The sequence below is a fragment of the Sandaracinaceae bacterium genome, assembly GCA_016706685.1.
Classification (GTDB): Bacteria; Myxococcota_A; Polyangia; order Polyangiales; family Houyiibacteriaceae; genus JADJJE01.
In genome coordinates, this window is sequence record JADJJE010000001.1 from 57,672 (window position 1) to 173,014 (window position 115,343).

Genomic DNA, 115,343 nt, shown 5'->3' on the forward strand with positions numbered 1-115,343 from the left:
ACCCCACGCGCATCGCCGTCATGGGCTACTCGGCCGGGGCGCACCTCGCCACGTTGGTGGCTGTCGAGCCCGGTGACCCACTGCTGGTGCCGGACTGCGCCGAGGGCGCACCCATGAAGCCTGCCGCCGTGGTGAGCGGCGCGGGGCCCACGGACATGCGCGGGCTGAGGGACGCCGACCTGGTGCGCCGCTTCATGGGTGGACGCGAGGAGGACATCCCCGAGCTCTACGCGCTGGCGTCTCCGGTGGAGCACGCCTCGCCAGACGACCCACCCACGCTCTTCGTGCATGGCCGCTGGGACTTGTTCGTGCCCATCGAGCAGAGCCGCACCATGCGGGACCTGCTGCGCGCCGAGGGCGTGGAGGCCAACCTGCTGGAGCTCTCCGGAACGGGGCACGTGTTCAACCCGAACGACGACGCATCGTCGCTCGGTATCGCGCTCTCGAACGACTCGCCCGAGGCCTGGGCGGTCATCCTGGACTTCCTCGACCGCCACATCGGACAACCATGAGCCGCGCCTGCCTGTCACTCCGATGGTTGCTGCTGAGCACTCTCCTGGTCCACGTGGCGTCTGGTCGCGCGGGAGCCCAGGCAGACCCCGCCGGCGAGGACCCCGCCGCCACCGCGTCACTGGAGTCCGACGTGCCCGAGCTTGCGGCTGCCACCGAGGCCGGAAGCGAGCCGGACGAGGAGCCCACCGACGAGGTCGTCCACGAGCCCCACCGCCACGCCATCTTCGTGTACCCGTACTCCCTGCTGCGACGCGGCTTGGTCGCGGGCTACGAGTACGCCGTCCCGCAGACTCGCCTCGGCCTCGTGGTGGAGTACTCCTTCGAGCGGCGCGCACGCGGCGACTTCCGCTCCACCGCGTCGGGCTTCGGTCTCGGCTGGCGCTTCTACTTCATGGGCCGCAGCCGCTTCGGCAACTTCGATGGGCGCGCGTGTGTGGGCCCCTTCATTGGCGGCATGGGCTCGCTGCGCGTGGTGGGTGTGCGCGAGGCCAACGGGCGCGACGTGGTGGGGCGCGCCACGCGCGGCACCGCCGAGGCTCAGCTGGGTGTGCGCTTCCCCATCCGCGCCAAGGCCGAGCTCTCCACCCTGTTCACGGCCGCGCTCAGCACCGACTTCGTGGGTGGGCTGGCGCTCCAGCTGCGCCCCAGCGCGGGCTTCGCCGTCACGCTGGGCATCCTGCTCTAGCAGCACGGCCCTTCAGCGGGCCGCGGGGGCCCGCCGCTGCTAGGCTCCCGCGCGTGACCGACGAAGCCAGCCCCGAGACCCGAGACGCCCCTGAGGCCCCGCCCGAGGCGTCCCCTCCGCCGCCTGCACCCGCGCCGCCCGAGCCGCCCGTGGCCCAGCGCGCAGCCACCGTGCTGGGCTGGTTCTCGGGTGCCAGCCTCGGTCTGATGGGCAGCGTGGGGCTGGGCGCGTGGCTCGGCGCGGCCTACCCTATGGTCATCGGCAACTTCGCGGGCGTGGTGCTGGGGGCATTCAGCGGCATGGCCCTGGCCGACCGCTGGGGCGCCCGCAGCCTGAAGCCGCTCGCGTTCGTGACGGGCGTGCTCATGCTGGTGGCGCTGATGCTCACGCTCACGATGATGGGTCCGCCCGAGCAGTAGCTCCCGCGCCCATGATGAGGCGTGGTCGCTCACGCCCGCCGTCGCCTCCGCTCCCACGCCCACGTCACCACCGGCAGACACGCGATCAGCGGAAACACGTAGAACTCCGGTCGCCCCAGGTCGAGCCCGCGCGGCCGGTAGATGCCGCCCGCCAGCGCGCACGACGCCAGGTAGAGCACCAGCACAGCGACCCCGCAGGCGCGCCAGAGGCCGAGGTCCACCAGCGCGGACTCGGCACGCCGAGCGACACCGGCAGACGCTTCGACGCCCGGGTGGAAGGCCGGCCGCAACACCCCGATGAAGCGCTCGTACTCCCAGGCGCACACCAGCAGCGTGGCCAGCAGCATGAGCGTGGTCATGACGCCCGTGAAGACCGCGCCCGTGCTCCAGCAGAGCACCGTGATGGCCGTGAAGATGGGCAGCGCCAGGAGCGCGCCCAGCGTGCCGAAGGTCTGCGTCATGAGCAGGACCGCCACTGTGAGCTGGAGCGCCCCCACGAAGCGATAGAAGAGCCCCGTCGCAAAGAACGCGTGCAGGAACTCGTGGAAGGCGCCCACGTTGTGCGCGTCGGTGAAGCGCTCCCCCAGCACCTTCTTGAGCCCTGCGGGCAGGAACGCGAACCCGAGCAGCAGCCGCAGGTTCACGACCAGGAGGTTGGCCCAACGTTGCCCGCGGAGGCGGTCGAACCACGCGCGCACGGCTATGCCTTCTTCGCCAGCAGCGCGCGGAAGCGGGCCACCTGCGGGAGGAAGCCATAGGCCAGGCTGCCGGCCAAGATGATGGCTGCCGGCACCCGCACCCCGAAGAGCGCGCCGCCGCCCACGAGCACCACGGCCGCCACCAGGCCCACCAGCGTCTTGGCCCGCGAGGCAGCGAAGATCATCCGCCCCAGGTGCCGGTACGCCGAATCGAACGAGACCATGAGCACCGCCGCGATGCCCACGAAGAGCCCCACCAGCGAAGGCGACTCGCGGAACAACAGGAGCGACGACAGCGCCACCAACCCGCCGATGGTGGAGGGGACGCCCGCGAAGTAGTTGGGGTCCGAGCCGTCTTTGTTCAGGGTGAAGAACACCAAGCGCGAGATGGTGAGGGTGGAGTAGACCGCGCCCACCACGATGCCCTCCGTGCCGCCCACACCGTAGGCCAGCGCCACGCCCGGCGCGATGGCGTAGTTGATTCCATCGGCGATGTCGTCCGAGTAGACCCCGAAGCGCGTGCCGCCCCACTTGCGCGCGGCAGCCCCGTCGAGGCCGTCGAACGCGGCGCCCACCAACAACAGGAGCAGGCTGGCCTCGATCTTCTGCTGGGACGCGAAGTAGATGGAGGCCACGCCGCACAGCGCGTTGGCCCCCGAGAGCGCATCGGCGATGAAGCGCTTCTGCAGCACGCCCAGCTGGAACAGCACCACCAGCGCGGTGAAGCCCACGTTCGCGAGGAGCAGCGCGCTGACCAGCTCACGCGTGACCAACGCGTCCAGGCGCCCCAGCGACAGCAGGAGCATGGCCAGGATGGTGGCGTCCGTGAGGGTGGTTCGGACGCGGTTCTCGGTGGTGCGGCGCTTCACCACGAACAGCACCAGCGACAGCACGTCGAGCGCCAGCTTGGCGACCACCAGCCCGGGCGGCAGCACCGAAAACGACGCCACGCCCACGATGAGGAGCAGCGGCAAGTCGGTGAGGCGGTCCACCATGCGACCAGCGTCCGTGTCCAAGCCGTGCGCGCGCGCCACGATGCCGTCGAGCGCGTCCAGCACGCCGAAGGCGCAGAACAGCCCGATGACCGCGCCGGTGCTGCGCAGCGCCTCGACACCTCCCAGGAGCCCCGCGGCGATCAGCGGCGTGACCACCAGGAGCTTGAGGGCGGACAGCACGTGCGGGTGCACCGGGATGGCGCGGCCGAGACGGGTCTCGAGCGTGTCCACCAACACGGGCTTGGGAAGGAAGCGTTCGACGGGCTCGGTCATGACGGCTAGGCGTCGAAAAGATACGCCTGAATGGTGGGCCCGATGCGCTTTACGATCTGGTCGTGCTCGAGCGACACCACGCTGTGGAGCTCGAGCACGTAGCGACAGAGCGCGAGCCCCAGCAGCTGCGTGGCCACCAGCCCCGAACGCTCGGCCACCGCCGGCTCCGTGTCCCCCGTGAGCGACGCCACGACGGGGACGATCTGGGCCGAGAAGGTCTCGAGCAGACGCGCTCGCACCGCCGTGTCCGTGACGGCCGCCCGCAGCATGGCCTCGAGGCCGTCGTCGCCATCCCAGCGAGCCAGGAAGTGCTCGATGAGCACGCGGCCGGCCTGGGCCTTCGGTTGGTCACGAAGATCCGGCAGGCGCAGGTCGAAGTCCCCCGCCGCAGCCAGAAGCTTGGCCTTGTTGCTGAGCCGCGCCACCTAGTTCCCGCGGTGAACGATGGCGGCCGTGGCCACTAGCTCGTCGAGCAGCGCCATGGTGGCGCGCCCGGAAGACGCGAACGGGTCCAAGGTGGCCTTCTCGGAGTACTTGAGGAGCAGGGCGACGTTCACCTTGGCGATGTTCACGTGGCCCATGGTCCAGTGACCGAAGCGACGCTCGGTGATCTCCTCGTACACCAGGAGGCGCACCTGCGTGTGACGCGTGTCCTTCACGATGTTGCTGTAGAGCTCGCAGACCGCGTCGCGGCCGCCCTCCAGCACCTGGATGAAGACATCGTCGCTCATGCAGAGCATGCCCGTGATGCCCGACTTCTGGTTGTTGCGGCGGGACTGCTCGAGGATCGAGTCCATGACGGCCGGGGTGAGGGGAGCGGCGGCGCGGCTGGCGTAGAGACAACGTACGAGCATCTCGTCCTCAGTTCTTCAAGTTGATGAGCGACAGGAATTCGCGGCGGAGCGCGGCGTCCTTCAGGAACGAGCCGCGCATCACGCTGTTGATCATCTTGGTGGCGTCGTCCTTGACGCCGCGCCAGTGCATGCAGAAGTGGTCCGCCTCCATGACCACGGCGAGGCCGTCGGGGGTGACCTTGTTCATGAGCACGTCGGCCAGCTGCGTGATGGCCTCTTCCTGGATCTGCGGGCGCGACATGATCCACTCGCTGAGGCGCGAGTACTTGGAGAGCCCAATCAGGTTGGAGTGCTCGTTGGGCATGAGCCCAATCCACAGCCGGCCCATGATGGGACAAAAGTGGTGGCTGCACGCGCTGCGCACGGTGATGGGGCCCACGATCATGAGCTCGTTGAGGTACGCCGCGTTCGGGAACTCGGTCACGGGCGGAGCTGCCGCGTAGCGCCCGCGGAACACCTCGGTGAGGTACATCTTGGCCACGCGCCGCGACGTCTCGCGCGTGTTGTGGTCGCTCTCGGTGTCGATGACCAGGCTCTCGAGCACGCCCTGCATCTTCTCCGCCACCTCGTCGAGGAGCGCCTCGAGGTCGCCCGGCTCGAGGAACGCGGAGATGTTGTCGTTGGCATGGAAGCGCTGCCGCGCGCTCACGATGCGGGCGCGGATCTCGGCGGAGACCGGTGGGCGCGAGTCATCAGAAGGTGGCTTTTCGGGGTCGGTCATGACGGCCTTGGCAGAGGGTCGGGATGAAGCTTCGTGATAGCACGGGCAGAGCGAGTCGCGTCAAATGGGAGCGAGCAAAGGTCCCGGACGAAGCTGGTCTTCGATGTTGGCCGGACGCGCGACGGCCAGCCCAGCGAGCAGCTGGAGGAAGGAGAGCCCGATGAGCGCAGCGAGCGGCAGCACCCAGCCCCCGGTGAGGTCGTAGAGCACGCCCACGCCGAGCGGCCCGACGATGGCGAGAAGGTAGCCCACCGACTGCGTGAAGCCCGAGAGCGCGGCGGTCCCTTCGCTGGTGCGCGCGCGCAGGCCAATCAACGTGAGCGCGAGCGGGAAGACCGCGCTGGCGACGCCGATGACCACGGCCCACAGCACAGCGCCTGCCACTGGCGCGAGCATGAGCCCCAGGTAGCCCAGCGGGTAGCAGAGGATCAGGCCCACCAGCAGCGGACGCTGGTCGGTCATGCGCGCGGCCCGCGACGGCACCCAGAACGACAGCGGGATGCCGATGGCCGTGATCAGGCCCAGCAGCAAGCCGGCTACTTCGGGGGAGAACCCGGCGTCGCGATACACCTGCGCGAACCAACCGAAGATGGCGTACGCCTGCAACGACTGGAGGCCGAAGAACGCTGCCATGGCCCAGCCCAAGCGGGTGCGCGCCACGTCGCGGAGGCGAACGGCGTGCGCAGGACCGGCGGTCTGCGCGTCGCTGCGGGCCAGCCCGAGCCAGGGCAGCACCGCCAGCAGCGCGGTCAGCGCCCAGACACCGAGCCCAGCGCGCCAGCCCTCCCCTGCCACGCGGTCCGCGACGGGGACCGTGAGCACCGAGGCGGCCGTCAGGCCGATGGCCATCGAGGTGGTGTAGACGGCGGTCATCTGCCCCACGCGGTTGGGGAAGTGCACCCGCACGAGCGACGGCAGCAGCACGTTGGCGGTGGCCATCCCCGACAGCCCCACGAACGACAGCGCGAGGAACACTGGCGTGCTGCTGGTCTGGGCGCGCACGAGCAGGCCCAGCACCACGAGCACCAGGGCCGCGAGCGTGAGACGGTGCGCACCCATGCGGCGCGCCAGCCCGGGCGCCAGCGCGCCGAAGCTCGAGAACGCGATGACGGGCATGGCCGTGAGCAACCCCGCCACGGTGGCGGACATGTGCATGTCGCGAATGATCTCTTGCAACACCGGGCCCACGCTCACGGCGGCGGGGCGCAGGTTGAAGGCCAGCGCGATGATGCCCACGATGACGAGCGTCTTCCCTGCGGGGGTCTCTTGGTGCTCGGGGCGCGCTTGCATGGTGGGAGACGCGGCCACGGCCAGCGTGGCTACGAGACGTGGAGGCCTGCCGAGCGTTACGTCAGAGCGACGACAAGAACTCCCAGAAGATAGGCCCCGCGAGGCCATCCTGACGCGCGTGGTCCTGGCCCGTGGTCTCGCACCACACGACGGGGGCGCCCGCGTTGCAGCCGTCGTACGCCACACAGGGGGGGTCATCCGTCGGCGTGAACGTGGCGTCACAGCCATTGGCGGTGATCCAGTGGTCACGCGTGGGGTACCCCACGGGCGCGATCATGACCGTCTGGTCGTTGGCGTCGTGGATCTGGAGCACGGCCACCTCGCCCACGCAGCCCCCTCCGGGCGACCCGCCCGCGATGGTAGCGATGCCGCGAATGGTGTCGCCACGCACGCAGGCGATGCGATGGGCGAAGAAGGCGCCGCTGCTGTAGCCGGTCAGCAGCCGTCGGTCGGGGTCGGCACAGTACGAGTCCTCCACGTCGTCCACCACCGCGTCGAAGTAGGGCAGGTCCGTGGTGGTGTCCCAGCAGTTGTCGGCTGCGCGACCCCGCACGTGGATGGCCTCGTCGCCGCTCTGGTTCTCCACGGGAACGTTGTTGTTCTCGGGAGTGGCGCTGTCGGAGCAGCCGTGCAGCTGGTAGACCACGGGGTAGTGCTCGTCTGGATCGTAACCGGCAGGAAGCCGCACGAAGTAGACCCGATTGCCGCCGCCGGGCACCGAGACTGTTTGCTGCACCCACGACCCGAGCGCGATGCTGGCGGCCTCGCCGCAACCGCCGCCGCCCCCACCGCCGCCGTCGGGGTCGCCGTCGGAGGAGCTGCCGCACGCGGAGGCCGAGAGAGCGAGGACGGAGGCAAAGAGGAAGGCTGCGCGCTCGGTCATGAGCCGCAGCCTATCGCGGATCGCGAGCACCGGGAAAGCGTCAGCGCGCCGGACGCGCGCGCAGCGGGTGCTGTGGCCCAAGGCCATCGATGATGGGCTGCGCCGCCGCGCGCTGGGCCGCCGCCTCGCTGCGCATGCGGGCACGCTCGAGCGCACGCGCGTAGGACATGCGGATCGCCGCCACCCGAAAGTGGCTCTCGCCGTGGTAGGCGATGGCGCTCTCGAGGCCCGCTGCACACACCGAGCGAGTGGCCTCGGCTGCTCCGTCGAGCCGCGCGCGCACCGCACAGCTGGCCGCCTCGAACCGGACTCGGTCGGGGTGGCTCGGTCCGGCGATGTGACCCAGGCGGGTCCCCACGGCCGTGAAGGTGGGCTCGGCGGCGGCCCAGCTCACGGCGCCGAGGGCCAGGCTCTCGGCCAGGACGACCAGGACCGAGTCGCAGCGGCCACCACTCGGGCCACCAATGCACACGTCGCGCGCCAGCACGTGAGCCTGCTCCACGCGCCCACCCAGCACCAGCACGCGCACGCGTGCCACGAGGAAGTCGAGCGTGTCGACGTTGGAGACGTCCGTGTCGAGCTGCGCGAGGCCCTCGTCCACCCGGCCGAGCGCCGCCAGCGCCGCACTCGCGCACGACGACACGGGGAAGCTCTGCTGGCTGCAGGTCCGCTCTTCGTCGGGGTTCGACGTCTGCGTGGCCGCGAGCGCGCGCTCGGCATGCCCTTGGGCGAGGTGCAGCTCACACGCCGTGGCGGCATACGGGCACACCGTCGCGTGCGCCGCCTGCGAGCGCCACATGGCGTCCTGGTCTTCGGTCGAGGAAGCGCGGGCCGCTTCGAGGGACTGGTCCACCAGGGCGGCGGCCTCGTCGTAACGGCCGCGGACACCGTAGGCGTTGATCAGCGCCGTCACGAACGTGTGCTGGTCGTACGGGTTCATCCACGAACGCACCAGCTCGAGGTTGGGCTCGACGGCGCCGATGATCTCGGCCGGCGTGCCATCGGCGATGGCGGTGTGCATGAGCTCGATCGCCTCGGGCACCGGCTCCGGCACCGGCGGCCGGACCTCTTCGAACACCGTCCCCGCGGGGCCGGGCAGCATCTCGGTGAGCAGCCGCGCGATGGTCTGGTGCCGCGTGTGGCGGACGATGACGTAGCCGTCGTCCGTCTCGTCGATGCGCACGCTCCGCACGAACTCCGCCGCCGAGCCATCGTCGCTCGGGAGGGTGTCCGTGCGCACCGCCGCGGTCAGGATGTCGAAGAACATCTGCGAGAGCTCCCGCCACATCCCCAAGCGCGACGCGTCGATGCCCGCCACGTGGGTGCGCGTCTCGAAGCCTTCGCCGTCCGCGGCCACCTGCCACGCCACGCTGGTGAGACCGTCGGCCACGATGCGGATGGCGCTGCGAACGAACTCGGCCCGCCGCAGCTCGGTCTCTCGCAGGCGTGCCATCTCGGCGCGATAGTTCTCGGCCTCTTCTTCGGTGATGCTGTCGGGGAGCACTTCCGGCCCCTCGCCGGGGTCCGGCTGACCGAGCAGGTCGAGCAGCGCCGACACGGTGGGCGAGTCGAGCTGGAGCGCCACGCGCGCGACCGTGGCCGGGGCCTCGCTGCCCAGCTGATGCGCGATGTCCGAGTGGCCCTCCTGCTGGCTCAAGAGCGCCGACACCATGGGCGTGAACGTGAGCGCGCACAGGTCCGTGCCCCGCCGCAAGATGGCGACGCCGTCGAGGTCGGTCACCTCGTAGCCGCCCTGCATGTGGTGGTCGTGCTCCGCGACCGCCATCGCGCAGATCCCCGCGCCAGCTCCCTCGATGATGACCACGGAGGCGGGCACATGACCCCCGAAGCGCTCGGACCACTCCACCCACGCGGGGCGCGGCTGATAGACGCCTTGCTCGTCGGTCAGCGGCGGCAGCGGCGGCATGTCCACCAGGCCACCGATGCCGAAGTAGACGTGCCGCGTGCCCTCGGCGAACTCCACCAGGGCGGGCTCGTCCGCGCGCAGCTTCTCCATCAGCTCGGCCCAGTGCGGGGTGGCGCGCAGCTCGCCCACGTCGAGGCGCCCTGCCAGGAACGCGTCGCGCGGCATCAGCGTGAGGACCGCGAGCTCCTCGGCAGGCAGCGTGGTGCGTGGGGTGCTGGCGCCTCCGCAGCCGCCCGTCAGGGCGGCCAGCAGGCCGAGGGGGAGCAGTGCGAGTGGGGTGCGAGCGCGGCGCGTGGGGAACATGGAACCTCCGAGAGCGGAGGATTCCATAGGACCTGGGGCGGGCGGTCAAGCAACCTCCCGCCTCAGGGAGCCGCGAGCTCCGCAGGCTCCTCGATCACGGGGCCACCGAAGCGAGCCCGCAACCTCGCCACGCCGCGCGAGGTCGCCTTCTGGACGTCGTCGAGCCAGGAGAAGATCACCGGTGTCCCCACCAGCGTGAGCAACAGCGCCAGCGTCTGCCCGCCCAGAACGATGCCCGCGATGGCGTGGTTGGTGCCGCTGCCCGCGCCCTTGCTCAGGAGGAGGGGCACCATGCCGGCCACGAACGCGATGGTGGTCATCAGGATGGGTCGCAGGCGGTCGCGGTTGGCCAGCATGATGGCGTCGGGCCTCGAGAAGCCCTCTCGCAGCAGCGTGAGCGTGTGGTCCACCTGCAAGATGGAGTTCTTCTTCACGATGCCGAAGAGCACGAGCAACCCCAGCATGGAGTACACGTTCAGCGACTGTCCGAAGATGAGCACCGAGACCAGCGCGAACGGCACCGTGAGGGGCAGCGAGGCCAAGATGCTGATGGGGTAGATCCAGCTCTCGAACTGGGCCGCGATGATCAAGTACATGAAGATGAACGAGAGCACGATGGCGATGGCGAAGCCGCGCGCGGCCTTGCCGAACTCGCGCGCCTGACCCGTGAGCGCCGTGGAGTAGCTGGGAGGCATGTCCAGTGAGTCCGCCGTGCGGTCGAGGGTCTGGATGAGCTGGGCCGTGGAGGCGCCCGGCAACGTGGTGGCGTAGACCATGACGCTGCGCTCGCGACCCACGTGCTCGATGGCGGCGGGGCCCACGCCCTCCACCACGCGTGCCACTTGCGAGAGCGGGACCAAGCGGCCGTCGAGCGCGCGGATCTGGTAGCGGTCGAGGTCCTCGGCCGAGCGCCGGAAGGCCTCTCCGGCGCGCAGGTTCACGTCGAACTGTTCGCCTGCAACCGCGATTTCCGTCACGTCGGCGCCACCCACCAGGATGCGCAGCGCGTCGGCGATGGCGGCCACGGTGACGCCCAGCTCGGCCGCCCGCGGACGGTCGATCTCCACGCGCAGCTCGGGCCGCCCCTCGCGGAACGTGGTGTCTGCCTGGGAGACGCCGGTCTGTTGGCCCAGCTCCTCGGCCAGCGCGTTCGAGTACTGCTCGAGCGCCGCGAAGTCGGGGCCACGCAGCAGGTACTGGATGGGCGCGGACTGGGGGCCCGAGCCTCCGAAGCCGGAGATGCGCGAGATCTCGGCCTTCGCCTGCTCGCGCTCCGTGAAGCCCGGCAGGAACTCGGCGCGGATGTACTCCTCCACGTCGAGCTCACTCCGCTCGCGCTCGGTCTGATCCACCATGCCCACGTAGATGAGCGCCTCGTGGCTCCCGCGCCCGCTGATGTCGCCCTCGGCGCTGCCCACCATGAGGACGGTGTGCTCCACCTCGGGCAACGCGCGCACCTGGCGAGCCAGGCGCTCCGCGATGATCTCCGTCTCCGCGAGCGATGTGCCCTGAGGAGCCTCCACCGTGATCTCGAAGCGGCCCTCGTCGTCCGTGGGCAAGAACCCGGTGGGCACGCGCGCGCCCACGAAGGGGATGCTGACGAGCGCCAGGATCATGACGATGCCCACCACCCAGCGGCGCTCCATGGAGAACGCCAGGAGCTTGCCGTACCAGCGCTCGAGCACGCCGTCGTCGAGGTGGAAGCCCGACTCGCCCCGCGCAAACTGCCGGTAGCGTGCGCGCTCCTCCGGGCCAGTCATGGCCACCGCGGCGCCGGTGGGATGCGGACGCTCGGTGTGGCCGCGGCCCGTGCGCTTCAGCCAGCGCGAAGCGAGCATGGGCGTGAGGCTGAAGGCCACGAAGAGCGACACCAGCACCGCCACGCTCATGGTCATCCCGAACGAGGAGAGGAACCTGCCCACGATGCCGCCCATGAACACCACGGGCAGGAACACGGCCACGAGCGACAGCGTAGTCGCCATGACGGCGAGACCAATCTCCTTGGTGGCCCGCAGCGTGGCCTCGCGTGGGTCGAGCTTCCGCTCTTCCAGGTAGCGGATCACGTTCTCGATGACCACGATCGCATCGTCGATGACGATTCCCACGGCGAGGGTCAGCGCGAGCAGCGTGATCATGTTCAGCGTCAGCCCGAGCGCGTTCAGCATGGCGAAGGTGGCCACGATGGAGACGGGGATGGCCAGCGCGGCGATGACCGTGGCGCGCCCGTTGCGGAGGAACGAGAACACCACGAGCACCGCGAAGATGGCACCCAGCAGGAGGTGCTCCTGCACGGCGTGCACCGAGGTGCGCGAGAACGTGCTCTCGTCGCGGACCACGTCGGCGCGATAGCCGGCGGGCAGGCGGGCGCGGATCTCCTCCACGCGCTCGGCCAGGCGGTCGGCCACGGCGATGGCGTTGGTCCCGCTCTGGCGCGTGACGGTCAGCATGACCACGCTCTCGCCGTCGAGGGTCACCAGCGACTCGGCCTCGGCCGCGTCGTCCGTGACCGTGGCCACGTCGCGCAGGTAGATGACCTGTCCGCCCACCTGCGTGATGGGCAGGTCGCTCAGCTCGGCCGCCGTGGCCACGCGCCCGGGCACACGCACCTGCCGCGTCACCGCCCCGTTGGTCACGTCACCACCGGGGAGCTCCAGGTTCTCCCGGCGCAGCGCCAGCGAGACGTCGGTGATGGCCAGGCCCAGGGCCTCGAGCCGCGCCGGGTCGAGGCGCACCCCGATCTCGCGCTCACGACCACCCATGATCTGCACCGACCCGACGCCGGGCAAACCCTCGAGCGGGGCCCTTCAGCTCGTCGTCCGCGAACTCGGTCAGCTCTTGCGGCGTCCCGGGACCGCGCAGCGCCACGTAATAGATGGGCTGCGCGTCGGGATCCAGCTTCTCGATGCGCGGCGGGTCCACCCCATCGGGGAGCTGCGCCAGCACGCGGTTGACGCGGTCGCGGACCTCCTGGGCGGCCACGTCGCCGTCCTTTTCGAGCTCGAACTGCACCGCGATGACAGCCAGCCCCTCGTACGAGGTGGAGCGCAGCTCCGAGAGCCCAGAGACACTGCCAACAGCCTCTTCCAAGACCTCGGTGACTTCCGTCTCTACCTGCGCCGGGGACGCGCCGGGGTACGGCACCACCACGGTCACGAACGGGACGTCGATGTTGGGAAAGCGGTCCACCGGGAGGCTCCCGACGCTGGCAACGCCGAGCACCAGGAGGACCAGCGACATCACCCACGTGAACACGGGGCGAGACACGGAGACGCGAGCTAGCCACTGCATGACGGACTCCTCAGTTCCCGCCCGTGGTCTGCACGAGCACGCCATCGGCGAGGTTGCGGGGCGGGGCGGTCACCACGACGGCCCCCTCGGGGAGGTCGGCCTCGAGCGTGGCGACGTCGCCCTCGATGCGGATGACGCGCACCACGGTGGTGACCGCGGCGCCCTCGCTCACGACGAAGACGCGGTACACACCGGCGCGCTCGGTGACCGCGCTGCTGGGCACCTGCAGCACTGGACGGGCGCCCTCGAGCTGTAGCGTGGCGCGCGCGAAGTGACCGGCGCGCACCGCACCGTCCGCGTTCTCGACCACCACCTCGATCATCAACGTGCGCGTGGCGGTGTCGAGCGCGGCCGCGATGAAGCGCACCTCGCCGACGATCTCTTGTTCGGTGCCGTCCACGGTGATGTCCGCTCGCTGGCCCACGTGCACCAGCGCCGCGAAGCGCTCGGGGATGGCGAGCTCGAGCCGCAGCTCGCTCGCGTCCACCAGCTCCACGACGGGGGCCTGCGTGGCCACGAACTCACCCACCTCCACGAAGCGCTGCATGACGGCGCCCGCGAACGGAGCCCGCACCGTGGTGTGCCCGGCCTCGTTGCGGCGCAGGCGCGCCTCGGAGGAGAGCGCCACGTAGCTGGCGAGTGAGCCCCGAGCACGGGTGCGCGCCTGGTCGTAGCGAGCCTGAGCCGCCTCGGCCGCGATGCGCGCCTGCTGGAAGGTGCGCTCGTCCACCACGCCGCGCTCGTGGAGCGGGGTGAGGCGCTGCAGCTGGTCGTCCAGGTTCTCCCACTCCGAGCGAGCCGCCACCACCTCGGGGACCGCCTCCGGGTCGAAGTCGTCCGTTTGGTCCACGCCCAACAGGTCGAGCTGCGCCTGGGCACGCGCCGACGCAGCGCGCGCGGTGAGACGCAGGTCGGTGGCGCGCAGGATCACCAGCGGCGCTCCCTCGGCCACCACGTCACCGCGCTCCACGCGCACCTCGGCCACGTGGCCGGCGACGAGCGGGGAGAGGCGCGCGCTACGCCGGGGAGCCAGGGTCCCGTCGAGCGAGAGCACGTTCGGGTTCTGCTGGAGCTGCGCCGTGGCGGTGGTCACGGCGACCGGATCCGGCGTGGTGTCGGTGGGCTGTGCGGCCCGTGCGCTGGTGCTCTCGCAGCCAGCCGAGGCGAGCGCGAGGGTCAGCGAAAGCAGCACAAAGTGGAGAGAGTGGCGTGGCATGGGGGTACCTGCGGCAGAGACGTGGACGTGGGGGGATGGAGGTCGGGGCGAGCGCGCTCAGGGCGCGGGTGTTCCACCGAGCGCGCGCAGGAGTCGCGCGCTGGCGAGGTGGGCGTCGACGACGGCGTCGACGAGGTCGAGGCGCGCGCGGAGCGCACCGGCTTGGGCAGCGAGGACGTCGGTGCTGGTGGCGAGGCCCACCGCGAACTGCTCGCTGACGTCACGATCTTGGCGTGACGCGCTGGTGGCGGCGGCGCGGCGGGCCTCCACCTCGGCCAGTGACGCGATCAACGCGCCCTGAGCCTGAACGGCGGCGCGACCGGCACGGCGCGAGTCACTCTCGGCGCCGAGTGAGCTCTCTAGAGCCAGCGCCAGGCGCTGCTGCCGGCGCGCGTCGGCCAACAGCGTTCCGTCGAGCGAGAACGTGAGCTGTGCGCTCAGGTCCCAGGTGCCCTGGAACTCGGTGGTCTGCGGGAAGATGCGCGTGTTGGGGTTGGCGTAGGTGTAGTTGAGCCCCACCGAGAGCGACGGGAACATGCGCGCCCGCTCGGCGTCCGCGCGGCTGCTCTGCGCCTCGGCGCGCATCAGCGCGGCCCTGGCGTAGGGGTCGTTCGCGCGCGCCTCGAGGCGCAGCTCGTTCGCGTCGCGGGACTCTTCGGTGGGCAGCGCGGCGAGCTCCACGGAGAGCAACAGGTCCACGTCGTCTTCCAGCTCGAGGAGATCACGCAGCGCGCGGTCGGCCACCGAAACGCGACTCCCAGACACGGCTTCGAGCCGCACCAGCGCTTCGAGGCTGGCTTGGGCTTCGAGCACGGCGCCCGCGGTGGCCACACCGCTCTCGGCGCGCACTCGGGTGTCGGCCGCGCGTTGCTGGGCCACCTCGACCGCGTCGTGCGCGACTTCGAGCTGCGCCCGCGCCCGCACCAGCTCGAAGTACGTCTCGAGCGTGGTGAGCACCGTGTCTTGCTCCGCTCCGCGCTCGGCTTCCAGGGAGGCATCGCGCTCCAGTCGGGCGGCCGCCAGCTCGTGCCGAGCGGACCCGATGTAGTCGCTGAGGGGCAGCGCCACCGACGCAGTCAGCGCGTACTGGTCGAGGATGGGCTGCTGGAGCACCACCTCGGACAGGAAGGACTCGGGGTCGGCCTGGCACGCCACCACGTCTTCCAAGCAGCCGGGCGTGTCGAACGACTGGATGGTGCCCGGGGTGTAGCTGGAGAGCCGGGTGTAGCGCGCCGTGATGGACGCACGCGGCGCATAGCCCCGACGGGCCCCTTGGAGTGCCGCGTCGGCCGACTCGGTGCGCGCCCGTGCGCGCCGCGCGTCGAGCGACACCTCGCGGGCGCGCAGCAGGGCCGCCTCGGGAGTCATGCCGAGCGAACTCGAGAGCCCCGCCGGCAGCAGGGTGGACAGGTCCAGCGGCTCGCTCGCCACGGCGCGTGGGTCCGGGAGCGCGATGTCCGCGGGGCGCGTGGCCGTGGAGTCGTCGGTCTGAGCGGGCACGACGGTCACGACCGGAGGAGCAGCCGTGGGTGCCTGCTCGGGTGTGTCGAGCGGCGAAGTCGGCGTGCGTGTCTGCGCGGTCGCAGCGCCGGAGCTCCCCAGGATGAGGAGGGCCGTGGCGACGATACCCGCATTAGCGAGTGAGTATTTACTCATGTATCGAACCTGATGGAGCCATGGTGGGGGAGGAGCGAGGGCCCGACGGCGCTGGCACAGTCGCGCCGCGTGGGGTTTCGTTAGCGAGAACGCTTGGGGGAGCGAGGGGCCGGCGCTGCCGGAGGCGCTGACGGGCGCGAGTCGACCGCGGTGAGCTCCACGATGGTCCGCACGATGCGGCGAGTGAACGCCTCCACGTCTTCGGGCATGTGGTCAGGGAAGTGCATCCTCAAGTGCACGTCGTGAATGAGGGAACCGATGAACAGCCGCGTGAGCCCGATGGGATCACACGCGCGCATGCGTCCGAGCGCCATCTCGCGCTCGAAGAAGGAGGCCATGGTCTTGATGTTCACGAAGGGAGGCGCCTCTTCGTCGTCCCCCAGCAGCTGCGCAAAGTCCTGCGGCTTGAGCTTGCCGTTGGCGCCGATCATCTGCGAGCAGGGGATGAGCTCGCTCGCGTAGCGGTGCATACCCAGCGCGATGTGCTGGAGGTGCTCTTCGATGGGCTGCACGCCCACGCGCTCTTCCATGCTCTGGAACCACTCGAAGTCCTCTAGCTCGGGCAGGCGCAGCGCCTCGGTGAACATGCGGCGCTTGCTGACGAAGCGCTTGTAGAGGGTGCCCTCGCTCACGCCGGCGCGCTTGGCCAGCTCCTGCGTGGACGCGCCAGGACCCAAGTCCAAGAACGTGTCGCGCATGGACTCGAGGAGCGCTTCGTTGTCGAACTGCTGTGGCCGCGCCATGGTGAGGGAGTATTTACTTACTAACCCCACACGGGTCAAGGGAGCCCCCAAAAAATCTCGTGAGCCGCGCCCGGGACAGCGTGGCGGGAGCGGCCTCACCCCGCCTGCGCGCGCTCGTACGCCTCGCGCGCCTGTCGGGCGTACCACTCGGGATAGAAGCCCTCGCACCACTTCCGGTAGCGCGCGATGGGCCCGTCACCGTCGCAGATGACCGGGCGCTCCAGGTAGATCTTGGTCTCCCAGATGGGCTTGTCCTGCTCCAGCTGGCGAGCGATCTCCGCGCTGAACGCGTTGCCCACGCCGGCCGCGGCCTGGGGGCCCATCTTCAGGCTGACCATGAACGCGAAGCGCAGGTCCACGTACTCGTCGTCCACTGGCGTGGTGGACGCCACCAGCGTGATGGGGATGAGCCCGGTGAAGCGGCTGGTGGAGAAGCCGTGGCCCCAGTTGGTGGCCTCGAGCTCACCGTCCACCTCTCCGCGCGGCGTGCTCATCTTGGTGGCCGTCACCATGCGCAGCTTCGGGTACTCGAGCTCGATGGTGTGCGGGATGGGCATCACGCTCATGCCGTGCACGTAACGGAAGTGCGCCTGGTCCACCGCGTTCTCCCCCATCTCCTGGTTGTGGCTGCGGATGCGCCACTTGCGGAAGCTGTAGGGCGTCCACGCGTCGCGCTCACGCCACTCGGGGATCTCCGGGATCTCCCAGGCCGGCGGCGCACCGTCCACGTCGTGCCAGAGCATGATCATCCCGTTCACTTCGCTGACGTGCCAGGTCTTCACCGCGGCCTTCGCGGGAATGCGCTTGGCGTAGGGCACCTCCACGCACTTTCCGTTGCTCCCGTCGAACACCCAGGCGTGGAAGGGACAGCGGATGCGGCAGCCCTCCACCTTGCCGCCCACGCCGAGGTGCGCGCCGAGGTGCGGGCAGTGGGCGTCCAGCACGCGCACCACCTCGTCCTCGCCGCGGAACATGACCAGGTCCCGGCCGAAGCAGACCACGGGCTCCACCTGGCCCACCGCGAGGTCCTGTCCGTAGCCGATGCAGAACCAGCCACGCGGGTAGCGTGGGAACGGGAAGCGAGGGCGGGCGGCGACGTGCTCGGGCATGCCGTGACGCTACCGCAAGTCGAGGCGCGGAGCAGCCCCTGCGTCACGGCCGCTCGTGGGTTCATGCGCTTGATGATTCCGAGGAGCTTCGCGACGTGGGTCTCGTGCGATACGCTCACGCTGGATGGTCGGGGACTCGAGCAGCGGAGGCGTCGTGGAAATCGGAACTGGCAGCTGGAGCGCGGTCGAGACATCGGGCGGGAGTCGCCACGGCTTCGAGCGCCGCCTCCGCGAGGAGACCGGCAGGAGCGAGGCCCGTCCGAGGATGCCTGGCACGGCTGTCGCTCGGGTGGCGACCGCGGTGATCATGGCGCTCTGTGGGGGCTGGATCCCGGACCACGCTGCGGCGCTCTCCTGCAGTGAGCCGGCTCCCCTCCGAGTCGCGTTCGAACGCGCGACCGTGGTGGCCGAGGTCAGCCTGGTCGAAGTCGAACGTATGGCCGACAGCCCCCCCGACCCGGTCGGACAGTGGTCCCGCGTACGCTTCGAGCGAATATTCAAGGGGCCTCGCTGGCTTCACGAAGGCGAGCAAATCTGGATACCTGCCGACTGGTTCAACACCACGCCGTACCCAGCCGAGATGGAGGGACTGGAGCTGATGGTCATCTTCTACGACTTCCCGATCAGCCGGCGCTGGTACCGCCCCATCTGCGGCTATGGCTTTGCTGCATCATCGATCCCTGCGTACTTGCACGCCGCGAGACGGGAGCGTCGACGTCCGTGAGGCTATGGGCGGTCGGTTGTCTGCTCCTCGCGCTTGTGACTCCCGGGTGCCTCCACCCTACCACCGGGCGCTACGTGCCCCCGGACCCGTTCGCCGCACCCGTCGACCCGGCAGAAATCATCGCGCGTCAGCCTCTCCAGTGTCACCCCGAGATTACGGCCGAAGAGGTTTCAACCGACCTGCCGGACGGATCCTGCCCATTCGGGCGACGAAACGGAGAGTGCGTGACCGGATGCGCCGTGCACTTCGAGAGAGGTGACACGACCACGGGTGAGTGGCGCTTCGATGAAGGCGGCGAGCTCGTGTTCATGCGTCGTGAAGGCCCGCAACGTCGCGTCCGTCGAGAGTGGTACGCGCGGCGCCGCGATGCGAGTCTGGTCCTTATTCATGACGTGGCCCTATCGAGCGCGCCGGGAGAGCTCGGGGTCGGTCAGCCCGACGAAATCTTCGCAGATGAACACTGGGTCAGTCGGCTGGTGGTGGACGGCGACGATTGTCACCGACAACGCGTAGGGCGCCCTCGTGCCCTACGCGAGACGATCGAACTCGATGACGGCTTGCACGCCTCGACACGGAGCTGGCGGGACGGCCGTGTCGTCTACGTCTCGCGAAGGGAGCCCATCGATGATGAGCGCGTGATCCTGGTCGAACGTCGCGCCGATGGGCCCGCCACGTTCCTGGAGCTGGAGCAGCGTGTCCGATCGAACGACGGGGGCATGGAGGTTCGCACGTTCCTTCCATATGGAACGATCTATGTCGAGCGCGTCGACGCCCTCGCAGATGAAGTCGAGTTCTACAGGACCTACAACAGCAACGGGACCCCCGGCGCACGGGATAGTCGGCGTACCCGAACGCCCCTCGGAGAGGGGCGCAGCCGGGAAGAGACAGAGCATGGTTGTCGCGTGTCGACATCCTCGCCGCCGACCTTCCTCCGAATCGAGGACTGCAACGGTCGACTCCTCGCGGAAGTGGCTCGAACGCAAGAGGGACGGGCGCTCCAGATCCTCGAGCACTTCGGCGACTATTCGTCGCTTCTTCGTGTCGATCGGACTCCCGATGGAACAGCGAGACGCGTCGTGTTCGAGTACAACGGTGAGGTCGACGTTGATATCGTCGGGGAGTTCGACGCGGCGGGGCGACTCGTGTCGGAACGCGAAGTGGATGGCTGCCGCACACGCCAGTTGACACGCTCGTTCGACAGCGAGGGGCGGCTCACTCGCAGCGAGGTTACAGTCGCCTACGGCGGCGAGTGCGAAACAGAACCTGGTCGACAGGACGTCATGAACTTTCGCTACGAGGACTGTTCCGCCGACGTCAGGCGGCAAGTCTTCCCGGAGCACGAGTCGCTGCTCGAGCTCGACCAATGGTAGTCTGTCAGTGGCTCCGCAGGCTCGTCAGCGCCGACTGACGCCCGGCGGTGCCGACTACGCGGCGTGCGTGCCCACCAGGCGGAACTTGGAGAAGCCGAGCATGTCTCGAGAGCTCTCGCCCAACCCGATCGCCCGCGCTCGAGGGCGCCTCTTGGTCCGACTCCACACATCCAAGCCTTCATGGCCGGCGATGGTCAGCCTTCGGGTTGCGGGCGAACATCAGCACGGCCGCGAACCAGAACCCGCAGGCGACGAGGGCGTTCGTCGCAACGGATGAGAAGCTGGTGTGGTCCCCGCCTCCGCTGAGGGGCGCGACCTCCCCGGCCAGGATGTTCGCCGCGCCGACGCAGGAGGCCACAGCAAGAACCGCGGGGGGAATGGTCCACACGCTCCGCAAGTGAATCAGCGCGTTGATGAGCCCGAACAGCGCCAGCAAGAAGAGCGTGGTGCTCACCCACTCAATCCCGGTTTGGCGCGCCGCCGCCATGAGCGCGGCCACGGGCAAGCCCGCAATCAGGATGAACCAACCAATCACCACGCGCTGCGAGGTGTCCGCCTCGGCCCAGGTGATCGCGGACGGGGCGATCTTACGGCGCGGCTTCGTGACCGGCTGAAGCGGTTCAGGAGACCGCAGCACGGGGCTGCCCTCGAAGCGCACCGCTTCGAGGTCGTGCGCGCCGCCCCGATAGCCCCCCGCCGGGTCGGGCACCGCCCCGCCCACGTGCAGCACGTCCACGCGCTCGAGGTCGTAGCCGCGCACGCTCGTGGCAGGCAGCGGCAACGCAAACGAGGCGCGCAGGGCCGCATGCGGCACCTGGGCCAGCGCAGCGGCCAACGCCGGGGAGAGCACCTCGACGAGGCAGGTCGCCACCAGGCTTGGGCGTGGAGGCACCCCGAACGCCATCACCTGCTCCCGGACGACGGCGTCATCGCAGCGGGGGCGCAGCGTCAGGCGCAGCGTCACGTCCACGCGCAGGCCATCTGCGCTGAGAGCCGCGCCCACCCCGCTCGCGGCGGCGAGCACCGTGAACGAGGTGAGGTCCAGCTCGATCGCCGTGTGCAACCCAGGCCAAGCCAGCACGTGCCCGCGGGTGCGCACGGCACGCAGCTCGCCCGTGCGACGGGAGCGCACCACCAGCGCGGTGCCCGGCCGCACGATGCAGAGGCCCGTGACCCGCACGGGTTCGGGGTCTGGCTGCGGATCGAGCGCTTCGGGCGGCGGCGAGGCGGCCGGTTCCGGAGCGGGGGGCATCGCGCGCGCAGGCGCCGTGGCGAGGACGTCGCCGACCTCGCCCACGTCTTCCCCGAAGGCCACGACGATGCGAAAGCGCCCCACCGTGACCTCGTCACCCGAGCGCAGACGCGCCCGGACGACCTTCTGCTGGTTCAGGTAGGTGCCCAGAGCCGATGCGAGGTCGATCACCTGGCCCCCAACCGGTCCGTCGATCTCCACCACGGCGTGTATCCGCGAGAGGGTCGCGTCCTCGAGGCACAGGTCGACCTTGGCACCTTTGCCGATGGTCACCTGGGTTTGCGCGAAGACGGCGCGATGGACGAGCTGCTCTCCGTCGTAGACGTCGAACGACACGGGCGTCTCGGATCGCTTCGCGTGGGTCACGTCAGCAGAGGGTGCCTGAACTCACGCACGCGCACACCACCAGCCCGCAACCGCCCTCACTCGCAGTCGACCACATCGCAGCCCCCGCTGCGGCACAGCGGGCGAAAGGTCTCGATGTCCACGAGCACGTGCGCCTCCCGGCCGTCCTCGGGGAGCTCCACGCGCTCATCGCGCGTCATGAAGCAGCGTCTTCGACCCACCCCCGACGCGTGGTTCGTGTCGAGCCGCACCCGCACGTTCCCCACCGCCCCGAAGTCGGCGCTGAACCACCCCGCGCGGTCGGTCGTGACGGTCTGGTCACCCACGATGATGCGCAACCGCGACCCCGCAGCCCCGTCGATGCGCACGGCGCCGCGCAAACGGCCCACGGGTCGCGAGAAGGTCTGGCACAGGTGCTGAATGAGCAGCGACAGGTCGCCTTGGTGGGCCTCGTGTAGCGGTCCGGAGACCATTCGACGGCAGCGCGTGGCGCCGGACTGGGGGTCAGCACATAGATCTTGACGGCTGATGGCAGGCGAGTTTGCGGGTGGATGCGGCCCACGATCCACGCTCGGGCTGCCAGCGGTCTTGCCCACTCGTGCGTGCGCGCGTGCGGCACGCGCCCTGCTTTCATACCTAATTTTGTATTTGCCGTCATCCGGGTTGCCGATGGCGGTGTCCAAATTCGATGCTGAAGCGCGTGATGACCTCGCCGGTGGCCCACTCACGCACCTCCACTTCGCCGCCCGTGTCGATGGCCACCCCGAAGGCGCTCTCGCTCACGATGGGGAGCTGGGGGGACGTGAAGCGCCCGTGCAGCAGCCGGCCGCCCGTGTCGAAGACCCCGACCCAGGTGGGGCAGCGCGCCGAGGCCGCCGGCAAGCAGCGAACGGCGACCAGCACCCGACCGTCGCGCTGCGCCACCAACAAGGCCATCTGCGGAGCCTGGGCGCCGGGCACCGTGCCCACCCACGGCGCGAGCGACCACGCACGCTCGGACCCGCGGAGCACGAGGCCTCCCGGCGTTCGAACGACCTCCGGCGGCTGTGCGAATGAACGACCCTGGGGCCACCCCCGCCACCACCCACACACCAAATTACCAACAACACCAAACCCACCACACACATCGCCTGTCCGTCGCATGCCAGCATCAGTGTCGTGCACCGTCGCTTCGATCACCACCACGCGGCACCGAAAGCGATAAGGTTCGGACTTCATGAGCACCGCAGAGACGTTCGACCTCCTGGCCGACACCCTCGACCGCCGCTTCGCCGCGGGTGACCGGCGCACCGTGTTGGTGATGGGCGCCGGCTTCCACCACCACCTGCGAGCGCACCTGCCCAACACGGCCTCCGACCCCACCGGCGCGCTGTGGAAGCTGTTCACCGACTGGAACGGGCTGCTCAGCCGCATCGCCGAGGACTACGAGATCCCGGTCCTGCGCCACGAGGACCCCGCGGCCACCTGGGAGAGCCTGATCATCCGCATCTCCACCCAGAAGCGCGACGCGGCGGCGCGCAAGAGCGGGCTGCAGAGCGCCGTGCACGACTCCGAGGCAGACGCCCTGCGCGCGCTGGGTGCGCGGCTGGCCGTGCTGCCGTTCGACGAGACGCAGCTGGCGGGCCTGGGGGCCAAGCTGGTCGAGGGCTACCGCGACGTGGTGAACCTGAACATCGACCGCACCGTGCAGCTGGCGCTGGCCGCTGCGGGTGCGGAGGTGCAGGAGCCCCGCAGCTCCGAGGCGAAGGACGCGCTCACCGTGCCCAGCGCCACCTGGACGCATGGTGCGCGCAGCGGGCGTGTCTGGCAGCTGCACGGCTGTGCGTCGCGGCCCAAGCAGATCGTGCTCGGGACGCGCGCCTACGGCCGCAGCATGTCGCGCCTGAAGGAGCTGTGGGACCGCGCCAAGGCCGCCGAGCGCAAGTGGCCGCCCACGCCGGGCGAGGGCAAGTGGACGCCGCGGGTGGCCACGCGCTGGATTGAAGAGCGCCGCGCCATCCAGCCGTTCGACCCGGGCGGCGCGCCGCTCTCGTCGCTCGACCTGTTCCTGCAGAGCGACCTGGTGTTCGTGGGCACCAGCCTCGACCGCGCCGAGACGGACCTCTGGTGGGCCCTGCACCAGCGCATGCGCAACCTCTGCCGCGTGCGGGTCTCCGACCGTCCTCGCACGTTCGTGCTGTCGCTGCGCGTGGACGGGCCCGACCCGAAGACACGGCACCTGATGACGGGCCCGGCGGGCATCCGCCCCGTGCTGTTCGAGAGCTGGGACGAGATGTGGAGCACGGTCATCGGGCGCTGGTGGGTCTGAGCGCGGCGGCCGTTGTCCGAGCGCGCGCGCTTCGTGCGATGCTCTCGAGATGACCGCGCATCCCGCTCTGCCGCGCCTCGCCATGCTCGTATTCCTTGCCGGGTGCGGCCAAGACGGCCCTGCGGCGCCCGTTGCGCCTGCCCCGCCTGTTCCGCCGGCGGTGCCTGAGCCCGGAGCGGAGCGAGCCACCCGCCCACCGCCCGAAGCGCCGCCACGCACTGGCTATGCGCTCCACGAGTGGGGGCTCATCGGTGTCGAGGCGGGCAGCGCTTCGGCCGCCATGGGCACGGCTGTCACACGGGGCGCCGAGGCCGCCACCAACGACCGGGGACGCGCGCTACGGGAGGCGAACCAGCGTCTGCTCGAGGCGCTCACCGACCCGGCCGCCGACACGCTCGAACGGATCCGAGATGCGCCCCCTCACCAACAGGACGGTCTCGGCCAACTCCGCCCCGGCGCCACGGGCAAGCCCGTCATCTACCTCCATGTGCCGAGCGGCGCGCCCCCCGTGGACGTCACGCTCTCACTGGCTCTGTCCGCCACTCGCCTGCTCGAGCACTGGCCGCCCGCGACGGCCACCGAGGCCGCGCTCACCTGGAACGTGCACGCCGAGAGTGGCCCCTGCGCATCGCCCGCGGCCGCGCCGACACCCGCCGACGCCGCTTGCCGCGACGTGCGCGACGGCTTCTGCGAGGCGGCCGAGATCCCGCGCTACCACGGCGACGACGACACGTGCCTCACCGTGGGAGGGCAACAGACACCGCTCCTCTTCTATCGTGGCGAAGGCACCGACGGGTCGACCATGCCGTTGGCGCTCCGTCCACGGGCGGCGCCCGCAGACGGCTCCCAAGCGAGCGTCGACCCGGGCTGGGAAGTCGTGCGGCAAACCGACGTCGGGGTCGATGGCATCGTCATGCTGGTCCTGCGCTCGGACGGGCAGCCCAGCATCCACCTGCTGGAAAGGGCCCGACTACGCGATGCCGAACGATGGGATGGCGCCGACGCTGCCCGAGACCGCACGCGCGATGCTGCACGACGAGGCCGTGCGCCGTGGGCTCACGGAAGCGGAAGCCGACGCGTTCGTGGACGCCTGGGCGCCGGCCTACTTCGGCGAGGCCACGCGGCAGGGGCCCGTCGCCGCGGGTCGCGCGCCCGTCGCGCTCGCGGAGGCCGACCGTGCCCTCTTGTACTTCGCCCCGGAGGCGGTGGTGGACGCCGCGTTGCCGCTGACCCTCAGCCCGGCGCCCACCGTGCGGCATCGCGTGTTCCTGGTGCGCTTCGTGGACGCCGCATCGCGCGTGGATCGAGAGCTCGCGGGAGCACCGGGAGACCGCGCGCCCCGCATGGGTCAGGTGGGGGTCGGCGGAGGGCCGATGCCCGGCATGCGCCACCCCGCTGGGGCCCCCGACCGCGTCCGGTTGGGTGCGCCCACGGTGCAGGGGCCGCTCGACTCCGCCATCGTTCGCCGCGTGGTGACACGCAACCAGGCGCAGATCCTGCACTGCTACGAGCAGCTGCTGAACCGGCAACCCGAGGCGAGCGGCCGCGTGGTCGTCGCGTTCCTGATCACGCCGTCGGGCAGCGTCGCCAGCGCCTCGGTCAGCGAGAACGCCACGGGCGACGCGACGCTCGCGTCGTGCGTGGCGAACGCGGTCCGGCGCTGGTCCTATCCCGCTGCGGAGGCCGTGACCGCGGTGCACTTCCCCTTCCATCTCACGCTGCGCGATTGAGCCGACGCGGTATCCCGACCTGCTACCCTGCGGCCCATGCTCCATCTCCGCCGCTCGGCCCCCCGCGTCTCCCCGAACCTCGCGCTGCTGCTGGTCCTCGTGCTCGCCACGGCCTGCGGCGGGCTCATTCGCTACAACTCGGGTGAGACCACCCAGCAGGCGCGCGATGCTGCGGCCACCGAGACCGGGCTCAGCCTGTGCGACCCGCTCGACCTGCCGAACCTCGGCTTCGAAGAGCCGGTGCTGCCGGGCGAGATGCTCTACAACAGCTACGCCTCCGTGCGGGGCTGGCGCTCACCGCATGGCGACCTGCTCATCGGGCGCGGCAACCTGGGCCTCGATCACGTGCCCGACAACGCCGCCTACGGGGACCAGCACGGCATCCTGAAGCCGCGCCGTGCTGGCCAGGTGCGGGCGCAAGACAACACCGAGGTGGAGTACCCGCTCTCGCTCCGCGTGGGCCAGCGCTATGCGCTGGTGCTGAGCGCCATGTCGCCGGCCGCCGGAAGCACGGTGACGCTGAGCATGACCGGAGCTGACATCAGCCCGTACGAGTTCTCGGCGCCCGGTAGCTGGCGGCAACGCGTGGTGCCGTTCACGGCGCAGGCCGAGGCGGTAACGCTGCGCATCGTGACGGGGGAGCGCAGCGACGTGGGCGCGCTGGGCATGAGCCGCGGCGAGGTGGACATCCTGGTGGACGTCGCGGGCGTGTTCCCCATCTGCGACGCCGCCGCCACGGCCCCCTGAGCCGATCGAAACGATCGCCCGTCTCATCCGAGCCAAGTGGAGGCGACCGCCCATACCCACAACATCTAGTGGTGGTCACGATTGCCACTACTCGTCGTGGAGGATCAAGGTTGCAAACATGATCCCCCGATGGTACTCCGCCACTGGATCCCACACGATACGGGGCGCTCCGGCACTGGCCCGGAGGCGGTTTCGTGTCATCGCAGACGGGCCCACTTCCCGTGGGTTCGGGGGTCCCTCGGAGCAGCCCGTGAAGATCAAGAAGCTCGAAATCGTGGGGTTCAAGTCGTTTGTTGACCGCACGGTCATCAATTTCGACCATGACGTCACCGGCATCGTCGGGCCCAACGGGTGCGGCAAGTCCAACGTGGTGGACGCCATCAAGTGGGTGCAGGGCGAGCAGTCCGCCTCCCGCCTGCGTGGCAAGGCCATGGACGACGTCATCTTCAATGGCTGTGAGAGCCGCGGCCCCCATGGGTTCGCCGAGGTGTCGCTCACCTTCGCCAACGACGACGGCCTGGCTCCGGCGGAGTACCGCGAGTACGCCGAGATCAAGGTCACCCGGCGCCTCGATCGCTCGGGCAAGAGCGACTACCGCATCAATGGCGCCGCCGTGCGCCTGATGGACATCACCAACCTCTTCCTGGGCACCGGCGTGGGTCGCCGCGCTTACTCGATCATCGAGCAGGGGCGCATCGGCTACATCGTCTCCAGCAAGCCCGCAGACCGGCGCGCCATCATCGAAGAGGCGGCGGGCATCACCAAGTTCAAGATCCGCAAGCAGGCGGCCGAACGCAAGATGGACGCCACGCGGCAGAACCTGCTGCGTGTTTCCGACATCATCGGTGAGCTGGAGCGCAACCTGAAGTCGCTCGAGCGCCAAGCCCAAAAGGCCGAGCGTTACAAGAGCTACCGCGCCGAGCAGCGCGACCTCGAGCTGCACGTGGCCTCGTTCCGCTACCTGGAGCTGTTCGGCGAGCAGAAGGTGGTGGCCCACAGCCTGACCACCGCCAGCGACACGGCCGACGAAGTGCGCAACTCACTGCGCGTGCGTGAGGCCGAGATCGAGGCCCGCCGCGCCGAGCTGCAGTTGGTGTCGTCCGAGGTGGAAGAGGCCCAGCGCGAGTCGTACCGCCTGGACAACGAGGTGCGTGCCCTCGAGGGCGACATCAAGCAGCAGCGCGACCGGCTGGAGAGCTACCGCGAGCGCGAAGCCACTGCCGAGCGAGACCTCAGCGAGGTGACGCAGCAGCGCGATGGCTTGGCGGGCGAGCGCGACCACCTGGTGCGCGCCCTCGAAGAGGCCGAGTCCGCCGAGGAAGAGGCGTCCTCCGTTCTCGAGATCGAGACCGACGAGCTGCTGCGCCGTCGCACCGCCGTGGAGGAGGCCGAGCGCGCGGTCAACAACGCCCGCGCCCGAGTGACCGACGCGCAGACGCGCATCGCCCGTGCCGAGGCCGTGAGCGCCGGCTTCCAGCGCCGCAAGAACGAGGCCCACACGCGCCTCACCAAGCTGCGTGACGAGCGCGATGACCTGGCCGGCCGCGTGATGGAGCTGGCGCAGCAGCGCTCCGAGCTGGAAGCGCGCCTGGACGGCCTGCGCAGCGGGCGCATGCAGACCGCCGAGCGGAAGCAGCAGGTGGAAGAGGAGCTCGTGGCCCTGCGTGAAGAGCGTCTGGTCTGCGACGCCGACGTGGACCGCCTGCGCGAAGAGCTCACCACCAAGCGCTCACGGCTGCGCTCGCTCCAGGAGCTGCAGCAGCGCTTCGAGGGTGTGGGCGCCGGCGTGCGCGCGTTGATGACGCGCTTCGCCGAGAACGACGAAGAGCGCGCCGCGCGAGGCGTGCTGGGCCTGGTAGCCGACCGCGTGGAAGCCCCCGAGCAGTTCACGCGCGCGCTGGCCGCCGCCCTGGGCGACAAGCTCCAGCACATCGTGGTGGAGGGCGTGGACGCCGGGCTCTCGGCCATTGGCTTCTTGCGTGATGCCGGCAAGGGCCGCGCCGCGCTGGTGCCGCGCACCCCCCGCCGCAGCGGCCACAGCGCGGGTGTGGCACAAGGCAGCGGCGTGGTCGGGCGCCTCTCGGACCAGCTGCGCTTCGCCGAAGAAGACCGCGCGCTCATCGAGCACCTGCTGGGCGACGTCACGGTGATGGCCAGCTTCGACGAGGCCATCGCGCTGCACCGCCAGAACCCGGAGCACGGCCTGCTGGTCACGCTGGACGGCGAGCGCATCGAGGCCGACGGCACCATCATCGGCGGCGCGGAAGACGACTCCGGCGCGCACATGCTCTCCATGAAGCGCGAGATGCGTCAGCTGGAGGTGGAGGTGCGGGACCTCGACCAGCGCTGGGAGGCCCGCGTCGCCCGTCAGGGCGAGCTGCGCAGCGCCATCGCGCAGCGCCAGGCGGAAATCGACTCTGCGCGCACCGAGGCGCACGACGCCGAGATCGCCATCGTCTCCATCGAGAAGGACCTCCGCAACATCGAGGACCAGAGCGCGCGCTCCATGCGCCGCAACGAAGACGTGGCCGGCGAGGTGGAGGACCTGTCCTACAACCTCGAGCAGGCCGAAGACGAAGAGCGCGAGTCGCAGCGCGAAATCGAGAGCGCCCGCGAGACCGAGCTCGAGGCCGACCAGGCCTTCTCGGCGCAGGCCAACGTGCTGGAAGACCGCCGCTACGCGGTGGAGGAGCAGTCCTCGCGCGTAACCGAGGTGCGCGTGCGTGCTGCCCAGGCCAAGGAGCGCGCCGAGGGTGACCGCAACGCCCTCGACCGCGTGGAGCGTGGGCTCACGGAGCTGACGCACCGCGAAGAGCGCCTGCGCGCCGAGATCCTGGCGGCCGCGAGCAACCAGGGCCGCGTCATGGGCCTGCTCATGACCGCGCTCGAGGGCGTGAGCATCAGCAGCGAGCTGGCCATGCGCGCGCAGGAGGTGCTGTCCGAGGTGCGCGTGCGCTACGACGCGGCGCAAGACGAGATGGGCTACTACGAGGTCGAGCTCAAGGAGCTGCGGGCCCAGATCGAGGCCGTGGGTTCGTCCGTGAACGAGCTCAAGATCCGCCGCCGCGAGCTGGAGCTGGCCATCGGCCACCTGCTCGAGAGCGTCATGGAGCGCCACGAGATCAACCTGCCGAAGATCCTCACGGACTACCACGCGCGTGAGCTGCCGGACGCCACCATGCTGCTGCGCATCGACGAGCTGCAGAAGCTCATCTCGCGCATGGGCGAGATCAACCTCATGGCCATCGAGGAGTTCGAGGAGAAGAACGGCCGCTTCCAGTACATGGCGGGCCAGCGCGCAGACCTCGAGGACGCGCTCAGCCAGCTGGAGCGCGCCATCCGGCAGATGAACAAGCAGAGCCGCGAGATGTTCAAGGAGGCGTTCTTGGCCATCAACGAGCGCTTCAAGCGCATCTACCCGGAGATGTTCCGCGGCGGCAAGGCGGAGCTGAAGCTCACGGACCCGGACAACATCCTCGAGTCCGGCGTGGACATCATCGCGCAGCCCCCGGGCAAGCGTCTCGGCTCGCTCGAGCTCATGAGCGGCGGCGAGAAGGCCCTCACCGCGGTGGCCCTCATCTTCGCCATCTTCCAGTACAAGCCCAGCCCCTTCTGCATCCTGGACGAGGTGGACGCCCCGCTCGACGAAGCCAACATCAGCCGCTTCGCGCAGGCCATCCGGCAGATGACGGCGCGCTCGCAGTTCATCGTCATCACGCATAGCAAGCGCACCATGGAGTACACCGACGTGCTCTACGGCGTGACCATGGAGCAGGCGGGTATCTCGAAGCTGGTGGCCGTGGAGCTGCGCGGCGAGCGGAGCGGGTCGGTCGAGATTCCGGCAGCGGCTGTGGCCTGATGTCGCCCAGCCACCCGTACGCCAGCAAGGACTCCGCGCTCGTCATCCGGGAGTCCACGTCGGACTGGACGGCGGCCACGTTTGCGAACGTGATGATCACGATGATGTGGAAGCGCGGGACAGCGGAGCAGATGCGCGAGCTGAAGCGGATCCACGACGGGTGGTACCGGGCGCATCCGCAGGGGATCGCGACGTTCAACGTGGTGTTCCCGTCCACGCTCATCCCCCAGACCGACGCGCTCATGGTGGCGGCCGAGGCGCTCGACGTGATGCAGGCGCACCACCTGGCGTCCACCACGGTGATCCTGGGCGGCGGGTTCTGGGCAGCCACGGTGCGCAGCTTGCTGACCACCATGTTTGCGGCGTCGCGCAGCCGCGTGCCGCAGAAGGTGGTGGGCTCCATCGAGGAGGGTGTGCTGGTGCAGTCGCGCATCCTGGGCGCCAACGGCCCCGCGCGGGCGGCGTTCCTAGAGGTGTGCACCACGCTCACCGACGAGCACCGCGCGCGCCACGGGTAGCGCACTCCGCCCCCGGTGGACATCGCCGCCCTGGTGCCGTACATTTGCCGTACAGCCCTGATGACGACGCCACCAACACGCGCGCGCACTCGACGCCTCGAAGTGCGCACCACCGACGAAGAGCGCGCGAGCTCATCGACCGGGCGGTGTACGCGCTCGGCACCGACGTCTCCAGCTTCGTGGTGCGAGAGGTTGTCAGCGCGGCACGCGAGGTGCTGGCTGACCGCAATCAGTTCGTGCTGTCCGAAGAGGCGCGCGCGGAGTGGGAGCGCGTCAACCGGCGCGCCGCCAAGGACCTCCCGGGCCTGCGCCGGCTCATGCAGCGCCCTTCCCCGTTCTCCGACTGATGGTGCGCTATCGCTCTCCTGCCCCGCTGAGCGCGTCCCATCGCACGGAACGCTACGTGTGTCGCTCCGAAGAGCAGACCCATTGGCTGAAGCAGCGCGCACGACAGTCCACGAGCGCGAATTCGACGCGCGTGTTCGTGGTCACGGACCACGAGTCGGAGGACGTGCTCGCCTACTACGCCTGGTGCATGGCGAGCCTCGCGCTGCAGGACACGCCTGCGCGAGCGCGGCAGGGAGCTGGCCGGTATCCGCAACCGGTCGCGTTGCTGGCTCGACTCGGAGTTCACGTCGACCACGAAGGGCGCGGACTCGGGGCGGGCCTGCTCGCCGACAGCATCGCGCGCCTCGTGAGCCTCAGTGACGCCATCGGGTGTCGCGGCCTGCTCATCCACGCCGAGAGCCAGCAGGCGCGGGAGTTCTACCTGCACCTGGTGCCGGAGCTGATGCCGAGCCCGTCCGACGAGCTGCACCTCCTGCTCTTGATGAAGGACGCTCGCCGCACGCTCCTGGCGTGACGCCGCGAGTTGGCACGGCCTTGTCACGAGGTCGTCGCGGACGTCCCCGGCATCTGTCCCATGGTTCGCGGCATGGCACTCGCGTCTCGTCATCGCTCGACCATCCTCGTGATCCTGGGCGTGGGCCTGGTCACCACGGGCTCTCTCTATGCCTCCACGCGGGGGAGTCGGGAGAGAGCAACCCAGCCCGTGGCGCCCACGGCTGCAGCAACCCCAACGAGTGTGCTCCCCGAGGTGCCGCCGAGCGAGCGCCGCACGGTCACCGACGCGCGGATGCTCAACCTCGAGGCCTCCGTGCCGCCGCAGTGCTACACGCGCACCGAGGGGCAGCACAACCCTTGCTACACGTGCCACCAGGTGTACGACCGCAGCGCGCAGGACCGGCTCAACCAGCTGGATGACGGCAACCTGCAGGGCGAGTACGGCTTCTCCGAGGTGGGGGCAGAGAACCACTGGGAGAACCTCTTCGAGGACCGCCGCGCGTGGGTCGCTGCCGTGAGCGACGAGGCCATCCTCGCCTACGTGGGCAAAGACAACTACACGTCGCTCGCGGGCCGGCTCCGGGAGCAGGGCTTCGACGGCTTCGTGCCGGACCTCGCGGCCTTTGCAGACGGCGCCGCGGCGTTCGACGAGCGCGGGCTCGCGCGGGATGGCAGCCAGTGGGTGGCCTTCAACTACAAGCCCTTCCCGGGCACGTTCTGGCCCACCAACGGCTCTGCCGACGACGTGGTCATCCGCCTCCCGCGCGAGTTCCGTGAGAAGGACGGGCAGTTCCAGCGCGACCTCTACTACGTGAACCTCACGCTGGTGGAGCTGAACCTCAAGCGCCTCGAGCGCGCGCCCATCTGGCCGGTGGACGAGGCCGCGCTCGGGTTCGACGTGGACGGCGACGGCAGGCTCGCGACCGCCACCGAGGTCGCGCTCGCCACGCACTACGCAGGGGACGCGAGCGACGTTGCCCTAGCGTTCCAGCAGTTCCCCGCGGGCACCGAGCTGATGCACTCGGTGCGCTACCTCGATGTGGACGACGGCGGGCGCGTGGTGGCCTCGCCCCGCATGAAGGAGCTCCGCTACATGCGGAAGGTGAGCGTGTTGGACCGCAGCGAGATCGCGAACCGCTACGCCGCCGAGCGCCGCGAGAAGCTGCTGGGGGAGCTGCCGAGCTACATCCGGCGCGGTGACGAGGGCCTCGACAACGGCCTCGGGTGGTTCGTGCAGGGCTTCATCGAGGACTACGAGGGCGAGCTGCGCCCGCAGTCCCACGAGGAGACCAACTACTGCATGGGCTGCCACACCTCCATCGCCACCACGCTCGACAGCGTGTTCTCGATGGGGCGCAAGGTCACCGGGGGCCCTGGCTGGCGCTACGTGGACCTGGTGGGCATGCCCGACGCGCCGTCGATCGCGGAGCCGGGGGGAGAGATCGCCAACTACCTGGCGCGCGCCGGCGGCGGCAGCGAGTTCCGCGAGAACCTCGAGATGCTGCAGCGCTTCTTCGACGCCGCGGGGCAGGTGAACACCGCCGCCGTTGCCGCCGCGCCCGACGTCTACACGCTGGTCACGCCCTCGCGCCGGCGCGCGCTCGACCTCGACAAGGCCTACGTGCACATCGTTCGTCACCAGAGCTTCATCGTGGGCCGCGACGCCAGCATCGCCCCCGTCACGAACGTGCTTCGGACCGTGGACGACACCAGCGTGCCACTCGAGGAGGAGCGGCGCTTCTTCGGCTGGGACATCCGGCTGGACTGGACCGCCGCGCTCGGCGCCGCCGAGTGACGTGCACGTGACCGCGTGCGGCTCGCAGCGGGCTCCACGCGTCACGCGATGTTGCCGGGCGTGCACCAGAGTGTCGAAGCCCCGCCCGTTGGCTGTCACGAAGCGCTCGTATCCCTCCTCCCGACGCCGAGTGAGTCGGCATCCAACTTCGGAGGAGTGAAGACATGAAGCGAAACAAGATCCTGACCGTGTCGCTGCTGGCGCTGCTCGCCGGCTGCGCGGCAGACGGTGTGGACGGCATGAACGGCAGCAACGGTACCAACGGTACCGATGGCATGGATGGGATGGACGGCGACCCGGGTCAGAACGGTCAGCCGGGTCAGAACGGCACCAACGGCACCAACGGCACCGACGGTGAAGATGGCGATGACGGCCAGAACCTCACGGCCGCCCCCCGGCTCATCCGCCTCGCCACCACCCCGCTCGGCGCGGAGCTGACGGGCATGGAGAAGACCGACAACGGAGACTTCTTCTTCAACATCCAGCACCCCTCGAGCTCGCTCCCCGGCGCCGAGGCCAATGCGGCCGTGGGCGCGTGGGTGGGCGTGGACATCGACCACCTGGACCCGCGCATGGAGTCCCTGCCGGTGCCCGATGCCACCTCGGCATTTGCGCAGACCACGCAGGTGGCCCTCGGCACCTACCAGGTGCTCGGCCGCCACGGGGACACGTTCGCCGGCGCCCTGCCCTTCGGCTTCGGCAACATCCCGAGCGCAGACGGGACCGCGGGCATCATCCAGAGCAACGACCCCGACTTCAACGGCTTCGTCCCCACCAACTTCGATGGCACGGAGGGGTACCTCTTCACGGCGTGGGAAGACCGCCCGGGCGGCATGACGCGCCTGGCCGTCACGCGTGAGACGGACGGCTCGTGGACCGTGAGCAACGCCATCAACGTGGACTTCAGCGACGTGAACGGCACCATCATCAACTGCTTCGGCAGCGTCTCGCCCTGGGGCACGCCGCTCACCTCCGAAGAGAACTACGAGGCCGAGAACACGGTGCGCTGGAACGACGCCAGCTACAGCAGCGGCTACCCGAACTACGCCGACGTGCAGCGCATCCAGCAGTACCTGGGCGGCACGTTCCCCAACCCCTACGACTACGGATACATCGTGGAGATCACGGCGCCGACGTCGGCGACGCCCGTGCCGGTGAAGCACTTCGCCATGGGCCGCGTGGCGCACGAGAATCCCATCGTCATGCCCGACCGCCGCACCGTCTACCTGACCGATGACGGCAGCAACAAGGGCTTCTTCAAGTTCGTGGCCGACGTGGCCGGCGACCTGAGCGCGGGCACGCTGTACGCGGCGCGCGTCTGGCAGGACGCCACGCGTGACTCGGCGCGCGCCGGCTTCGACATCGAGTGGATTCGCCTGGGTCACGCCACCAACGCGGAGATCGAGGCCTGGATCCGCGAGTACGACGGTATCGACGCGGGCGACTTCATGGCCGGCCAGACCAGCTACATCACCGACGCCGAGGTGGCCGCCTGGGCCGCCGGCACCGCGCCCGACGACCGCGTGGCCTTCCTCGAGACGCTGCGCGCGGCTGGCGCCGTGGGCGCCTCGGTGGAGTTCAACAAGATGGAGGGCATCAACATCAACTACGCCGGCGCGGCGTCGGGCGCGGTCCCGTTCATGTACGTGGCGATGGCCGACGTGACCGGCGCCATGACCGACAACGTGGGTGACATCCGCATCACGACGAACCGCTGCGGCATCGTCTACCGCATCGGCCTGACCGCCACCTACGACGTGATCCGCATGGACCCCGTGGTGGTGGGCGGCGCGTACGACTCCGCGGCCATGCCGGACCGCTGCGACGTGGACGGCATCGCGCAGCCCGACAACGTCACCGTGCTGAACGACGGGCGCGTGCTGATCGGTGAGGACACGTCCAACCACGCCAACAACATGCTCTGGATCTACAACCCGCGCGGCGAGTGAACCGCAGCAGCTGAAGCACGAAGCGAGGCCGCGTGGTGAGCGTCGAGGACGACCACGCGGCCTTCGCGCGTCCGTCATGCCGCGTCGGGCCAGTACCACGCGGGCATGTCCAGCAGGCGCTGGCCCACCACCTCGGTCTGGCCCAGCGTCTTCTGGAGCGCGATGTGGCGAACGTCTTCCGCTTGATCGAGGGCGTGCATGAGGGCCGCCGAGTGCGTGATGACCCAGAGCTGCGAGCGCTCCGCCGCGCGCCGGATGAGGCGCCCGAGCGCAGGGATGAGGTCCGGGTGCAGGCTGGTCTCGGGCTCGTTCAGCACCATGACCTCGGGCGGGCGCGGGGTGAGCAGGGCCACCACCCACAAGATGTAGCGCAGCGTTCCGTCGCTGAGCTCGGCGCCGGACAGCGCCCGCAAGAGGCCGTGCTGCGTGAACGAGAGCCCGAAGAGCCCGTCCCCCAGCGTGTCGGCCCGCAGCACCGCGCCCGGGAACGCGTCGCCGATGGTGTCGCGCAGGGCGTCCACGTCGCCCACCTCCTCGATGGTGCGCAGGGCCGCCGCGACGTCGCGTCCGTCGTGGTGCATGACCGGAGTGCGGGTGCCTAGCTGCGGCTGACGCGCCGGGGCCCCGCGGTCCGTGCGGAAGTGGTCATAGAAGCGGAAGCGCTGGATGCGATCACGCAGGTGGAAGACCTCGGGCGTGGCGCTCGGGTCGGCCACGTGCGCGAACAGGCTGTCGTACGTGGGCACGGGCTCGGGCACCACGGCCCACGTGCGCCCCTGGCGGTGCTTCACGATGGGCCCCTCACGGTCCACCAGCGCGGCCGCGCGCCGGTAGTAGGGCCCGGCCCAGATGCACTCGCGCTTGATCTCGGGATCGCGCCCGAACCAAGACGAGTCCCCCGGCCCCTGCGGCGGCAGCCCCAGCGAGATGCTGTACCCGAAGTCGTCGCCCGCGAAGCCCAGCCGCAAGCGCTGCACCTTCTGGCGCACCGCCCTCTCCACCGGCACGGCACCCGTCTTCATGCCGGCAGAGACCACCTCGGGCCCCGCCCAGAACGACGAGTCGAGGCCCCCCTCCCGCGCCAGCGCGCCCACCACGCCGCCGCCGGACGCCGTCTGCGCCAGCAGCCGCAGCGCGCGGTACAGGTTGGACTTGCCGGCGCCGTTGGGCCCCGAGACCACGTTCAGCGCGCCGAGCCCCACGACGAGCTCGAGGATGGAGCGGTAGTTGGAGATGGCCAGCGTGTGGAGCATCCCGGGACGATACGCCGCCCGTGTGACGGACCACGCTTGGCAGTGGGTACCCTGATGGGCTAGCCCGGAATGTAGCCCCCACCGGGCGAGGTTGTTGCCGGGCTCGCGAGACACGAAGGACGACCGTGTAGATGAGGCGAAGCGAAGTGAACAGGCTCTTTCGTACGTGCGGAGTGCGCCGAGGGCGCCCACTGGGGTTCGCCCTAGCGCTGCTCTGCGCGTGCGGTCCCGCGCCCACTCCCGCACGACCGGTGTCACTGCCTGCTGGGGGAGAGCCTTCGGTGTCCGCCGCCGCCGCGACTGACACCGAAGAGCCGGCCCCCAACCCACCGGTGCCGCCGACGCCGCCAACGCCGCCGGCGCGCCCGGTCAGCCACTTGGCGCTGCGCTGGCGGCTCCCCAGCGCCGCCCCCGTCGCGCGGGTCGGGACACAGCTCGTGGTGTATCGCCGCCATCCGTGGAACAACCTGGAAGCCTTGAGCCCGACGAGCGGGTTGCTGGAGCAAGCCCTCCCCTGGGCTGACGCGAGGCTCCACCGAAATTGGCACGACGGTTGGGGACCTCGACCCCGCGCGATGGGCGAGCTGTTGCTCTTGACGGAGGTCGCGCCGGCGAGCCACGCGGTTCACAGCGCGTACACCGTTCTCGGCGAGCGGGCCTGGAGTCGCGATGCTGCGAGGATCACCCTAGCTGTGCTCGACGCGGGCGCGGGGCTGTTCTCGGTCGGACCGGGGTGGTCTCACACCGGCACGGGATCGCTGGCACGCGTCGACATCGCCACGGGCAGCACGCTATGGACGCAGCAGCTCCCAACGGGCTGGTTGGAAGTCCGCGCCGCGGTGAGGGGTCTCGTGCTCGCGTTCTCGTGGGTCAGCGACGATGCTGCTTCGACCACGCTCTTCGCGCTGGACGCTGCAAACGGGAGCGTCCGTTGGAGCGTGTCGCTGCCCGTCGCCTACCGTTCCGGGCGGGCGCTGGACGCCAACGAAGCCGGGGTGCTCGTGAGCGGCGCGACCGGCGTGTGGGAGCTCGACCCGGACTCGGGCGCCATCCGCTGGGCCGCGTCGCAGGAGCTGCCTCCCAGCACCCAGCCGTCCGCGGTGCTGGCCCAGGGCGTGGCCATCGTGCGTGCGCCTGACGGATCCGTGGTCGCCCTCGAGCGCGTGACCGGCGCACCGGCACGCTGGCAGCGCACGGACCTCCGACTCCACCGCACGAGCGAGCTCATTCGCCACGGTGAGCTCGTGTTCTGCGACACGGAGCGGGGAGAGCTGCACGTGTTGGACCCTGCCTCGGGCGCGAGCCTCTGGAGCTATTCGGGCGTGTGGGGCTCCATGGTGTACGCAGCGGGCGAGGACCCCGAGCTCTTCGTCTGCGTGGGACCGGACCTGCTCGCGTTCGGACGAGACGCGGGCGCGCCAGCACAGCACACGCTGGTCGTCACGGGGCGGCTCCGGGTGAACGGCCGCCCAGCGCGCGGCGTCGAAGTGCAGCTCGGCTCTGCGACGGGCCTCACCGACCGCCAAGGGCGCTTTCGGCTGGAGTCACGCGTCCCCGGTCACCTCAGGTTCAACGCAGACGAGGGCGCTCTCGCGGAGATGGCACCCCGGCGACCGTGCCTGGAGGCGGGCAGCACACAACAGTACTTCGACAACGACGGCACCATGACCTCGGAAGCGGTCGACCTGAACCTGACAGCGACCCCTGTCGGATGGTGCGGGGAGTGCGACTGCCGCTGACCTCCTCGATGAGCGCCTCGGAATAGAGCGCAGCCGTGCGCGCGTACGCCCCGCGATGAGCCTGACGCTCCCGCGCCCCCGTTCCGTCGCAAGGTCTTCCACCTGCCTCTGCCTCGCGGCGGTCTCCGCGTGGATGACGCTGGCCCCACGCGTCGAGGCCCAGACGGAGCGCTATCGCGTGCTCCCCCACGCGCCGGGCGAGAGCGAGTTCCGCTTGGCCACGGCGAACGCGCGTTGGATCGTCCTCGAGCGGGATCGCGACATGAGTCACCAGGAGCTGCTCGTACTGCGAACGGCCGACGGGCAGGAAGTGTTGCGCACCATGGGCATGATCCTCCCTGCCGACACGAGACGCTCCGTGTCGCGGAGCTGGGAGCTGACGATGCGGCCGTACCTCTCGGGCGACCGACTGCTGACCTTTCGAGCCGACGTCGGGCTCGTCGCGCTCGACCTCCCGAGCGGACGCGAGCTGTGGCGCGTGGCTCTCCCCTCTCACTACTTCCTGACCGAGACGCTGCTCGTGACCGAGACCCACGTCGCCTGGGCGGACCCCGAGGGCAGCCTGCGCGTGTTCGACGCGGCGACGGGACGCGAGCTCTACACGGTGCCCGTACGGCACGCGGTGGGGGGTGGCCGCCTCGCGCTGGGGCCAGACGGGCGCGCCACCGTGCTGACATGGGACTGGGAGGTGGTGACGTTCAGCGCCGCGGGGGTGGAGCAGTCGCGGGTCGCGCTGCGGCCCGACTACGGTGTGACCAGCGTCCAGTTGAGCGGCGACCTGGCCGTGGTGCTCGGGTCCGTACTGCACGTGGTGGATGTCCGGGCTGGCGCGCTGATCATCGAGTCGGAAGCCACGGTCCGCGACGAGCGGTTGACGGGCGGGTTCGTGGGAGACCTGCTGGTCCTGGCATCGGCCTCAGGCATGTCAGCGGTCGATCCACGGACGCTGACCCCGCGCTGGCGGTCACACGAAGTGGGGTGGTTGTCGGCCATCACCAACGGGCACCTCGGCATTGCGGGCGCAAATGGCCTGGTGACGTGGCTCGATGCTCGCACCGGGGCAACGCGCCAGCGCATGAGCGTGGGCGAGCCCATCCACAGGGTGCGCTACCACGGACGCCCCAGCTGGGTGGCTGTGGAGGGACCTCCCGCTAGCGCGGACGAGTCGGCCCGTCTCCTCGTCCTCGCGCGGGACGCAGAAGCCGGCTTCATCGCCTTCGACGCGATCACCCGGCAGGCTCCCCCACGAACGCGCGTCACGGGTGTCGTGCGCGTCAACGGCCGCCCTCGCCGCGGCGTCCTGGTGGCGGTGGGAGACCGAACCGTGCGCACCGGGGAGCGCGGACGCTTCGTCGCTCACGTCGCGCTCGCAGGCGTGCTCCGCGTGAGCGTCCCCGAAGAGGAACTGCAGCGTCGGACGGGGCTGCCGTGCGCAAGCGAGGTCCACGCCGTGGTTGCACGTGGCGCGGAGGCGGGGCGGCCGTCCGCGCGCACGGTCATGGCGCCGAGCATCGTCCTCGACGCAATCGTCCAAGACTTCGAGTGCGACGCTGCCTGCAGGTGCGACTGATTACCCGTGGCGCCGGCGTGACACGCTCCAGCGATGGCTCACCCCGGCACGTACAAGCTGGACCGCGCCATGCGGATCAGCTCCCGCACGTGGCGCTCGCGCGTGGTGCCGCGCTTCGGGTCGTTGGGCAGCAGCACGTCCAGGCTGTCCACGATGGCCACGCCGCCCACCACCATGTTGATGACCTGCACCGCATAGGCCTGCGGGTCGATGTTGGACTGCACCAGGCCCTTGTCGCGCGCGCGCGCCAGCTGGTCGGCCACCACCTCCACCCAGGGGCGCACGAAGCGGCCCAGGCGCTCGTTCATTTCCGATGGGCGGTCGAGCGACTCACGCACGATCAAGCGCGCACGGTCCGGGTCCTCGAGGAAGAAGCCAACCAGTGACTCCATGACCTTCTCGAAGCGCTCTTCCCGCGCGGCTGCCAAGAGCAGGCGCGGCAGCTCCTGGTTCCAGTGGTCCAGCATCTGGTCCAGCACGCAGCGGCGCAGCTCGTCCTTGCTGGGAAAGTGGTAGAGCAGGCTGGGCTTCCGGATGCCCACGGCCTCCGCGATGCTCTGCACCGAGGTGCCATCGAAGCCGTGCGCCGCGAACAAGCGCGTGGCGGCCTTCAGGATCTCGTCGCGGACTTCCAGCATGGGGGGACACCTACCGTTCGGTCGGTGGCTCTCTACCATGCGGTAGACGCCGCGCCAACCGGGATCCACTCGGGAACCGCTGCTATAGAGCCGACATGTCGCTCGACCTCCCGCACGTGTTCCGCCTGATCGACGCCGCGAACCACGAGGACCCGGCCACCGAAGACGTGGACGGCCAGCCCCAGCCGAAGGAATGGCTGTATGGGGTGCGCATGAGCGCGCGCCTCGCGCTGTTTCGCCCGGACGCCAGCGAGGCCCTCCAGATCGCCTGCCGCGCGCAGCACCTCGGGCGCTTCAAGACGCCGCGCACGGACTATCCGGACGGACGCGAGGGCTACCTGACCTGGCGGCGCGACCAGGCGCGGCTGCACGCAGAGCGGCTGGCCGCGATCCTGCGCGAGTGCGGCGCAGACGACACGCTGATCGAGCGCTGCGCGTTCCTGGTGCAGAAGAAGCGCCTGCGTCAGGACGACGAGACGCAGGCCCTCGAGGACGTGGCGTGTCTGGTGTTCCTGGAACACTACGCGCTCGAGTTCGCGGGCCAGCACCCCGAGCCCAAGATCATCGACATCGTGCAGAAGACTTGGGCCAAGATGAGCGAAGACGGACACGCTGCGGCGCTGGCACTCACGCTCCACCCCGGAGTCACCGCCGTCGTGCAGAAGGCGCTGGCCTGAGCCAAGCCCATCCACCGAATCCGCCATCGGGTTGCCGTCAGTCCGTGGGGTTCGGCTCCACCACGATGCGCTTCGGCGGGATGGAGTACGTGAGCTGCGCGTGCGCCACCGGCCGCTCGTCGCCCTCGCTGTGGAGCATGACGTCGCCCACGCACAGCGCGCGGCCCAGCTTGAGCAGCCGCGCCTCGGCGATGAGCGCCGCCTGCGCCGGCCGCCGCAGGAAGTTGATGTTGAGGTTGGTCGTGACGGCCAACGCCTCCTCGCCCAGCTGCGCCAGCAGCAGGTAGTAGAAGACCGTGTCCACCAGCGTCATCTGGGTGGGCCCGCTGATGGTGCCGCCCGGCCGCAGGAAGCGCGCGTCGTAGGCCAGGCGCGCGCGGAGAAAGCCGGGCTCGATGTCCAGGATCTCGGTGCCGAACTTGCGCGCCTGCGTGAAGTGCTTGTCGAGGAAGGCCTCGATGTCGTGCTTGGTCCAGACGGGGGCGGGGAAGTGGTCGCGGGGGCTCATCGCGCGGGAGCGTAGCAGGCAGCGGGGCGGAGGCTGGCCGCCGGCATTGGGGCCGGCCGAGACCGAGTGATAGGCTGCGCCCCGTGAAGAGCCGCTACACCGACACCGACGCTGCCGAGTTCATCGCGCGCTACGCGCACACCCCGGGCTGCAACGAGGACATCGCCCTGCGCGTGTACACCTCGCGCCTGCTGGGCAGCGACGGCGCGCTGGTGCTGCACGGCGGGGGCAACACCTCCGTGAAGACCCTGCTGCGCGACGACACCGGCGCCCTGGTGGACGTGCTGTGCGTCAAGGGCAGCGGCTGGGATCTCGACACGCTCGAGCCGCGCGGGCTGCCCGCCGTGCGCATGGACTCGCTCGTGCGCCTGCGAGAGCGCGACGCGCTGAGCGACGAAGACATGGTCAACGCGCAGCGCACCCGGCTGCTGGACGCGAGCGCGCCGAACCCCTCGGTGGAGACGCTGCTGCACGCCTTCCTGCCGGCCACGTTCATCGACCACTCGCACGCCGACGCGGTGCTGGCCCTCGCCAACCAGCCGAACTCGGCCGAACTGTGCCGCGAGGTGTTCGGCGACACGCTCGCCATCGTGCCCTACGTGATGCCCGGCTTCGCGCTGGCGAAGCTGGCCGCCCAGGTGGCCGCCGCGCACCCGAGCGCCCACGGGCTCGTGTTGCTCAACCACGGCCTCTTCACCTATGGCGCCACCGCGCAAGAGAGCTACGAGCGGCACATCGCCGCGGTGGACAAGGCCGAGCGCTTCATCGCCACGCGCGTGGCCGCGCTGGGGGACAACGTGGCCCGCAAGGTGCCGAAGCCGCTCGACTACGCGTGGCTGGCACCCATCCTGCGGGGCGAGCTGTCGGGCCCCGGGGCAGCGCCGCGCTTCGTGTTGGCGCGCCGCACCTCGCCTGCCATCGAGAGCCTGCTGTCGCGCGGGGACCTCGAAGACCTGGCCACGCGGGGTGTGCCGACTCCGGACCACATCATTCGCACCAAGAACACGCCGCTGGTGCTGCGCCTCTCGGCCGACATGGACGAGGCCGCGGTGCGCGCGACGTTGCGGGCGGCGCTCGAGGAGTACCGCAAGCGCTACCGCGAGTACGTGGCGCGTGAGTCCAATGCCAAGCAGCGCACGGTGAAGGCCCTCGACCCGGACCCGCGTGTGTTCCTGATCCCCGGCGTGGGCGTCGTGACCGCAGGCGCCACCCTCACTGCGGCGCGGATCGCGGGCGACCTGTACGAGCACACGGCGGGCATCCTCGAGAACGCCGAGGCGCTGGGGCACTACCAGCCGCTCCCTGAGCACGAGTTGTTCGACATGGAGTACTGGTCGCTCGAGCAGGCCAAGCTGGGCAAGGCGGCCGGGCGCCCGCTCGACGCGCGCGTGGTGTTCATCACCGGCGCGGCCAGTGGCATCGGCGCGGCCTGCGCACGGCGCTTCCAGAGCCTGGGCGCCAACGTGTTCCTCACCGACCGAGACGCCAGCGCGCTGGCCACCCTGGCCAGCACGCTCCGCGTCCCGCACGCAGCCTGCGACGTCACCGACGCCACCGCCGTGCAGACCGCGCTCGAGGCATGCATCCACGCGTTCGGCGGCGTGGACGTGGTGGTCAGCAACGCGGGCGTCGCGCCGCAGGGCCGCATGCACGAGGTGGCGCTGGACACGCTGCGCGGAAGCTTCGAGGTGAACTTCTTCGCCCACCAGCACGTGGCCGCTGCCGCCACGCGCGTGATGCGCCGCCAGCAGCTGGGCGGGGCGCTGCTCTTCAACGCCAGCAAGGCCGCGTTCAATCCGGGCCCCGACTTCGGGCCCTATGCCATCCCCAAGGCCGCCGTGGTGGCGCTCATGAAGCAGTACGCGCTCGAGAACGGCGACGCGGGCATCCGCAGCAACGCCGTGAACGCCGACCGCGTGCGCACCGGGTTGCTGCCCAGAGGCTTCGTGGCCGAGCGAGCCGCGGCCCGTGGCCTCTCCGAGGACGCCTACTTCGTGAGCAACCTGCTGGGCGCCGAGGTGCGCGCCGAGGACGTGGCCCAGGTCTTCACGGACCTGGCGTTGGCCGAGCGCACCACCGGCTGCGTGGTCACGGTGGACGGCGGCAACATCGCCGCCGCCCCGCGCTAGCGCGTCCGCCCGCGCTCACATCGTGGCCATGGCGCTCATCAGCGTGGGCAGCACGTGGCGGCCGAAGTCGATCTCCGGCTCGTAGTGCGTGAACAGCCCGCCAATGGTCCCGAAGACGCGCGCGATCATCACGAACTCCTCGGGGATGCGCTCGACCGGGTCGGCCTCCGCGGCGGCCAGCACGCGCTTGGCCTCTTCCAGCATGTCCTCGGGGCGCCGGAAGCGCAGCGCGCCGCCGCTGGCCTGCGCGTCGCGGAACTCCTTGAGCAGCGTGTCGGCGAACACCAGCAGGGTGTCTGCACTGCCGCTGCGGGTGCGGAACCCCAGCGCCTCGAGCTGCGCCACCAGCGTGTCACGGTCCGACACCACGAAGGCCTGCACCAGCTTCAAGTACGCGCGCCGCGTGTCGGCGTCGATGGCCTTCGAGCAACCAAAGTCGAGCAGCGTGAGGCCGTGCTCGCTGTCGTAGAGCAGGTTGCCCGGGTGCGGGTCCGCCTGGAAGTGGCCGGCCACCAGGATCTGGCGGACGTACGCCTGGAGCAGCAGCCCCAGCGCCTCGGCCAGCTCGCTCTCGGCCTCCGCGTCGCCACCCAGGGCCCGCGCTCGCAGGGAGTCGAGCGCGGTGGTCATCTTGATGCCGGGCGCCATCTCGGTGGTGAGCACCCGCGCGCTCGAGTGCGAAGCCACGGGCCGCGGCGCCGAGATGCGCGCGTCGTTGGCGAAGAACTCGGCGGCGCGGGCGGTGTGCTGCAGCTCCGCGGCGTAGTCGAGCTCACCGCGGATGAGGGCGCGCACTTCACCGATGATCGTGTCGTAGTCGGTGGGCGGCAGCATGGCCTTCATGCCGTCCAGGAACATGACCAGGAGGTCCATGTCGAGCTCCACGGTGGCGTCCACGCCGGGGCGCTGCACCTTCACCGCGACCGCGCGTCCGTCGCGCAGCACGGCCCGGTGCACCTGCCCGATGCTGGCGGCGGCGAGGGGCTCGCGCTCGAACGACGCGAAGAGTTCTTCCACGGGGGCACCGAGCTCGCGCTCGACCACTGCGAGGATCTCCTCACTCGGCACGGGCGGCGCCGCGTCTTGCAGACACGCCAGGGTCTCCACCCACACGCTGGGCAGCAGGTCCGGACGCGCAGAGAGCAGCTGGCCCACCTTCAAGAACGCACCGCCCTGCTCCATGCAGAGGTCACGGAAGCGGATGGCGTTCTTGCCGTGCAGCTTCTGCAACGAGCGCTGAGCGCTGCTGCGTGTGGTGAACGCCGCGCGGGTCAGGTGCCAGCGGTAGCCCGACGCGATCTTGGTGAGCACCCAGCCACACTGCGTGGCGCGGGCGAGACGGGCGTGGAGCGAAGCGAGCTCGTCGCGGCGCTCCTGCATCGCGAGCAGGTCTTGGCGAGCGGCGGCGGCCCACTCGGCGGCGAGGCCACGGGCCTCCCAGGCGGTCTGCTCGACGACACGGAGCACGGCGTCCACCACGGTGAGCCAGGCGCGGAGTTCCTGCGCGGCTGCGGCCGAGGCCGACGGCGAAGCGAAGGGGCTGCTCGGGCGCGGCGTGCGGGAGTGGGCGTGGGCATCCGATGAGGTCTGGGTCTGCATGACAATCTCCGTGTTACAACGTGTGACACAGCTATCGTGCCACAGCGTGACACACGAGCAAGAGATTTTTGTATCACATCGGCGATTTTGTGACACGCGGTGTGACGAGACCCCGCCGGACCTCGGCTCCCAATCCCCTCCCCCTGCGGCCAGAAGATCCGATAGGCTGGAAGACCAGTGACTGACACCACGCCCGGCCGGCCCCTGATCCTCGTCGTGGACGACGACCGCGTCACGCGGGAGTTCGTTGGTGGTCTGCTGCGCGGCAACGGCTACACGGTCGAGATCGCAGAGCACGGCCAAGCCGCGGTGGACCGCCTGGCCAAGGGCGGCGTGGACCTCATCCTCCTGGACATCATCATGCCGGGCCTGTCGGGCGTGGACACCTGCCGCCTGCTCAAGACCATGACGCAAGAGGCGTTCGTGCCGGTCATGCTGGTGACCGCAAAGTCGGACCTCGACAGCCGCGTCGAGGGGCTGCGCATCGGCGCCGACGACTACGTGTGCAAGCCCTTCGACGAGCGCGAGCTGCTGGCGCGCGTGAGCAACATGCTGCGCCTGAAGCAGATGCACGACGACGTGACGCTGGCCAAGGCGCGCCTCGAGAAGCTGGCCGTGCAAGACGAGCTCACGGGGCTCTACAACTACCGCTACCTGCACACGCGCCTCAACGAAGAGTTCAAGCGCGCCGAGCGCTATCGAGACCCGCTCGCGTGCGCCATGATCGACATCGATCACTTCAAGGGCTTCAACGACAGCTTCGGGCACCACGTGGGCGACCGTGTGCTGGCCGAGGTGGCGGCGCGCCTGCGCAAGGCCGTGCGCGAGATCGACGTGGTGGCGCGCTATGGGGGCGAGGAGTTCCTGCTGGTGCTCCCGAGCACGCACTTCACTGGGGCGCTCACCGTCGCGGACCGGGTGTGGCGCAGCGTGGGTGGAGAGGCCGTCATGATCGATGGTCAGGCCTACCCCGTGACCATCTCGGTGGGCGTGGCGCTCTACCCGAGCCGCGACGTGAAGAGCAAGGACCAGCTCATCAAGGCAGCGGACCGCGCGCTCTACCAAGCCAAGGACGACGGACGCGACAGGATCTGCGTCTTTCAGCACCAGGGATACATCTACAGACCAGCCTCGCCCCCCGAGGCCTGACGAGGAGGACAGCGTTGCCCAAGGAAATGTACGACCGGGTCTTTGCCGCGAATCGCGCGTGGGTGGAGGAGATGAAGGCGGGTTCGCCGGACTACTTCGAGAAGCTCGCCAAAGACCAGACGCCGGAGTTCCTCTACATCGGGTGCTCCGACAGCCGCGTCCCGGCCAACCAGATCATGGGCCTCGAGCCCGGCGAAGTGTTCGTGCACCGCAACATCGCCAACTGCGTTCCCAACACCGACGTCAACTCGCACTCGGTCATCCAGTACGCGGTGGAGGCGCTGAAGGTGAAGCACATCATCGTGTGCGGTCACTATGGGTGCGGCGGCGTGAAGGCGGCCATGCAGCCGAAGGACCTCGGCCTGATGAACGGCTGGCTGCGCGAGATCCGCGACGTCTACCGCATCCATCGCTCCGAGCTGACGAACATCAAGGACGAAGAAGCCCGCTTCCGTCGGCTGGTGGAGCTGAACGTGCAGGAGCAGTGCATCCACGTCATCAAGACGGCCTGCGTCCAGAAGGCCTACAAAGAAGGCGGGATGCCCATCGTCCACGGTTGGGTGTTCGACCTGAAGAACGGCCTGCTGAAGGACCTGGACATCCCGTTCGAGAAGATCCTCGACGACATCCGCGAGATCTATCGTCTGGTCTGAGGCCTAGCCGGACACCTTGACCCACGGGGTGCTGCGTCGACGCTCCACGGCAGTGACGGCCAGCACGTCGGCGGCCTCGTTGAGCGGGACGCCGGCGTGGCCCTTCACGTAGTGGAGGGAGACGGTAGCGATGCGCGCCATCGCGGCCTTGCACGCGGCGACCAGCTCTTGGTTGGCCTTGGCCTTCCAGCCCTGCTGCAGCACCCCGATGGAGTAGGTGGAGTCCGTGTAGATGCGCAGCGGGCGCGACTTGTCCGGCGTCTGCTCGCACGCGCGCAACACGCCCGTGAGCTCGCCGATGTTGTTGGTGCCCTGCCCGAGGTACTCGCTGAGTTCCCAGCGCACGTCATCGTACAGAACGATGACCCCGACCCCGGCGGGCCCGGGATTGCCGCTGCAAGCACCATCGCAGTACGCCAGCACCTCGCCCGGTTGGGGCCGCATGGGGGGCGCGCCGCTGGACGCGGTAGCCCGCTTCGCTGGAGTGCGGGTGGCAGCCGCGGGCTTCTTGGCCGCCCCCGGTGCGCTGGGCGCGCTCGGGAGGAGGGCCGCGCAGTGGTCGTCGGGCAGCAGCGCCGTGTCGCCGGGGATGGCCTCGAGGTTGCGGAGCGAGGCGTGGTACGCCTTGCCGTCCCGTGGGCTGTAGCGGATCTCGACGCGGCCGCCCTCGTCGATGAAGGAGCCGTCCGCAGCACAGCGGGCCAACACGCGCTTGCCGCGCAGGTTCATGGGCCGAAAGGGCATGGGGCGCAGATAGCACGGACGGCTCGCCAAGCCCCACGGGACCCACTACCCTGCGCGCCGTGAACCTGATTGGACAACGAGCAGCGCTCGCCTCGCTCGCCGTACTCGGCATCGCGGGTGGGCTCATCTACTACACCTCGCGCGACCTGTCGCTCCCCGAGCAGACCATGGACACGGCCCCAGCGGGCACACGCGCCCTGCTGCGCATGGACGTCCCGGCCGTGCGCCGCTCCATCTTCTACCAGAAGCTGGTGGTGGAGGCGGGCCGCGACTCCGGGCACCGCGCCCTGGTGGAGCGCTGCGGGTTCGATCCGCTCGACCAGCTCGAAGACTTGGTCATCTTCGTCGCGGGCGACAGCGCCGAGCTCGAGCGCACCGGCGTCATCGGGCGCGGGCCCTTCGAGCACGAGCGCGTGGCCGAGTGCCTGCGGCAAGCCGCCGCGGAGAGCGAGTCCACCCTCGAGCGCACGGAAGTGGAAGAGCTGCCTGCGGTCAAGATCGGCCGTGGCGAGGGCGTGATGGCCTTCATCGGCCGGCGCGGGCTGGCATGGGGCCAGCGCGAGACGGTGGTCTCCGTCATTCGCGCGGTGCGCGGCGAGGGTGGCCGCGCCTCCGAGGACGAGCTGCTGAACCGCCTCTACAACACCATCGGTCGTGACCGTGAGGTGGTCATCGTCTCGCACATCCCGGAGCCGTGGATCCCCGCGCTGCGCCAGCTGGCACAGAGCCGCGGCGAGGACGTGGCCCGCATGGCCGAGCCCTTCTTCGCCACCAAGGCGATCGGCCTCGGAGCGCGCGTCAGCGTGGGGCTCGCCATCGGCGCGCTCTTCTCCATGCGTGACGCGGAGTCGGCCGAGATCCTGACGCGCACGCTGCGCGCCGAGCTGGAGACGCTCATGGCCCAGCCCATCATCAACATGAGCCCCATCGGGCCTGCCCTCCGGCGCATCAACGTGAACCAGTCCGGGGTGGACGTGAACATTGCGTTCGACCTGCAGCAAGAGCGCGTGGAGAACCTGTTCAGCTTGGCCGAGCGCTTCGGCGTGACCGGCGGCGGCCCGGGCGCCCCGCCCCCGCCGCCAGGCCCGCTCGTGGGCCCGGGTGGGACGTTCTCTCCCACATCGCCCACGCCCCCCGCGTCGCTGCCCGCGCCCTCGGCGGACCCGGCTGCGCCAAGCCCAGCCGGCGCCACCGAAGCGCCCGCGGCGCCCTGACACGCCCGAGCCGGGTGCTATCACCCTCGCCTCCATGACCACGCTCGACAAGATCGCCGAAGAAGTGCGCGCCCATGCGCAGCGTCCCGCGCTGGCTGCGCTGGCGGCCAACCTGCTGGCTCGGCTCGCGGAGTCGGAGCTGCGCCACCTGAGCTCCGAGGTGGTGGGCCAGCGCATCCGCGAGGCGGGCCTCTCGCGCGAGGACGCGAGCTTCCCCTCCGGCAACCTTTTCGAGATCCTCGAGCGTGGCCCCGAGTCCGACGTGGACCACGCGCTGGTGGCCGCGCTAGCCGTCACGCACTGGGTGGATCTCCTCGGAGCCCGGCGTGCCGAGGTCATGGACGCCTGGACGGACCGGGCGCTCTGGCTGGCCACGCACACGCGCTACCCCGTGTTTGCCTGCGTGGACCGCTTGCTGGAGAGCCACGCGGCGGACGCATACTGGGAGAAGGTGGGAGCGCGGCTGCTGCTGGCCCGCGCCGAGACGCCGGCCGACGCCGCCCGTGCCGCGGCTTGGTGCGCCGCGCTGCGGGCCTCCACGTCCACCGAGTCGAGCCGCATCCTCGCACGGGTGGGGGAGGAGGCGGCCGACAGCGCGGTGGGCTCCATGGCGGCTCCGCAGGCTTCGGGCGGCGCGGGCGCACACTCCGTGAAGGGCCGCGCGGGGCATGCTCCTCCCGGAGGCTTCCGCGGGGTGCTGCGGCTCATCAGCGGGTGGGCCTTGCTGGAGTGGCTGGTGCGCGCGCTGGCCTTCGTGGTCACGCTGCGCCGCGAGGTCACCGTGCAGCTCGGCGGCGCCGGGCTCGAGGTGTTGGCCAGCACGCGGCTGTTCGGCCGCGAGGTGCGCAGCGCGCGCGCCACGTATCCCCTCCGCAGCGTGCGGGCCGCGTCCCGCGAGGTGCGCTACCCGCGCGCTCACCTGCTGGTGGGCGCCGTGGCGTTGGGAGCCAGCCTGTTGGTGGGCGGTCTGTGGGTGGCCGAGGGCGTGCGCACCGGCGAGACCTACCTGCTCATGGCCGGCGGCGCGCTCATCGTGGGGGGTGCGCTGCTGGACCTCCTGCTGGGCGTGCTGCCTTTCGGCCGGCGTGGCCGCGTGGCGCTCCGCCTCCATGCCGACAGCGCGCGCGTCGCGCTGGTGGGTGCAGAGGAAGCCCGAGTGGATGCCTTCCTGCGCGAGCTGGAGCGGCGCCTGGTGGGCGCTGGGGAGTAGGCCATGGTGCGACGTCTGCGCGTGGGCGGCCGATCCATCTTCGCCCTGACGCTGACGCTGGTGGCCTGCATGCCGCCGCACGCACCGGTGGACGAGAGCTTTTCGTTCGGCACCACCTCCGATGGCGTTCTGGTGCGCGGCGCCTCGCTGCCCGATCGCGGCCCGGGCTTCGTGCGGGCACGGCCTGGTGAGGCCACCCGCGCGGGCACTCGGGAGCTGGTCGCCACGCTGCAGCGAGCTGCCGCCCATGTGGACGCGGCGCACCCGGGTGGTGCGCCGTTGCGGATCGGTGACCTGTCGTCGCCGCACGGCGGGCGCCACGACCGGCACGGCAGCCACCGGGCGGGACGTGACGCCGACGTCATCTTCTATGCGACCGACGCCGCCGGGACGCCCACGCGTGGGCGTGGCTGGCTGGCCTACGACCGCTTCGGCGCCGCACGCGAGCCGCTCGAGGGTGGACGCCCGGGGCGCGTGTTCTTCTTCGACGACGCCCGCAACTGGGCGTTCGTGCGCGCGCTGCTGCTGGACCCCGCCGCGCGGGTGCAGTGGCTGTTCGTATCGAGCGGGGTGAAGGCGCGCCTGCTGCGCTACGCGTCCGTGCACGAGCCGGAGCGTGAGGCGGTCTATCGCGCTCGCGAGGTGCTGCACCAGCCGAGCCGCGGGAACCCGCACGCTGACCACTTCCACGTGCGCATCGCGTGCGGGCTGCGGGAACGGGCGCTGGGGTGCCAAGACTGGGGCCCCGAGTGGCCCTGGCTGCGGCAAGGCGACGTGCACGACGCCCCTGACGCGCGCCCGGCGTGGACCGACGAGGGGCTGGTGGACGCGCTCATGGGTGTAGATGCATCTCCTGAAACGACCGACACAGAATGACACGTAGTTTTTTTGCGCACATGTGTTGATGTGTCCTACATCATCTCCTACGGCACCACACGGGGCCGGGAAGGCAGGCAGAACATGGACACCGCAATGCGCAACCTCGAGCAGATTCAAGAGAGCGAGCCGGACGACGGCTCGAGTCGTCGCCTTGGGATGCTGGCGATGGCAGCCCTGGCCACCGTGATGTTGGTCTTCGCCATGGGCACCATGCTCCAGGCGGGGGCCGAGGACCCGGCCGAGGCCGAGGACCCGCTGGCCGCTCTCGACCGCGCCGCCGGCATGCAGCTGCGCGCCGAGGACGCGCCCGAAGAAGACGTGAACGTGGACGCCCGCGCCCTGCGCTTCCACGAGACGCTCAGCGCCTCGCCGTCGTCGGCGGATGACCGCCCCGAGGTGGAGGCCGCCCTGGCCGCTGCGGCTGCCGAGCTGGACCACCCGGAGCCGCTCCCGCCCGGCATGGGCGCCGACGCCGTGATGCAGGCGCTGCCGGCTGCCGTGGCCGCGAGCCCCGACAACGGCGACCTTGCCTTGGCCATGCCGGGCGACCCGATGGTGGCGGCCGCGCTCCCCGAGGTGGCCCGCCAGCGTGAGCCCCGCGCGCGTGCGTCCATGGGAGAGGAGGGGCTCTACACGCTCCAGGTCATCAGCTACCGCACCCGCGAGGAGGCCGAGATCTTCGCCGAGGCGTTGCGCGGGCGCGGCCACCAGGCGTTCGTGACCGAGGCCGAGCTGGGCGAGCGCGGCGTGTTCTTCCGGGTGCGCATCGGACCGTTCGAGCACGCTCGCGACGCCGAGCGCTACCGCACCACGTTCGAGCAGGAAGAGCAGATGAACACCTACGTCGTGCGCCGTCGCGACGAGGTCTGACGTAACCCGAGCGCCGACCAGTCATAGTGCAGGCATGCCTGCCCCACGCACCATGCGCCCCCTCCACGTTCTCACCGTGCTGGGGGCTTCGCTCTTTCTGGGTTGCTCCGAGCCAGCCCCTCCGCGCGCCCCCACCAGCAACGGGAGCAGCGAACCGAGCGCGGACGCGGACGGCACCCGTCTGGCCGAGGATCCTCCGTCCCACCTGCGCGTGGCCATCTTGGCTGGCGGCTGCTTCTGGTGCCTGGAGGGGCCGCTCGAGCGCATCGCGGGTGTGGGCGAGGTGCTCTCGGGCTACACCGGCGGCGACGTGGAGCACGTCACCTACCGGCAGATCGGGCGCGGCAGCACCGGCCACGTCGAGGCGGTGCGGGTGGTGTACGACCCGGCACAGGTCACGTTCGCGCAGATCCTCGAAGTGTTCGTGCGCAACATCGACCCCACCCAGGACGACGGTCAGTTCTGCGACCGCGGCACGCAATACCGCTCCGCCATCTTCGTGGCCAACGCCGAGGAGCGCGTGGCCGCCGAGGCTGCGCTAGCGAGCGCGCGCGCGACGCTGGGACGCGCGGTGGTCACCGAGATCCGCGACGTGGCCCCCTTCTGGGTGGCCGAGGACTACCACCAGGACTTCTACCGCACGCATCCGGCGCACTACACACAGTACCGGACGGGCTGCGGCCGCGACGCCCGCCTCGAGCAGCTGTGGGGCAGCGCGCCACACTGAGCGTGAGGGAGCTACTGGATGGAGCGCCAGGTCACCTCGGGGCGCACCTCGAGGTGCACGTGGTTCGCGTGCGCGTCGTTGTGATGCGGCGAGACGACCACTTGGAACAGCTCGGCCTCGACCGCGCGGCACACGATCTGCCGCAGGACCGCGCTGGGACCGGGCTCGTCGGGCGGGTGCGTGCACGGCGGGGCCCCGCGCTCGCGGGAGCTCCAGTCGGTCAGCACGTCGAGACGCGTGCCGTCCTCGAACTCCACGTAGCGCAGGTCGATGGCCAGCGCGCGGGCATGACCGCTGGCGCGCGCCGTGCCCGCCACGCGGGAGTTGGGGCGGAACGTGCTCATGTGCTGGATGCGGGTGACGCCGAACTCACGCAGTACCGGGGTCCAGGCCAAGAGCGCCAGCGCCAGGCGACAGTCGAGCGCCGAGTGCAGCGGGCTGTTCCCCGAGTGCTCGAAGCGCACGCCGTTGAGCGGGCCGTCCAGCAAGAGCCCGGCGCTGCGGATGTCTGCCTGGTTCTCCCCGGCATAGGCGCGGAAGCGGGCGCCGTGCGCGCGCAGCGTGGCGCGGCAGGCGTGGTCCTCGAGGTTGGCGATCACCGACCCGGCAGGCACGTCTTGCAGCGGCGGCTCGGCCGGGAAGCGGTGCGTGACGTTGGCCTTCACGAAGGAGACCGAAGCGGGCACGACCAGGGCGAGCGCCAACACCACGACCAGCCCACTGCCACACAGCTGAGCGAGCGCGGCCGGGGCCGCCGTGGTCGGCTCGCGGCGCACGTTCAGCGCTCCCCGCTCGCGGCGCGGGCCACGCGCGGCGCCTCCACCAGGTAGTAGCGCAGCGCCTCACGCGCCATGTAGCTGGCCTTCACGCGCCACTCGGGGTGGTTCACCACCAGCGCGGCCACGGCGATGGTGGGGGCGTCCGCCGGCGCGAAGCCCACCCACCACGTGTAGCCGCGGTACGGATCGCTGCCCGTCAGCGTGCCGGTCTTGCCCGCGATGGCGATGCCCGGCAGGAACGGGTTGCCCTGCCCGTCGTAGAACGCGCTGCGCGCCGTCCCGTGCGTGACCGTGCGGCGCATCATGTCGCCGGTGCGGCGCGCGGTACGACGCGTGAGCACCGACCGGTAGATGGCGGGCTCGTGCTGATACACACGCTCGCCGCGAGCCGAGAGCACCTCGTGCACGATGGCGGCGCGCGGCATCTGCCCGTCGTTGGCGATGGTGGCGGCCAGCAGCCCGGCGTGCAGCGGCGACATGTGCGTGTGCCAGAAGCCCGCCGACGTGCGCGCGAACTCGAGGCGATCGGCCGGCACCTCCGCCGGGCTGGGCCGCACGGCGATGTCGAAGGGCACGCGCTGACCCCAGGCGAACGCGGACGCGTACCGCGTGATGGTGGCGGGGTTCAGGTGGCGGTCGGCCAGCTTCGCGAAGACGCTGTTGATGGACCCGCCCATGGCCTCGGCGAGCGTGGCACACCAGCGGTCGCGCGCGGTGTCGTCGCCGAGATCGCTGACCTCCAGGCGGTTGGCGCCGCCGTGGTAGCAAACGCGCGTGTCTTCACCGACGCCCGCGTCCAGCAGGGCTGCTCCCGTGATGATCTTGAAGACCGACGCGGTGGGCGGCGTGGGGTCCAGCACCAGGTCGCTGGCCCGCGGGTTGGCGCTGCTGTGGCTGACATAGGCCAGCACGCGGCCCGAGCTGGGCTCGATGGCCACCACGGCGCCATAGGGCACTTCATAGGACGCGAAGCGTGAGGCGATGTGCGCCTGCAGACCGGGGTGCAGCGTGAGGACCGCGCGCGCGCCGCCGTCGAGGGGCGACACCAGCCGCTCTCCGTCGAGCGCATGCACGCGAGGGTCGAAGCCATCGAGGTGAGCAGCGAGGCCGGCCGGCACGCTGTCGTCGGCGTCGTAGGCGTAGCTGTCTTCCGGAAGCTCGGTCGCTTCTACGGCAACTGGGGCGGGGGTGGCGCCAGCCGGTGGTGGACTCGCGGCCGGAGCCACGCTCGCTGCGGCGGGCGCCTGCGCAGCGGCGGTGGTGACCGCCAGGGTGCCTGCAGGCGCGCCCTCCTCGGCGGCGTGCGACGCGCTCGCGCCGCCCACGCTGACGGTCATGGCAAAGAGGCCGCCTGCGCAGAGGCACGCGGCAAGGATCTCCGCCACTCTTCGGGCCGAAAAACGCATCACCCTGGAACCTAGGGATGCCGGCGCCATACGTCAAAAAAGCGAGCGCCAGGGGCCGCTCTGCACCGTACTCACCCGCGTGGATGATACGTGGCGTGCACGTGACGCAGATGCGCGCCGGTGACGTGCGTGTAGACCTCGGTGGTGGAGATGTCCGCATGGCCCAGCATGGCCTGCACGGCGCGGAGATCGGCGCCGCCCACCAAGAGGTGCGTCGCGAAGCTGTGGCGCAGCTTGTGCGGCGAGATCTCCTTGTCGATGCCGGCCACCCGCGTGTAGGCGCGCACATATTTCCAGAAGGCCTGGCGCGTGAGCGGCGTCCCGCGCGACGTCAGGAACACATGGGACGCGGCCGCCCCCGAGCGCAGCGCCCACTGGGGGCGGACATCACGCAGATAGGTGACGAGATACTCGATGGCTACGTCGCCGAGCGGCACGATGCGGCGCTTGCTGCCCTTGCCGAACGCGTTCAGGAAGCGCCCCTCGAGGTGCATGTCACCCAGCTGGAGGCGCACCAGCTCGGACACGCGCAAGCCCGCCGCGTACATGGTGTGCAACATGGCCCGGTCGCGCACGGCGTTGGGCTTGTTCCCACGGGGCGCGGCCAAGAGCCGTAGTACTTCGTCTTCCGTCATCACCACGGGCAACCGCTTGGCGAGCCGCGGGCCCTCCATCTGCTGGGTGGGGTCCCGGCGCACCTCGCGCTCGCGCAGCAGGTACTTGAAGAAGCCGCGCAGCGCGCTCAGCACCCGCGCCTGGGAGCGGGCGGCCAGGCCCTCTTTGCCCACGTGGGCCAGGTAGCGGGCCATGTCGCCCTCCCCCGCGTCTTCGATCGCCACGCCGCGGTCTTCGAGCCAGGCCGCGAAGCGGGCCAGGTCGCTGGCATAGGCGCTCAGCGTGTTCTTCGCGAGCCCCCGCTCCACCTTCAAGTGGGCCAGGTACGAGTCGAACAGCTGGTCGTCGGCGGACACCGTTGCAGTCTCGCGCCCCACGCCGGCGGCGGCAATTTTCTCGGGGTCCCGGGTGAGCAGCGGCGCGCGTGCATCCGAGTGGTAGGCTCGCGGCCAAATGAGCGTGAATTTCCTCCACTACGCGTGGCCCGTCTCGCCCTACTCGGCCAAGACGCGCGCGTACCTGACCTTCAAGCGCATCCCCTTCGTGGAGGTCGCACCCAGCGCCATCACGCTGTTCGGCGACATCCGCAAGGCCGTCGGGGCCGCCGTCATGCCCACGGTGGTCACGCCGGAGGGGCAGTGGATGCAGGACAGCACGGAGATCATCGACGCGCTCGAGACGCGCTTCCCACGGGCGCCGGTGACCCCGAGACGCCCAAGCAGCGCATCGCCGCGCTCCTATTGGAGCTGCACGCCGACGAGTGGCTGCCGAGCGTGGCCCTGCACTACCGCTGGAACCGGCACGAGAACCGCGACTTCGCGCTGCGCGAGTTTGGTCGCTGCGCGTTTCCGCGGCTGCCCGCCGCGCTCCAGACGCTGGCCGTGCGTCCGGTGGCCAACAAGATGGCGGGCTACCGCGCGGTGGTGGGCGTGACGCACGACACCATCCCGGGCGTGGAGCGCTTCACCGAGCAGCTCATCGCGCAGCTCGAGGCGCACTTCCGCGCGCATCCGTTCCTGTTCGGCACTCGGCCGTCCATCGCCGACTTTGCGCTGTACGGTCCGCTTTGGGCCCACCTCTACCGCGACCCGGCGTCCACCTATCTGTTCCGTGACGCGCCGCACGTGGTGCTGTGGTTCGAGCGCTTGATGAGCCCGCTGGGCCGTGACGGCGCGTTCCTGGCGGACGACGTGGTGCCACCCACGCTCGAGCCGGTGCTAGCCACGTTCTTCGCCGAGCAGATGCCCTTCGTGATGGCGCTGATGGACGCCATCGACACGTGGTGTGCCGCTCACCCCGGCGCCACGCGTGTGCCCCGCAGCCTGGGGGAGCACCCGTTCGTCATCGGAGGCGCGGAGGGCACGCGCCGGCTGCTGACCTACACCCAGTGGATGGCGCAGCGGCCCATGGGCGCCTATGCGGCGCTCTCGCGTACGCCGCGCAGCGAGGTGGATGAGTGGCTGCGCCGGCTCGGCGGCGAGGACGCGGTCCGTGCCCTCGGGCGGCCGGTGCGGCACCCGTTCGAGCGCAGGTCGTTCCAGATGCAGCTCGCCTCCGCGTAGTATCCGGCAGCTCATGTCGACCCGCCTGCCCTCGCTCCTGCTCCGCCTCGGCCTGCTGCTGGCCTGCTCCACGCCCGTGGTGGCCAGCGCCGATGCATGCGACGAGGGCAACCTGCTGCGAGGTCACCCCGTGCTGAGGAGCGGCCACGTGGTGGGCGACCCGCTCGCGGCCACGGACGGCTGGCTCCTGCCCGACGGCCGCGGGCCCACGCGGTCCGACAGCGTGCGGCTCGGCCCGGGCGCCCGGCTGCGCGTGGAGCTGGGGAACGCAGCGTCGGTCGTGGCGGTCTACGTGCAGGGTGATGCCCGCGCCACGCTCCTGGTGGAGGCCGCCGGCGCGGACGGACGCTTCACCCCGCTCTTCACCGCGGCCCCCGTGGAAGGCGGCGGCGAGCGCGGGCGCGGCGCGCTGCTCCCGGAGCGCACGTTGCAGTCCCTGCGCGTGACCAACACCACCAACGCCGAGGTGTCGCTGAGCGAGGTGGGCATCTACGCCTGCGAGCGCGCGCTCGCGGACGCCGCACGCTGGACCCGCGCCACGCCCGACCTCGACACAGCGCGGGCTCGCACCCAGCGTGTCGGCTGGGCCAAGGTCGCGTTCGGGCTGCTCGCGCTCCTGCTCCTGCTGGGGGTGGCCCCGGGGCTCTCGCCGCGTCGTGCCCAGGCGCTCCACCTCGCGCTGTGCCTCGCGGCGTGCGGGGCATGGCTCGACTTCGGCACCTTCGCGGCCAACCCACGCGGCCCGCTGCACCTGTGGGACTCGGTGCACTACTTTCTCGGCTCGAAGTACGTCCGCGAGGTGGGCTTCACCAAGCTCTACGACTGCATGGGCGCGAGCGCCGAGCGGCGCGGGCGGGCCGAGATCTTCGAGCGCGGCGTCATGCGACGGCTCGAGGACAACGTCCGCGTGCCGGGCAGCGCGATTCGGCGAGAGGCGGCGCGCTGCACCACGTTCACAGAGGCACGCGCCCGCGAGCTCGACGCGGACCTCACCGCGCTGGGCCAACTGGGGCTGCCCTTCGGGATGCCCATCGAGGCGTTCGCCAACGACCGGGGATACATGGCCACGCCGTTTGGCGCTGCCCTGCACCACGCGGTGACTGCAGGAACGGCACCCAGTCACGGGTTCTTTCTGACCTTCGCGCTCATCGACGGCCTCTGCCTGATCCTCGCCGTGGTGGTGCTCGGGCTCGGCCTCGGGTTGCGTCCCGCGACCTTCGTGGCCGTGGCCCTCGCTGTGGGCGCGCCGTGGGACTACTACTGGCTGGGCGGCGCCTTCGATCGCCACACGTGGCTGCTGCTGTTCGCGGGCGCCATGGTGACCATCCACCGCGGCCACGCCAAGACTGCGGGCGTGCTACTCGCCACGCTGGTCTTGCACCGCGCGTTCCCAGCGGGCTTCGCCCTCGGAGCGCTGCTGTTCGCGTGGCTGCCGCGCCCCGACAACGCTTCGGGGGGCCCACCCGCTGGCCCGCGCATGCTGGCTGCGTTCACCGTCACGCTCCTCTCGGGGATCGCCCTCGGGGCCTTGGTCGCGGGTCCCGCCGCGTGGCTCGAGTTCGCAGACCGCCTGAGGGTGCACGTCCACACGCCTGTGGCCAATGAGTTGGGCCTCGGTGCCGGCCTCCGGCTGATGGGGGGAGACCTCGATACCGTGTTTGATCCAGGTCAATTGGACGGGCTCTTACCGTGGCAGCAAGCGGTGCACATGCTCGACCACGCCAGGGCACCCCTGCGTTGGCTGGGAGCACTCGCCGCGCTGCTGCTCCTAGTGCGGGCCGCGAGGCTGCGGCGCCCCGCGCTCGAGGGGGCCTTCGCCGGGGCACTCCTGCTCCTGTGTGTGTCCAATATCGCCAGCTATTACGGGGGCTTCATCGTGTTGGTGGCCGCGCTGCCGGGCCTCTCTTGCAAGGGGCGCTCGCTGGTGGTGGCCGCGGCGCTCGGCACCCAGGTGTTCGCCCTGCTCCCGGGGCTGGGCGCGCTCGACGTCTACGCGCTCACCTCATTGGCGCTGCTGAGCGCGTTGGCACTACCCCAAGTACGGACCTTGACGCTCGCCCAGCCAGGGAGTATTCCGGCCGACAAGGGTTCGAGTTGAGTACGGAGGATGAATCAAATGCGTAAGACCATTGTACTGTTCGCGGGGTTGTCGATGCTGGTGGCCGGTTGCGGAGACGGCGACGTCACCATCATTCCCGACCTGGGTGACGACATGGACAGCAGCATGTCCAACGTCGCGCAGACCAACGTCGCGCAGACCAACGTCGCGCAGACCAACGTCGCGCAGACCAACGTCGCGCAGACCAACGTCGCCGAGACGAACGTGGCCCTCACCAACGTGGCCCTCACCAACGTGGCCCTCACCAACGTGCCGCTCACGAACATCGCCCTGACGAACATCGCGCAGACCAACGTCGCGCTCACCAACCTCGTCTTGACGAACATCGCGCAGACCAACGCCGCGCTCACCAACATCGCGCTCACCAACATCGCCGGCAACAACCTCGCGATCACCAACATCGCGCTCACCAACATCGCCGGCAACAACCTCGCGCTCACCAACATCGCCGGCAACAACCTCGCGATCACCAACATCGCCGGCAACAACCTCGCGCTCAACAACATTGCGATCAGCAACATCGGGGGCAACAACCTCGCGATCAGCAACATCGGGGGCAACAACCTCGCGATCAGCAACATCGGGGGCAACAACCTCGCGATCAGCAACATCGGGGGCAACAACCTCGCGATCAGCAACCTCTCGCTCTCGAACTTCCCGTGACATCCCTGGGGCGGCCAGTTCCCTGCCGCCCCGCGTTCGTTCCAGCAACACGCCGTGATCTCGCAAGGGGTCACGGCGTTCGCGCATTCTCCGTCCCATGCCACGCACTCTCGCAACGCCGTCGCTCCTGCTCCTAGCCGTGTCCGGCGCCGTGTGCCTGCTCGGCACACCGGTCCGTGCGCAGCGCTGTCCAGAGGGCAACGTCCTCGCCGACGCGCGCATCGTGGCGCCGACCCCGGGCTCGCCCGCAGAGGTGCTCCACGACGGCCGAGGCTACCCGGAGGGGACGGCCTGGAACGCCCACGAGACGCTCCAGCGCCGAGGGACCGGTCCGATCGTGGTCTTCGACTTGGGGGAGAACACCCGCATCCGCTCCGCCGTGCTGCAGGGAGACTCCAACGACACGTTCGCGCTCTCCACGTCGCTCGACGGCGAGCGATTCGAGGGCGTGTGGGCCGCACCGCCCGTCTTGGATCCCCCCTTCGGGCTGCGGGTTCGGGCCTCCGCGCCGTTCGATGTCGTGACGCGCTTCGTGCGCATCGACACCCTGGCCGGTGATGGCTTGTCGAGCCTCAGCGAGGTGCAGGTCTTCTGCGCAGAGTCGCCGCCCTCGCACACGCCGTTCAGCGTGGTCACGGCCTACCGCACGGACCCGCGCGCGGTGTACTACCGCACAGCCATCACCACCAAGGCGGCGGCGGCGCTGCTGGCCATCTTCCTGCTGGCGCTGCTGCGCCGCTACCCCAGCAAGCGGGTGCAGCGCGCCGCCTTTGCCGTGGCGCTCGTCTGGTCGGCGTTCGCCTTCACCGACCTCGGCTACGTCCAAGGAGGGGGCCGGACCGTTCATCCCACGGACTCGTTCCACTACTTCATGGGGCCCAAGTACTTCCCCGAGCTGGGCTATTTCGACCTCTACGAGTGTCTGGCCAAGGCCGAGCGCGAGAACGGCCACGGCGACGCGCTGAGCGGCTACTACATCCGCAACCTGCGAAGCAACCAGCTACGGCCGTTGAACCCCGATGGGTCGGGCCTGGCCTGCCCAGACACCTTCACGGACGCGCGCTGGGACGAGTTCAAGCGCGACCTCGAACTCTACCGCCCGTTCTTCCCGCCCAACATCCCCACGCAGCGCATGCTGGCGGACCACGGCTACAACGGCACGCCGATCACGACCACGTTCCACCGGCTGTTCGTGAGCTCGCTGAGCGCCACGCCCACGCATGTGCAGGCGATGACCATGCTGGACGCGCTGAGCAACCTGCTGGCCGCGCTGCTCATCGGGCTGTCGCTGGGTCCCACGGCGGGCATCCTCGCTGCGCTCACCATCAGCTCGGGCGAGCCCTGGGGCTACCAGTGGGTGGGTGGCTCCATCGGGCGCGCCAACTTCGTGCTCTGGCTGGGCGTAGGCATCGCGCTGGCCGCGCGCCGGAAGGAGGCGTGGTCCGCGGCGGCGCTCACCATGGCCGCGCTCTTCCGCCTCTTCCCGGCGGTGTTCGTGGGCGCCGTGGGCCTGCGCGCGCTCATGGCCGTCGTGCAGAAGCGGCGCCTCGAGCCCACCGAGCGCAACGTGGTGCTGGCCGCGTTCGGGACCCTGGCGGTGGGCGTGCTGGTGGCGGGCGCCACCGTGGGCTTCGACGCGTTCGGCGACTGGTACCTGGTCATGAAGCGGCACGCCGTGAACCCACCGGGCAACCACTTGGGCCTGCCGCTCGTCCTCCACTACCAGCCGGGCGTGGACTCTGGCTCGCTGCTGGATGCACGGCTCAGCAACCCCCTCGAGGTCTGGGAGCTGCGTCTCGAGGAGATCCGCTTCGAGCGCCTCTCGCTCCACGTGCTCGGCGTGTTGTTCGCGTTCGGCGTGTTGATCACCGCCATCCGCCGGGGCGCCACGCAGGTGGAGACCATCGGCTTCGGCGCCATCGTGCTGTACTCGCTGCTGGCCATCACCAACTACGACGGGGTGTGGCTCATCGCGCTGGTGCCTCTGGTGCACCGCTCGCCTGCGCGCATCGCGGCGCTGCTCGGGTTCCTGGCGTCCACGCAGCTCCTCGCGCTCGTGTTCGGTGCGCTCGAGCCGCGGTGCCTGGCTCAGTCGGTCCTGCTCTACGCGCTCATCGTCTACGTCAGCCTGGGCGCGCTGCGCGAGATCGGGGCGCGGGGTGCCGACCCAGCCGGAATCGCCACAGCGACCTAGCGCCCCCTCGAGCACGTCGACGCACGCACCCACGCACTGCTAGAGTCCGCCACCCTCAGACTGGGACAGCAGACATGTCACACGGCTCCAAGAAGGTGATCCTCCTCGCGCTCGGCGCGAACTTCGGCATCGCGGTCGCGAAATTCGTCGCGTTCGTCCTGACGCAGTCGTCCTCCATGCTGGCCGAGTCCATCCACTCGGTGGCCGACACGGGCAACCAGCTGCTCCTGCTGCTGGGGATGAACAAGGCCTCGCGCGCGCCCGACGAGGACCACCCGTTCGGCTACAAGATGGAGAGCTACTTCTGGAGCTTCATCGTGGCGCTCATGCTCTTCAGCTTGGGCGGGCTGTTCGCCATCTACGAGGCGTTCCACAAGCTGCACGAGCTGCACGCCGCGCTGGCCGCCGGGGAGACGCCCACCATGCGCAACCCCAGCGTGGCCATCGGCGTGCTCCTGGTCAGCATCGCGCTCGAGGGCTACTCCTGGTTCGCCGCCACGCGCGAGGTGAACCGCACGCGCGGCAACAAGACGATGATGCAGTTCATCAAGCGCTCGAAGTCCACCGAGATCATCGTGATCTGGATGGAAGACACAGGCGCGCTGGTGGGCCTCCTGCTGGCTCTCGGCGGCGTGGGTCTCACGCTGGCCACCGGCAACCCCTACTGGGACGTGTACGCCACCTTCGCCATCGGTGGCCTGCTGGTCGTCATCGCGTTCATGGTCAGCCGCGAGACCAAGTCCCTCTTGATCGGCGAGTCGGCCGACAAGGAAGACCTCAAGGAGATCGCCAAGCTGGTGGACGAGACGCCCGGCGTGGTCAGCCTCATGAACATGCGCTCCATGCAGCTGGGCGACGACGAGTTCATGGTGACGCTGAAGATCCAGTGGGAGGGCGACCTCCTGATCAGCGACGTGGCCGGGCGCACCAACGAGCTCGAGGACCGCATCCGCGCCCAGAGCCCCTGGGCGCGATACATCATCGTGGAGCCCGACGTGTTCGACCCGGTGAAGGCGGCCACCCAGCGCGTGTGAAGCGGAGGCCCACTGGGCTCAGAAGTACTGCTCGAAGGTGAGCACCGTGGTGACCGGCACGATGCGGCCGAACTGCGGCGCCTCGATGAGCGGCACGCCCAGGTCCAGGCTCAGCAGCGACGGCTGGATGCCGCCGTACTCGAAGTGCAGCCGCAGACCCACGCCCACCTCGGCGGCTGGGGCCAGGTCGCGTCCGTCGTCGGACCTCACGATCACGCCCGCGCCCGTGAAGAGCGCCAGCTGCACCTCGCGCAGGTAGAACAGGTGGAACAGGTTGATGTGCAGGTCGGCCAGGGCCGTCACGCGGTACTCGGCCACGGCCATGAGCCGCCCGAGGCCCAGCAGTTCGGTGTACTCGTAGGCGCGCAGCAGCCCCGGGCCGCCGATGCCCTGCTGCTGGCCCTCGAGGGTGGTGCCGATGACCCCCGCCACGTCGGCCGCGAACACGAAGGCGTGCCGCCAGCTGGGGCTGCGCGTGACGTTGCCGCGCAGCACGAACGACACGGCCGCACCCGAGGTGCCCTCGTCGCCGTGGGCCCAGGCCAGCCGCACGCCCGCGCTGATGGCCTGCCCGTGGCGCGGGTCCAGGTAGTAGCGCTTGTCATTGTAGGACACCCCGCCGAACACGCTGTAGCGCGTGCCGTCTTCGCCTCCCGCGCGCAGCGCCAGCACACGCTCCACCGCCACGCCCGCCGAGCCGGAAGCCACGCGGTGGTTCATGTCGCGGGTGCGCCCGAAGCTGCGCACGTAGCGTAGCGAGCCGCCGAAGGAGCGCGGATAGAGCGTGAGGTCCACCACAGCGCTGTTCTCGAGGTCGAACTTGCGGAAGATGCCGAAGCTGACCGCCACGCCGAACCCGCCTGCGTACGAAGGCTCGAAGCGCTGCAAGATGGGCGGCCGCAGCGGCAGCCGGTTGGTGTTGTCGCGGGTGGGATGTCCGCCAGCCACCGTGGGGCTCTCGGGGCGCCGGCCGAGCGGGTCGATCCACACCGAGCGCAGTGGCGCCGGGGTCTCGAGCTCCACGAAGCCGCGCTCGTCCTCGCCGCCCCAGACGCCCTCGGCCACGTTTCCGCGGCGGTCGCTCACGCGCACGGGAACGCTCTCGGGCCGCGTCGCGCCGCGCCGCACGACCTCCACGCGATGCACGAAGGCAGCACCGCGGCGGGTGCTGTGGATCTCGCCCAGGTGATAGTTCACCGGGAGCCGCGGGTTGGCGAGCTGCTGTTCCAGCACGGGCTCGGCCACGCCGGCGTTCGCGAACAGCTCGCGCGCGGGCACCTCCCCGCGCAGCAGCCCCAGCCCCAAGGCGGCGAGCGCGTCACCCTCGCGGAGCGCGTCACGCGTGTACTCCAGCAGCAGCCGGCCACGCGAGTGCACGCGGCGCGCCTGCACGGGGTCGTCACGGAAGAGGTCGGGCTCGGCCACGCGTCCGAAGTAGACGTCCACGAAGGCCACCTGCGGCGCGTAGAGCAGCTGGTCCACGGCGGGGTTGAAGGCCACCACGCTCAGCAGCTCTTGCGGGGTGCTCAGCTCCACCTCGCGGCGCCGCGCGTCGAGATCGGTGAGCCACACCGCGCGCAGATCGGCCGTCCAGCCGGCATCCGCCGGGCCATCCACGCGCCGCGCTTGGGCACTCACGCTCTCGCGCAGGAAGGCGCGCTTCACCGCACGCTCCTGGAACTCGAGGATGGCCTCGATGGGCAGCACCTCGAACGCGCGGTCCGACACCAACACCACGCCCGGCGCGTTGCCCGCGAGCTCCGTGCGCGACGGCACCAGCAGCACGCCAGCTGGCGGCTGCACCCCCACGGCGCCCGAGAGCGCCAGCGTCTCGAGCGCGTCCACCACCGAGCGTCGTAGCGGTCCCAGGCGGTCCGGCCGAGCGAGGTCGCGCAACGCGTCGAGACCCTGCGCGTCCTCACCGGGAGCGCGGTACCAGGGGCGCGCGGAGTACAGCGTCACGCGCACGCCGCGGTGCTCCACCTCCTCGGCGTGCAGCCGTGGCGCCCCGAAGACCGGCGCGTAGGGCCCGTGCGTCACGCTCACCCCGTCCACCAGGCGCTGCCCGGCCACGAGCCACTCGCGCTGCCCGCCGGCCTCGATGCGCACGCGGTGCTCGGCCTGGTGCTGCCAGCCCTGGCCGTCGCGCCCCGTGACCACCAACGGATACCAGGGGGCCAGCATGCTGAAGCGCGCGCCCACGCGGCCCAGCCGACCAAAGCGCTCGGGCACGTCCACGGCAAAGTGCCCCGTCAGGACCACGCGCAGCGACCCAGGCGGGATGGGCACGCGCAGATCCACCCCAGCGGCGTCCGGCTCGCGGTCGTCGCCGGGTGCGTGGGGGATGAGCACGGCCTCCACCGGCACGCCGTTCACGTGCAGGTGCTCGAGCCATGCCCCGCCCAGATCCGGCCGCCGCGGGTAGATCCAGCGGGCGCTCTGCTCGTCCATGGCGCTCGGGGTGTGCTCCAGCTTTCCGGCCAGCACCCAGAGGCGCAGCTCGATCTCCCCGGGCTCCACGTCCACCACCACGCGAAACGCCCCGCGCACCTGCCCAGTGGCGGGGTCGATGTGCGCGTTCACGTCATAGATGCGCGGGGTTGCGGCCGTTGCCCGGCCCACCAGCGGCCCCAGCAGGCCGATGACGGCGAGCTGCAGCAGGGACACAAAAAGCCCCAAGCGGGCGCTAGGCTTTGGGGTCGGATCCACTGCGTGGTATGTAGAAGACACGCTCGGATGATGCACTTCGAAGGAGCCCGATGGGACGCCTTGTAGCCTACACCGCCAATCGGATGGACGGCCTGCTCGCGGCGCTGCGCTTCGAACGCGAAGCACTCACGCCCCCTCTGGCCACGGGCGAAGCGGCGTGGGGCGTCGCCTTCTACCAAGGCGACGAGGTGCTGCACAAGAAGCGCCCACTCTCGGCGGGCAGCGCGCCAGACTGGACCGAGCTCGCCGCGGGCGTGGTCACGGACTGCGCGCTCATGCACATGCGCGAGCCCACCGTGGGAGACTTCCGCACCGACAACACCCACCCGTTCCGCTTTCGCCGCTGGACATTCGCTCACCAGGGCACGGTGGCCGGCTTCGCAGCCCTGCGTGATGGCCTGGTGGACGGCCTGCCGGACTTCCTGCGCCGCAACCTGCACGGCGAGACGGACAGCGAGGTGTTCTTTCACCACGTGCTGGGCGGGCTGCACCGCCGCGGCGTGCTGGACTCGCAGGCGCCGCCGCGCGAAGCGGTGGCCGCCGCCATCATGGACACCGTTCAGGTGCTGACGGGCCTGTCGAAGGCGCACTCGGACGCCCCGAGCGGCCTGACGTGCGTGCTGACCGACGGGCACCTCACCACCGCCGTGTGCCAGGGCGCGCCGCTGTTCTATGTGGAGCGTCGCGGGCCCCTGCCCGATGACCCCACGGCGCCGCAGCGCAGCCAGCAGACGGCCGTCCTGCGCTACGTCATGCTCACCAGCGGGGAGGTCGCACCCCCGGGGTACGAGTCTGTACCTCAAGGGTGCGTCGTGGTGGTGGGCCGCGACCTCAACGTCGAGGTGCTCCCCTGCCATGGCTAGCGGTCGCCGCTTGGCGCTCTGGCAGCCGCTGACGCTCGGAGCTGCCCTCGGGTTGCTGGCGCCGGCGTGCGGGGCGTCCAATGGCCACGGGCATGGCGTGGCGCATGAACAGCGCGCGCCGCTCACCGACCGGGACCCCACGCCCCACCAGCCGCTTCCGGGCAACACCGGGCAGGCGGGCAGCGTGCAGGCGCTGGCCGTCACCTCACACGTGGACAGCGCGGTGCAGCTGGCGCTCGAGTTCGTGGCCGCCGTGCGCGACGCAGACAACGTTCGCATCCGCGCGCTGGTGGCCGACGAGATGTACCGCCTGGGCGAACGCGACTTCTACCGCCCCACCACGGCGGCAGCAGCGGTGCGCACCCTCAACGCGGCCGCCACGCGCGGCACCCCCGGGGCAGCTCGTCCCGCACCTCTGTCCCGGCTCCTGCACGTGCAGAGAGCCGAGGTGAGCGCACCGCGGCCTTCGTCGCCCGAGACCGCGCGCGGTCTGCTGCCCAGCGACACGCTGGTCACCTTCCCCGTCACGCCGGAGGGCCGCGCCGAGCTCAGCCGCTGGTACCCGGGCTGGAACGCGCGCGTGCGCATCCTGGTGCGCACCTCGGGTGTGCCCCGCGTGATCGGGTTCTGAGGCACCACGGTGGACCGCATGTCATCCGAGCCCCAGCCTTCCGATGCGATCGTGGTGCTGTGCACCGCTCCCTCACTCGCGGTGGCCGAGGCCCTGGCCCGCAGCGCCATCGAGGCGCGCGTCGCGGCGTGCGTGAACCTCATCGATGGCGTGCGCTCGGTCTACCGCTGGGAGGGCGCGGTGTGCAACGAGCCCGAGGTGCAGCTGGTGTTCAAGACCACGCGCGAGCGCGCCGAGGCGCTGCGCGAGCTCATCGCACGCGAGCACCCGTACGAGGTGCCCGAGATCCTGTCGCTGCCGGTGGACCCTGGGTTGAGTGGCGCGAGCTACCTACGCTTCGTGCGCGACAGCGTGTAGCGGACTCAGAGGTCCCACGCAGGCGTCTGGGCCTTCGCACGGTTCAGCTGCACGGGAGGACGGAGGAGTCCGAGCGCGTACGACGCGCCGTGCAGGCTCCCCCAGCTGGCCAGGGTGCCCACGCTCGCTAGCCGAGTCCGAAGGCCCTTCCGATGCGTCGCGTCGCGGTGACGGCGTGCTGCCTCGAACGCATCGTAGTAACGCGCGATGCACTCGTTCGGATCGCTGCGGCGGGCGGCGTTCTGGTGGGCACGCTCCCCCATTCGCGCTCGAAGATCGCCGTCTCCGAGCAGCTGCAACACGCGGTTGGCGAACTCGGATGCCGCGTCTCGCGGGTCCCGACTCGGCGACACCAGGTAGCCATCGATCCCGTCGCTCACTTGACCACTGACCCCCATCTGGTCAGCCAGCGCCACCACGGGAAGGCCCGCATACAGCGCCTCGCCAACCACCTGCCCGTAGGTCTCGGAGAGGGAGGTGTACACGAACATGTCCGCATGAGCGTACCAACGCGGCATCTCGGCGAGCGGGCGCTCTCCCTCGAAGAACACCCGACCGGCGAGTCCGAGAGAGTCCGCGTAGCGCCGAAAGGCGTCATGATCGGGACCATCGCCAACCAACGTCAGCGTGGCGTCTCGGTGCGCTGGGACCACCTCGCGGGCGAGGATGTCGAGGAGCTGTTCGATGTTCTTCTCGCGGACATGCCGGCACACCACCAGCAGGCGTGCGCCCCGGGTCGCCCGCGCGTCGAACGGATCCCCTCCGCTGTGATGGTCGAAGATGCGCTTCTCGATGGCACGGGGAATCACATGAATCGGCACCTCGACGCCGCGCTGCTCCCAGTAGCGCTTCAGCCCGTAGCTCAGGACCACCAAGCCGTCCCCTCTGTTGTAGGTGTGGGCCGTGGCGCGCTCCACCCACGGGACCACGCTTTCTTGGAAGAAGTCGTGCACCCAGGCGCGCTCGTTCAGCCAGTCGGGAAGCACCACGTTGTACACGCTCGGGAGGTGCACCGTATTGACCGCCACCAACGGAACGCCGCGCTCTTGACGAAGCCACACGCCAGCCTTGAGGAGAGCGCTGCATGTCTGCGCCAGGACCATGTCGAACTGTCCATCGCGCAACGCCAGCAGGCGTGAGCGCGACGGCAAAGCCAGGTTCACCCCCGGGTGAGTGCGCAGAGGCACCGATGCCAAGCACAAGTAGCGCGGTGGCATGGCCCCTACCTGGGTGGTCTCCGACTGTCTCTCTGCCGGGCCCACGATGGTGACCTCGTGGCCTCGGCTCTCGAGCGCCCGAAACAGAAACTGCGACGCGAACGAGGATCCGTTGGCGTACGGGATCCGCACGTAGTCGTTAGCGATCGCCACGCGACGTAGCCAACCCATCTCGGGCTGCGGCCGCGAGTCGGGTGTCGTCGCCGCGGACGCTTGGGGATCCCAGACACGGGGTTCGAAGTTCATTGGCTCACGCTTCTCCAGAACGAACGGGGGTGGCTTGTCGCGCTGCTTGCTTGCAAGGGCTTCTGGAGAGGTAGCAACAGCAACGACGATGCCATGTTTCGTGTTTGAGTTTTCGGAGAGACGAACGTGTATTTCGGAAACACTTTAGATCCGCACAGTGTCTGACGAGTGTCGCATTGGCCTCAAATCCTGCGGGTGCATACCCAGCGCTCCGTTCATCTACATATCCCAACGAAATACGTGTGAACGTGGCTCACGGACAGTGTGCCTCGACGGCACAGGGGTGTGCCGCCGAGGCACATTGGGGACGTGACAAGGACGCTACTCCAATGACTATTTCTGTCCGACACAGAGAACAACAGACTCACAATGTTCCAACTAATATTGTGTGCAACAATTCTCCAACACAGGCTGTGACTTCGCGACGAAACGGCCACACGGTCGCAGACACGTCACAATCGCCGCGACGAGCGGTGGCCAAGAACCTGCCGGCACGCATCGTGCTTCTCGTGCGCCCCACGTGAGCGCTGCTGTAGACCACCTGGAGTTCGTCGGGCCGGAAGATCGCGCGAGCAGGCACGCGAGCGACCTTCGCCGCGGCGCGCTCGCGAACTTGGGCGGGTTCGCGATGCGGGCGGCGCACCCCTTGCTGTTGGTTCTGACCACCCAGCTCTATGGGGCGGCCCGCTGGGGCATCTTCGTGGCGGCGCAGGCCGCCGTGATGTTGGTGGCGCGTGTGAGCCTCCTCGGCTTCGACAAGGGCTTGCTGTACTGGCTTCCGACGCGGGATCGGGCCGGCCAGGCGACGGGCCTTCGCCGTATCCTCGTGTGGGCCATGGCAGCCAGTGTGGCGTGCGCGCTGCTCGGGGTCCTGTGCGCAGGCCCGCTCGCGGCCGAGCGCGGGCTCCCGCAAGCTTCCGTGCCCTGGACCTGGATGGCGCTGGGCATCCTGCCGCAGGCGCTGGGCGAGTTCTTCAGCTACGCCAGCGTCGCGCGCCGCCGCCCAGAGGTGCTCGTCGTGGTGCGCGACCTCGTGCTGCCCTTCACGTTGGTCGGCGCGGCCATCGGCTTCCACTTGCTGGGCTTTCCGGACCACGGACTCGCGTGGGCGTTTCTCCTTGCGCAGTGCCTCGGGGCGGCCACGGCATTCATCGGCTTTCGACGTCAGGCGGGCGGCATGCGCGCAGCGGACCGCTCGGAAGCGGTGGACCCCGCGTTCGTCCAGTATGCGCTCCCGCTCTGGGCCGCCGAGGGGCTCGCCGTGGCCACCTTCCGTCTCGACGCGCTGGTCCTCGCGGCCTGCGTGGAGCCGGCGATGGTGGGCGTGTATGGCGTGGTGACCCAGTTCGGGAACACCGTGCGAGGGGGACGAGTGGCGCTCGATCCCGTCGTCCATGCGGTGGCGGCGGACATGGCGACGGCTCCCGACCGCCAGAAGGTCCGCACGGCGTTCGGCCTCGCCAGCGACATGGTGATGGCGACCCAGCTTCCGCTCGCCTTCGCCGCCATATGCTTCGCTCCGCTGGTGCTCCCGTGGTTCGGCGATGGCTTCGCGCGTGGAGAGCTTGCCGTCATCATCGCGTGTGTCGGCTGGACGGTGAATGGCTTCCTGGGGCTCGCGGGTCCGGTGGTCAGTGGATATGGAGGTAGCCGGGCCACGCTGCTGATTGGAGTCGTCACGCTGCTCGTGCTCGCGCTGGCGCTGGCGCTGCTCGTGCCGGCCCTCGGAATCGACGGCGCCGCGCTCGCCGTTGCCCTGGCGTTCGTGACCCAAGGCGTCCTGCAGTGTTTGGGAATGCGATACGTCGTCGGCAGCTGGGGGATCTCGGTCGCGAGGCTGCCTTTGCTCACCCGCGGCGGCGCGGCGGTGGCTGCCGCGTGTGTGACGCTCGTCATGATCGAACCCCACGAGCCGCAGTGGTGGACACGCAGCGTGGCCGTCGGGGTCTTCGCCGCGCTGTTCGTCCCGGCGGCGCTCCGCGTGTATCGCCGCCCGCACGAGGACCAAACGCCGGAGGTCAGCGCATGAAGGTCCTGGACGTGAACGAGTTCTTCGCGGACCGTGGGGGTGGGGTGCGCACCTACGTGCACCAGAAGCTCGCGGCGGGCCGGGCGCGAGGGGTCGAAGTCGTGGTGGTGGCGCCCGGTTCGGAGGACCGCGTGGAAGCGAGACTGGGCGGCAAGGTCATCTGGGTGAAGAGCCCGCCGCTGCCGCTAGACCCGCGATACCACCTGCTGGTCCGGGAGCGTGCCGTGCACGAGGTGGTGCGGGCCGAGAGACCGGATGTCATCGAAGGGTCCAGTCCATGGTCAGGTGGGTGGTTCGCAGCGCGCGCCCCTGGGTCGGCGCCGCGAGCCCTGGTCTTCCATCAGGACGCGGTAGCGGTCTACGGCCACAGCCTGTTCGACCGCTACGTGGGAGCGGCTCGCTTGGACCGCATCGCGCGCCCCTACTGGGGCTACCTGCGCGCTCTCTCGTCCCACTTCGATCGCACCATAGTTAGTGGCGCATGGCTGGCGGATCGACTGGCGCGCTTTGGGATCCGCGTACCGACCGCGGTCCCGTTCGGCGTCGACCGCGCCCGCTTCTCCGTCGCGCGCTCCTGCCCCATCAGGCGCGCGGCGTTGCTGTCCAGCTGCGGTCTCGGATCGCGTGCGACCCTGCTGGTTGCGGTGAGTCGCCTGCACCCCGAGAAACGTGTGGGGACGTTGATCGATGCCATCGCGAGGCTCGAGGGGTCCTCGGCATTCCCCTACGGGCTGGGGCTGGTGGTCGTGGGGGACGGTCCGCTGGCGAGCTACCTCCGCGCGCGCGCGCGCGCGTCGAGGCGGGTGCACTTCGCAGGCTTCTTCGCCGAGCCGAACGCGCTCCCCGAAGTGGTCGCTTGCGCCGACGCGTTCCTGCATGGCTCTTCCGCCGAGACGTACGGCCTGGTCGTGGGCGAGGCGATCGCGGCCGGCGTGCCGCTGATCGTGCCCAGCGTGGGGGGCGCTGCCGAGCTGGCCCGCGCGGAGTACGCGGAGGTGTACCGCGCTGGCGACCCTGCGGACTGCGCGGCCGCCATCGAGCGATTCGCTTACCGGGATCAAGCCGGGATGCGCGCCGCGGCATCCCACGCGGGTCGGACCATGGTGCTCGACGCGGAGCGCCACTTCGACGGCCTCTTCGCCACGTACAGCGGCATGGTCCGTGAAGCGCGGGAGTCCTGAGTGGCGGTGCGGGTAGCCCTCTTCGTTCATGGTCGCGGCCGGGGTCACGCGTCGCGCGCACGCGCCTGCCTCCCCGCGTTGCGTGCCGCTGGACTCGAGGTGTCCTGCTTCGTCGGGCGCGAGGTCGCGGGCATGCTCGACGACCTCGGCGAAGTCTGTCGCATCGACACGTGCGGCCCGGGGAAGCGGCTCCCCCAGCGCTTTGCCGCGCGCGTGCGCGAGGACATCTCGCGCCTGCGCCATGTGGATCCGGAGGTGGTCATCAGCGACGGTGACGGCCCCTCGATCCACGCCGCTCTCGCGCTCGGCATCCCGTCGGTGGCGGTGGGTCACGGCGTGCTCTACGCGACGTGCCACATCGAAGCGCCTCTTCCGCATCTCTCGCGCGCTCGCGAAGCGCTCAACGCTGCGAGCTCGACGTGGTGCGCTACCCGAAGGGTGGTGGTGCACTTCGCGCCCGCTCGGCCCTTTGCGCCCGGCACCAGCGTGGGGCGCCCTGACCTTCCGGCGGCTCTCACTGGCACCCCGAGCGACGACGGCTCGGTGCTGGCGTACTTCCGCGACGACGACGGCTACACATGGCTCGAGCACCTCGCAAGGAGTGGGGAACGTGTCGTGCTGTTCGGGAACCCCACGCGAGTCCCGGCGGGCGTCACGGTGCACCGCCCGGATCCCGAGTCCTTCGCCGAGCACCTCCTCCGCTGTCGCGGCGTGATCTCGTCGGCGGGCAACCACCTCCCCGCCGAGTGCGCACTGCTGGGCAAGCCACTGTTGGCCACGTTCGCACGGCATGATGCGGAGCACCGCATGAACGCTGCGTTGATCGAGTCGGCGCGGATTGGAGTCGCTGCGCCCGTCGAACGGGTCGTACCGGCCGCGATCGATCGCTTCCGGGCACTGGGGCACACCAGCACCCGTCGCAGCGCCATTCATGGCATGCGCCCGGCGTCGGCCATGGTGACCGAGGCCGTACTCGAACTCGTTCGCTAGCCGGCGCACCCCTCGAGCCTGCCACCATCCAAACGTGGCACGACGCTGTCACGCGATGGTGGCGAGAATGCGACCTTCGAGTGCGACGGTGCCAGCGTATGTACTCACGCGCCTTCTACGAGCGTCGGCAAGCAGCCAAAGAAGTTGCCGCCGAAGTTGTCCTCGACCTCCTGCTCCCGGTGCTCCCCCCAGTCCGAACGGCGGTCGACGTCGGCTGCGGCGTAGGGACGTGGCTCGCTGCGCTCGCATCGCGTGGCGTCGACGTGTCGGGATTCGATGGACCCTGGGTAGACGTGAAGCACCTGCGCATCGATCGCGCGCGGTTCCGGAGCGTGGACCTCGCCCAACCGCTCCCGCTCGTGAAGCGCTGTGACCTGGCGATCTGCCTCGAAGTCGCAGAGCACCTGCCCGAGAAGGTGGCCCCGACGGTCGTCGAGAACCTCACGCGGCTCTCCAACATCATCCTGTTCTCCGCCGCCATCCCCGGCCAGGGTGGCACGGGTCACGCCAACGAGCAGTGGCCGGACTACTGGGCCGCTCACTTCGAAGCGCGAGGATATGCGCTCGCGGATGTCGTGCGGGCGCCCATCTGGGACGACGAGCGGGTGCCCTACTGGTACCGCCAGAACACCTTCGTCTATGTCGCGCGGGGGGCTCTCGACCGTGTGTCGCCAGCCCTTCGGGACGCGGTGGAAGCGGGTCCTCGTCAGCCGCTGCGCGCGGTTCACCCTGCCCTCTTCGACGAGAAGCGGCACGGTCACGTCGGGGGGCTGGTGCATCGTCTCGGCCAGGTGGGGCGGGGCCTGGCACAGACGCTCGCCGCGCACCTCCCGCTCGCAACCTGAGCCGTCGCAGGAGACCGCAGGATGCGAGGCGCGGATGATGTGCCCACCGTCCGGACGCCAGCGTGTGTGGCCGCGCTGGTCGCGTGGGGCGCATGCGGCATCCTTTGGTGGCTGGTGGCCGCACGCCTGGAAGCCGGAGACACCGATGGCGTCCCGGGTTTGATCCGAGCCGCCGTGCGCGGCGGGGTCATCACACCCGCCGATGCGTGGGCCTCTGCGATGCGACGCGTCGCGTGCGCACTCGCCCTCATCTCCCTGCCGTGGGTCTTTCCGCAGCACTGGGCCCGGCGCCGAGAGCTCGCGGCAGCGCTCGTCGGGGAGAGCACACCCGAGACCGTGGCCTTCCTGCGCATCGTGGTCACCGCGGTCCTGCTCGGTGTGTCCTTGCGGAGTGACCGATCAGCGACACCGGGAGGCAGCCGAGTTCGGCCCGTGCGAGCCTGAGCGGGGGCTCGTCGCGTGTGCGGGGTTCAGGGCGAGGGGAGACGCAGCGGGCGTCATGTCCGCCACTCGAGCGAGCTACGTCGCGGTGGGTGCCGGAGTCGCTCGAAGGCCCAGGCAAAGGTAGGCCTGCACGGGCACCCCGATGGCGCGGCAGGTGGCCACGATGCCGAGGGGCGCAGGCGCGGTGGGCGCCTTCCGAGCTGCCCGCGAAGGCATGTTCGGGCAGTTTCGCGACGGTCTGGAGCGCGCTCCGTGGGCGAGTTGTCGTGGGCGTCCGGGTCGTCGATGAAGCGGAAGAGCGCGTCGCGGTGGTTCCTGTAGTAGCGCACCGCGGCCATGAGCGGCTCCGAGGGCAGGAGCACGGGCTCGACGGCGGCGAGCCAGACCTCGAAGTCGTTCGCGATGGGCCGGATGTAGCGCTGGCGATGCTCTCGTAGAGCTTCGCCAACCAGACCCAGCGCCTGCGCCTTGTCCTCTTCGCCGTAGATGGCCCCGATAAAGGCCCCGCCCTCTTTGGCCAGCCCCGGCTGGGTGGCTTCGGCGTCGCGAAACTTGCGGCGCCCGTGGGCGTTGCAGCCGGTCTCGATCACGCGCCCCGTCTCGAACACTGCGTTGAAGCGATGCTCGGCGTCCGCGGTGAGCTTGCCCACGAACGGCGCGAGCTTGGACACCACCGACTCGCTGCTCTTGTCGGCCTCGTACTGGAAGACCGCGAGATCCTCGTTGCGGTACAGCTCGATGTAGCCGTTGTGCGCGACCGGGAGCTTGGGCACGAGCACCTTGAGGCCCGTTCCGTCGGTGGCCATCCACGAGCCCGCGAGCAGCTGTCGCCAGTGATAGCCGTCCACGGGCGCGAGCAGATCCGCAGCCCGCTCGATGAACGACACCAGCGTGCCCATCGCCAGCGGAACACCGCGCTCGGCGAGGTCACGACGGGCGGTCAGGGGCGTCCGAACTTCGGGAACCACGCCAGCCACTCGCACGTGACCTTCGAGCGGTCGTAGGGCGCGGGCAGCGAGCGTGGTGTCGTGCGTCCACCGCAACTGCGGCAACGGCACGTGGTGCGGCGCACCAAGCGTCGACGCTGATGCTCCTTCACCACGTGGAGCTTCTCCTCCACCAGCTCCTCGGCCGCATCGAGCGCGGCGCTGCCGCAGTGCGCGCACGCGTCGGGGCGAAGCGCATGCTCCTCTGCCTCAAGGTGCGGCGGGACCTTCTTGCGGCCGGTGGGCTTCACCGGCGACTTGGCCTTTTCCTCCTCGTCAGGCTTCTCCGGGCGCCTGCATGTTCCTCGAACATGCCGGGTGTCGCCCTCCACCGTGGGCGGCGGCGCGGTGGCTTCGGCGCGGGGTCTTGCGCTGCTTGCGCTGGGCGATGGCCAGCAGCTCGGCCACGCGCTCGTTCAGCTTTGCGAGTTGGTCGATGAGCTGAGCGATCTGCTTTCGCTGCTCCGCGTTCTCTCGCTGAAGTGCGGCGACATCGACCACGGCGACAAGAGATCACGCCCGTGATCGACGTGCCGATCCCACCGACCGGGCGCGGCCCCGGCGCGCGGCGGTGAAGTCGATGCCGGCGAGCAGCGACGCGAACGCAGTTCCGTCGATCTGCACCTGCGTTTCCGCACCGTCGAGGGGTGGCACCTGAAAGCTGCCCGCCTCGAGCCGCTTCGCCAGAAGGCACCAGCCCGAGCCATCAAACCACAGCGCCTTCGCGATCCGTCGACGCTTGTTCATGAACAAGTACAGGTGCCCATCCACCGGGTCGAGACCGAGCCGACGCACCGCCCCCGCCAGCGAGTCGAACGAGCCGCGCATGTCGATGGGCTCCACCGCGACGAACACCCGCACGGTGGGAGGCAGGCTCAGCACGCGCGCAGCACCGTCACGATTCGGCGAAGCGTCTCGTCCTGGAAGCCGTCGCCGAACTCCACGCGAGCGCCGTTCACCTCGAGCACGTAGTGCCGCGCCGGTGGGCGCCGTGACCGGCCGAGGGGTGGGCACCAGCTCCACGAGGCCGCTGCGCGCGAGCCTCACCTGTGCCTTGGCAGGTGGAGCCTTGGCGGCCTTCGCCTCGCGCCTGCCCAGGTTCACGCGCCACGCGTTCAGCGAGCGTCCATCGATGCCGTGCTCGCGAGCCCACTCGGCGAGCGGCCGCCCCGAAGCCACCACCGCTCGCAGACACCTCCGAGCCTCGAGCTCCTCTTCGATCCTTCGCGCCTTCGCCACACATCACCTCCGGGAAAACCCAAAGGCTGCGCGGCACCCACGCGGCCGTCATCCCGGTGTCGCTGATGGCTCACTTCGCGGAAGACCTATCCAGCATCGCGCTGCTGCCGGAGTCGTCGCTTCGCCCCAAAGGAGTGCTCCTGCTGCTGGACGCCGTCCCGGCTTTTCACGCCTTCTCGCGCGACGGGAGCGCGCTCCGTGCCTTCGCGTGGCTGACGCGCGGGCTGCTGGGCCTCGCGCTCGTGGGCTACCGAGGGCGGGCCACGGTGCCGGCTGCGGCGATGATGATGATGGTCTTCGGCGGACTGCTGCGTGGCTACGCCAACTCCTTCCACGCAGGCCTCTTACCAGTCTGGCTGCTGCTGGTCCTCTCGTTCTTCCCGACCACCGACACTTGGTCGCTCGATGCCTGGCGTTCGCGTTCCACTCCCGCACACCACCTTCGAGGGCGAGGCGCGCTCTACGGCTGGGCCCGCTACACATTCTGGAGCGTGCTCTCGCTCGCGTACTTCGCTGCGGGCACGAGCAAGCTCTTCAACGGAGGGCCACTGTGGTGGGAACCGAACAACATGCGCGTGATCCTCGCAATGGACGGTCTGAATCCCATGGAGCTCCCGTTCCGCTTGGGACTACCCTTCGCGACCGGCCCCGCCTGGCCGCTCGCGCTCCTCGGGCTCTCCGCTCTTTCCGTCGAGCTCGGGATGATCAGCATGCTCTTTTCACAGCGCCTGCGCTGGGTCATGCCGGCTGCGATGCTCGCCACCCATGTCGGCATCGCGCTGCTCCAGAACGTGCTCTTCGCCGACCTGATCGTGCTGCTCGCAGCGTTCTATGCGCAGCGCTGGACGGACCGGTGCTCCGCCAGCCAGAGCGTCTACCTCGAGCAGCGCAACCCGATCTCGCGGTCGACCTCGGCCGAGCGCGACGCTGCGCATTCGAGAGGCTCCCGTGTCTTCGCGGCGTTCGCGTGCACCTTCATCGTCGCCAACCTCGTGGGGATCGAGCTCTATCCACTCACCGGCATGCAGATGTACTCGCGCAGAAACCACGATGGCGTCGTGCGCTATCACCGCATCGTGGCGATCGACGCCCTGGGCCATGAGAAAGCTGCGCATCCGGAGCACTGGGTCGGGGCGCTCCGCGATTCCCGCTACCGCTTTCACCTGCACCGCTGCTTCGACGACGGTGACCCAAGACCGTGCCGCGACTTCCTGAGCGGCTTCGCGCAATTCCTCGCGGCGTCTCCGGCTCACGACGACGTCGTAGCGCTAGAAGCCCAAGAGTGGCGCTGGTCCATTCGTGACCACCCCTCGGATCCGGGTCACGGAGCCATCCACGCGCGCGTCAGCGTCGCTGTGGAGTGAGCGGCGCTCAGGCTTCGCCGATGGTGTGCACGTTGCTCGCTACGTCGAACATGCCGCGGCGCTTGGCAGCGGCCAGCACGCGCAGCGCCTCGCGGTAGCCGCGCGTCATCAACACCTTGGCGTTGGCCCGCGAGGTGAACGAGAAGCGCCCGAGGTCGGCCGACACGTTCAGCACGGTGACGTGCGGATACAGGCGGTTGATCAGATCGATGCCGCGCTTCTCTTTCTCGCTGATGACGATGTTGACCGCCTGGCGCCCGATGGCGAGGCCGCCAGAGTGAACCAGCGAGCGCTGCCCCGGCCGGATGACGTGCGGGCGGTAGACGTTGGAGATGATGACCACGTCGGCGCCGGCTTCCACGGCGAGGTCGATGCTGAGCGTACGCACCAGCTCGCCATCCATGTAGTAGCGGTCGCCGATGCGGTAGGGCCGGAAGAGGAGCGGCACGCACGACGACGCAGCCACGGCCTGGCTGATGGGCACGTCGTCGCGGTAGCCGCGCCCGAACACCACGCGGCCGCGGCCGTCGATGTCCGACGCCGTGACGAACACGTCCTTGTTCAGCGCGCGGAAGTCGTTCTGCGGCAGCTTCTCGGCCAGGAAGCGCTCGAAGCGGTCGATGGAGAGCAGGCCGCTGGTCAGATAGCCCGGCTGGCTGAGCTGCTCGAGGTTGGGCGCGCCCAGGAAGTAGCGCCCGCGCATGGGGTTGGTCTCGGCACCAGTGCCCTTGTAGAAAGGGCGCACCCAGTCGGCCAGCTGGGACGCCGTGAAGCCTTGAGAGAAGAACGCCGAGGCGATAGCCCCCGCGGACGCACCCACGTAGATGTCGGGCTCGAGCGCCAGCTCTTCCATCGCCTTGAGGACGCCCAAGTGAGCCACTCCCTTGGTGGCGCCTCCAGATCCAACGAAAGCGATGCGCGGTTTACCCATGAGGGGATGGTTTCGCGCCCGGAGCGGCGGGTCAAGTGCAGGGTGCGGGAGAGACGCTGGTTCAGCTCGTTCTCGCTCGCCGGGGCGCGTGAGGGGACTCGCGACACCACGGTGTCACGCGACGGTGGCCGGACTGCGACGTCACGGTGCGATGGTCGTGCCGTATGTACTCAACAGCTTGCCACGAGTGTCCCGTTCGCTCGACCGTCGACTTCCCGCGAGCAGCGCTGGAACGTGTCCCTCTCTCCCCAAAGGCCACCGTCGGGGGCGGCTGCAATCGGCGCCTGACGAACGGGGAGCCATGAAGGTCTGCGTCGTTGGATCGGGTTACGTGGGGTTGGTCACCGGGGCCTGCCTCGCTGAGGCCGGGAATACAGTCCTGTCCGTCGACAAGGACCAGGAAAAGGTGGACGCGCTGCTGCGTGGCGAGGTCCCCATCTACGAGCCCGGCCTGGGTAGCCTGATCGCGCAAAACATCGCGGCGGGCCGACTTCGATTCAGCACCGACATCGGCAGCGCGGTCGGCGAGGCCGACCTCGTGTTCCTGACCGTGGGCACGCCCGGGCGTCGCGATGGCGGCGCGGACTTGCGCGCGGTGGACGCCGTCGCCGCGTCGGTGGCTGAGCGCGTAACGCACCCGACCGTGTTGGTGCTCAAGAGTACGGTGCCCGTCGGGACGAATGAGCGGGTGCAGAAGATCGTGGCGAGCGCCGCGTTCCCCGTTCACGTGGTCAGCAACCCCGAGTTCCTCAAGGAAGGCGCTGCGATCAAGGACTTCTTACACCCCGAGAGAATCGTCTGCGGTTATGGGGGGAACGACGAGCGCGTCCGCCCCTTGATGGAGCGCCTCTATCACCCTTACTGCCTCTCCGGCAGCCGCTTGATGTGGATGTCACCCGCAAGCGCCGAGCTCACGAAGTACGTGTCCAACACCATGCTGGCCATGCGCATCTCCTTCATGAACGAAGTGGCACTGCTGGCTGAGAAGGCGGGCGCGAACATCCACGACGTGCGTCACGCGGTCGGGGCTGACAGCCGCATCGGAGACAAGTTCCTACACGCTGGTGCGGGCTACGGCGGGTCTTGTTTCCCGAAGGACGTGCTGGCGCTCGCCACAGCAGGGCGCGACTTCGGCGTCCCCATGGAGCTCTCAGAGGCCACGCATCGCGTGAATGAGCGGCAGAAGTCCGTGATCGTGGCGAAGCTCAAGTCGCGCTTCGGCGGAACACTCCGTGGCAAGCGCATTGCGGTTTGGGGCATCGCGTTCAAGCCGGACACAGACGACATCCGTGAGGCGCCGGCGCTGACTACCATCGACGTGCTCCTCAGTGAGGGCGCGTCCGTCGTGGCGCACGACCCCAAGGCGATGCAAGAGTTCCGCAGGCACCACGACGTCACGCTCGACTTGGTGAGCGACCCGTACGACGCCCTCGACGGGGCCGACGCGCTGGTGCTGCACACGGAGTGGCGCATCTACCAGAATCCAGACTTCGCACAGATGAAGCGACGCATGCGCCAGGCCTTTCTCATCGATGGGCGCAACGTCTGGTCCAGCTACCAACTCGAGGAGCAAGGCTTCGAGTACGACGGGATTGGCGTTCGAGCGACGCGGTGACTCGTTCAGCCGGGGCCTGGAAGCGGCATGAGGGCGCGGCCGCCGGCGAGGCCACGCCAAATCGCCTTTCCGGCGGCGTCGAAGCGCCGTACAGCGTCCACGAAGCGGGCGCGCGCCTCGCAGTCCACCCACTCGCGCGGAAGCCAGGGATCGAACACCACTTGACGGATCGCCGCGCCGCCCAGGAGGTAGGCTTCCCGGGCGGCTACGTCGTGCTCGAGTTCCGAGCTCCGAGCCAGCCACGCTTCCAGCTGCGTGCGCTGCTCCACGTACGCGCGGCTCAGCGCCGCCCCGTCCCACAGCCACGCTATCTGGGCCTGGCGCTCGTCGTCGAATGCGTCCGCGCCAAAGACTGCGGCTTCGGAGTCGAGCCCCACCGTCATCAGGCGCTGCCGCAGGTCGGGCACGCCCCCGCGCAGGTTGTCCGGTCGCACGAAGAGCCCGCGCTCGAGCTCTCGTAGCCCGAGGAGATGCAGAGCACGCTCGCGGCCCTCCACGGCTGTGCGGTCGCGACGCGAGAGGTTGCCCGTGTGCACCAGCACGTAGCGGCCCGCCCACGTCGAGACGCGTCGCTCGGCCGTACGCCACTCCGAGACCGCGAGGTTCAGCCCCTCCGCGTTGGGGCCGATCACATAGGCCCCGCGACCGCTCGCCCGAATGAGGCCGTCGGCGGACAGCCGAACCAGTGTGACCCGCACGTTGTTCTCCGTGATGTCGAACAGCGCGCAGGCCGTGATGGCGTCGCGCACGTTCAGCGGTGCGCCATCGGTGGCCAGCAGGAGCCCGAGGATCAGCTTCCTGGCATTGGGGCCCTTGGGCTTCATCCGTCGCTCAGTGCATGGGCAGCGACGCTGCCGCGCCGTCTTGCGACGCTCGGTGCGTCACGGCCGGGTCCGCGCGCTCGAGGATGGCCCGCACGTCGGTGCCCTTGGGCAGCGCGCCGTAGTTGTGGTGGCCCTGGCCCGCGAGCCGCGACGCGCAGAACGCCTCGCTGACAGCCACGGGCGCGTGCCGCACCAGCAGCGACGCCTGGAACGCGAGCGCCAGCTGGTCCACCAGGTGCCGTGACTGGAACTGGATGTCGGCCACGTCGCGGAAGTCGAGCCCCCCAAAGTGGCCCTTCAGCGCGCACACGTAGGCGTCGAGATGTGAGTTGCCACCGGACGCCAGGTCCACCTCGTGCAGGAAGGCGCGCACCACCTCGGGGTTCTTGCCGATGGCGCGCAGCACGTCCAGGCACTGCACGTTGCCGCTGCCCTCCCAGATGGGGTTGATCACGGACTCACGGTAGAGCCGCGGGTAGATGGAGTTCTCCATGACGCCGCTGCCGCCGATGCACTCCATGACCTCGTAGGTGTGCTGCGGGGTGCGCTTGCAGATCCAGTACTTGCCCACCGCGATGGCAAGGCGCTGTAGGTGCCCCTCGTGGGCGTCGCTGTCACGTGCGTCCAGCGCCCGCGCCATGCGCATGCCGAAGGCGATGGCCCCCTCGTACTCGAGCGCCAAATCGGCGAGCACGTTCTGCATGAGCGGCTGATCGCGCAGCCGCGCCCCAAAGGCCGCCCGCTGGTTGCAGTGGTGGATGGCGTTCGCCAGGCCCACCCGCATGAGCGCGGCCGAGCCGACCATGCAGTCGAAGCGCGTGAGCCCCACCATCTCGATGATGGTGGGCACGCCGCGCCCTTCGTTGCCGATGAGCCAGCCCTGGGCGCCGCGCAGCTCCACCTCGCTCGACGCGTTGGAGCGGTTGGCCATCTTGTCCTTCAGCCGGATGACGTTGAGCGCGTTCTTGCTCCCGTCCGGCAAGAAGCGCGGCACCAGGAAGCACGACGGCCCCGCTGCGGTCTGGGCCAGGATCAGGAACACGTCGCACATGGGCGCCGAGAGGAACCACTTGTGCCCCACCAGCGAGTAGAGCTCGCCCGGCCCTGCGGCGCTCACGGGGGTGGCCTGCGTGCTGTTGGAGCGCACGTCCGAGCCGCCCTGCTTCTCGGTCATGCCCATGCCCACGGTGACCGCGCGCTTCTCGCTGGCCGGCACGTTGCGTGGGTCGTACTCACGCGAGAGGATCTTGGGCTCCCACACGGCGGCCAGCTCGGGCTGCTGGCGAATGCTGGGGATGGACGCGAACGTCATGGTCACTGGGCAGCCGTGCCCAGCCTCCACCTGCCCCTGCATGGCCGACTTCGCCGCGCGCACCACGTGGGCCCCTGGCCGCGGATCCGTCCACGGCGTGGCGTGCAGGCCTTCGCGCAGCGACGTCTCCATGAGGCGGTGATACGCGTCGTGGTAGCGCACCACGTCCACGCGCCGACCGAAGCGGTCGTGGGTGTCCAGCTCGGGGGTGTACTTGTTGGCCAGGTGGCCAAGCTCCAGGTACGAGGCCCGCCCCGTCAGCTCGCCGAACGCCTCGATGCTGGCAGCGCCCCATGCACCGCCTTCGCGGGCGGTGGCCTCCATGAGCGGCTGGTCCGCCGTGAAGAGGTTGTAGTCCACCAGGTCGCTCGCGACGTTGGTGACGGCGTGCGTTTCGCCGAGGTCGTGGGGCGGACTGGGGGGCTGGGTGGTGGCCATGAGGCCAACATTACACAAAGCGCTTCAGTGCGGCAACAGCGTAACGTTTCGTGTGCGACCAGGCCGGGCCTCGATCGTTGTCGTTGTCGTGATCGTCTATCGACTCATCACAAGTTCGTCGGGGCAGTCCGAGGCCGAGTGGATTCTGCAGGTTCCGTTCTGGGCCTTAGTTCCAGCCCGCGAAAGCCGGGCAGCGGGCCTGGGCCTCCGGGGCAAGTCCTCCCTCCGAGGGGGGCCAGCTTGGGTGGACTAGAGGAGCCGAGGTGGCTGGCTGTGGAGGGTTTGGGGCCTGTCGAGGCCTCGAAGGCCTCATGGTTGGTCGTGACTTGCCAACCCACCCGCCTTGGAACGACTAATCGATGAGTAAGCAGCTCGGATCTCGCCCAGAATGATCTCGAGGCTCAACACTTTACCCGCTTCCGAGGCTGAGTCCTCCCTGGAGGGAGGACTTGTCCCCGAAGCCAGGCGAAGGTCCCCGCCCCGGCTTTCAGCCGGGGCGCCCAGGGTGCCTGATACAGCCGCTTCCGCCCAGGAGTCGGCCAGGGTCCTTGGGCCGGCTCCGGTGACCATGGGCCGAACTTGTGATGAGTCGTTAGTCGTGATCGTTGACGGCGACGGCGACGGCGACGCCCTTCCGCAGTGCGAGCGCGCGCTAACGCACGATCAGAGGTACTTTCGTCGCCGTCGCCGTCGCCGTCGCCGTCGCCGACAACGCCCACGTGGAAAGCGCGCCACCGCAGCCCCCCCCGCTGCCGAAGCGCCCGGCCTCAGTTCCCGCGGCCGCGGACCACGTTCTGGCGGGCCTCGCGCAGCATCGGGCGGGCCTCGTGGGCCAGGCTGGAGCGGGGCCAGCGGCGGATCAGCGTGAGGTAGCCCTCGATGGCGTTGTCGAGGTCACCCAGCTCTTCGGCGCACAGCGCGGCCAGGAACACGGCGTCGTCCTGGAGCTCCGGCGAGGTGGTCTGCTCCGCCACCGTGCGGGCGTGGATGATGGCCTCGGCCTGCCGCCCGAGGCGGCGCAGGGCGCGCGCCAGCTCGTACTTCATGGCCGGCACGTGGGGGGCGTCCTCCTTCAGGCGGATGGCCTCCTCCAGCTTGTCGGCGGCCTCGGCGTAGCGGCCGGTCCGCACCAGGTCGAGGCCCACCTGATAGGCCTCGATGCTGAGATCCAGGCGGAAGCGCTCGTAGAAGTCGCGGAAGAACTGCGCCTCGGCCCGCGAGATGTGCGTGTCCTCGGCGATGGTGTCGTAGCGCGTGACCACCTCGCGGCGCTTCTCCTGCCGGATCAGGTCGTAGAAGCGGGCCGCGCGGGCCTCGGCGGCGCTGCGGTCGTCGGCTCGCTGACGCTCCTCCAAGAGCGCGCGGCGCAGGTCCGTGTTGCGCGACTCGAGCGCGAGCTTCTCGGACTCGATGGCGGCGATGGTGGCGTCGGACGCCAGCTTGAGGCCGCCGAACGAGAGGGCCGCGAACAGCGCGTAGGCCACGGCCCCGTTCCAGTTGAAGCGACGCTCGTACCCGGCCTGCCGCTTGGCGATGGACTTGATGTCCGCGCCCAGCGAATTGACGAGGTTGTTCGTCTTGATGGTGAGACCACGAGACTCGATGATCTCTTTCTTGATCTCACGGATCTCCTCGTCGGTCTCGCGCACAGCCCGGGAGTAGCCCCGTTGCGCCGGGCAGGCAAGCCCCACGTCGGGCAGAAGTCGAGCACGCGGCCGCAAACCTATGACATACTGCGCCGCATCCCTTGACGACCCATGACCCGGCGCGTAAAGCGCCGCCCCGGAGGTTCCATGCGTAAGCTTTCCCGTACCCTCAGCGTCCTCACCCTCCTGGCCACCTTGCTGCTCGCGGCATGTGGCGGCCCCACGGTCTACGCCCTCGTCGGCACCCCCCGCTCGATTGGCACCGATGGCCGCGTCGAAGTGGAAGAGTCCGAGGGCGGCAACTACCTGGTGCAAGTGCAGGTCAACCACCTGCCCCCCCCCGCGCGCCTCGCCGAGGGTCTGACCACCTACGTGGTGTGGTTCATCCGTGATGGCGTTGCCCCCACGCTGGCGGGCTCGCTCAATTTCAACGAAGAGGAACGGAATGGCTCCATGCTGGCGACCACTCCGTACTCGCAGTTCCGCGTCCGCGTGACGGCCGAAGAGACTCGGGACGTAGCGTCTCCCAGTGAGTACATCGTCGCCGATCAGCTCGTGCAGGAGTAGTTTCATTGGGTGACACAAGCGAACTCAAGAAGGGCTTCAAGCTCATCAAAGACGACCAGCCGTGGCTCGTGGCGGACTGTCAGTTCGTCAAGCCGGGCAAGGGTCAGGCGTTCTTCCGAACGCGCCTGAAGAACATGATCACCGGGCGCGTGGTGGACCACACCTACAAGTCCGGCGAGAAGATCGACAAGGCCGACACGGAAGAGCGCACCTACCAGTACCTCTACCCCGAGAACGATGATCGCGTGTTCATGGACACCGAGTCGTACGAGCAGATCCATCTCTCGAACGAGCAGCTCGGTGAGTCCGCGGGCTACCTGCTGGACGGCACCAACGTCGACGTCATGTTCTTCAACGGCAAGCCCATCGGGGTGACGCCGCCCACCTTCGTGAACCTCAAGGTCACGGAGACCGAGCCCGGCTTCAAGGGCGACACCAGCAGCAACACCACGAAGCCGGCCACGTGCGAGACGGGGCTGATTGTGGCTGTGCCGCTCTTCGTCGTCGAAGGCGACGTGCTGAAGATCGACACGCGCACCGGCGAGTACGTCGAGCGCGTGAAGTCCTGACACGAGCGGCCAGCGAGCCGACCGTGAGCCCCCTCGCACCGCCCCGGGATGCCATCGAGTCCATACGCCGCTTGCCGGCGATGACCACGGTGACGTTCACGGGGCGCGTCGCTTCCGTCTTGGACGACGCGCTCTTGCTGCAGGACGCGAGCGCGACGGTGTGGGTGGACACGTCGGAGCGCGCGACCCCGCCACTGGGTGCGTGGGTGGAGCTCGAGGGGATCTGGGACGGCAGCCGCGTGCGGGACGCGCTGGTGACCACGCTCAACGCGCCCACTCGGCCGTTCCCCGCAACAGCGGGTGACTGGCGCTGGCTCACGGACCAAGGCGGCCGGCGCATGCGCAACGTGCAGGCGCGCGCGCTGTTGATGCGGGCCGTGCGCGGCTACTTCCAAGGGCAGGACTTCGTGGAGGTGGAGACCCCGGTGGCGGTACCGAGCCCCGGTCTCGACACGCACCTCTCCGCGTTCGGCGTGGACGGTGCGCGCGTGCCGCGCTGGCTCATCACCAGCCCCGAGTACCAGATGAAGCGGCTGCTGGCGGGGGGCCTGCCGCGCATCTACCAGACGTGCCGCTGCTTCCGGCGCGACGAAGCGGGCGCGCTGCACCAGCCCGAGTTCAGCATGCTGGAGTGGTACCGCGGGTGCGCAGGCGCCGAAGACGTGATGGCCGACACGGAGCAGTTGGTGGCCCACGTGGCACGCGCGCTGCGCCGAGACGAGAGCGAGCCGCTGGTCGTGGCCGGGCGAACGGGCCCCATCGACCTGACCCCGCCGTGGCCGCGCCTGCGCATCGCCGAGGCGTTCCAGCGCTATGCGGGCGTGGACGCGCACACGCTGCTGACCGACGAGGCGCGCTTCTTCCAGGTGTATGCCGAGCAGGTGGAGCCCCACCTCGGGCGCGACAAGCCGGTGTTCTTGACGCACTGGCCGGCCAGCATGGCGTCCTTGGCGCGGCTGTTCGACGACGACCCGGCGCACGCCGAACGCTTCGAGGTCATCGTGGATGGCGTGGAGCTGTGCAACGGGTTCGGCGAGCTGATTGACGCGAGCGAGCAAGAGCGGCGGCTCCGGCGCGACCAGGACACCCGACGAGAGCTGGGGTTGCCGGTCTACCCGCTGGACGAGCGCTTCCTGGACGCGCTGCGTGAGGGGCTGCCTCCGTCCGGTGGCAACGCGCTCGGGCTCGACCGGCTGTTGATGTTGCTGCTGGGCGAGACGCACATCGACGACGTGTGCGCCATCCCGCACGACCGCCTCTGACGGCGGCTCAGCGGTACGTGGGAGGCGGAGGAACCGAGCCAGAAGCGTCGGGGGGAGGCAGGGCTGCCCCCGGGTCCGCAGGGACCGCAGCTGGAGCCGGCAGCGTGGCCGCTGCGTTGGCGCGCGCCACAGCGTGCTGAGCGGCGAGGGCCTGAGCGCGCTCTTCGTCGGCGTCGAGCGCGCCGCGCGCGTCACGGTAGGCCACGCGCTGCGGGTCCAGCTCGATGGCGGCGTCCAGCGGCGCGCGCGCCGCCGCATAGTGGCGCGTGATGTCCTCCATGGTGGTGGGGTCGAAGCGCCGCGCCACGCTGAGGTCATAGAGCGCCCGCGCGCGGGTCTCGGCGTCCATGGCGTGCAGCTCGGGGCTGCGCACGGCCTCCTCCAAGAGCACGCGGCCCGCACGCCACTCCCCCGCGCGCAGGTGCACGATGGCCTGCTCCACACGCGGGTCGGGCACGCTCAACAGCCGCACGCGCACGCGCTCGGTGCGCTGATCCAGGTACGGCAGGAGCGTGTCCATGACGCGGTCGATCAGCGCGGCGCTGAGGCGACGACCACCGCCGGTCAGCTCGGCCGCCTCCTGCACGCTGTGAATGACGCGCCCGCTGCGGATGTCCCGCACCGCCATGGTGACCGTCAGCGAGACCACCGCTTCGTCCACGTAGTCGGTGCGCATGCGCGACACGCAGCGCCCGAACGAGCAGTCTTGGTAGTTGATGGTGCGCGGCACGGTCTGCACCCGCACCGACGACAGGGACGACAGGTCCACGACGGCGGTGCCGGGCTCGAGTGTCCCCGCCGCGATCAGCTGGTCCACGTTCTCCCGCGGCATGCGGCGAGCATCCACAGCGGGCGAGCTGCCCACGGGGCTCCGCAAGTGCATCTCCACACGCGCGGCCACGTCGGCGCCAGCCGGCTCGGGTCCGAACGCCACCAGCACCACCGGGTAGACGCGCAGCGGCATGGCCGCGGGATACGACACCACTGCGCTCACGCTCGAGCGCCCGCAGCCCGAGGCCAGCAGCGCAGCGATCAAGAGCCCAGCGACGCGTGACATCACACGCCTATCCTACCTGCTGCTTCGCGCGCTGCCACAGCGCGTCCAGCTCGGCCGGGTCGCGCTCGCGCAGCCCACGCCCCTCTTCGCGAGCCTGCTCCTCCGCAAACGAGAAGCGCGCGCTGAAGCGGTCGAGCGTGCCGCGCAGGGCGGCCTCGGGGTCCAGTGACTCCTTGCGCGCGAAGCTGGCCAGCGCGAAGAGCACGTCGCCCAGCTCGCGCTCCATGGCCGCGCGGTCTCCGCTCTCGGCTGCGGCGTCCAGCTCGCGCAGCTCCTCGTCGACCTTCGCGCGGGCCCCGGCCGCGTCGGGCCAGTCGTACCCCACGGCCGACGCTTTCTCGCCCACGCGTACTGCGCGCAAGAGCGCTGGCATGGCTCGCGGCACACCGTCGAGGGCCCCCTTGGGGCGCGCCTCACCCTTCCCCGCCGCCAGCTTCTCCTGCGCCTTGATGGCCTCCCAGCGCCCCACGGTGCCCTCGGCGGTGTCCATCTGCTCGGCGCCGAAGACCCACGGGTGACGGCGCACCATCTTGTCGGAGATGGCGGTGACCACGTCGCCCGGCCCGAACCAGCCCTTGGCTCGCGCGATCTCGGCCTGGAACACGACCTGCAGCAAGAGGTCGCCCAGCTCCTCGCACAGGGCGCGTGGGTCACCGTGGTCGATGGCCTCCACCACCTCGTAGGCCTCCTCGATCACGTACGGGCGCAGCGACTCGAGCGTCTGCTCGCGGTCCCAGGGGCACCCCTCGGGGGACAGCAGGCGCTGCATGATGGCCACGAGCTCGGGGAGGTTCTCGCCGCGGGGGGCAGGTGAATCGACCATGGCGGACTCTAGCCCAGCACGTGCCGGTTGCCGCTGGTACCCTCAATGGCAACCAAAATGAGCAGGCAGACAGACCAGGTGGCGCACCCCCGCGTGGGCCGCGCCGAGGCACGTTGGGGACATGCCATCGAGCTGGACCCCGCTCCCGATGCGCAGCCGCTCTACGTGCAGATCGCCGAGGCCGTGACGGCCGACGTGCGGCGCGGGGTGCTGCGCCCGGGTGACGCGCTGCCCGGCAGCCGCAGCCTGGCGCTGGCCCTCGGCGTCCACCGCAACACCATCCTGGCGGCGTTTCGAGAGCTCGAAAAGCAGGGATTCCTGAGCACCGAGGCGGCGCGTGGGACACGCATCTCGGAGTCGCTCCCGGACCTTCCCCTCGAGCCCACTTCGCACACGCGTGGCGCGGCGGCGTTCCCGGTACCGCGCGCGCCGACGTTCCGCGTGATGGCCACCCCCGTGGGCCACTACACGCTGCTGGGTGGCATCCCGGACCTGCGACAGGTGCCCACCACGGCGCTCGCACGGGCATACCGGCGCGCGCTGCGGCGCCCTGCCGTGTTGGGCTACGGCGACCCAGCCGGCTCGCGCGCGCTGCGCGTGGGCCTCGCCGCCATGCTGGCGCGGACCCGCGGCCTGGCGCTGACCGAAGACGACGTGGTGGTCACGCGCGGGAGCCAGATGGCGCTCGACCTGATCGCCCGCTCGCTGCTGCGGCCGGGGGACATCGTGGCCGTGGAGGGGCTCGGCTATCGACCGGCGTGGGAGGCCCTGCGCGCCGCGGGCGCGCGCGTGGTGTCCGTGCCGGTGGACAACGACGGACTGGTCGTGGAGCGTCTCGAGGCGCTGGCCGAGAGGCTGCCGCTGCGCGCCGTGTACCTGACGCCGCACCACCAGTACCCCACCACCACCGTGCTCCCCGCGCCGCGCCGCCTGGCGCTCTTGGCGCTGGCCCGCAAGCAGCGCTTCGCCGTGATCGAAGACGACTTCGACCACGAGTTCCACTACGAAGGCCGCCCCATCCTCCCGCTCGCCGCGCGGGCCCCCGAGAGCGTGGTGTACATCGGCACGTTCTCGAAGGTGCTGGCGCCGGGGCTGCGCGTGGGCTGGGTGGTGGCGCCCTCCCCGCTGCGCGAGGCCATCGTGGCGCGCCGCAGCGTGCTCGACCGCCAAGGCGACCTGGCGCTCGAGGAGGCCGTGGCCGAGCTGCTGGAGGACGGCGAGATCACGCGCCACATCCTGCGCATGCGGGGCGTCTACGAGGAGCGCCGCGACGTGATGGTGCGGCTGCTGACCGAGGCGTTCGGCGACACGCTCCACTTCCGCATGCCCCGCGGGGGGATGGCCCTGTGGGCGCGCGTCACCGGCACGGACGTGGACGAGTGGGCGGCTGCGGCGGCGGCCAAGAAGGTGCTGGTGCAGCCCGCCAAGCTCTTCACGTTCGACCGCCGCGCCCGCCCTTTCTTGCGCTTGGGCTACGGCGCCCATGACCCGCAGGAGCTGGGGCGGGCCGTGGCGTTGCTCGCGGCAGCGCGCCCCAGATAGCGGGATCAGCCGCGCGGCTTGGCGTCGCCGGCCGGCGCACCGCAGTGCGGACAGGTCTGCAGCTCCTTCGCGAAGGGTGCCGCGCAATAGGCACAGAACACCCGGCCGGCCACCGTCTGCTCGTTGATGCGTCGCAGCCCGGGGTAGAGCATCTCGAGCTCCGCGGTGCTCATGCGGTCGTTCTCGTCGGCTGGAGACCAGATCACCTCCAGCACCGCGATGCTGTTCCCGTCCAGCGCGATGACCTGATCCAGCAGGTGTCGCACCTCGTTGGCGTTCGTGACGTCGGCCACGTCGATGAGCTCGCGGTGCGCGGCGATTAGCAGCGTCACCACCACCACCCCCTCGCCTTCCTCGCGGCTCACGCGCTGCTCGGGCCCGGCGGTCACCCGCGTGCTGCCGTCGGCGTTGCGGATGAGTTCGTAGCGGAACTTGCTACGCGCGTCGGCGGCCGCGGCTCGAAACACCCGCTCGGCGTCCCGGGGCGCGGCCGGAAGCGCGTTGAGAACAGAGCCATACAGCCACGAGAGCTCTTCGCGGCGCAGCGCCAGCGCCGTCTCACGGGCCATGCGCGCCAGGCCGTCCGGCGTGCTGGTGTCGCCCGTCTTGGCCAGCTGCTCGAGCTGACCCTGGATGTGCTTTCGTGCGCGCCAGTCGATGGCCAGCATGAGGCCGGAGACGTCGATGCCACCCGTGACCGGGAGCGTGCCGCGCACTTGGTCGCCGTGCCTGAAGCGCGAGATGAGCAGCACCACCGCGATGAGCATGAACAAGAAGAAGCAGCAGAACAGCGAGGAGCAGCCGTCACCGCTGCCGCCCTGATAGTTCCCGTCGTAGCCCCCGCCTTGGTACCCCCCCTGGTAGCCGCCGCCGTAGTCGCCGCCGCCGCTGGGTTGGTAGGACGGAGAAGGCGTGTAGCCACCGCCACCGCCGCCACCACCACCGCCCTCGAAGCTGCCGCCGCCGAAGCTGCCTCCCGAGCTCTGTGCATCCACGCCGCTGGCGGGCAACACCAGCGTCAGGGCGAAGAGCAGCGGGAGCCAAGCGCCCAGCGGGCCGCGACATGCGCAGGGGGTGTGCCGGTCGGACATCGCGCACAGGCTCCCACAAGTGGCGCATCGCGGGAAGTTGCCTGCACCGTTGACCGTCGCCCCCCCTGACGACGTCAGGACGGATCCGGCTCGGTCGGCGAGGCCGCTGCGGGGCGCGCGGCCGCCTTCCGCTTCTGCGCGCGGCGCTCCAGCCACAGCAGCGTTGCGGGGATGGTCAGCACGGCGGCCGAGATGCAGGCCACCTCGCTGATGCCACCGGCGTCGCCAAAGGACTGGATGGCCTGGTTCCGCGACGAGTGAAGTGTGATGTAGCCGAGGATGGTGGTGATGGAGCACAGGATGACCGCGCCACCCGTCTCCGCGACCGCCGCTCGGACGGCCTCGGGGTTGCCTTCCGCCTCTTCCTGGACGTAGCGACGCACCACGTTGACCGCGTACTCCACCCCCAGGCCGAAGGCGATGGGAATGGCAATGAAGTTGAGGAAATTGATCTTCAGGCCCAGCACTGCCATGGACGCGCCCATGACGCTGATGCCCAGAAGCAGGCCGCCGAGCGTCACCAGCCGGTCGCGCCAGCGCCGGAACGAGAACGAGACCAGCAGTACGGTGAGCGCGAACGAGAGCGCGATGGTGCGCGGCGCGTCCTCGACGATGGAGTCCACCAGGTCGGCGAAAACCGTGGCCTCACCCGCCAGTGGTGGGCGGCTTCCGTCGGGCAGGCGGATTTCACGGATGTCGCGCGCCCAGCGGGTGAGGTAGCGACCATCCCAGATGCTGACGCCGCGCGCCCGCTCGATGGCGATCAAGCGACCGCGCGTTCCATCGCGCTCCGTGAAGCGCAGCGCGATCTCGTCCGGCAGGTCGGCGTCGCCTATCGCACGCAGGTCCTCTGGCGGCATGTGCTCGTCGATGCGCGCCTGCTGCTCCTCGGTGGCGAAGGCTCGCGCCTCGACCAGCAGCTCGCGGATCTCGGCCACCACGGGGAGCTTCTCGGCCTGCTGCGTGGGCAGCAGGTCATTGATGCTGCGGACACGTCCATAGTTGGGTGGTTCGGTCGTGCGGCCAGCCTCGAGCTGGGCTTGGATGTCTGCCACCAAGGCGCGGTCCGGCAGGGCCATGGCGATGAACGACTGGTCGGTGGTGCCGCGCATCAGAGCGGACACACGCTTGTTGATCTGCCCGGCCCGCGAGGAGTCGGTCCGGTCGGAGCGCAGCTTGCGAAAGTCGTACTCGAGCGGGTCGTGGGCCACGGCATAGGCCACCGTCGCGAACGACGCGACGCCGAGGACGAGGGACACGAAGGCTATGAACCCCGGCCGGAAGCTGACGACGCGCCAGAAGAACGCGCCGAACACGTTGGTCTCACCCGCGAGGGTGGACACGGGCAACGGCCGGAAGCGCTCCCACATGGCCGTGGCGGCAGGCACCAACAGGAGCATCGCGGCCCACGCGAGCAACTGCCCGGCGCTGCCGATGATGCCGAAGTCATGGAAGCCACGGAAGTCCGTGGCGATGAGGGAGGCGTAGGCGGTGGCAGCCGTGGCAGCGGCCGCCAGCGTGCCCGCCCACGCACCCACGTGGGTGCGCTTCATGGCCTCGAGCACGGCGTGCCCCGCCCGACGCTCCTCGAAGTAGCGGGCCAGCCACATGATCATGGGGTTGACGCCGTTGCCGAAGACGATGCTGCCGAGGAACGCCGTGGACGTGTTGAGCGCACCCACCATGACCTGCGCATAGGCAAAGGTGACGAGCACCGGGACGATGAGCGACAAGCCGAGGATGGGGACCACCCGGGGGCGCCGAAAGAAGATGAGGATCGCGATCATGGAGAGCACGAGCGTGAGCCCACCGGCGACGGAGACCTCCTGGAGTATGGCGGCGTGCTCTTCCCGACTGACGATGACGTTTCCCGCGAGTTCGGCTGTGAGGTCCGGCCCGAAGGAGCTCACGTTGATGGCGTCGAGCTCGGCTTGAACCGCGCTGATGAGCGCGCCTGCCCCCTGGTTGTCGCCGCCGGTGAAGTCGCAGCGCACGAAGAACGCGCCGAGGTCGTGCTCGGGGGTGATGTAGAAACCACCCGGGTAGCGCTCGAGCCGTGCTTGGCTCTCCCGCGCGCGACCCTGCATGCGGGAGAGGATGACTTCCGGCGACTCGGGCTCCTCGTCGTCCAACATCACCATGAAGGGGTTGCGACGCATCTTCTCGTAGTCGACCCGCTCCTGCAGCGCGTCGCGGATCTCTTCGAGATCGTCGAGTGGCGCGTAGAGGTGCCGATGCTCGTAGACGAAGTCGTCGTAGGCTCCGAGGGTGTAGTCCACGCTGCGGATGCCGTACGCGTCGAGCGCGGCCATCCGCGGTGCTGCCGCGCGGATGAACCTCTGCATGCCCTCGAGGTCACCCGAGGGGCTCTGCACCGCCACCGTGAGTGTCCTGAGCCCGCCAACGCGATCCCCGAGCGTCTCGAGGTCTCGCACACTCGGCTTGTTCTGCGGCAGGAGCGCCACGAACGACGTGTCGAGCGTGAGCTTGCGCACCAGCACCAGCGAGCCCGCCGAGATGGCGACCGCGATCAGGAGCACCAGGCCGGCGCGTTCGTATTGGAACTGTGCCAGCCGTGCGAGGAACGATTCGAAGCGCTTCATCGTGGGAGTGCCTACCACACGAAGCGCCCCAGGGCCTACCGCGCCGGGCCCTCGGGGCGCAGGAACAGGAGGGTGGTGGGAGACAACACGACGCTGGCGCAGATGCCTGCTGCGGCCGTGATGCCCAAACCGGAGAGCACCGGGTGCTCGGAGAACGCCAACAAGCCGAAGCCCACCAGGGTGGTGGCGAACGCGACGAGCACGCCCAGGAGCGCGGCGTGCAGCGCGGGCTCGTCGCGCTCCGTGATGGCGTCCACCAGGAAGACGCCGTAGTCGTCGCCCATGCTGACCACGAAGAGGAGCGCCGTGAGGGTCACCAAGTCGAGCCCGCGACCCAACAGCGTGAGCACGCAGACGGTGACGCCCACCGCCAGCACCGAGGGCACCAGCACGGCGCAGGTGCGGCGCAGGTTGCGGTAGCGCAGCGCCAGCATGCTGAACACCGCTAGCAGCCCGAACCCCAGCTGCGTGAGCGTTCGCTGCTGGTACTCCCGGTGCGCTTGCCCGAACAGGTCCGACTGACGCAGGAACACCGCGTTGTCGACCGGCTGGAGCCGCGCCTCGAGCGCGTCTGCGTCGGTGACGCCGTGCAGGAACGTGACGAAGCCCACGCGCCCCTCGAGCGCTACGCGGAACGGCCGCACCATGGACGCGAGCGGCGACCCCAAGAGGTCGTCATGGGTGAGCGGCGCGGGCTGCTCGGACGCGAGCGCATCGAAGAACGGCGCAAAGCCGGCCACGGCAAATCCCTCCTCGGCGAACACCCGCTCGAAGCGCGCGCGCAGCGTGGGGTCGCCCACGATCACGTCGCGCACCTCGCGCTGCGTGGTGGCGCTCGGCAAGAACAGCGAGATGGTGCGGTGGCCGTCGAGCTCGCCGGCGGCCTCACCCTGCTGCAGCGCCGCATGCACGCGCTCGCTCGCCTGCAGCGCTTGCTCCTCGGTGTCGCCCAGCGCGACCACGAAGCGCATTTGCTCGAAGTGGGCCACCTTGCTGCGGACGCGCGCGTCTTCGGCGAAGATGCCCGGATCGAGGCGCCCGAGGCTGGCGAAGTCTTCGTTCCAGCGCGCGCGCGGCAGGACGACCGCCACGAACACGGCGGTGACCGCAGGAAAGACCCACAGCCAGCGCCGCTGCGTGCGGAGCGCGTCGAAGCCTCGGGCCAGCGCGTCCACCACACGCGAGCGCAGCGCCACCGGGCGAAACGTGGCCGGCATGAGCGCGGGCAGCATGTAGCGCGTGGCGAGGTACGCGGCGAACATGCCGCTCACGGAGAAGCACGCCACCTCTCGGAGCCCCGAGAGCGACGAGGGAGCCAGCGCCAAGAAGCCCGTGATGGTGGTGGCGGCGCCCGTGGCGAGCGACCTGCCGATGGTGGCGAACGAGGCGTTCCCCTCCTGTGTCCCGGCGTGGAGCGCGTGGAAGCAGTAGACGTGCACCACGTAGTCCACCGACAGGCCGATGAGCGACGCGCCGAAGGCCATGGTGATGCCGTGAACGCGCCCGAAGAGCAGCAAGACCACGAACGAACCCGCCAGCACACCAGCACCCACGGGGATGGAAGCCAGGGCGAGCAGACGGAAGCTGCGGAAGAGCCCGAACAGCATGGCCCCGATGAGGAGCATGGAGAGCGTGGAGACCCGCTGGATGTCGCCCTTGATGGCGGTCGCGGCGCGCGTGGCGAAGCGGTTCAGCCCGCTCTGGTCGAGCTCGAGCGTGCCGTCGAAGGAGCGGTCCACGCGCGCGAACGCGCGCCCAATCCCCGCGATGACGGGCGCCTGCACGTCGGCGTCGAACGCCGAGCTGCGCGTGCTGAGGAACAGCACGGCGGTGCGCTGGTCGCTGGCGATGAACCGCCCGTCCCGCACGGTGAGGTCGTTGGCCGCGGAGCCGCGCAACCCCTGAAAGAGGCCCGGAACGATCTGAAACGGGTCGCGCGGCGCGACGCGGCTGAGCATGGGCGCCATGGGGCTGGCGAGGGCCGTGCGCAGCTCCACGGCCGCGCGCGTGAGCCCGGCGTCGGCGATGCGTGCCCGCGCTTGCGGTGCGTCCGGCGCCAGGAAGCCGAAGCGGCGGGGCTCGTACAGCTCGAAGAGGCCGCGCTCCACGCCCTCGGCCGGGCCGCCCTCGAGCGCCGCGATCTCGGGGGCCACCGACGTCTCCTGCCGAAGCGCGCTCTCGAAGGCGCGGCTCGCGCGCACGGCGGTGTCGGCGTCCGGTGCGCTCAGCGCGAAGATCATGGTGCGGCTGAGCTCGCTCTGAGCGATCTGATGCGAGAGCGCACCCAGCTCACGGTCGTCCGCCTCGGGCAGGAAAGCGTAGAGGTCGGTGGTCACCTCGAAGCGCAGCGCCACGAACGCGCCCAGCGCGAGCAGCACGCAGGTGCCGATCACGAGCGGGCGGTACTTGGCGATGAGCGGTGTGGGGCGCGTGGTCATGGGCACTTCAGGAGGCCTGCTCGGAGTTGCCGCGCCTCCCGGTGGCCCGCCGCGAGTCGTCGCGGATCTTGCCCACCAGCTCTTCGAGCACGTCTTCCAACGTGACGATGCCGAGCGGCTCGGCCGGCGCCTCGGCGTCTGCTTCGAGCACCACCGCGAGGTGCGCATTGGTGCGTTGCATCTGCACCATGACCTCGCGCAGCGAGTCGGTCACCCGCACCGAGGGCAGCGGGCGAACGTGGCGTGGGTCCATGGGCTTCCGACGCGCCTGCGGGTCGTTCTCGAGCAGGTCTTTGATGTGCACGTAGCCCACCAACTGGTCCCCCTGCGCGCGCAACGGAAAGCGCGAGAAGCTGTCGGCCGCGGCGGCCTCGGCCTGGGCCGGAGTGACCCCCAGCGGCAGCGTGCGGACGTGCGCCATGGGCACCAGCACCGAGCGCACGTCACGCTCCGTGAAGTTGAGCGCTCCCAGCAACAGGCGCTCGTCGTTGAGCTCGATCAGCCCTCCGTCCAGCGACTCCTCCACCAGGTCGGCCACTTCGTCGCGCGTGAACGCGCTGGTGACCTCGTGCTTGGGCTCGATGCCCACTAGGCGCAGCATCACGTTGGACACCCCGTTGAGCAGCCACAGCACGGGATAGAGCATCCATACGATGACCACCAGCAGCGGCGCCATGAGCAGCGCGGCGCGCTCGGGCTCTGCCAGGGCCAGGTTCTTGGGCACCATCTCGCCGATGATCACGTGCAGGAACGTGACCAGCGTGAGTGCCAGCGTGAACGAGATGGGGTGCAGGAACGCCGCAGGGACCCCGGCGAGCTCCATGGGCACCTCCATGAGGTGCGCGATGGCCGGCTCGCTGAGCGAGCCCAGCGCCAACGAAGCGATGGTGATGCCGAGCTGAGCCCCGGCCATCATGAGCGACACGTGCTCCATCGCATACAGCGTGACCTTGGCGGGCAGCGAGCCCCCCTCGGCGCGCGGCTCGATCTTGGTGCGACGCACGGAGATGAGGGCGAACTCGGCCGCCACGAAGAACGCGTTGAGCACCAAGAGGCCAACCGTGAGCACCAGCCCGAGCACGTCGTTCATGGCTCGTCCTCGACATCGGGCACGCCCTCGAAGGAGACCAGGCGCAAGTGGACGGCGTCCACGCGGTGCCCGTCCACCTCGGTCACGACGATTTCCACGGTGCGCGGGTCATCGCCGCCCGTGGGCTCCTCCTCGACGAGCACGGTGTCGCCCACCTCGCCCAGACGCCCCAGCTCGAACGTGACCAGCCCTCCGATGGTGTCGTAGGTGTCGCTCTCCGGGATGTGCAGCCCGGTGAGCTCGTTCACCGAGTCCACGCGCATCAGGCCAGAGAGGTCCCAGCTGCCATCGGATGCGTGCACCGGGTCTTCCTCGTAGTCGTGCTCGTCGCGCACGTCCCCGACGATCTCTTCCACCAGGTCCTCGAAGGTGACCAGCCCCACCAGCGAGCCGAACTCGTCCACCAGCAGCGCCATGTGGCGCCCGCTCGCGCGCAGGTCGTCCATGAGGTCATCGAGTGGGATGGAGTCCGGCACGAAGTTCGCCTCGGCCAGGATGGACGTGACCGGCGTGACCGCCCGCTTCTCGAAGGGGATGCGCAGCGCGGCGCGCACCTCGATGACGCCGATGATCTGGACGTCACCGCCCTGCACGCCTCCGCTGACGGGGAAGCGGGAGTGTCCAGTCTCCTTCGCCAGCGCGATGAACTCGGCGACGGTGGCCTCCATGGGCACCGAGATGAGCTGCGGGCGCGGCGTCATGGCGTCGCGGGCGTAGCGCTCGCCGAACGCCAGCGAGCGCTCCATCAGCTCGGCGGTCTCGCGCGCGAGCGTCCCTTGCTTCGCCGAGTGGCGCACCAGGGCGGTGAGCTCTTCGGCGGAGCGCGCCGAGGCCAGCTCCTCCTGCGGCTCCACACCCAGCTTGCCGAGGATGCGGTTGGCCACCCCGTTGGTGAAGCGGATGGGCCACGCCATGCCGGCGGTGAACGCGCGGTGCAAGCCTTGCACGGCGCGCGCCGTGGCCATGGGGCGCGCGATGGCCAGGTTCTTGGGGAGCAGCTCCCCGAACAGCATGGTGGTAGCCGTGGCGACCACCAGCGACACCGTGATGGAGGCCGCGCCCACGGACGCAGCAGGCACACCCAGGTGCAGCAGCAGCGGGAGGATCAGCACCGCGATGGACGGCTCGGCCAGGAAGCCGATGGCGAGGTTGGTGATGGTGATGCCCAGCTGAGCGCCCGACAGCTGCGTGGAGAGCGAGCGCAGCGCGGTGGCCACGCCCTCGGCCTTCTTGTCACCTTCGCTCGCCGCCGCCTCCACGGACGCGCGGTTCACGGTGATGAAGGCGAACTCCGCCGCCACGAAGACACCGCAGGCCACCACCAACAAGCCCGCGAGCCCGAGCAGGAGCGCGGGGGTCATGGGCACACCCCGCACGAGACCATGGGATGGTCGGTTCGCCGCGGGTCGGGATCACTGGGGGCAAGCATCGTCGTCATCCGCCGGGGGGCAGCGCTGCCCTACCCCGTGGTCATACGCCGCGCAAGCCCGCAGGCGCTCTCGGGGGCAGCTCAGGCCCCGTCTGGCGTGCCCTCCGCGATGCCCTTGTCGATGCCCGCAGCCATGCGCGAAAGAGCTGCAAACCGGCCACGTGGCGCTGTGGCGCCCGGGGGCAGAGCGGCCGCGGCAGCCTTGGTCTCGGCCGAGAGCACGCTCACCAGGCCGTTCAAGATGCCCACGTAGTAGCGCAGCTGCTCGGTCACGTCGTCGGTGGCGGGAGACGACGCGTAGCGGTAGCCGGCGCCAATCACGCTCTGCATGGTGGCCCGGTCCGGGAACTTGAAGTTGGCCGCCAACGCCAGGCCGAACATGGTGCCGAACTGCTCGATGAGGTCCATGGGGTCCACCGGGTTGGACGCCTGGTAGGCCGCCTTCGCGAAGGCGATGGTGGTGAAGCTCTTGAGGATGTCGCGGACCTTCGCCACCGGGATGTCGGTGGTGGGCCCGGGCAGGCTCACCTTTGGGGGTGTGGACGGATAGGTGGCGTCGATGCGCGTGTCGTAGGTGCGGCCCAGCGCCTTGGCCACCTGGTTGGCCACGAAGCGGCCCTCGTTGATGGCACCGTCCATGTACCCGAGGCTGTGGCGGATGTCGGAGTACTTCTGTGTGGCGGGGTCGAAGTAGCGGGACACGCTGCCCGGGTCCACCTTGCGCGCCAGCTCGGCGGCCGCGAACCACACGTTCCCGTCCAGCGCCTGGTTGAGGGTCTTGGCGGGGGCGGCCGGTCCTGTGAGCATGTTGGGCCCGAACACGGTGTTGGGGCCGCCTCCCGAGAAGGGGGTGTACTCGTTCCAGGTGAAGAGCTGGAGCCCCACGAACAGCCCGCCGTCCACCAGCGCGCGCGGGTCGTCGAACAGGAAGCACAGGTTCTTCGTGACCAGCTCCGTCACGGCCTCCTTCGACGGGTTGGGGCCCAGGTCGGTCACGTAGTCGCCGATGGTGAACGTCATCAGGCACCACACGCCAGACCCGTCTTCCGGCGAGTAGTCCATGACCCACGTCACGGGGAAGCTGGAGGCGCCGGAGTAGCCCGTGTACGCGAGCGTGTGGCTGCTGCGCCACCAGGGCTCCGAGTAGAAGAGCATGCACTTGATGGTGCGGCCCATGGGCTGGTCGCAGAGCGCCTTGTAGCCGTCCGGGAGCGCGGGCGTGAACGCGAGCTTGCCCACCGTGTGCGGAGACATGGCCACCACCACCTGGCTGGCCTCCCAGACATCGCCGCTCGCCGTGGTGACCGTCACGGTGGCATCGCCGCGCGTGATGTCGCTGACGACGGCGCCGAACGTGATCTTGTCGCGGATGGGGTCCGCCACCTTCTGCACGAGCGCGTCCACACCGCACCGCAGGTAGTACTGTTGCGGGCCGCCCTCTTCGTCGTTGCACTCTTGCAGGAAGCCGTCGTTGCACGCCGAGTACCAAAAGAAATAGAAGGGCGAGATCTGCGGGGGCTCCACGGAGATGACCGCGTTCACCGCCACGGACACCAGGCTGCGCGCACCCGGCGGCATCCAGTCGGCGCCCAGCCACTCGTCCATGGCGAGCTGGTCGAGGGCCAGCAGCTCCTTCGGTGAGTTCCACGGCTCGAGCACGTCGATGGCGCGCTCGATGGTCTGGATCTGGTCGATCATGAGCACGGTCGCGAGCAGGTCGAACAAGCCGATGCCTGGGGGCAGGCCGCCGATGTCGAACAGGCACTTGTCGCGGTCGTAGCAGTAGCGCTTTCCGTCCACGAGCATGATCTGCTCGCGGTAGGGCTTGCGCAGCGCGTACCCGTCCACCAGCTGGTCGGGGCAGTGCTCCTGGATGAGCGCCCAGATCGCGGTCTGATCCTGGCCCACGTACTGCGCGCCGTGCTCCCAATAGAGCTTGTGGGGGCTGCTGGGGTTGGGGTTGTACTCGAAGGAGTACGCACGGCCGCCGAGACGCACCGGGTCCGCCTCCAGCAGCTGGAAGTCCACGCCCAGCTTCGCGAGCTCCGTCGCCGCCGACACGCCCGTCCAGCCACCCCCAATGATCAACACGTCGGTCTGCTTCTTGGCCATCGCTACCTCCATCGGTGGCCTGTGGGTGTATCACGCACGCCGCTCGGAACCTACGCCGCAGACGGCCGCGTGAGGGACGTGGTATGAGTCGCGGCGCGCATGCCGAGCTACGAGGGCTTCGAGATCAAGGACGTGGTGCATCGCGGTGCGAGGAGCACCGTGTTGCGCGCGGTTCGGCGTGCCGACGACGTGCCCGTGGTGCTCAAGCACCCCACCACCGACGTGCCCAGCGCAGGCACCCTGCGGCGCCTGCGCTACGAGCTGGACGTGGGGGCGCGGCTCGCCACGCGCTCGGGGCTACCGTACCTGGGTGAGCACCGCTTCGGCACGTCGGCGGCCATCGTCATGGAGGACCTGGGTGCCGTGGATCTCGAGCGCCGCTTCGGGAACACGCGGGTGCCCCTCGCCGAGTGGCTGGTGCTGGCCCGCAAGATCGCGCTGGCCCTGGCCGACCTGCACGCGCTCGGCTTCGCGCACGGTGACGTGAAGCCCGCCAATGTGCTGAGCACCGTGTACGGGCGCGTGATGCTGTGCGACTTCGGCAACTCGCTCACCCTCGGCGCGTCACGGCGCTTCGCGTCCCTGGGCGGCACGCTGGCGTACATCCCTCCGGAGCAAACCGGGCGAACGGACCGCGACCTGGATCACCGGGCCGACCTGTACTCCCTGGGGGCCACGCTGTTCCAGCTCTTGGTTGGGCGCCTGCCCTTCGAGTACGACGACCCGCTCGCGCTGCTGCATGCGCACTTGGCCCGCAAGGCGCCGCTGGCCAGCTCCATCGCGCGGGGTGTCCCCGCGCCGGTGGACGCGCTGCTGGACCGGCTGCTGGCCAAGGACCCGCGCGACCGCTACCAGAGCGCCGAGGGCGTGGCGTTCGACCTCGAGCAGATCACGCGTGCCCTGGACACGCCGGGCGACGCGCTCGACCGCATCGTGTTGGGGACGCGCGACGTCAGCAGCGCCCTGCCGCTCGAGGAGCGTCTGGTGGGCCGCGACGTGGAGCTGCTGGTGCTGTCCACGGCCTTCGAGCGCCTGGTGCCCGGCACGCCGGAGTTCGTGTTCGTGCGTGGGCCCTCGGGCATCGGCAAGACGGCCCTCGTGCGCGAGCTGGCGCCGCGCTTCGCGTCGCTGCGTGCCCACGTGTCGTTCGGCAAGTTCGAGGGGCAGAAGCGCCGCGTGCCGCTGCTGGCCATCTTCGAGGCGCTGCGCTCCCGCATGCGGGCGCTGCTGTCGGAGCCCGAGGAGCAGCTGGCCAAGTACCGGGTGCGCATCAGCGAGGCCATCGGTGCCAACGGCGCGCTGCTGGCGGAGCGCGTTCCGGAGCTGCGCGCGCTCTTGCCCGAGATGCAGGGTGTCCCCGAGGTGTCGCCCGACGAAGAGCAGGCACGCTTCGGCCAGCTGGCGCAGGCGTTCTTGTCGGCCCTGTCCACCCAGAGCGAGCCGCTGGTGCTGTTCCTGGACGACCTGCAGTGGGCCGACGACGCGTCGCTCCGCTGGCTCTCGGCGCTGGCAGGCAGCGGCACCGCGCACGTGCTGGTCATCGGCGCCTATCGCGAGAACGAGGTGGACGCTGCGCATCCGTTGAGCAGCACCCTCGCCACCATTCGCACGCGTGCGCGGGTGTCCGAGGTGAGCGTGGGCCCGCTCGAAGAGGCCGACACGCTCGCTCTGGTGTCCGGCTGGCTGGGGCGGCGCGACGCTGCGGTGGCAAAGCTCGCCGCGGGCCTGCACGCACTCACCCACGGCAGCCCCTTCTACCTGCGGCAGCTCATCGCCACGCTGCACCGCGAGGGCGTCGTCCACTTCGACTCCGCCTCCATGCGCTTCGAATGGGACGACGCCGCCATCGAAGCGCGCGGCTACAGCGACAACGTGGTGGAGTTCATGGTGCACGCGCTCACCCAGCTGCCCGAGGACACGCGCGGGTTGCTCGCGGTGGCGTCCATCGTGGGCACGCGCTTCCAGCTGTCCACCGTGGCTGCGCTCGCCTCCGTGGACGTGGACACCGTGGACACGGGCCTCGAGCTGCCGCGCCTGCGCCGCTTCGTCGGCCCGGACAGCGACGACGAAGACGGCTATCGCTTCACGCACGACCGGGTGCAAGAAGCCGCCTACGCGCTCATGCCGCGCGACCAGCGCACCGCCCTGCACCTCTCGGCGGCGCGCATGCTCATGAGCACCGAGCTGCCGGACGCGCGCGTGTTCGAGGCCATCCGGCACTTCGACGAGGCGCAGGCGCTCATCGAAGACGAAAGCGAGCGGGCGCAGTGGGCCGACCTCGCCCTGCGCGCCGCGCGCCTGGCCAAGACTGCGGGGGCTTGGGAGACCGCGCGCCACCATGTGGGCATGGCCGCGAGTCTGCTCGGGCCCGCCCTCCACACGCGCGACTTCACCCGGTTTCGTGCCATTACCGAAGAGCTCGCCGAGACCAGCTACCTGCTGGGCGAGTACGCCGCCACCGACGCAGCCATCGACGCCCTGCTCACCCACGCGCGCACCATCGAGGATCGCGCGGCGGCCTACGTACTGCGGCCCGTGTCGTTGTTGGCGCGCAACGAGCTGGGCGGGTCGCTGTCGGCCGCCAAGCTCATCCTCCGGAACGTGGGCGTGAAGCTGCCGGCCCGCGCCAAGACGGGGCACATCCTGCGCGGGCTGGCGGTCACCAAGTGGCGTCTGCGCAACGCGACCCCAGCGTCCATGATGGCCCTCCCCGACGCCTCGTCCACCGAGATGCAGATCGCGCTGCAAATCCTCACGGGCATCAGCGGCACCAGCTTCCTCGCCGAGCCAGAACTCTATCCGCTCATCACGGTCGAGGGCATCCGCCTCACGCTTCAGCACGGTGTCTCGGAAGGCTCGGCCGAGTGCTTCGCCGGGTTCGCGGCCGTGCTGGTGTCGGGGCTGTTCGACGTGCCGGGTGGGCGCCGCGTGGTGGACCTCGCCAAGGCGCTACTGCTGGGGCCTGGTCGCGCGCAGCGCGTCCACCGTGTGCTGGCGGCGGAGGCCATCTTCGTGCTCCCGTGGGAGCGTCCCCTCGGTGAGTCGGTGGAGGCGCTCTTCGACGCCCAACGGGCGGCGAACGAGCAGGGTGACACCCAGTACGCCGCCATCGCGGGGCCCGCGGGGTGCTTCCACGCCCTGGTCGCTGGCCAGGAACTGGAGGCGCTCGAGGCCGTGCTCAACCGGCAGCTGGCAGCCTCCGAGCGCACGCGCCACCGCTACAGCGAAGGCGACATCCGCCGCCAGCTGGCCTTCGTGCGCTGCCTGCGCGGCACGAGCGCGAGCCCCACTCGCATGGTGGGTCCGGGCTATGACGAAGACGCCGACTCACACGAGCAAGAGACCGCAGGCGCCAAGAACTCCGCGTCGGCGCTGGCCTGGTATCAGGGCCGGCTGGCGCTGACGTTCGGCAACCGGGAGCGGGCCAAGGAGCGGGCTATCCGCGCCATGCTGGACGTCGGTGCGCACCAGGGCACACAGCTCACGCCGCAGATCTGGTTCCTGCACGCTATCGCGCACCTGCGCTTCGACGAGCTGGGGGTGTCCCAGAAGGCGCTGGCGCTGCTGCGCGGCATGGAGCGCGCGGTGCCCACGTCGTTCGGTCACCTGGCGGATCTCGTGGCCGCCGAGCGCGCACGCGTGAAGAGCAACGCCAACGAGGCCGCGCGCTTCTACGAGCTGGCCGTCAGGCGCGCCCAAGCCGCCGGCATGCCGCAAGACGCCGCCCTGGCCGCCGAGCTCGCTGCCGAGTTTTGGCGGCAGCGTGAGGTGCCCACCGTGGCCACCGGCTACCTCGAGCGCGCGCGCAGCTACTACGCCGCGTGGGGGGCGGGCGCCAAGGTGGCGGCCCTCGACCCGCACTTCGCAGACCGCCTGCCCAGCGAGACCACCAGCACGTCTTCGGGGTCCATCACCACCACGGGCAGCAGCTCGCGCTTCGACCTCGACGCGGTGGTGCGTGCGTCCAACGCCATCGCCTCCGAGCGCACCGTGGAGGGCGTGGTGCGCAACGTGCTGCTGGCGCTCATCGGCGACGCCGGCGCCGAGCGCGCGGTGCTGCTGCGCGCGGCGGGCAGCGGCGACCTGGCGGTCATCGCCGAGGCCACCTCCGCGCGCGGCGAAGTGGTCATCCTGGACGTGCCGCTGGATGCGTATCCGGACGTGCCCGCCAAGATCGTCCGTTATGTGGAGCGCTCGGGCTCACCGGTGGTGCTGCGAAACGCCGCAGTCACAGGCGAATTCACGCGTGACCCGTACGTCATCCGGCGCCGCTCGCGCTCGTTGGTGTGCGCGCCCATCACCGACAAGAGCGTGCTGGTGGGTATCGTGGTGTTGGAGAACGACCTGGCCGAGGCCTCGTTCACCGCGGGGCGCCTGGACGTCATCACCATGCTGGCCGCGCAGGCCGCCGTCTCCATCGCCAACGCCGAGCTGTACCAGACGCTGGAGGACCGCGTGCGCGAGCGTACGGAGGCCCTCGAGGTGCGCAACGCGTTCATCCGGCAGATCTTCGGGCGATACCTGAGCAACGAGGTGGTGGACAGCCTGCTCGAGCGCAGCGAGGGGCTCGCGTTCGGCGGCCAGCGCCGCGAGGTGACCATCGTCTTCTCCGACCTGCGCGGCTTCTCAACGCTCACCGACGAGCTCGAGCCGGAGCAGGTGGTGCGGCTGCTCAACAACTACCTGAGCGTGATGACCGACATCATCCAGCGGCACCACGGCACCATCGACGAGATCCTGGGCGACGCCATCCTGTGCATCTTCGGCGCCCCCCTGCGGCGGGCCGACGACGCCGAGCGCGCCATCACGTGCGCGCTCGAGATGCAGCAGGCCATGGAGCAGGTCAACGCCTGGAACCGCGCACAGGGCCTGCCCGAGGTGGAGATGGGCATCGGCATGCACACGGGCGACGCCATCGTGGGCAACATCGGCTCTGAGAAGCGCTCGAAGTACGGCGTGGTGGGGACCCCGGTCAACATCGCCAGCCGAATCGAGTCGTTCACGCTGGGTGGTCAGGTGCTGGCGTCGGGGGCCACCGTCGCCGCGGTGCGCTCGCCCCTGCACGTGACCAACGAGCTGACGGTGCACCCCAAGGGCTCGCCCGACCCCATCCGGCTCGTGGAGATCAGCGGCATCGACGGTGCCACCCCCATCCGCATCGAGCCGGTGAGCCTGCCGCTGTTGCCCCTGCGCGCGCCCCTGACGGTGCGCTGCGCCATCGTGGAGCGGAAGTCCATCTCGGAGCAGCGCTTCGAGGTGGAGATCATCGCCGCCTCCGCCAAGGGCGCCGAGCTGCGCTCCGCCGTGGCCATCCCGCTCATGACCGACCTCATGGTGCGCTTCGACGACGCGAGTTCGCGCGTGGCCGACGCGTTCGCCAAGGTGGTGGGCCCAGGCAGCGGCGCGGGCACGTACGTGGTCCGCTTCACCACGCTCTCGCCCACGGGGCGCGCGCTGCTGCTGGGGGGCGTGGCGCCGTAGCGGGTTTGCGCGAGGCGCCTCGAGTCAGCGCGCCCCGCAGCGCCCTGTCTCGCACTGGCAGGTGCCGCAGTCCTTGGCCGCGTTCTGGCCGCAGTGGGCGACCAGCCGCTCCCGCAGCGCTTGCTTCGCCCGGTGCAAGCGCACGCTCGCGTTGTTGGGCTTGAGCCCCAGCGACTGCGCCGCGTCCCCCAGCGCCTGCCCGTCCAGCACCACGCGCCGCAGGATCTCGCCGTACTCCGCCTTGAGCTGGTCGGCCTGCACCAGCACGCAGAGGCAATCGGGCCCCGCGGCTTCGTCATCGTCCAGCTGGGGAAGCTCCAGCTCCTCGAAGGGCAGCGTCAGGTAGCGGCGCTTCCGCAGCTCGTCCACCACGGCGTTGCGCACCACGCGCCCCACCCAAGCCGCAGCCTTGGTGGGGTCCTGCACCTGGTCGGCACGGATGAGCGCGCGCTCGAGCGCACCGTGCAGGATCTCCTCGCTGTCACATACGCTCAGGCTGCCGCCCGCCCGTCCGCGAATGATGGCCAGGTAGCGCTCCCGGTCATGGGTGAGCGCCGCACGCACGGCTTCACGCGCCGTCAGCGTGCCCGGCCGGTCCTCGGGACGGGCGGCGTGACTCACGACGCAGCCGCTCCGCTGCAGCACGCCTGGGTGCGGCCGCGGGTGCTCGCGCAGTCGCACTCCGTGGTGCAGCAGGCGCCGCCCGTGGCGGTGCGTGGCTGGGCGCAGCGGCAGGGCTCGCAGCGGCAGGGGTTACAGGAACAGTCGCTGGCGCAGCAGCGCGGGGTGGGGTTCTCTGACATTTCTGGCTCCTCGGTTGGGTGCGGGACTCTCCCGCTACCCCTACCTGACGGGGCGGCCTTCCGGATCTTACAGCCCACCACCCTTCATCGTGAGCGTTGTCGTCGTCGTTCTCCTGAACGTTGTCGGCGACGGCGACGGCGACGCCCCCGGAGAGCTACTCGTCGTCAGGGTCGATCGGCTCGAGCAGGTCGTCGTCCAGCGGCTCCTCCTCGGAGGGGGGCGGCGGCGGTGGCATGGGCCGCATGGACGTGACCGGCGCCAGCGGCGGAGGCGGCGGAATGGACCCGCTCGACACCGGCGATGGCCGCGGCGCCACGGTGCGACGGGTGCGCGCGTCGGCCAGGCGCTCCACGGCGGCGGAGGCCTCTGTGTCTCCGGGCGCGGCAGCCAGCACGGCCTTCCACGCGTCCAGCGCCTCGGCACGGTCGTTGAGGCCGCCCTCCCAGGTGTTCGCCACGTCGCGCAGCAGCTCCACACGCGCCGGCACGTTGTCGGGGCCCAGGCGGCGCAGGGCCTGGCCCAGGGTGACCAGCAGGTCCTGGTAGCGTTCGGCACGCACCAGGCACTCGCGGTGTCGCACCTTCGCGGGCTCGTTGTCGGGCTCGAGCGAGACCAACCGGTGGTACGCGTCGGCCGCCTCGCTGAACTTCCCGCGCGAGTACAGCAGGTCGGCGCGCTCGCTCTGCAGGGCGCGCGCCGCCTTGGCGTCGAAGCTGGCTTCGAACCGCTCGGCCAGCACACGGTCGAGGTCGTCCTCGAAGCCACCCGCGCGGCCGTAGTCCACGAGGGCCCGCAAGATGGCTTCGTCGTCGCTGCACTCTACGATGGCGCGCCGCATGACCTCGAAGGCCAGGCGCGCGTCCTCCAGCAGGGCACCAAAGACGTCGGCCGCCGCCAGGAAGAGCCGCTCTTTGTCCGGGCGCTCCACGGCAGTGGCCTTGCGCGCCAGGAACGTGGCTGCGGCACGGCGCAGCCGGTCGTCCTCCAGCTTGGCGTCGAGCGAGGCGGCCAGGTGAACGAAGCGGTCCACGTCGGCGGGCTCGTCGTGCGCCAGCTCGAACGCGTGCACCAAGCGCGCCTCGGCGTGCCCGCCATCGTCCAGCTGCTCCACCGAAGTCACGATGGAGTCCTCGAGCGCCACCAGCGCTTCGTCGCGCAGCGCCGCGTCGTCTTCACCGGCGCCCGCGGCCCGCAGCCGCGTCAGCTCATCGGCGCGGGCGTCCAGCGCCTTCATGCGCTCGCGTGCGTCGGTCTTCGGGTCCAGCAGGTCGGCCAGCGCCCGCAGCGCATCGAGCTCTGTGGGCGCCGCCTGGGCCCAGTGCCGCGCCGCGTGGAGCGCCCGCTCCGCGTTGGGGATGGCGCGCTCGTAGAGCCCGAATAGGCGCTTGGCCAGCGCGGCCCGCTGCACCGGGTGCGTCATCAGCGCGAGGTGCGCCTCGGTCACCTCGGCCAGCTGCTCGTCGTTGCCCTCCTCGAGGTAGAGGCTGCCCAAGCGCGCGAGCGCCGGCGCAAACTTGGGCTCCCGCTCGCGAATGGCCAAGAGCTCGCGCTCCGCCTCGCGCGGGTCCCCCAGGTGGTCCAACAAGAGCGTGGCGCGCTCCATGCCCAACTCGATGGCCTCCTCGGGCGACGTGGGCTGCCCCAGGCGCGTGGCTAGCAGCTCGGAGAGCTCGGCGTGCAGGTCGGTGCTGCGCGCGTGCGTGAGCAGCGCGGCCAGCGCCTCGTCGTCCTCGCGCAGCGTGCGCACCTCGCGGTAGCAGTCGGCCGCCTCGTCGGCGTCGCCCAGCACGTCGCCGAGCAGCCGCGCGCGGCGCAACAGCAGCGCCACGCGCGCCTCCGGTTCTGCCGTCTCGTCAATCAGGTCGTGCAGCAGCGCCGCCAGCTCGCGCGGCCGGCTGTGCGCCTCGTAGAGCCGCAGCAGCGCGTCGGCCGACTCGGTGTCACCCGCGCGCAGCTTCCGCACCCGGGCGTAGGCGCGCATGGCGGCCTCTGGATCTCCCGGGGGCTCGTCATACAGCCGCCCGAGGCGCAGCGAGACCTCGGCCAGCTCGTGGTCGGGCACCACCTTGGCGCGGTGCTCGAGCGCCTCCACCAGCCAGTCGCTCCGCCCGCTGCGCAGCGCGATACGCTCGAGCCGCTCGATGGCGACCTCGTCGAACTGGGCCAGCTCCAGGATCTGCAGCGTGGCCGCGCGCGCGGGCTCGTCTTGGCGCAGGCCCACGTCATAGATGTCCGCGAGCTCGGTCAGGGCAGCCTGCCGCGACTCGCTGTCTTGCGCTGCGCGCACCGACTCGCGCACCAGCGCGGCCGCCTCTTCCAGCTGGCCGGCCCCACGCAGGAACTTCACCAGAGCCGCGCGCGCGTCCACGTCGGTGGGGTCTGCCGCGCGATAGGCCTGCAGGGCGGCGGCTAGCGCCGCAGCGTCGAACGGGTGCTCTTCGGACAGCAGCAGCAGCGCGTCGAGCGCGCGCTTGCGCTCGGCCAGCGTCTCGAGCGACGTGATCTCCCAGCGGCGCACGTCGGCGATGGCGCGGTAGCGGCCCACCCGCCCGAGGCGCTCCAGCAGCTCGGTGCGCAGCGCGCGGTCGCGCGGGTCCAGCTCCGCCAGCTTTTGGAAGGCGTCGGCCGCGAGCTCGGCGTCTGCGAGCGGCCCGTCAGCCAGGTCCACCAGCTGCCGCAGCAGCTTGCGGCGTGCCTCGGCGTCCGTGGTGAGGCCCAGCCGCCGCTCGAGGAGCGAACGCAACGCGCGGTGCTCCCCGCGCTCTGCGTGCACGTGGCTGAGCCCCTCGAGGGCACCCGCGTGATCGCGCACCAGCTCGAGCAGGCGTGTGGCCACGTGCTCGGCGGCGTCCAGATCCGGCGCGGCGAGGCAGCGCGCGAGGAGGTCCTCCAGCACCACGCGCTCGTGCGCGGCGTGCGCCTCGCCGGCATGCAGGCGCTGCGCCGCGCGCGCGGCGTCGGCCCAGCGGCCAGCGGCCAGCGCCAGGGTGAGCCCACGCGCCAGCCACTCACTGCGCGGCGCCTCCACCAGCAGCGGAGCGAGCGTGTCGTAGGCCTCGGCCGCGCGGCCCTCGCGCTCGTACCAAGCCGCCAGCACCAGCCGCGCGTTCGCGCTGGCCCCCTCTGCCGCCGCCCGCACGCGCGCCGCCAAGTGCTTGCCCAGCCGCGCGCGGTTCGCGTCGGTGGGCGCCTTGGCCACCAGCCCGGTGAGGAGCGAAAGCGCATCGCCATGGTCGGGCGCGAGCGAGAGCGCCCGCTCCACGGCTTCGAGCGCGGGCTCGGTGTCCAGCCTGCGCGCCAGCTCCACCTCGAGGGAAGCCGCGGCGTCCAGGTCCGCGCGCTCCGCGTCGGTGCCCTTCTTGCGGCGTGAGCGCTGCACCAGCAGGGTCACGCGCTGCTCGATGAGCGACAGCTCGTCGGGCGCGAGCGCGCTCGCGATGCCCAGCGTGGCAATGGCGCCATCGAAGTCCGCGGGCTGGGCCGTCTGCGCCTCGATCAGGTCGCGCAGCACCTCGAGCTTGCGCGCCGGGCTGCGCGTGGTCTCCGCCGCCAGGGCCAGCAACGTTCGCACATCCGAGATGCGGCGTGCGGCGCGCGCGCGCTCCACCGCCTCGTCCAGCGTGCTCGAGAGCTCGGGGTCGAGGGCCACCGCCGCGCGATGGTGCTCGAACGAGCGGTCCAGCCGGCCGGGTACGGCGGCGTGCACGCGCGCGATCGCTAGCTCCACCTCGGCGCGCTCGGTGGCCGAGGCACCCACCTCTTGCAGGCGCTCCGCCCAGCGCGTCAGCTGCTCGAGGTTGCGGTGCAGGTCACGCCCATCGGTGGCCAGCCGCAGGAACCCACGCCCGGCCACGGTCTGGCGGGGGTCCAGCTCGAGCGCCTTCCAGTGGTCCCGCCCGGCACGCGGCAGCTCACCCATTGCCTCGCGCCGCTCCCCCGCTTCGGCCCACGCGCGCGCCGCCTCGGCCGGGTCGGTGCACTTCTCGGCCCAGCGCTCGTGCAGCTCGGCCAGCTCGCGGCCGTCGGGCTCATTCGTGAGCGCGCTCACCAACGCGCGGTAGGCTCGGGGATTGGTCGAGTCGGCAGCGAAGACCGCGCGCAGCTCGTCGAGGGTCGGTTCCATCACCCCGAAGGGTATCACCGCTCATCAGCAGGATGCGCGGGTCCTATACGTGCTGACGAAGTGTGTGTAACGCTCTCCGCGCGCCCCCGAACGGAGAGCCCATGCCCACCGACCCCCTCGCCCAGCCCCTTCGGCTGCCTTGCGGCCACCAGCTGCCCAACCGCCTCGGCAAGTCCGCCATGAGCGAGGCGCTGGGCACCGTGGACAACCGCGTCACCCCCAAGCTGGGGACGCTCTACGAGCGCTGGTCCCAGGGGGGCCTCGGGCTCTGCGTCACGGGTAACGTCATGGTAGACCGGCGTGCCCTGGGCGAGCCGCACAACGTGGCCCTCGAGGACGACCGAGACCTCGACGCCTTCCGCACCTGGGCAAAGCAGGGCACGAGCGCCGGCACGTCGCTGTTCATGCAGCTCAACCACCCGGGCAAGCAGGCCCCGAAGGGGCTCAACCGCGAGACGGTGTCCCCCTCGGCGGTGCCCTTCGACCCGTCCATGAGCTCGTACTTCGGCACCCCGCGCGAACTGACGGGCGCCGAAATCGAAGACATCGTTCTGCGCTTCGGCCGCGCCGCGGGTCTCGCCAAGCAGGCGGGCTTCAGCGGCGTGCAGATCCACGGCGCGCACGGCTACCTGGTCAGCCAGTTCCTGTCGCCCCACCACAACCGCCGCGAAGACGAGTGGGGTGGCACGCCCGAGAAGCGCCGCCGCTTCGCGCTCGAGGTGTACCGCGCCATCCGCGCCGCCGTGGGGCCCGCGTTCCCGGTCTCCATCAAGCTCAACTCGGCGGACTTCCAGCGCGGTGGCTTCACCGAAGAGGAGTCGCTCGCCACCATCGTGGCGCTCGCGGAGGCAGGCATCGATCTCGTGGAGATCTCGGGGGGCACCTACGAGGCCCCCGCCATGACCGGCATGACCGAGAAGAAGGCCAGCACCGTGGCCCGCGAGGCCTACTTCCTGGACTTCGCCGAGAAGGTGCGCGCCGCTGTGTCGGTGCCGCTCATGGTCACCGGCGGCTTCCGAAGTGGCTCTGCGATGCGAGCTGCGCTCCAGGGTGGCGCCATGGACGTGGTGGGGCTCGCGCGCCTGGTGGCCATCGAGCCCGACGTGGCCGCGCGTCTCCTCCGTGGCGAAGAGCCCCGACAGCACGTCACGCCCATCACCACCGGCATCGGCATGGTGGACCGCATGGCGCTCATGGAGGTGGCCTGGTACTCGCGCCAGCTGCGCCGCCTGGGCTCGGGGCACGAACCCAAGCCCAACGAGTCGGGCTTGGTGGCGTTCCTGGGCAACGTGGTGGAGGGCGGCTGGAAGACCATGACCACCCGCATGCGCGCCTCCTCCTGACCTGGAGTGAGACGGGGCTCTACAGCCCCGCCTCACCCTCGCGCATCACACTCCGTCGCAGATGGCAGCGCCCGGATTGGGCGAGGCGTCGCACATCTGGCGGCCCCAACGGATGTTGCATGCACCGCGGCACTCGCTGCCGCGTGAGCAGCTCTCTCCTGGCGCGCGGTACGTGGTGCACACGGGCTCGTCGAGGTCCGTGTCGCAGAACGCCACGTTCGGGTCGCAGGGCAGGTCGTCGAACGCAGCGCAGCTCGCGCCCGCTGCAGCGCCCGTCTGGCACGTGCCCTCGAAGCACACGCCCGACTCACAGAACGCGGACGAGTTGCACGCGGTGTCGTTGGCGAGTGGAGGCGTGCGGCAGGTCCACGTGTCCTCCGCCGTGTTGCAGAACCTCGAGGCGCAGTCGAAGGAGCTGTCGCAGCCGCTGCCGTCGACCAGCGGCGGCGATGCGCAAACACCCGCGACGCACGCGTCAGACGCGCACTGGTGGTCGCCGATGCAGGCCGCCCCGTCGGCGCGATAAGCAACGCAGTAGTAGTCCGCTTGAGCCTCGTCGTACGCGCAGTACCCGGTGGTGCACTGGGCGGTTTGGCCGCTGCTGCAGGCAGCTCCGTTCGCGACGGTCGCGGTGCACACGCCCGTGCAGAACCCGCTCGTACACTCCTTATTGGAATCGCAGGTGGCGGCGATGGCGCGCGGCGCGATGCACTGATACTCGAGCGCCACCGCATTGTAGGCGCACACGTCGCTCGCGCACTCGGCGTCTCCGTCGCACGGGTCTCCGTTGGGGAGCTTCGCTCGGCAGAACGACTGATCGGTGTCCACGTCGTAGACACAGCGCAGCGTCGCCTGACAGTCGTCCTGTTCTGCGCACCGCGTGCCTGCTGTACGGGGCTGGTCACAGACACCGGCGCCCTCGCCCGCCTCGACACAGACGAGACCGGTGTCCTCGCCACATGCCACGTCGCTGAAGCACGAGGAGCCGCGCTCGCAGAGGGCAACACAGGTGGACGTCAGAATGGAGCAGGTGAGACCCTCTTCGCAGCGAATGAGGAGCAGATCCTCCTCCGGGTTCTCGAGGGTGTCGTCCGAGTACTGACACGCATCGCCGAGCCCCGCGGGAACTTTGCAGGTGCCGTCGAGGTAGCTGCAGTAGAGGTCGGCAGCGCACTCGCTGTCGCTGAAGCACGTCTCGCCCTCGATCTGCGGCGCGGCGCATGCGCCTTCCTCGCCCAGCGAAGACGAGTCCGTCAGGCAGACCATGTCGTCCCGACACTCGAACGAAGAAGTAGCCCCAGAGCAGGCGCCTCCCTCGCGAACACGACCTTCCACGATGAGATCGACGTCGCACGGCGACTCCTCGACCGCGGGCGGATCGCAGACGTCTTCGTCAATCATGGGGCTGGGCACGCTGCACTCCTGCTGCTCCATCCAGTCGATGCACGCGTCGAACGCCGCGCGGTTCAAGTGAACACGCCCATCCCGCAACGCGCGATCGAGCGCGGCGAGGTTGGGAAGGTACACGCGCGCGGACGGCCCGAACCCAAACGACGGCTCTGTATCCAGCGCGGCGGAGTCGACCATACGGTCCGCGCAGTCGCCTTCGCCCACGAAGGGCCCAAGGTAGTACGCGCGCTCGCCCGCGCTGCAGCAGCGCGCGCCGAAGTCGCACACCGCCTGGGCGATCTCTCGCGCCCGCGGCTCCGAGAGCTGCGTCGATGTGGAGCACCCCATGACCAATTGGAGCCCCATGGCTCCCAGAACCAAGACACTTCTTACCTGCATCACCCAACCTCCAAGTTTTCCCCACGCGGACGAGGCGGGCCCCCCAAGTGACGCGACCACCCCAACCGCTGTGACGGCCAGCGTTGAAGCAGGTCTTTCTGTGGCGGTCAAGTCACGCTTCGCGGTCGGCGCGGTGGACAATGACAGGCTCGTCCTTACTACTGGCCGATGACCAAGCTCACGAAGCGCATCCTGGTGGGGCTCGGCACGGCCGCGTTGGCAGGCGGCACAGCGTTTCAGCTGCAGCGGCTGTTCACGGCCGGCCCGCCCTACGAGACTCTCTGGGAACACGACGAACTCGAGGTGCGCCGCTACGGCCCGCGAATCGTGGCCCGCACCCGGCTCGAAGGAACCGACGATGAGGCCAAGAACCAGGGCTTCCGGCGGCTGGCGGGCTACATCTTCGGCGG

At 70.1% G+C, this 115,343-nt stretch carries 92 protein-coding genes and 1 pseudogene (2 of these 93 cut by a window edge); 48 read left to right on the forward strand and 45 right to left on the reverse strand.

Annotation, left to right across the window (positions count from 1 at the left end; translation table 11 throughout):
- The 3 genes in view from IPI43_00240 to IPI43_00250 are tightly spaced (at most 53 nt apart) and all read left to right on the forward strand, a layout consistent with a single transcriptional unit that may run on beyond the window.
- Nucleotides 1–512: the 3' portion of an alpha/beta hydrolase gene (locus tag IPI43_00240; GenBank protein ID MBK7772558.1), read on the forward strand. Its footprint begins 370 nt before the window's first position; the window shows 512 of its 882 coding nt (coding positions 371–882); its start codon lies beyond the left edge, outside the window; its stop codon occupies nt 510–512.
- Nucleotides 509–1,198: a hypothetical protein gene (locus IPI43_00245; GenBank protein ID MBK7772559.1), complete on the forward strand. Its 690-nt coding sequence runs from the start codon at nt 509–511 to the stop codon at nt 1,196–1,198. The genes IPI43_00240 and IPI43_00245 overlap by 4 nt, the downstream gene beginning before the upstream one ends.
- A gap of 53 nt (nt 1,199–1,251) precedes the next feature.
- Nucleotides 1,252–1,617 carry a hypothetical protein gene (locus IPI43_00250; GenBank protein ID MBK7772560.1) on the forward strand — a complete coding sequence of 122 codons (366 nt, stop codon included), beginning with the start codon at nt 1,252–1,254 and terminating at the stop codon, nt 1,615–1,617.
- A 29-nt stretch (nt 1,618–1,646) separates the two neighbouring features.
- Here the strand turns inward: IPI43_00250 and IPI43_00255 are convergent, their stop codons facing one another.
- The 14 genes from IPI43_00255 to IPI43_00320 all read right to left on the reverse strand — a co-directional run bounded on the left by IPI43_00255 (nt 1,647) and on the right by IPI43_00320 (nt 17,573).
- Complete coding sequence (locus IPI43_00255) at nt 1,647–2,315, reverse strand: hypothetical protein (protein ID MBK7772561.1); 669 nt, start codon at nt 2,313–2,315, stop codon at nt 1,647–1,649.
- Between the two features lie 2 nt (nt 2,316–2,317).
- Nucleotides 2,318–3,583, reverse strand: a complete 1,266-nt coding sequence (locus IPI43_00260) for a CDP-alcohol phosphatidyltransferase family protein (GenBank protein MBK7772562.1) — start codon at nt 3,581–3,583, stop codon at nt 2,318–2,320.
- Between the two features lie 5 nt (nt 3,584–3,588).
- Entirely contained in the window at nt 3,589–4,008 is a 420-nt protein-coding gene (locus IPI43_00265) for a TetR/AcrR family transcriptional regulator (GenBank protein ID MBK7772563.1), read from the reverse strand.
- Nucleotides 4,009–4,437, reverse strand: coding sequence for a BLUF domain-containing protein (locus tag IPI43_00270; protein ID MBK7772564.1), 429 nt, complete (start codon nt 4,435–4,437; stop codon nt 4,009–4,011). It abuts the gene before it with no gap.
- Between the two features lie 7 nt (nt 4,438–4,444).
- A complete protein-coding gene (locus IPI43_00275) occupies nt 4,445–5,158 on the reverse strand; it encodes a GTP cyclohydrolase I (protein MBK7772565.1) in 714 nt (237 codons plus the stop codon).
- A gap of 60 nt (nt 5,159–5,218) precedes the next feature.
- Nucleotides 5,219–6,448: an MFS transporter gene (locus IPI43_00280; GenBank protein ID MBK7772566.1), complete on the reverse strand. Its 1,230-nt coding sequence runs from the start codon at nt 6,446–6,448 to the stop codon at nt 5,219–5,221.
- A 61-nt stretch (nt 6,449–6,509) separates the two neighbouring features.
- A complete protein-coding gene (locus tag IPI43_00285; protein ID MBK7772567.1) occupies nt 6,510–7,331 on the reverse strand; it encodes a hypothetical protein in 822 nt (273 codons plus the stop codon).
- 40 nt (nt 7,332–7,371) lie between these two features.
- On the reverse strand, nt 7,372–9,561 hold the full coding sequence (locus IPI43_00290; protein MBK7772568.1) for a hypothetical protein: 2,190 nt from the start codon (nt 9,559–9,561) through the stop codon (nt 7,372–7,374).
- A 62-nt stretch (nt 9,562–9,623) separates the two neighbouring features.
- A complete protein-coding gene (locus IPI43_00295) occupies nt 9,624–12,320 on the reverse strand; it encodes an efflux RND transporter permease subunit (GenBank protein ID MBK7772569.1) in 2,697 nt (898 codons plus the stop codon).
- A complete protein-coding gene (locus IPI43_00300; protein ID MBK7772570.1) occupies nt 12,307–12,849 on the reverse strand; it encodes an efflux RND transporter permease subunit in 543 nt (180 codons plus the stop codon). The genes IPI43_00295 and IPI43_00300 overlap by 14 nt, the downstream gene beginning before the upstream one ends.
- 10 nt (nt 12,850–12,859) lie before the next feature.
- Nucleotides 12,860–14,065, reverse strand: a complete 1,206-nt coding sequence (locus IPI43_00305; protein ID MBK7772571.1) for an efflux RND transporter periplasmic adaptor subunit — start codon at nt 14,063–14,065, stop codon at nt 12,860–12,862.
- A 57-nt stretch (nt 14,066–14,122) separates the two neighbouring features.
- Nucleotides 14,123–15,574 (reverse strand): TolC family protein, encoded by a 1,452-nt coding sequence (locus IPI43_00310; GenBank protein ID MBK7772572.1) that lies wholly within the window; start codon nt 15,572–15,574, stop codon nt 14,123–14,125.
- 227 nt (nt 15,575–15,801) lie between these two features.
- Entirely contained in the window at nt 15,802–16,464 is a 663-nt protein-coding gene (locus IPI43_00315) for a TetR/AcrR family transcriptional regulator (GenBank protein MBK7772573.1), read from the reverse strand.
- A gap of 95 nt (nt 16,465–16,559) precedes the next feature.
- Nucleotides 16,560–17,573 (reverse strand): Rieske 2Fe-2S domain-containing protein, encoded by a 1,014-nt coding sequence (locus IPI43_00320; protein ID MBK7772574.1) that lies wholly within the window; start codon nt 17,571–17,573, stop codon nt 16,560–16,562.
- A gap of 154 nt (nt 17,574–17,727) precedes the next feature.
- On the opposite strand from IPI43_00320, the gene IPI43_00325 reads away from it, so the two are divergent.
- Nucleotides 17,728–18,297: a hypothetical protein gene (locus tag IPI43_00325; protein ID MBK7772575.1), complete on the forward strand. Its 570-nt coding sequence runs from the start codon at nt 17,728–17,730 to the stop codon at nt 18,295–18,297.
- A gap of 74 nt (nt 18,298–18,371) precedes the next feature.
- A complete protein-coding gene (locus IPI43_00330) occupies nt 18,372–19,667 on the forward strand; it encodes a hypothetical protein (GenBank protein ID MBK7772576.1) in 1,296 nt (431 codons plus the stop codon).
- Between the two features lie 178 nt (nt 19,668–19,845).
- On the opposite strand, the gene IPI43_00335 is transcribed toward IPI43_00330, so the two are convergent.
- From IPI43_00335 to IPI43_00345, 3 genes are all read right to left on the reverse strand, one after another.
- A complete protein-coding gene (locus IPI43_00335) occupies nt 19,846–21,285 on the reverse strand; it encodes an FHA domain-containing protein (GenBank protein MBK7772577.1) in 1,440 nt (479 codons plus the stop codon).
- Nucleotides 21,286–21,341: 56 nt separating this feature from the next.
- Complete coding sequence (locus tag IPI43_00340; protein ID MBK7772578.1) at nt 21,342–21,737, reverse strand: hypothetical protein; 396 nt, start codon at nt 21,735–21,737, stop codon at nt 21,342–21,344.
- Nucleotides 21,738–21,918: 181 nt separating this feature from the next.
- Nucleotides 21,919–22,275 (reverse strand): hypothetical protein, encoded by a 357-nt coding sequence (locus IPI43_00345; protein ID MBK7772579.1) that lies wholly within the window; start codon nt 22,273–22,275, stop codon nt 21,919–21,921.
- Nucleotides 22,276–22,480: 205 nt separating this feature from the next.
- Here IPI43_00345 and IPI43_00350 point away from each other — a divergent pair, with 205 nt between their 5' ends.
- The 9 genes and pseudogenes from IPI43_00350 to IPI43_00390 all read left to right on the forward strand — a co-directional run bounded on the left by IPI43_00350 (nt 22,481) and on the right by IPI43_00390 (nt 35,013).
- Nucleotides 22,481–23,572, forward strand: a complete 1,092-nt coding sequence (locus tag IPI43_00350) for an SIR2 family protein (protein ID MBK7772580.1) — start codon at nt 22,481–22,483, stop codon at nt 23,570–23,572.
- A 977-nt stretch (nt 23,573–24,549) separates the two neighbouring features.
- On the forward strand, nt 24,550–25,302 hold the full coding sequence (locus tag IPI43_00355) for a TonB family protein (protein ID MBK7772581.1): 753 nt from the start codon (nt 24,550–24,552) through the stop codon (nt 25,300–25,302).
- A 36-nt stretch (nt 25,303–25,338) separates the two neighbouring features.
- The gene (locus tag IPI43_00360) at nt 25,339–26,049 is read left to right on the forward strand and encodes a hypothetical protein (protein ID MBK7772582.1); all 711 of its coding nucleotides are present in this window, start codon (nt 25,339–25,341) and stop codon (nt 26,047–26,049) included.
- A gap of 250 nt (nt 26,050–26,299) precedes the next feature.
- A complete protein-coding gene (gene smc, locus IPI43_00365) occupies nt 26,300–29,908 on the forward strand; it encodes a chromosome segregation protein SMC (protein MBK7772583.1) in 3,609 nt (1,202 codons plus the stop codon).
- Nucleotides 29,908–30,426, forward strand: a complete 519-nt coding sequence (locus IPI43_00370) for a hypothetical protein (GenBank protein ID MBK7772584.1) — start codon at nt 29,908–29,910, stop codon at nt 30,424–30,426. Before smc ends, IPI43_00370 begins: the two co-directional genes overlap by 1 nt.
- Before the next feature lie 60 nt (nt 30,427–30,486).
- Nucleotides 30,487–30,773, forward strand: a pseudogene (locus tag IPI43_00375) (DUF1778 domain-containing protein).
- A complete protein-coding gene (locus IPI43_00380) occupies nt 30,773–31,288 on the forward strand; it encodes an N-acetyltransferase (GenBank protein MBK7772585.1) in 516 nt (171 codons plus the stop codon). The pseudogene IPI43_00375 and the gene IPI43_00380 overlap by 1 nt, the downstream one beginning before the upstream one ends.
- 72 nt (nt 31,289–31,360) lie before the next feature.
- Nucleotides 31,361–33,064, forward strand: coding sequence for a hypothetical protein (locus IPI43_00385; GenBank protein MBK7772586.1), 1,704 nt, complete (start codon nt 31,361–31,363; stop codon nt 33,062–33,064).
- Nucleotides 33,065–33,228: 164 nt separating this feature from the next.
- Nucleotides 33,229–35,013: a DUF839 domain-containing protein gene (locus IPI43_00390; protein ID MBK7772587.1), complete on the forward strand. Its 1,785-nt coding sequence runs from the start codon at nt 33,229–33,231 to the stop codon at nt 35,011–35,013.
- Between the two features lie 74 nt (nt 35,014–35,087).
- Here IPI43_00390 and IPI43_00395 read toward each other — a convergent pair whose 3' ends face one another.
- Nucleotides 35,088–36,266 (reverse strand): AAA family ATPase, encoded by a 1,179-nt coding sequence (locus IPI43_00395; protein MBK7772588.1) that lies wholly within the window; start codon nt 36,264–36,266, stop codon nt 35,088–35,090.
- Nucleotides 36,267–36,958: 692 nt separating this feature from the next.
- Here IPI43_00395 and IPI43_00400 point away from each other — a divergent pair.
- Together IPI43_00400 and IPI43_00405 are read left to right on the forward strand one after the other, a co-directional pair.
- Complete coding sequence (locus IPI43_00400; GenBank protein ID MBK7772589.1) at nt 36,959–38,005, forward strand: PQQ-binding-like beta-propeller repeat protein; 1,047 nt, start codon at nt 36,959–36,961, stop codon at nt 38,003–38,005.
- A gap of 55 nt (nt 38,006–38,060) precedes the next feature.
- Nucleotides 38,061–39,575, forward strand: a complete 1,515-nt coding sequence (locus IPI43_00405) for a PQQ-like beta-propeller repeat protein (GenBank protein ID MBK7772590.1) — start codon at nt 38,061–38,063, stop codon at nt 39,573–39,575.
- Between the two features lie 38 nt (nt 39,576–39,613).
- On the opposite strand, the gene IPI43_00410 is transcribed toward IPI43_00405, so the two are convergent.
- A complete protein-coding gene (locus IPI43_00410) occupies nt 39,614–40,213 on the reverse strand; it encodes a TetR/AcrR family transcriptional regulator (protein MBK7772591.1) in 600 nt (199 codons plus the stop codon).
- Nucleotides 40,214–40,308: 95 nt separating this feature from the next.
- On the opposite strand from IPI43_00410, the gene IPI43_00415 reads away from it, so the two are divergent.
- Nucleotides 40,309–40,890 (forward strand): DUF4202 domain-containing protein, encoded by a 582-nt coding sequence (locus tag IPI43_00415; GenBank protein MBK7772592.1) that lies wholly within the window; start codon nt 40,309–40,311, stop codon nt 40,888–40,890.
- 37 nt (nt 40,891–40,927) lie between these two features.
- On the opposite strand, the gene IPI43_00420 is transcribed toward IPI43_00415, so the two are convergent.
- The gene (locus IPI43_00420; GenBank protein ID MBK7772593.1) at nt 40,928–41,398 is read right to left on the reverse strand and encodes a PaaI family thioesterase; all 471 of its coding nucleotides are present in this window, start codon (nt 41,396–41,398) and stop codon (nt 40,928–40,930) included.
- 83 nt (nt 41,399–41,481) lie between these two features.
- Between IPI43_00420 and IPI43_00425 the strand changes: the two genes are divergently transcribed.
- A complete protein-coding gene (locus tag IPI43_00425; GenBank protein MBK7772594.1) occupies nt 41,482–43,527 on the forward strand; it encodes a bifunctional aldolase/short-chain dehydrogenase in 2,046 nt (681 codons plus the stop codon).
- Nucleotides 43,528–43,542: 15 nt separating this feature from the next.
- Here IPI43_00425 and IPI43_00430 read toward each other — a convergent pair whose 3' ends face one another.
- The gene (locus tag IPI43_00430) at nt 43,543–45,126 is read right to left on the reverse strand and encodes an AarF/ABC1/UbiB kinase family protein (protein ID MBK7772595.1); all 1,584 of its coding nucleotides are present in this window, start codon (nt 45,124–45,126) and stop codon (nt 43,543–43,545) included.
- A gap of 177 nt (nt 45,127–45,303) precedes the next feature.
- Between IPI43_00430 and IPI43_00435 the strand changes: the two genes are divergently transcribed.
- Together IPI43_00435 and IPI43_00440 are read left to right on the forward strand one after the other, a co-directional pair.
- Entirely contained in the window at nt 45,304–46,275 is a 972-nt protein-coding gene (locus tag IPI43_00435; GenBank protein MBK7772596.1) for a diguanylate cyclase, read from the forward strand.
- 26 nt (nt 46,276–46,301) lie between these two features.
- Nucleotides 46,302–46,928, forward strand: coding sequence for a carbonic anhydrase (locus IPI43_00440; protein ID MBK7772597.1), 627 nt, complete (start codon nt 46,302–46,304; stop codon nt 46,926–46,928).
- Between the two features lie 3 nt (nt 46,929–46,931).
- Here the strand turns inward: IPI43_00440 and IPI43_00445 are convergent, their stop codons facing one another.
- Nucleotides 46,932–47,672, reverse strand: coding sequence for a ribonuclease HI (locus IPI43_00445; protein MBK7772598.1), 741 nt, complete (start codon nt 47,670–47,672; stop codon nt 46,932–46,934).
- Nucleotides 47,673–47,731: 59 nt separating this feature from the next.
- On the opposite strand from IPI43_00445, the gene IPI43_00450 reads away from it, so the two are divergent.
- The 5 genes from IPI43_00450 (at nt 47,732) to msrA (ending at nt 52,572) form a co-directional block, all read left to right on the forward strand.
- Nucleotides 47,732–48,886: a hypothetical protein gene (locus tag IPI43_00450; GenBank protein MBK7772599.1), complete on the forward strand. Its 1,155-nt coding sequence runs from the start codon at nt 47,732–47,734 to the stop codon at nt 48,884–48,886.
- 34 nt (nt 48,887–48,920) lie between these two features.
- The gene (locus tag IPI43_00455; protein MBK7772600.1) at nt 48,921–50,096 is read left to right on the forward strand and encodes a hypothetical protein; all 1,176 of its coding nucleotides are present in this window, start codon (nt 48,921–48,923) and stop codon (nt 50,094–50,096) included.
- Between the two features lie 3 nt (nt 50,097–50,099).
- A complete protein-coding gene (locus tag IPI43_00460) occupies nt 50,100–50,972 on the forward strand; it encodes a penicillin-insensitive murein endopeptidase (GenBank protein MBK7772601.1) in 873 nt (290 codons plus the stop codon).
- A gap of 84 nt (nt 50,973–51,056) precedes the next feature.
- Entirely contained in the window at nt 51,057–51,845 is a 789-nt protein-coding gene (locus IPI43_00465) for an SPOR domain-containing protein (GenBank protein ID MBK7772602.1), read from the forward strand.
- 34 nt (nt 51,846–51,879) lie between these two features.
- Nucleotides 51,880–52,572 carry a peptide-methionine (S)-S-oxide reductase MsrA gene (gene msrA, locus IPI43_00470; protein ID MBK7772603.1) on the forward strand — a complete coding sequence of 231 codons (693 nt, stop codon included), beginning with the start codon at nt 51,880–51,882 and terminating at the stop codon, nt 52,570–52,572.
- Between the two features lie 11 nt (nt 52,573–52,583).
- Here msrA and IPI43_00475 read toward each other — a convergent pair whose 3' ends face one another.
- The 3 genes from IPI43_00475 to xerD form a co-directional block, all read right to left on the reverse strand.
- On the reverse strand, nt 52,584–53,348 hold the full coding sequence (locus IPI43_00475; protein ID MBK7772604.1) for an extensin family protein: 765 nt from the start codon (nt 53,346–53,348) through the stop codon (nt 52,584–52,586).
- A 2-nt stretch (nt 53,349–53,350) separates the two neighbouring features.
- Entirely contained in the window at nt 53,351–54,757 is a 1,407-nt protein-coding gene (locus IPI43_00480; GenBank protein ID MBK7772605.1) for a penicillin-binding protein, read from the reverse strand.
- 71 nt (nt 54,758–54,828) lie between these two features.
- Nucleotides 54,829–55,710, reverse strand: a complete 882-nt coding sequence (gene xerD / locus IPI43_00485; GenBank protein MBK7772606.1) for a site-specific tyrosine recombinase XerD — start codon at nt 55,708–55,710, stop codon at nt 54,829–54,831.
- A gap of 115 nt (nt 55,711–55,825) precedes the next feature.
- On the opposite strand from xerD, the gene IPI43_00490 reads away from it, so the two are divergent.
- From IPI43_00490 to IPI43_00515, 6 genes are all read left to right on the forward strand, one after another.
- A complete protein-coding gene (locus IPI43_00490; GenBank protein MBK7772607.1) occupies nt 55,826–56,305 on the forward strand; it encodes a glutathione S-transferase N-terminal domain-containing protein in 480 nt (159 codons plus the stop codon).
- A complete protein-coding gene (locus IPI43_00495; protein MBK7772608.1) occupies nt 56,263–56,934 on the forward strand; it encodes a glutathione S-transferase C-terminal domain-containing protein in 672 nt (223 codons plus the stop codon). The genes IPI43_00490 and IPI43_00495 overlap by 43 nt, the downstream gene beginning before the upstream one ends.
- Nucleotides 56,935–56,947: 13 nt before the next feature.
- A complete protein-coding gene (locus IPI43_00500) occupies nt 56,948–59,032 on the forward strand; it encodes a hypothetical protein (GenBank protein ID MBK7772609.1) in 2,085 nt (694 codons plus the stop codon).
- A gap of 18 nt (nt 59,033–59,050) precedes the next feature.
- Nucleotides 59,051–59,716: a hypothetical protein gene (locus IPI43_00505; protein ID MBK7772610.1), complete on the forward strand. Its 666-nt coding sequence runs from the start codon at nt 59,051–59,053 to the stop codon at nt 59,714–59,716.
- Nucleotides 59,717–59,813: 97 nt separating this feature from the next.
- Nucleotides 59,814–61,910, forward strand: coding sequence for a hypothetical protein (locus IPI43_00510; GenBank protein ID MBK7772611.1), 2,097 nt, complete (start codon nt 59,814–59,816; stop codon nt 61,908–61,910).
- Between the two features lie 74 nt (nt 61,911–61,984).
- Nucleotides 61,985–62,944, forward strand: a complete 960-nt coding sequence (locus IPI43_00515; protein ID MBK7772612.1) for a cation diffusion facilitator family transporter — start codon at nt 61,985–61,987, stop codon at nt 62,942–62,944.
- Between the two features lie 18 nt (nt 62,945–62,962).
- On the opposite strand, the gene IPI43_00520 is transcribed toward IPI43_00515, so the two are convergent.
- Nucleotides 62,963–65,611 (reverse strand): hypothetical protein, encoded by a 2,649-nt coding sequence (locus IPI43_00520; protein MBK7772613.1) that lies wholly within the window; start codon nt 65,609–65,611, stop codon nt 62,963–62,965.
- A gap of 92 nt (nt 65,612–65,703) precedes the next feature.
- Between IPI43_00520 and IPI43_00525 the strand changes: the two genes are divergently transcribed.
- Genes IPI43_00525 through IPI43_00535 form a run of 3 tightly spaced genes read left to right on the forward strand, consistent with a single transcriptional unit; the run spans nt 65,704 to nt 67,504 of the window.
- Entirely contained in the window at nt 65,704–66,516 is an 813-nt protein-coding gene (locus IPI43_00525) for a class II glutamine amidotransferase (protein ID MBK7772614.1), read from the forward strand.
- A 10-nt stretch (nt 66,517–66,526) separates the two neighbouring features.
- Nucleotides 66,527–67,147 (forward strand): hypothetical protein, encoded by a 621-nt coding sequence (locus tag IPI43_00530; protein MBK7772615.1) that lies wholly within the window; start codon nt 66,527–66,529, stop codon nt 67,145–67,147.
- Between the two features lie 18 nt (nt 67,148–67,165).
- On the forward strand, nt 67,166–67,504 hold the full coding sequence (locus IPI43_00535; protein MBK7772616.1) for a divalent-cation tolerance protein CutA: 339 nt from the start codon (nt 67,166–67,168) through the stop codon (nt 67,502–67,504).
- 5 nt (nt 67,505–67,509) lie between these two features.
- Here the strand turns inward: IPI43_00535 and IPI43_00540 are convergent, their stop codons facing one another.
- The gene (locus IPI43_00540; GenBank protein ID MBK7772617.1) at nt 67,510–68,874 is read right to left on the reverse strand and encodes a glycosyltransferase; all 1,365 of its coding nucleotides are present in this window, start codon (nt 68,872–68,874) and stop codon (nt 67,510–67,512) included.
- A gap of 613 nt (nt 68,875–69,487) precedes the next feature.
- Here IPI43_00540 and IPI43_00545 point away from each other — a divergent pair.
- The 4 genes from IPI43_00545 (at nt 69,488) to IPI43_00560 (ending at nt 74,012) form a co-directional block, all read left to right on the forward strand.
- Nucleotides 69,488–70,996, forward strand: coding sequence for an oligosaccharide flippase family protein (locus IPI43_00545; protein MBK7772618.1), 1,509 nt, complete (start codon nt 69,488–69,490; stop codon nt 70,994–70,996).
- On the forward strand, nt 70,993–72,177 hold the full coding sequence (locus tag IPI43_00550) for a glycosyltransferase (protein ID MBK7772619.1): 1,185 nt from the start codon (nt 70,993–70,995) through the stop codon (nt 72,175–72,177). Before IPI43_00545 ends, IPI43_00550 begins: the two co-directional genes overlap by 4 nt.
- 99 nt (nt 72,178–72,276) lie before the next feature.
- Entirely contained in the window at nt 72,277–73,167 is an 891-nt protein-coding gene (locus IPI43_00555; GenBank protein ID MBK7772620.1) for a hypothetical protein, read from the forward strand.
- A gap of 98 nt (nt 73,168–73,265) precedes the next feature.
- On the forward strand, nt 73,266–74,012 hold the full coding sequence (locus IPI43_00560; protein MBK7772621.1) for a methyltransferase domain-containing protein: 747 nt from the start codon (nt 73,266–73,268) through the stop codon (nt 74,010–74,012).
- Nucleotides 74,013–74,509: 497 nt separating this feature from the next.
- Here the strand turns inward: IPI43_00560 and IPI43_00565 are convergent, their stop codons facing one another.
- Together IPI43_00565 and IPI43_00570 are read right to left on the reverse strand one after the other, a co-directional pair.
- Nucleotides 74,510–75,424, reverse strand: a complete 915-nt coding sequence (locus IPI43_00565; GenBank protein ID MBK7772622.1) for a transposase — start codon at nt 75,422–75,424, stop codon at nt 74,510–74,512.
- A complete protein-coding gene (locus IPI43_00570; GenBank protein ID MBK7772623.1) occupies nt 75,397–75,693 on the reverse strand; it encodes a hypothetical protein in 297 nt (98 codons plus the stop codon). Before IPI43_00570 ends, IPI43_00565 begins: the two co-directional genes overlap by 28 nt.
- 67 nt (nt 75,694–75,760) lie before the next feature.
- Between IPI43_00570 and IPI43_00575 the strand changes: the two genes are divergently transcribed.
- Nucleotides 75,761–75,967: a hypothetical protein gene (locus IPI43_00575; protein MBK7772624.1), complete on the forward strand. Its 207-nt coding sequence runs from the start codon at nt 75,761–75,763 to the stop codon at nt 75,965–75,967.
- On the opposite strand, the gene tnpB is transcribed toward IPI43_00575, so the two are convergent.
- Complete coding sequence (tnpB, locus tag IPI43_00580; GenBank protein ID MBK7772625.1) at nt 75,956–76,324, reverse strand: IS66 family insertion sequence element accessory protein TnpB; 369 nt, start codon at nt 76,322–76,324, stop codon at nt 75,956–75,958. The genes IPI43_00575 and tnpB overlap by 12 nt on opposite strands.
- A gap of 422 nt (nt 76,325–76,746) precedes the next feature.
- On the opposite strand from tnpB, the gene IPI43_00585 reads away from it, so the two are divergent.
- The gene (locus IPI43_00585; GenBank protein ID MBK7772626.1) at nt 76,747–78,045 is read left to right on the forward strand and encodes a hypothetical protein; all 1,299 of its coding nucleotides are present in this window, start codon (nt 76,747–76,749) and stop codon (nt 78,043–78,045) included.
- A gap of 7 nt (nt 78,046–78,052) precedes the next feature.
- On the opposite strand, the gene IPI43_00590 is transcribed toward IPI43_00585, so the two are convergent.
- On the reverse strand, nt 78,053–78,976 hold the full coding sequence (locus IPI43_00590; GenBank protein ID MBK7772627.1) for a patatin-like phospholipase family protein: 924 nt from the start codon (nt 78,974–78,976) through the stop codon (nt 78,053–78,055).
- Between the two features lie 301 nt (nt 78,977–79,277).
- Between IPI43_00590 and IPI43_00595 the strand changes: the two genes are divergently transcribed.
- Nucleotides 79,278–80,591 (forward strand): UDP-glucose/GDP-mannose dehydrogenase family protein, encoded by a 1,314-nt coding sequence (locus IPI43_00595; protein MBK7772628.1) that lies wholly within the window; start codon nt 79,278–79,280, stop codon nt 80,589–80,591.
- A 5-nt stretch (nt 80,592–80,596) separates the two neighbouring features.
- Here IPI43_00595 and IPI43_00600 read toward each other — a convergent pair whose 3' ends face one another.
- The 3 genes from IPI43_00600 to IPI43_00610 all read right to left on the reverse strand — a co-directional run bounded on the left by IPI43_00600 (nt 80,597) and on the right by IPI43_00610 (nt 84,814).
- Nucleotides 80,597–81,415, reverse strand: coding sequence for a PaaX family transcriptional regulator (locus tag IPI43_00600; protein ID MBK7772629.1), 819 nt, complete (start codon nt 81,413–81,415; stop codon nt 80,597–80,599).
- Between the two features lie 7 nt (nt 81,416–81,422).
- A complete protein-coding gene (locus IPI43_00605; GenBank protein ID MBK7772630.1) occupies nt 81,423–83,165 on the reverse strand; it encodes an acyl-CoA dehydrogenase family protein in 1,743 nt (580 codons plus the stop codon).
- Nucleotides 83,166–83,932: 767 nt separating this feature from the next.
- A complete protein-coding gene (locus tag IPI43_00610) occupies nt 83,933–84,814 on the reverse strand; it encodes a tetratricopeptide repeat protein (protein MBK7772631.1) in 882 nt (293 codons plus the stop codon).
- A gap of 144 nt (nt 84,815–84,958) precedes the next feature.
- Between IPI43_00610 and IPI43_00615 the strand changes: the two genes are divergently transcribed.
- From IPI43_00615 to genX, 3 genes are all read left to right on the forward strand, one after another.
- Complete coding sequence (locus IPI43_00615) at nt 84,959–85,378, forward strand: hypothetical protein (protein MBK7772632.1); 420 nt, start codon at nt 84,959–84,961, stop codon at nt 85,376–85,378.
- A gap of 5 nt (nt 85,379–85,383) precedes the next feature.
- On the forward strand, nt 85,384–85,947 hold the full coding sequence (gene efp / locus IPI43_00620) for an elongation factor P (protein MBK7772633.1): 564 nt from the start codon (nt 85,384–85,386) through the stop codon (nt 85,945–85,947).
- Nucleotides 85,948–86,285: 338 nt separating this feature from the next.
- Entirely contained in the window at nt 86,286–87,209 is a 924-nt protein-coding gene (genX, locus tag IPI43_00625; GenBank protein MBK7772634.1) for an EF-P lysine aminoacylase GenX, read from the forward strand.
- Nucleotides 87,210–87,216: 7 nt separating this feature from the next.
- Here genX and IPI43_00630 read toward each other — a convergent pair whose 3' ends face one another.
- Both IPI43_00630 and mazG read right to left on the reverse strand, forming a co-directional pair.
- Nucleotides 87,217–88,266 (reverse strand): hypothetical protein, encoded by a 1,050-nt coding sequence (locus tag IPI43_00630; protein ID MBK7772635.1) that lies wholly within the window; start codon nt 88,264–88,266, stop codon nt 87,217–87,219.
- A 7-nt stretch (nt 88,267–88,273) separates the two neighbouring features.
- Complete coding sequence (gene mazG / locus IPI43_00635; protein ID MBK7772636.1) at nt 88,274–89,089, reverse strand: nucleoside triphosphate pyrophosphohydrolase; 816 nt, start codon at nt 89,087–89,089, stop codon at nt 88,274–88,276.
- A 57-nt stretch (nt 89,090–89,146) separates the two neighbouring features.
- Here mazG and IPI43_00640 point away from each other — a divergent pair, with 57 nt between their 5' ends.
- On the forward strand, nt 89,147–90,631 hold the full coding sequence (locus IPI43_00640; protein MBK7772637.1) for a PLP-dependent aminotransferase family protein: 1,485 nt from the start codon (nt 89,147–89,149) through the stop codon (nt 90,629–90,631).
- A 5-nt stretch (nt 90,632–90,636) separates the two neighbouring features.
- On the opposite strand, the gene IPI43_00645 is transcribed toward IPI43_00640, so the two are convergent.
- The 6 genes from IPI43_00645 to IPI43_00670 all read right to left on the reverse strand — a co-directional run bounded on the left by IPI43_00645 (nt 90,637) and on the right by IPI43_00670 (nt 101,394).
- Nucleotides 90,637–91,722: a DUF1517 domain-containing protein gene (locus IPI43_00645; protein ID MBK7772638.1), complete on the reverse strand. Its 1,086-nt coding sequence runs from the start codon at nt 91,720–91,722 to the stop codon at nt 90,637–90,639.
- A 74-nt stretch (nt 91,723–91,796) separates the two neighbouring features.
- Nucleotides 91,797–94,325, reverse strand: a complete 2,529-nt coding sequence (locus tag IPI43_00650) for an MMPL family transporter (GenBank protein ID MBK7772639.1) — start codon at nt 94,323–94,325, stop codon at nt 91,797–91,799.
- A gap of 35 nt (nt 94,326–94,360) precedes the next feature.
- On the reverse strand, nt 94,361–96,763 hold the full coding sequence (locus tag IPI43_00655; protein ID MBK7772640.1) for a hypothetical protein: 2,403 nt from the start codon (nt 96,761–96,763) through the stop codon (nt 94,361–94,363).
- A gap of 7 nt (nt 96,764–96,770) precedes the next feature.
- Nucleotides 96,771–97,853, reverse strand: coding sequence for an HlyC/CorC family transporter (locus IPI43_00660; GenBank protein ID MBK7772641.1), 1,083 nt, complete (start codon nt 97,851–97,853; stop codon nt 96,771–96,773).
- On the reverse strand, nt 97,850–99,214 hold the full coding sequence (locus IPI43_00665; protein ID MBK7772642.1) for an HlyC/CorC family transporter: 1,365 nt from the start codon (nt 99,212–99,214) through the stop codon (nt 97,850–97,852). The genes IPI43_00660 and IPI43_00665 overlap by 4 nt, the downstream gene beginning before the upstream one ends.
- Nucleotides 99,215–99,363: 149 nt before the next feature.
- A complete protein-coding gene (locus IPI43_00670; protein ID MBK7772643.1) occupies nt 99,364–101,394 on the reverse strand; it encodes an FAD-dependent oxidoreductase in 2,031 nt (676 codons plus the stop codon).
- A 99-nt stretch (nt 101,395–101,493) separates the two neighbouring features.
- Between IPI43_00670 and IPI43_00675 the strand changes: the two genes are divergently transcribed.
- Nucleotides 101,494–106,875 (forward strand): AAA family ATPase, encoded by a 5,382-nt coding sequence (locus IPI43_00675; GenBank protein MBK7772644.1) that lies wholly within the window; start codon nt 101,494–101,496, stop codon nt 106,873–106,875.
- Between the two features lie 24 nt (nt 106,876–106,899).
- Here IPI43_00675 and IPI43_00680 read toward each other — a convergent pair whose 3' ends face one another.
- Both IPI43_00680 and IPI43_00685 read right to left on the reverse strand, forming a co-directional pair.
- The gene (locus IPI43_00680; protein MBK7772645.1) at nt 106,900–107,496 is read right to left on the reverse strand and encodes an RNA polymerase sigma factor; all 597 of its coding nucleotides are present in this window, start codon (nt 107,494–107,496) and stop codon (nt 106,900–106,902) included.
- A gap of 337 nt (nt 107,497–107,833) precedes the next feature.
- Nucleotides 107,834–111,802, reverse strand: a complete 3,969-nt coding sequence (locus IPI43_00685) for a hypothetical protein (protein ID MBK7772646.1) — start codon at nt 111,800–111,802, stop codon at nt 107,834–107,836.
- Nucleotides 111,803–111,903: 101 nt separating this feature from the next.
- Between IPI43_00685 and IPI43_00690 the strand changes: the two genes are divergently transcribed.
- A complete protein-coding gene (locus IPI43_00690) occupies nt 111,904–113,145 on the forward strand; it encodes an NADH:flavin oxidoreductase/NADH oxidase family protein (protein MBK7772647.1) in 1,242 nt (413 codons plus the stop codon).
- 45 nt (nt 113,146–113,190) lie between these two features.
- Here the strand turns inward: IPI43_00690 and IPI43_00695 are convergent, their stop codons facing one another.
- Nucleotides 113,191–114,900: a hypothetical protein gene (locus IPI43_00695; protein ID MBK7772648.1), complete on the reverse strand. Its 1,710-nt coding sequence runs from the start codon at nt 114,898–114,900 to the stop codon at nt 113,191–113,193.
- Nucleotides 114,901–115,101: 201 nt separating this feature from the next.
- Here IPI43_00695 and IPI43_00700 point away from each other — a divergent pair, with 201 nt between their 5' ends.
- Nucleotides 115,102–115,343, forward strand: partial view of a heme-binding protein gene (locus IPI43_00700; protein ID MBK7772649.1) — the 5' end (the start) only. Its footprint extends 409 nt past the window's final position; the window shows 242 of its 651 coding nt (coding positions 1–242); its start codon is at nt 115,102–115,104; its stop codon lies off the right edge, out of view.

Coding starts and splice junctions, on each gene's coding strand:
- IPI43_00245 (MBK7772559.1), top strand. CDS start 509: ATGAGCCGCGCCTGCCTGTCACTCCGATGGTTGCTGCTGAGCACTCTC.
- IPI43_00260 (MBK7772562.1), bottom strand. CDS start 3,583: ATGACCGAGCCCGTCGAACGCTTCCTTCCCAAGCCCGTGTTGGTGGAC.
- IPI43_00270 (MBK7772564.1), bottom strand. CDS start 4,437: ATGCTCGTACGTTGTCTCTACGCCAGCCGCGCCGCCGCTCCCCTCACC.
- IPI43_00275 (MBK7772565.1), bottom strand. CDS start 5,158: ATGACCGACCCCGAAAAGCCACCTTCTGATGACTCGCGCCCACCGGTC.
- IPI43_00280 (MBK7772566.1), bottom strand. CDS start 6,448: ATGCAAGCGCGCCCCGAGCACCAAGAGACCCCCGCAGGGAAGACGCTC.
- IPI43_00285 (MBK7772567.1), bottom strand. CDS start 7,331: ATGACCGAGCGCGCAGCCTTCCTCTTTGCCTCCGTCCTCGCTCTCTCG.
- IPI43_00290 (MBK7772568.1), bottom strand. CDS start 9,561: ATGTTCCCCACGCGCCGCGCTCGCACCCCACTCGCACTGCTCCCCCTC.
- IPI43_00295 (MBK7772569.1), bottom strand. CDS start 12,320: ATGGGTGGTCGTGAGCGCGAGATCGGGGTGCGCCTCGACCCGGCGCGG.
- IPI43_00300 (MBK7772570.1), bottom strand. CDS start 12,849: ATGCAGTGGCTAGCTCGCGTCTCCGTGTCTCGCCCCGTGTTCACGTGG.
- IPI43_00305 (MBK7772571.1), bottom strand. CDS start 14,065: ATGCCACGCCACTCTCTCCACTTTGTGCTGCTTTCGCTGACCCTCGCG.
- IPI43_00315 (MBK7772573.1), bottom strand. CDS start 16,464: ATGGCGCGGCCACAGCAGTTCGACAACGAAGCGCTCCTCGAGTCCATG.
- IPI43_00320 (MBK7772574.1), bottom strand. CDS start 17,573: ATGCCCGAGCACGTCGCCGCCCGCCCTCGCTTCCCGTTCCCACGCTAC.
- IPI43_00340 (MBK7772578.1), bottom strand. CDS start 21,737: ATGGTCTCCGGACCGCTACACGAGGCCCACCAAGGCGACCTGTCGCTG.
- IPI43_00350 (MBK7772580.1), top strand. CDS start 22,481: ATGAGCACCGCAGAGACGTTCGACCTCCTGGCCGACACCCTCGACCGC.
- IPI43_00355 (MBK7772581.1), top strand. CDS start 24,550: ATGCCGAACGATGGGATGGCGCCGACGCTGCCCGAGACCGCACGCGCG.
- IPI43_00360 (MBK7772582.1), top strand. CDS start 25,339: ATGCTCCATCTCCGCCGCTCGGCCCCCCGCGTCTCCCCGAACCTCGCG.
- IPI43_00370 (MBK7772584.1), top strand. CDS start 29,908: ATGTCGCCCAGCCACCCGTACGCCAGCAAGGACTCCGCGCTCGTCATC.
- IPI43_00380 (MBK7772585.1), top strand. CDS start 30,773: ATGGTGCGCTATCGCTCTCCTGCCCCGCTGAGCGCGTCCCATCGCACG.
- IPI43_00385 (MBK7772586.1), top strand. CDS start 31,361: ATGGCACTCGCGTCTCGTCATCGCTCGACCATCCTCGTGATCCTGGGC.
- IPI43_00390 (MBK7772587.1), top strand. CDS start 33,229: ATGAAGCGAAACAAGATCCTGACCGTGTCGCTGCTGGCGCTGCTCGCC.
- IPI43_00395 (MBK7772588.1), bottom strand. CDS start 36,266: ATGCTCCACACGCTGGCCATCTCCAACTACCGCTCCATCCTCGAGCTC.
- IPI43_00405 (MBK7772590.1), top strand. CDS start 38,061: ATGAGCCTGACGCTCCCGCGCCCCCGTTCCGTCGCAAGGTCTTCCACC.
- IPI43_00410 (MBK7772591.1), bottom strand. CDS start 40,213: ATGCTGGAAGTCCGCGACGAGATCCTGAAGGCCGCCACGCGCTTGTTC.
- IPI43_00415 (MBK7772592.1), top strand. CDS start 40,309: ATGTCGCTCGACCTCCCGCACGTGTTCCGCCTGATCGACGCCGCGAAC.
- IPI43_00420 (MBK7772593.1), bottom strand. CDS start 41,398: ATGAGCCCCCGCGACCACTTCCCCGCCCCCGTCTGGACCAAGCACGAC.
- IPI43_00430 (MBK7772595.1), bottom strand. CDS start 45,126: ATGCAGACCCAGACCTCATCGGATGCCCACGCCCACTCCCGCACGCCG.
- IPI43_00440 (MBK7772597.1), top strand. CDS start 46,302: ATGTACGACCGGGTCTTTGCCGCGAATCGCGCGTGGGTGGAGGAGATG.
- IPI43_00445 (MBK7772598.1), bottom strand. CDS start 47,672: ATGCCCTTTCGGCCCATGAACCTGCGCGGCAAGCGCGTGTTGGCCCGC.
- IPI43_00455 (MBK7772600.1), top strand. CDS start 48,921: ATGACCACGCTCGACAAGATCGCCGAAGAAGTGCGCGCCCATGCGCAG.
- IPI43_00460 (MBK7772601.1), top strand. CDS start 50,100: ATGGTGCGACGTCTGCGCGTGGGCGGCCGATCCATCTTCGCCCTGACG.
- IPI43_00465 (MBK7772602.1), top strand. CDS start 51,057: ATGGACACCGCAATGCGCAACCTCGAGCAGATTCAAGAGAGCGAGCCG.
- msrA (MBK7772603.1), top strand. CDS start 51,880: ATGCCTGCCCCACGCACCATGCGCCCCCTCCACGTTCTCACCGTGCTG.
- IPI43_00480 (MBK7772605.1), bottom strand. CDS start 54,757: ATGCGTTTTTCGGCCCGAAGAGTGGCGGAGATCCTTGCCGCGTGCCTC.
- IPI43_00490 (MBK7772607.1), top strand. CDS start 55,826: ATGAGCGTGAATTTCCTCCACTACGCGTGGCCCGTCTCGCCCTACTCG.
- IPI43_00500 (MBK7772609.1), top strand. CDS start 56,948: ATGTCGACCCGCCTGCCCTCGCTCCTGCTCCGCCTCGGCCTGCTGCTG.
- IPI43_00505 (MBK7772610.1), top strand. CDS start 59,051: ATGCGTAAGACCATTGTACTGTTCGCGGGGTTGTCGATGCTGGTGGCC.
- IPI43_00510 (MBK7772611.1), top strand. CDS start 59,814: ATGCCACGCACTCTCGCAACGCCGTCGCTCCTGCTCCTAGCCGTGTCC.
- IPI43_00515 (MBK7772612.1), top strand. CDS start 61,985: ATGTCACACGGCTCCAAGAAGGTGATCCTCCTCGCGCTCGGCGCGAAC.
- IPI43_00525 (MBK7772614.1), top strand. CDS start 65,704: ATGGGACGCCTTGTAGCCTACACCGCCAATCGGATGGACGGCCTGCTC.
- IPI43_00535 (MBK7772616.1), top strand. CDS start 67,166: ATGTCATCCGAGCCCCAGCCTTCCGATGCGATCGTGGTGCTGTGCACC.
- IPI43_00550 (MBK7772619.1), top strand. CDS start 70,993: ATGAAGGTCCTGGACGTGAACGAGTTCTTCGCGGACCGTGGGGGTGGG.
- IPI43_00560 (MBK7772621.1), top strand. CDS start 73,266: ATGTACTCACGCGCCTTCTACGAGCGTCGGCAAGCAGCCAAAGAAGTT.
- IPI43_00585 (MBK7772626.1), top strand. CDS start 76,747: ATGGCTCACTTCGCGGAAGACCTATCCAGCATCGCGCTGCTGCCGGAG.
- IPI43_00590 (MBK7772627.1), bottom strand. CDS start 78,976: ATGGGTAAACCGCGCATCGCTTTCGTTGGATCTGGAGGCGCCACCAAG.
- IPI43_00595 (MBK7772628.1), top strand. CDS start 79,278: ATGAAGGTCTGCGTCGTTGGATCGGGTTACGTGGGGTTGGTCACCGGG.
- IPI43_00600 (MBK7772629.1), bottom strand. CDS start 81,415: ATGAAGCCCAAGGGCCCCAATGCCAGGAAGCTGATCCTCGGGCTCCTG.
- IPI43_00605 (MBK7772630.1), bottom strand. CDS start 83,165: ATGGCCACCACCCAGCCCCCCAGTCCGCCCCACGACCTCGGCGAAACG.
- IPI43_00615 (MBK7772632.1), top strand. CDS start 84,959: ATGCGTAAGCTTTCCCGTACCCTCAGCGTCCTCACCCTCCTGGCCACC.
- genX (MBK7772634.1), top strand. CDS start 86,286: ATGCGCAACGTGCAGGCGCGCGCGCTGTTGATGCGGGCCGTGCGCGGC.
- IPI43_00630 (MBK7772635.1), bottom strand. CDS start 88,266: ATGTCACGCGTCGCTGGGCTCTTGATCGCTGCGCTGCTGGCCTCGGGC.
- mazG (MBK7772636.1), bottom strand. CDS start 89,089: ATGGTCGATTCACCTGCCCCCCGCGGCGAGAACCTCCCCGAGCTCGTG.
- IPI43_00640 (MBK7772637.1), top strand. CDS start 89,147: ATGAGCAGGCAGACAGACCAGGTGGCGCACCCCCGCGTGGGCCGCGCC.
- IPI43_00645 (MBK7772638.1), bottom strand. CDS start 91,722: ATGTCCGACCGGCACACCCCCTGCGCATGTCGCGGCCCGCTGGGCGCT.
- IPI43_00650 (MBK7772639.1), bottom strand. CDS start 94,325: ATGAAGCGCTTCGAATCGTTCCTCGCACGGCTGGCACAGTTCCAATAC.
- IPI43_00655 (MBK7772640.1), bottom strand. CDS start 96,763: ATGACCACGCGCCCCACACCGCTCATCGCCAAGTACCGCCCGCTCGTG.
- IPI43_00660 (MBK7772641.1), bottom strand. CDS start 97,853: ATGAACGACGTGCTCGGGCTGGTGCTCACGGTTGGCCTCTTGGTGCTC.
- IPI43_00665 (MBK7772642.1), bottom strand. CDS start 99,214: ATGACCCCCGCGCTCCTGCTCGGGCTCGCGGGCTTGTTGGTGGTGGCC.
- IPI43_00670 (MBK7772643.1), bottom strand. CDS start 101,394: ATGGCCAAGAAGCAGACCGACGTGTTGATCATTGGGGGTGGCTGGACG.
- IPI43_00675 (MBK7772644.1), top strand. CDS start 101,494: ATGCCGAGCTACGAGGGCTTCGAGATCAAGGACGTGGTGCATCGCGGT.
- IPI43_00685 (MBK7772646.1), bottom strand. CDS start 111,802: ATGGAACCGACCCTCGACGAGCTGCGCGCGGTCTTCGCTGCCGACTCG.
- IPI43_00690 (MBK7772647.1), top strand. CDS start 111,904: ATGCCCACCGACCCCCTCGCCCAGCCCCTTCGGCTGCCTTGCGGCCAC.
- IPI43_00695 (MBK7772648.1), bottom strand. CDS start 114,900: ATGGGGCTCCAATTGGTCATGGGGTGCTCCACATCGACGCAGCTCTCG.